Annotated in this window: 111 protein-coding genes and 1 CRISPR repeat array (1 of these 112 running past the window's edge); of the genes, 75 read left to right on the plus strand and 36 right to left on the minus strand. The window is 33.7% G+C overall.

Annotated features, from left to right (window positions below; genetic code table 11):
• The first annotated feature begins 202 nt into the window (after positions 1-202).
• The 16 genes from HQN62_RS14705 (at position 203) to HQN62_RS14780 (ending at position 14,971) form a co-directional block, all read left to right on the plus strand.
• On the plus strand, positions 203-1,603 hold the full coding sequence (locus HQN62_RS14705) for an anthranilate synthase component I family protein (RefSeq protein ID WP_173504948.1): 1,401 nt from the start codon (positions 203-205) through the stop codon (positions 1,601-1,603).
• An 80-nt stretch (positions 1,604-1,683) separates the two neighbouring features.
• Positions 1,684-2,250, plus strand: coding sequence for an anthranilate synthase component II (locus HQN62_RS14710; protein WP_116797702.1), 567 nt, complete (start codon positions 1,684-1,686; stop codon positions 2,248-2,250).
• A 37-nt stretch (positions 2,251-2,287) separates the two neighbouring features.
• Positions 2,288-3,130, plus strand: a complete 843-nt coding sequence (locus HQN62_RS14715; protein ID WP_173504949.1) for a c-type cytochrome — start codon at positions 2,288-2,290, stop codon at positions 3,128-3,130.
• 71 nt (positions 3,131-3,201) lie between these two features.
• Positions 3,202-4,194, plus strand: coding sequence for an anthranilate phosphoribosyltransferase (gene trpD / locus HQN62_RS14720; protein ID WP_173504950.1), 993 nt, complete (start codon positions 3,202-3,204; stop codon positions 4,192-4,194).
• Positions 4,195-4,280: 86 nt separating this feature from the next.
• Complete coding sequence (gene trpC, locus HQN62_RS14725; protein ID WP_173504951.1) at positions 4,281-5,063, plus strand: indole-3-glycerol phosphate synthase TrpC; 783 nt, start codon at positions 4,281-4,283, stop codon at positions 5,061-5,063.
• Positions 5,064-5,145: 82 nt separating this feature from the next.
• Positions 5,146-5,781: a phosphoribosylanthranilate isomerase gene (locus HQN62_RS14730; protein ID WP_173504952.1), complete on the plus strand. Its 636-nt coding sequence runs from the start codon at positions 5,146-5,148 to the stop codon at positions 5,779-5,781.
• Position 5,782: 1 nt separating this feature from the next.
• Positions 5,783-6,964, plus strand: a complete 1,182-nt coding sequence (trpB, locus tag HQN62_RS14735; protein ID WP_173504953.1) for a tryptophan synthase subunit beta — start codon at positions 5,783-5,785, stop codon at positions 6,962-6,964.
• 156 nt (positions 6,965-7,120) lie between these two features.
• Positions 7,121-7,441 carry a gamma-glutamylcyclotransferase family protein gene (locus HQN62_RS14740; protein WP_173504954.1) on the plus strand — a complete coding sequence of 107 codons (321 nt, stop codon included), beginning with the start codon at positions 7,121-7,123 and terminating at the stop codon, positions 7,439-7,441.
• Between the two features lie 35 nt (positions 7,442-7,476).
• Positions 7,477-8,214 carry a carbon-nitrogen hydrolase family protein gene (locus HQN62_RS14745; RefSeq protein WP_173504955.1) on the plus strand — a complete coding sequence of 246 codons (738 nt, stop codon included), beginning with the start codon at positions 7,477-7,479 and terminating at the stop codon, positions 8,212-8,214.
• Between the two features lie 58 nt (positions 8,215-8,272).
• Complete coding sequence (gene trpA, locus HQN62_RS14750; RefSeq protein ID WP_116797694.1) at positions 8,273-9,034, plus strand: tryptophan synthase subunit alpha; 762 nt, start codon at positions 8,273-8,275, stop codon at positions 9,032-9,034.
• Between the two features lie 19 nt (positions 9,035-9,053).
• Entirely contained in the window at positions 9,054-9,509 is a 456-nt protein-coding gene (locus HQN62_RS14755) for a GNAT family N-acetyltransferase (protein ID WP_173504956.1), read from the plus strand.
• 6 nt (positions 9,510-9,515) lie between these two features.
• Positions 9,516-9,986, plus strand: coding sequence for a GyrI-like domain-containing protein (locus HQN62_RS19180; RefSeq protein ID WP_483299255.1), 471 nt, complete (start codon positions 9,516-9,518; stop codon positions 9,984-9,986).
• 224 nt (positions 9,987-10,210) lie between these two features.
• The gene (locus HQN62_RS14765; RefSeq protein WP_173504957.1) at positions 10,211-10,837 is read left to right on the plus strand and encodes a TetR/AcrR family transcriptional regulator; all 627 of its coding nucleotides are present in this window, start codon (positions 10,211-10,213) and stop codon (positions 10,835-10,837) included.
• The gene (locus tag HQN62_RS14770; protein ID WP_173504958.1) at positions 10,827-12,146 is read left to right on the plus strand and encodes a TolC family protein; all 1,320 of its coding nucleotides are present in this window, start codon (positions 10,827-10,829) and stop codon (positions 12,144-12,146) included. The genes HQN62_RS14765 and HQN62_RS14770 overlap by 11 nt, the downstream gene beginning before the upstream one ends.
• Positions 12,147-12,160: 14 nt before the next feature.
• Positions 12,161-13,240 (plus strand): HlyD family secretion protein, encoded by a 1,080-nt coding sequence (locus HQN62_RS14775; protein ID WP_173504959.1) that lies wholly within the window; start codon positions 12,161-12,163, stop codon positions 13,238-13,240.
• Positions 13,241-13,387: 147 nt separating this feature from the next.
• Positions 13,388-14,971 carry an MDR family MFS transporter gene (locus HQN62_RS14780; protein WP_116797688.1) on the plus strand — a complete coding sequence of 528 codons (1,584 nt, stop codon included), beginning with the start codon at positions 13,388-13,390 and terminating at the stop codon, positions 14,969-14,971.
• A 354-nt stretch (positions 14,972-15,325) separates the two neighbouring features.
• Here the strand turns inward: HQN62_RS14780 and yaaA are convergent, their stop codons facing one another.
• The gene (yaaA, locus tag HQN62_RS14785; RefSeq protein ID WP_173504960.1) at positions 15,326-16,084 is read right to left on the minus strand and encodes a peroxide stress protein YaaA; all 759 of its coding nucleotides are present in this window, start codon (positions 16,082-16,084) and stop codon (positions 15,326-15,328) included.
• Positions 16,085-16,381: 297 nt separating this feature from the next.
• On the opposite strand from yaaA, the gene HQN62_RS14790 reads away from it, so the two are divergent.
• From HQN62_RS14790 to HQN62_RS14805, 4 genes are read left to right on the plus strand one after another with little or no spacing between them, the layout of a single operon-like run.
• Positions 16,382-16,906: a GNAT family N-acetyltransferase gene (locus HQN62_RS14790; RefSeq protein ID WP_173504961.1), complete on the plus strand. Its 525-nt coding sequence runs from the start codon at positions 16,382-16,384 to the stop codon at positions 16,904-16,906.
• The gene (locus tag HQN62_RS14795; RefSeq protein ID WP_173504962.1) at positions 16,906-18,183 is read left to right on the plus strand and encodes an MFS transporter; all 1,278 of its coding nucleotides are present in this window, start codon (positions 16,906-16,908) and stop codon (positions 18,181-18,183) included. The genes HQN62_RS14790 and HQN62_RS14795 overlap by 1 nt, the downstream gene beginning before the upstream one ends.
• Positions 18,184-18,236: 53 nt before the next feature.
• The gene (locus HQN62_RS14800) at positions 18,237-19,652 is read left to right on the plus strand and encodes an amidohydrolase family protein (RefSeq protein WP_173504963.1); all 1,416 of its coding nucleotides are present in this window, start codon (positions 18,237-18,239) and stop codon (positions 19,650-19,652) included.
• Between the two features lie 28 nt (positions 19,653-19,680).
• A complete protein-coding gene (locus tag HQN62_RS14805; RefSeq protein ID WP_173504964.1) occupies positions 19,681-20,922 on the plus strand; it encodes an ATP-binding cassette domain-containing protein in 1,242 nt (413 codons plus the stop codon).
• 49 nt (positions 20,923-20,971) lie between these two features.
• Here the strand turns inward: HQN62_RS14805 and HQN62_RS14810 are convergent, their stop codons facing one another.
• Positions 20,972-22,012, minus strand: a complete 1,041-nt coding sequence (locus tag HQN62_RS14810) for an RluA family pseudouridine synthase (RefSeq protein ID WP_173504965.1) — start codon at positions 22,010-22,012, stop codon at positions 20,972-20,974.
• Positions 22,002-22,622 carry a PASTA domain-containing protein gene (locus tag HQN62_RS14815; protein WP_173504966.1) on the minus strand — a complete coding sequence of 207 codons (621 nt, stop codon included), beginning with the start codon at positions 22,620-22,622 and terminating at the stop codon, positions 22,002-22,004. The genes HQN62_RS14810 and HQN62_RS14815 overlap by 11 nt, the downstream gene beginning before the upstream one ends.
• A 117-nt stretch (positions 22,623-22,739) precedes the next feature.
• On the opposite strand from HQN62_RS14815, the gene HQN62_RS14820 reads away from it, so the two are divergent.
• The 5 genes from HQN62_RS14820 (at position 22,740) to HQN62_RS14840 (ending at position 26,280) form a co-directional block, all read left to right on the plus strand.
• Positions 22,740-23,711: a D-alanine--D-alanine ligase gene (locus HQN62_RS14820; protein WP_173504967.1), complete on the plus strand. Its 972-nt coding sequence runs from the start codon at positions 22,740-22,742 to the stop codon at positions 23,709-23,711.
• Between the two features lie 124 nt (positions 23,712-23,835).
• Positions 23,836-24,450: a hypothetical protein gene (locus tag HQN62_RS14825; RefSeq protein WP_116797679.1), complete on the plus strand. Its 615-nt coding sequence runs from the start codon at positions 23,836-23,838 to the stop codon at positions 24,448-24,450.
• A 48-nt stretch (positions 24,451-24,498) separates the two neighbouring features.
• Positions 24,499-25,071 carry a TMEM175 family protein gene (locus tag HQN62_RS14830; RefSeq protein ID WP_116797678.1) on the plus strand — a complete coding sequence of 191 codons (573 nt, stop codon included), beginning with the start codon at positions 24,499-24,501 and terminating at the stop codon, positions 25,069-25,071.
• A gap of 6 nt (positions 25,072-25,077) precedes the next feature.
• Positions 25,078-25,542, plus strand: a complete 465-nt coding sequence (gene coaD / locus HQN62_RS14835; RefSeq protein WP_116797677.1) for a pantetheine-phosphate adenylyltransferase — start codon at positions 25,078-25,080, stop codon at positions 25,540-25,542.
• 159 nt (positions 25,543-25,701) lie between these two features.
• Positions 25,702-26,280 (plus strand): PhnA domain-containing protein, encoded by a 579-nt coding sequence (locus HQN62_RS14840; RefSeq protein WP_173504968.1) that lies wholly within the window; start codon positions 25,702-25,704, stop codon positions 26,278-26,280.
• 74 nt (positions 26,281-26,354) lie between these two features.
• On the opposite strand, the gene HQN62_RS14845 is transcribed toward HQN62_RS14840, so the two are convergent.
• The 3 genes from HQN62_RS14845 to HQN62_RS14855 all read right to left on the minus strand — a co-directional run bounded on the left by HQN62_RS14845 (position 26,355) and on the right by HQN62_RS14855 (position 29,865).
• A complete protein-coding gene (locus tag HQN62_RS14845) occupies positions 26,355-26,795 on the minus strand; it encodes a hypothetical protein (protein WP_116797675.1) in 441 nt (146 codons plus the stop codon).
• A gap of 236 nt (positions 26,796-27,031) precedes the next feature.
• The gene (locus HQN62_RS14850) at positions 27,032-28,381 is read right to left on the minus strand and encodes a DEAD/DEAH box helicase (RefSeq protein WP_116797674.1); all 1,350 of its coding nucleotides are present in this window, start codon (positions 28,379-28,381) and stop codon (positions 27,032-27,034) included.
• A gap of 287 nt (positions 28,382-28,668) precedes the next feature.
• A complete protein-coding gene (locus HQN62_RS14855) occupies positions 28,669-29,865 on the minus strand; it encodes a BamA/TamA family outer membrane protein (RefSeq protein ID WP_173504969.1) in 1,197 nt (398 codons plus the stop codon).
• A gap of 290 nt (positions 29,866-30,155) precedes the next feature.
• On the opposite strand from HQN62_RS14855, the gene HQN62_RS14860 reads away from it, so the two are divergent.
• The gene (locus HQN62_RS14860; protein WP_173504970.1) at positions 30,156-31,886 is read left to right on the plus strand and encodes a M14 family metallopeptidase; all 1,731 of its coding nucleotides are present in this window, start codon (positions 30,156-30,158) and stop codon (positions 31,884-31,886) included.
• An 11-nt stretch (positions 31,887-31,897) separates the two neighbouring features.
• On the opposite strand, the gene HQN62_RS14865 is transcribed toward HQN62_RS14860, so the two are convergent.
• Positions 31,898-32,500: an NUDIX hydrolase gene (locus tag HQN62_RS14865; RefSeq protein ID WP_173504971.1), complete on the minus strand. Its 603-nt coding sequence runs from the start codon at positions 32,498-32,500 to the stop codon at positions 31,898-31,900.
• Positions 32,501-32,507: 7 nt separating this feature from the next.
• On the opposite strand from HQN62_RS14865, the gene pyrE reads away from it, so the two are divergent.
• Together pyrE and HQN62_RS14875 are read left to right on the plus strand one after the other, a co-directional pair.
• Positions 32,508-33,149 (plus strand): orotate phosphoribosyltransferase, encoded by a 642-nt coding sequence (gene pyrE, locus HQN62_RS14870; protein ID WP_116797670.1) that lies wholly within the window; start codon positions 32,508-32,510, stop codon positions 33,147-33,149.
• 66 nt (positions 33,150-33,215) lie between these two features.
• The gene (locus HQN62_RS14875; RefSeq protein WP_173504972.1) at positions 33,216-33,608 is read left to right on the plus strand and encodes an SRPBCC family protein; all 393 of its coding nucleotides are present in this window, start codon (positions 33,216-33,218) and stop codon (positions 33,606-33,608) included.
• 78 nt (positions 33,609-33,686) lie between these two features.
• Here HQN62_RS14875 and HQN62_RS14880 read toward each other — a convergent pair whose 3' ends face one another.
• The gene (locus HQN62_RS14880; protein WP_173504973.1) at positions 33,687-34,415 is read right to left on the minus strand and encodes a biotin--[acetyl-CoA-carboxylase] ligase; all 729 of its coding nucleotides are present in this window, start codon (positions 34,413-34,415) and stop codon (positions 33,687-33,689) included.
• 96 nt (positions 34,416-34,511) lie between these two features.
• Here HQN62_RS14880 and rsfS point away from each other — a divergent pair, with 96 nt between their 5' ends.
• The 7 genes from rsfS to HQN62_RS14915 all read left to right on the plus strand — a co-directional run bounded on the left by rsfS (position 34,512) and on the right by HQN62_RS14915 (position 40,089).
• Positions 34,512-34,883 (plus strand): ribosome silencing factor, encoded by a 372-nt coding sequence (rsfS, locus tag HQN62_RS14885; protein WP_077374189.1) that lies wholly within the window; start codon positions 34,512-34,514, stop codon positions 34,881-34,883.
• 15 nt (positions 34,884-34,898) lie between these two features.
• Complete coding sequence (gene ftsH / locus HQN62_RS14890; protein ID WP_116797667.1) at positions 34,899-36,824, plus strand: ATP-dependent zinc metalloprotease FtsH; 1,926 nt, start codon at positions 34,899-34,901, stop codon at positions 36,822-36,824.
• A gap of 110 nt (positions 36,825-36,934) precedes the next feature.
• Positions 36,935-37,537, plus strand: coding sequence for an LUD domain-containing protein (locus HQN62_RS14895; protein WP_116797666.1), 603 nt, complete (start codon positions 36,935-36,937; stop codon positions 37,535-37,537).
• Between the two features lies 1 nt (position 37,538).
• Positions 37,539-38,390, plus strand: coding sequence for a phosphatidate cytidylyltransferase (locus tag HQN62_RS14900; protein ID WP_116797665.1), 852 nt, complete (start codon positions 37,539-37,541; stop codon positions 38,388-38,390).
• Positions 38,380-39,033, plus strand: coding sequence for a phosphatidylserine decarboxylase family protein (locus HQN62_RS14905; RefSeq protein WP_116797664.1), 654 nt, complete (start codon positions 38,380-38,382; stop codon positions 39,031-39,033). Before HQN62_RS14900 ends, HQN62_RS14905 begins: the two co-directional genes overlap by 11 nt.
• The gene (locus tag HQN62_RS14910; protein ID WP_111408894.1) at positions 39,033-39,299 is read left to right on the plus strand and encodes an acyl-CoA-binding protein; all 267 of its coding nucleotides are present in this window, start codon (positions 39,033-39,035) and stop codon (positions 39,297-39,299) included. The genes HQN62_RS14905 and HQN62_RS14910 overlap by 1 nt, the downstream gene beginning before the upstream one ends.
• Positions 39,300-39,312: 13 nt before the next feature.
• On the plus strand, positions 39,313-40,089 hold the full coding sequence (locus HQN62_RS14915; RefSeq protein ID WP_116797663.1) for a superoxide dismutase: 777 nt from the start codon (positions 39,313-39,315) through the stop codon (positions 40,087-40,089).
• Positions 40,090-40,150: 61 nt separating this feature from the next.
• On the opposite strand, the gene HQN62_RS14920 is transcribed toward HQN62_RS14915, so the two are convergent.
• Positions 40,151-42,022, minus strand: coding sequence for an alpha-amylase family protein (locus tag HQN62_RS14920; RefSeq protein WP_173504974.1), 1,872 nt, complete (start codon positions 42,020-42,022; stop codon positions 40,151-40,153).
• A 285-nt stretch (positions 42,023-42,307) separates the two neighbouring features.
• On the opposite strand from HQN62_RS14920, the gene HQN62_RS14925 reads away from it, so the two are divergent.
• The 6 genes from HQN62_RS14925 to cas2 all read left to right on the plus strand — a co-directional run bounded on the left by HQN62_RS14925 (position 42,308) and on the right by cas2 (position 49,271).
• On the plus strand, positions 42,308-43,936 hold the full coding sequence (locus tag HQN62_RS14925) for an OstA-like protein (protein WP_116797661.1): 1,629 nt from the start codon (positions 42,308-42,310) through the stop codon (positions 43,934-43,936).
• Positions 43,937-44,061: 125 nt separating this feature from the next.
• Positions 44,062-45,243, plus strand: coding sequence for an aspartate aminotransferase family protein (locus HQN62_RS14930; RefSeq protein WP_173504975.1), 1,182 nt, complete (start codon positions 44,062-44,064; stop codon positions 45,241-45,243).
• A 177-nt stretch (positions 45,244-45,420) separates the two neighbouring features.
• Positions 45,421-46,818: a tetratricopeptide repeat protein gene (locus tag HQN62_RS14935; RefSeq protein WP_116797659.1), complete on the plus strand. Its 1,398-nt coding sequence runs from the start codon at positions 45,421-45,423 to the stop codon at positions 46,816-46,818.
• Positions 46,818-47,567: a shikimate dehydrogenase family protein gene (locus HQN62_RS14940; RefSeq protein WP_173504976.1), complete on the plus strand. Its 750-nt coding sequence runs from the start codon at positions 46,818-46,820 to the stop codon at positions 47,565-47,567. The genes HQN62_RS14935 and HQN62_RS14940 overlap by 1 nt, the downstream gene beginning before the upstream one ends.
• A 499-nt stretch (positions 47,568-48,066) precedes the next feature.
• A complete protein-coding gene (cas1, locus tag HQN62_RS14945; RefSeq protein WP_173504977.1) occupies positions 48,067-48,966 on the plus strand; it encodes a type II CRISPR-associated endonuclease Cas1 in 900 nt (299 codons plus the stop codon).
• Positions 48,942-49,271: a CRISPR-associated endonuclease Cas2 gene (cas2, locus tag HQN62_RS14950; RefSeq protein WP_173504978.1), complete on the plus strand. Its 330-nt coding sequence runs from the start codon at positions 48,942-48,944 to the stop codon at positions 49,269-49,271. Before cas1 ends, cas2 begins: the two co-directional genes overlap by 25 nt.
• 106 nt (positions 49,272-49,377) lie before the next feature.
• Positions 49,378-51,987: direct repeats of the CRISPR family, unit length 36 nt; unit sequence AATATCGTGTTTTCTAATCTTTAATCAAACCACAAC.
• A gap of 101 nt (positions 51,988-52,088) precedes the next feature.
• Here cas2 and HQN62_RS14955 read toward each other — a convergent pair.
• Positions 52,089-52,229 (minus strand): hypothetical protein, encoded by a 141-nt coding sequence (locus HQN62_RS14955; RefSeq protein ID WP_173504979.1) that lies wholly within the window; start codon positions 52,227-52,229, stop codon positions 52,089-52,091.
• Between the two features lie 36 nt (positions 52,230-52,265).
• Positions 52,266-56,633 carry a type II CRISPR RNA-guided endonuclease Cas9 gene (cas9, locus tag HQN62_RS14960; protein ID WP_173504980.1) on the minus strand — a complete coding sequence of 1,456 codons (4,368 nt, stop codon included), beginning with the start codon at positions 56,631-56,633 and terminating at the stop codon, positions 52,266-52,268.
• 375 nt (positions 56,634-57,008) lie between these two features.
• On the opposite strand from cas9, the gene HQN62_RS14965 reads away from it, so the two are divergent.
• The 4 genes from HQN62_RS14965 to hemN all read left to right on the plus strand — a co-directional run bounded on the left by HQN62_RS14965 (position 57,009) and on the right by hemN (position 61,783).
• The gene (locus HQN62_RS14965; protein WP_173504981.1) at positions 57,009-59,021 is read left to right on the plus strand and encodes a DUF349 domain-containing protein; all 2,013 of its coding nucleotides are present in this window, start codon (positions 57,009-57,011) and stop codon (positions 59,019-59,021) included.
• A 343-nt stretch (positions 59,022-59,364) separates the two neighbouring features.
• Positions 59,365-59,712, plus strand: a complete 348-nt coding sequence (locus HQN62_RS14970; protein ID WP_116797656.1) for a hypothetical protein — start codon at positions 59,365-59,367, stop codon at positions 59,710-59,712.
• Between the two features lie 111 nt (positions 59,713-59,823).
• Positions 59,824-60,294 (plus strand): hypothetical protein, encoded by a 471-nt coding sequence (locus tag HQN62_RS14975; RefSeq protein ID WP_173504982.1) that lies wholly within the window; start codon positions 59,824-59,826, stop codon positions 60,292-60,294.
• Between the two features lie 124 nt (positions 60,295-60,418).
• Positions 60,419-61,783, plus strand: a complete 1,365-nt coding sequence (gene hemN / locus HQN62_RS14980) for an oxygen-independent coproporphyrinogen III oxidase (RefSeq protein WP_173504983.1) — start codon at positions 60,419-60,421, stop codon at positions 61,781-61,783.
• Between the two features lie 228 nt (positions 61,784-62,011).
• Here the strand turns inward: hemN and HQN62_RS14985 are convergent, their stop codons facing one another.
• The 8 genes from HQN62_RS14985 to HQN62_RS15020 form a co-directional block, all read right to left on the minus strand.
• Entirely contained in the window at positions 62,012-62,713 is a 702-nt protein-coding gene (locus HQN62_RS14985; RefSeq protein ID WP_116797653.1) for a sulfite exporter TauE/SafE family protein, read from the minus strand.
• Between the two features lie 67 nt (positions 62,714-62,780).
• Positions 62,781-63,233 carry a FixH family protein gene (locus HQN62_RS14990; protein WP_173504984.1) on the minus strand — a complete coding sequence of 151 codons (453 nt, stop codon included), beginning with the start codon at positions 63,231-63,233 and terminating at the stop codon, positions 62,781-62,783.
• A gap of 58 nt (positions 63,234-63,291) precedes the next feature.
• Positions 63,292-64,710 carry a cytochrome c oxidase accessory protein CcoG gene (gene ccoG, locus HQN62_RS14995; RefSeq protein ID WP_173504985.1) on the minus strand — a complete coding sequence of 473 codons (1,419 nt, stop codon included), beginning with the start codon at positions 64,708-64,710 and terminating at the stop codon, positions 63,292-63,294.
• An 87-nt stretch (positions 64,711-64,797) separates the two neighbouring features.
• A complete protein-coding gene (locus tag HQN62_RS15000; protein ID WP_173504986.1) occupies positions 64,798-65,727 on the minus strand; it encodes a cbb3-type cytochrome c oxidase N-terminal domain-containing protein in 930 nt (309 codons plus the stop codon).
• A gap of 27 nt (positions 65,728-65,754) precedes the next feature.
• Positions 65,755-65,922, minus strand: a complete 168-nt coding sequence (locus HQN62_RS15005) for a CcoQ/FixQ family Cbb3-type cytochrome c oxidase assembly chaperone (RefSeq protein ID WP_116797649.1) — start codon at positions 65,920-65,922, stop codon at positions 65,755-65,757.
• Between the two features lie 16 nt (positions 65,923-65,938).
• Positions 65,939-68,116 (minus strand): cytochrome-c oxidase, cbb3-type subunit I, encoded by a 2,178-nt coding sequence (gene ccoN, locus HQN62_RS15010; RefSeq protein ID WP_173504987.1) that lies wholly within the window; start codon positions 68,114-68,116, stop codon positions 65,939-65,941.
• Positions 68,117-68,177: 61 nt separating this feature from the next.
• Complete coding sequence (gene ccoS / locus HQN62_RS15015) at positions 68,178-68,357, minus strand: cbb3-type cytochrome oxidase assembly protein CcoS (RefSeq protein ID WP_100430019.1); 180 nt, start codon at positions 68,355-68,357, stop codon at positions 68,178-68,180.
• A gap of 118 nt (positions 68,358-68,475) precedes the next feature.
• Positions 68,476-70,854 carry a heavy metal translocating P-type ATPase gene (locus HQN62_RS15020; protein ID WP_173504988.1) on the minus strand — a complete coding sequence of 793 codons (2,379 nt, stop codon included), beginning with the start codon at positions 70,852-70,854 and terminating at the stop codon, positions 68,476-68,478.
• A 109-nt stretch (positions 70,855-70,963) separates the two neighbouring features.
• On the opposite strand from HQN62_RS15020, the gene HQN62_RS15025 reads away from it, so the two are divergent.
• Positions 70,964-71,644 carry a Crp/Fnr family transcriptional regulator gene (locus HQN62_RS15025; RefSeq protein WP_173504989.1) on the plus strand — a complete coding sequence of 227 codons (681 nt, stop codon included), beginning with the start codon at positions 70,964-70,966 and terminating at the stop codon, positions 71,642-71,644.
• Positions 71,645-71,681: 37 nt separating this feature from the next.
• Here the strand turns inward: HQN62_RS15025 and mazG are convergent, their stop codons facing one another.
• From mazG to def, 3 genes are all read right to left on the minus strand, one after another.
• Positions 71,682-72,455, minus strand: coding sequence for a nucleoside triphosphate pyrophosphohydrolase (gene mazG, locus HQN62_RS15030; RefSeq protein WP_173504990.1), 774 nt, complete (start codon positions 72,453-72,455; stop codon positions 71,682-71,684).
• Positions 72,456-72,579: 124 nt separating this feature from the next.
• On the minus strand, positions 72,580-73,059 hold the full coding sequence (locus HQN62_RS15035) for a DUF5606 family protein (RefSeq protein WP_116797644.1): 480 nt from the start codon (positions 73,057-73,059) through the stop codon (positions 72,580-72,582).
• A gap of 69 nt (positions 73,060-73,128) precedes the next feature.
• Positions 73,129-73,716 (minus strand): peptide deformylase, encoded by a 588-nt coding sequence (gene def / locus HQN62_RS15040; protein ID WP_116797643.1) that lies wholly within the window; start codon positions 73,714-73,716, stop codon positions 73,129-73,131.
• Between the two features lie 194 nt (positions 73,717-73,910).
• Here def and HQN62_RS15045 point away from each other — a divergent pair, with 194 nt between their 5' ends.
• Complete coding sequence (locus HQN62_RS15045; RefSeq protein WP_173504991.1) at positions 73,911-76,124, plus strand: FUSC family protein; 2,214 nt, start codon at positions 73,911-73,913, stop codon at positions 76,122-76,124.
• Between the two features lie 242 nt (positions 76,125-76,366).
• Here the strand turns inward: HQN62_RS15045 and HQN62_RS15050 are convergent, their stop codons facing one another.
• The 4 genes from HQN62_RS15050 to HQN62_RS15065 form a co-directional block, all read right to left on the minus strand.
• Positions 76,367-77,860, minus strand: coding sequence for a malate:quinone oxidoreductase (locus HQN62_RS15050; protein ID WP_173504992.1), 1,494 nt, complete (start codon positions 77,858-77,860; stop codon positions 76,367-76,369).
• Between the two features lie 109 nt (positions 77,861-77,969).
• The gene (gene ruvX, locus HQN62_RS15055; RefSeq protein WP_173504993.1) at positions 77,970-78,380 is read right to left on the minus strand and encodes a Holliday junction resolvase RuvX; all 411 of its coding nucleotides are present in this window, start codon (positions 78,378-78,380) and stop codon (positions 77,970-77,972) included.
• Entirely contained in the window at positions 78,381-78,662 is a 282-nt protein-coding gene (locus HQN62_RS15060; RefSeq protein WP_173504994.1) for a type II toxin-antitoxin system RelE/ParE family toxin, read from the minus strand.
• Positions 78,652-78,885: a hypothetical protein gene (locus HQN62_RS15065; RefSeq protein WP_173504995.1), complete on the minus strand. Its 234-nt coding sequence runs from the start codon at positions 78,883-78,885 to the stop codon at positions 78,652-78,654. Before HQN62_RS15065 ends, HQN62_RS15060 begins: the two co-directional genes overlap by 11 nt.
• A gap of 154 nt (positions 78,886-79,039) precedes the next feature.
• Here HQN62_RS15065 and HQN62_RS15070 point away from each other — a divergent pair, with 154 nt between their 5' ends.
• Complete coding sequence (locus tag HQN62_RS15070; protein WP_173504996.1) at positions 79,040-79,855, plus strand: 2,3,4,5-tetrahydropyridine-2,6-dicarboxylate N-succinyltransferase; 816 nt, start codon at positions 79,040-79,042, stop codon at positions 79,853-79,855.
• A gap of 79 nt (positions 79,856-79,934) precedes the next feature.
• Here the strand turns inward: HQN62_RS15070 and HQN62_RS15075 are convergent, their stop codons facing one another.
• Positions 79,935-80,684, minus strand: a complete 750-nt coding sequence (locus HQN62_RS15075) for a glycosyltransferase family 2 protein (protein WP_116797638.1) — start codon at positions 80,682-80,684, stop codon at positions 79,935-79,937.
• A gap of 124 nt (positions 80,685-80,808) precedes the next feature.
• Here HQN62_RS15075 and HQN62_RS15080 point away from each other — a divergent pair, with 124 nt between their 5' ends.
• From HQN62_RS15080 to HQN62_RS15090, 3 genes are all read left to right on the plus strand, one after another.
• Positions 80,809-81,873 (plus strand): glycosyltransferase family 9 protein, encoded by a 1,065-nt coding sequence (locus HQN62_RS15080; protein WP_173504997.1) that lies wholly within the window; start codon positions 80,809-80,811, stop codon positions 81,871-81,873.
• A 73-nt stretch (positions 81,874-81,946) separates the two neighbouring features.
• Positions 81,947-82,927, plus strand: a complete 981-nt coding sequence (locus HQN62_RS15085; RefSeq protein WP_173504998.1) for a glycosyltransferase family 2 protein — start codon at positions 81,947-81,949, stop codon at positions 82,925-82,927.
• The gene (locus tag HQN62_RS15090) at positions 82,924-83,715 is read left to right on the plus strand and encodes a glycosyltransferase family 2 protein (protein WP_173504999.1); all 792 of its coding nucleotides are present in this window, start codon (positions 82,924-82,926) and stop codon (positions 83,713-83,715) included. Before HQN62_RS15085 ends, HQN62_RS15090 begins: the two co-directional genes overlap by 4 nt.
• On the opposite strand, the gene HQN62_RS15095 is transcribed toward HQN62_RS15090, so the two are convergent.
• Positions 83,699-84,460, minus strand: coding sequence for a Kdo domain containing protein (locus HQN62_RS15095; RefSeq protein ID WP_173505000.1), 762 nt, complete (start codon positions 84,458-84,460; stop codon positions 83,699-83,701). The genes HQN62_RS15090 and HQN62_RS15095 overlap by 17 nt on opposite strands.
• 557 nt (positions 84,461-85,017) lie before the next feature.
• On the opposite strand from HQN62_RS15095, the gene HQN62_RS15100 reads away from it, so the two are divergent.
• The 9 genes from HQN62_RS15100 to HQN62_RS15140 all read left to right on the plus strand — a co-directional run bounded on the left by HQN62_RS15100 (position 85,018) and on the right by HQN62_RS15140 (position 94,860).
• Entirely contained in the window at positions 85,018-85,959 is a 942-nt protein-coding gene (locus tag HQN62_RS15100) for a glycosyltransferase family 2 protein (protein ID WP_173505001.1), read from the plus strand.
• Positions 85,960-86,041: 82 nt separating this feature from the next.
• Positions 86,042-86,986 carry a WaaS/CpsH family glycosyltransferase gene (locus HQN62_RS15105; RefSeq protein ID WP_173505002.1) on the plus strand — a complete coding sequence of 315 codons (945 nt, stop codon included), beginning with the start codon at positions 86,042-86,044 and terminating at the stop codon, positions 86,984-86,986.
• A gap of 9 nt (positions 86,987-86,995) precedes the next feature.
• Positions 86,996-87,949 carry a glycosyltransferase family 2 protein gene (locus HQN62_RS15110; RefSeq protein WP_173505003.1) on the plus strand — a complete coding sequence of 318 codons (954 nt, stop codon included), beginning with the start codon at positions 86,996-86,998 and terminating at the stop codon, positions 87,947-87,949.
• Positions 87,950-88,169: 220 nt separating this feature from the next.
• Complete coding sequence (locus HQN62_RS15115; protein WP_173505004.1) at positions 88,170-89,762, plus strand: capsule assembly Wzi family protein; 1,593 nt, start codon at positions 88,170-88,172, stop codon at positions 89,760-89,762.
• Between the two features lie 58 nt (positions 89,763-89,820).
• A complete protein-coding gene (locus HQN62_RS15120; RefSeq protein ID WP_173505005.1) occupies positions 89,821-90,798 on the plus strand; it encodes a glycosyltransferase family 2 protein in 978 nt (325 codons plus the stop codon).
• Positions 90,799-90,805: 7 nt separating this feature from the next.
• Positions 90,806-91,372 carry an L-threonylcarbamoyladenylate synthase gene (locus HQN62_RS15125; protein ID WP_173505006.1) on the plus strand — a complete coding sequence of 189 codons (567 nt, stop codon included), beginning with the start codon at positions 90,806-90,808 and terminating at the stop codon, positions 91,370-91,372.
• A 77-nt stretch (positions 91,373-91,449) separates the two neighbouring features.
• Complete coding sequence (locus HQN62_RS15130) at positions 91,450-92,871, plus strand: CCA tRNA nucleotidyltransferase (RefSeq protein ID WP_173505007.1); 1,422 nt, start codon at positions 91,450-91,452, stop codon at positions 92,869-92,871.
• 24 nt (positions 92,872-92,895) lie between these two features.
• Positions 92,896-93,915 (plus strand): COX15/CtaA family protein, encoded by a 1,020-nt coding sequence (locus HQN62_RS15135; RefSeq protein ID WP_173505008.1) that lies wholly within the window; start codon positions 92,896-92,898, stop codon positions 93,913-93,915.
• Between the two features lie 171 nt (positions 93,916-94,086).
• Positions 94,087-94,860 carry a CDP-alcohol phosphatidyltransferase family protein gene (locus HQN62_RS15140; RefSeq protein WP_173505009.1) on the plus strand — a complete coding sequence of 258 codons (774 nt, stop codon included), beginning with the start codon at positions 94,087-94,089 and terminating at the stop codon, positions 94,858-94,860.
• 92 nt (positions 94,861-94,952) lie between these two features.
• Here the strand turns inward: HQN62_RS15140 and HQN62_RS15145 are convergent, their stop codons facing one another.
• The 7 genes from HQN62_RS15145 to HQN62_RS15175 all read right to left on the minus strand — a co-directional run bounded on the left by HQN62_RS15145 (position 94,953) and on the right by HQN62_RS15175 (position 101,445).
• Positions 94,953-95,723 carry a LytR/AlgR family response regulator transcription factor gene (locus HQN62_RS15145; RefSeq protein ID WP_116797624.1) on the minus strand — a complete coding sequence of 257 codons (771 nt, stop codon included), beginning with the start codon at positions 95,721-95,723 and terminating at the stop codon, positions 94,953-94,955.
• Between the two features lie 105 nt (positions 95,724-95,828).
• Entirely contained in the window at positions 95,829-96,182 is a 354-nt protein-coding gene (locus HQN62_RS15150) for a 2TM domain-containing protein (RefSeq protein ID WP_173505010.1), read from the minus strand.
• Between the two features lie 15 nt (positions 96,183-96,197).
• Positions 96,198-96,503 carry a 2TM domain-containing protein gene (locus HQN62_RS15155; RefSeq protein WP_173505011.1) on the minus strand — a complete coding sequence of 102 codons (306 nt, stop codon included), beginning with the start codon at positions 96,501-96,503 and terminating at the stop codon, positions 96,198-96,200.
• 79 nt (positions 96,504-96,582) lie between these two features.
• On the minus strand, positions 96,583-97,938 hold the full coding sequence (locus HQN62_RS15160) for a 2TM domain-containing protein (RefSeq protein WP_116797621.1): 1,356 nt from the start codon (positions 97,936-97,938) through the stop codon (positions 96,583-96,585).
• Positions 97,939-97,962: 24 nt separating this feature from the next.
• The gene (locus HQN62_RS15165; protein ID WP_116797620.1) at positions 97,963-98,583 is read right to left on the minus strand and encodes a hypothetical protein; all 621 of its coding nucleotides are present in this window, start codon (positions 98,581-98,583) and stop codon (positions 97,963-97,965) included.
• A 26-nt stretch (positions 98,584-98,609) separates the two neighbouring features.
• Positions 98,610-99,023, minus strand: coding sequence for a DUF2141 domain-containing protein (locus HQN62_RS15170; RefSeq protein WP_173505012.1), 414 nt, complete (start codon positions 99,021-99,023; stop codon positions 98,610-98,612).
• Positions 99,024-99,285: 262 nt separating this feature from the next.
• Positions 99,286-101,445 carry a TonB-dependent receptor gene (locus HQN62_RS15175; protein ID WP_173505013.1) on the minus strand — a complete coding sequence of 720 codons (2,160 nt, stop codon included), beginning with the start codon at positions 101,443-101,445 and terminating at the stop codon, positions 99,286-99,288.
• Positions 101,446-101,595: 150 nt separating this feature from the next.
• Between HQN62_RS15175 and HQN62_RS15180 the strand changes: the two genes are divergently transcribed.
• From HQN62_RS15180 to HQN62_RS15230, 11 genes are all read left to right on the plus strand, one after another.
• Positions 101,596-102,054, plus strand: coding sequence for a DinB family protein (locus HQN62_RS15180; protein ID WP_173505014.1), 459 nt, complete (start codon positions 101,596-101,598; stop codon positions 102,052-102,054).
• A gap of 21 nt (positions 102,055-102,075) precedes the next feature.
• On the plus strand, positions 102,076-102,534 hold the full coding sequence (locus tag HQN62_RS15185) for a YciI family protein (RefSeq protein WP_173505015.1): 459 nt from the start codon (positions 102,076-102,078) through the stop codon (positions 102,532-102,534).
• A gap of 130 nt (positions 102,535-102,664) precedes the next feature.
• Entirely contained in the window at positions 102,665-103,123 is a 459-nt protein-coding gene (locus tag HQN62_RS15190; protein WP_173505016.1) for an SRPBCC domain-containing protein, read from the plus strand.
• A gap of 64 nt (positions 103,124-103,187) precedes the next feature.
• On the plus strand, positions 103,188-103,448 hold the full coding sequence (locus HQN62_RS15195; protein ID WP_173505017.1) for a hypothetical protein: 261 nt from the start codon (positions 103,188-103,190) through the stop codon (positions 103,446-103,448).
• Entirely contained in the window at positions 103,445-103,834 is a 390-nt protein-coding gene (gene gloA2 / locus HQN62_RS15200) for an SMU1112c/YaeR family gloxylase I-like metalloprotein (protein WP_173505018.1), read from the plus strand. Before HQN62_RS15195 ends, gloA2 begins: the two co-directional genes overlap by 4 nt.
• A 185-nt stretch (positions 103,835-104,019) precedes the next feature.
• Positions 104,020-105,291 (plus strand): chloride channel protein, encoded by a 1,272-nt coding sequence (locus HQN62_RS15205; protein ID WP_173505019.1) that lies wholly within the window; start codon positions 104,020-104,022, stop codon positions 105,289-105,291.
• Positions 105,292-105,301: 10 nt separating this feature from the next.
• The gene (locus HQN62_RS15210) at positions 105,302-105,904 is read left to right on the plus strand and encodes an HPP family protein (RefSeq protein ID WP_173505020.1); all 603 of its coding nucleotides are present in this window, start codon (positions 105,302-105,304) and stop codon (positions 105,902-105,904) included.
• Between the two features lie 429 nt (positions 105,905-106,333).
• Positions 106,334-106,873: an IS1096 element passenger TnpR family protein gene (locus HQN62_RS15215; RefSeq protein ID WP_111408949.1), complete on the plus strand. Its 540-nt coding sequence runs from the start codon at positions 106,334-106,336 to the stop codon at positions 106,871-106,873.
• Positions 106,874-107,004: 131 nt separating this feature from the next.
• Positions 107,005-107,364, plus strand: coding sequence for a four helix bundle protein (locus tag HQN62_RS15220; protein ID WP_116797611.1), 360 nt, complete (start codon positions 107,005-107,007; stop codon positions 107,362-107,364).
• Positions 107,365-107,409: 45 nt separating this feature from the next.
• Positions 107,410-108,468, plus strand: a complete 1,059-nt coding sequence (locus HQN62_RS15225; protein WP_173505021.1) for a nucleoid-associated protein — start codon at positions 107,410-107,412, stop codon at positions 108,466-108,468.
• Between the two features lie 215 nt (positions 108,469-108,683).
• Positions 108,684-108,926, plus strand: coding sequence for a hypothetical protein (locus HQN62_RS15230; protein WP_111408951.1), 243 nt, complete (start codon positions 108,684-108,686; stop codon positions 108,924-108,926).
• A gap of 19 nt (positions 108,927-108,945) precedes the next feature.
• Here HQN62_RS15230 and HQN62_RS15235 read toward each other — a convergent pair whose 3' ends face one another.
• Positions 108,946-110,013 carry a hypothetical protein gene (locus tag HQN62_RS15235; RefSeq protein ID WP_173505022.1) on the minus strand — a complete coding sequence of 356 codons (1,068 nt, stop codon included), beginning with the start codon at positions 110,011-110,013 and terminating at the stop codon, positions 108,946-108,948.
• 368 nt (positions 110,014-110,381) lie between these two features.
• Here HQN62_RS15235 and HQN62_RS15240 point away from each other — a divergent pair, with 368 nt between their 5' ends.
• The 4 genes from HQN62_RS15240 to HQN62_RS15255 all read left to right on the plus strand — a co-directional run.
• Positions 110,382-111,275, plus strand: a complete 894-nt coding sequence (locus tag HQN62_RS15240) for an ABC transporter ATP-binding protein (protein ID WP_173505023.1) — start codon at positions 110,382-110,384, stop codon at positions 111,273-111,275.
• A gap of 65 nt (positions 111,276-111,340) precedes the next feature.
• Positions 111,341-112,177, plus strand: coding sequence for an ABC transporter permease (locus HQN62_RS15245; RefSeq protein ID WP_116798494.1), 837 nt, complete (start codon positions 111,341-111,343; stop codon positions 112,175-112,177).
• Between the two features lie 13 nt (positions 112,178-112,190).
• Positions 112,191-114,524, plus strand: coding sequence for a choice-of-anchor L domain-containing protein (locus HQN62_RS15250; RefSeq protein WP_173505024.1), 2,334 nt, complete (start codon positions 112,191-112,193; stop codon positions 114,522-114,524).
• A gap of 22 nt (positions 114,525-114,546) precedes the next feature.
• Positions 114,547-115,343: the 5' portion of a T9SS type B sorting domain-containing protein gene (locus HQN62_RS15255; protein ID WP_173505025.1), read on the plus strand. 3,679 nt of this gene lie beyond the right edge of the window; 797 of the gene's 4,476 nt are visible here — the first part of the coding sequence; its start codon is at positions 114,547-114,549; its stop codon lies beyond the right edge, outside the window.

Below are 115,343 nucleotides of genomic sequence, written 5' to 3' on the forward strand. Positions count from 1 at the left end.
TAAGAAAATAAAACATGAAAACAATAACAAACAATACTTGGTGGTGGAACAATTTACGTCAGTCGTCGTGAACTAAGCTCCTATAGTATTATTTGAACTATAAATATAAAAGGCTTGTCATCACGACAGGCCTTTTTTTTATTTCAAAAAATAGGGAAACTAATTAAAGAAAAAATCCATTGTATCAAAAGCAACAAAAAGCATGAAAACATATAAACTACAAACAAACTACAAACAAATCCTGGCCGATACCATAACGCCAGTGAGTATCTATTTCAAAATAAGAGATAAATTCCCCAATAGTTTATTACTGGAAAGTAGCGATTATCACGGAAACGATAACAGTTTTTCCTATATCTGCTGCAATCCAATCGCTTCTATAAAAATAGAAAACGAAACCATCTTCAAAAAATACCCAGATGGAACTTCGGAAACAATTACCGTTGATACAAACACAAATATTCCAGAAATTATTCAAAATTTTTCAGGACAATTCCAATCGGACAAAACGGATTTTAAATTCATCAATAATGGTTTATTTGGATATATTTCTTATGATGCCGTTCGCTATTTCGAAAAAGTAACCATTGCCAAAAAAGAAAACAGTAATTCGATTCCCGATGTGTATTATGCAGTTTATCAAAACATCATTGCTATCAACCATTTCAAAAATGAAGCTTATATTTTCTGTCACAGTCTAGATGGTAAAAATAACATTTCCGAAATTGAACAACTGTTACAATCCAGAAACATTGCTTCTTATAAATTTTCCAAAGAAGGTGAAGGTTTTTCGAATCTAACCGATGAAGAATTCAAACAAAATGTGGCTTTGGCCAAAAAACATTGTTTCCGTGGTGATGTGTTCCAATTGGTATTATCCAGAAGATTTACCCAAGGTTTCAAAGGAGATGAATTCAATGTTTATAGAGCTTTAAGGAGCATCAACCCTTCCCCTTACCTGTTCTTTTTTGATTATGGTGATTTCAAAATATTTGGTTCTTCACCTGAAGCTCAAATTATTGTCAAAAACCGTAAAGCCGAAATACACCCTATTGCTGGAACATTCAAAAGAACCGGTGATGACGAAAAAGACGCTGTACTTGCCAAAAATTTATCAGAAGACAAAAAAGAAAATAGCGAACACGTGATGTTGGTCGATTTGGCTCGAAATGATTTAAGCCGTCACGGACACAATGTAAATGTGGAAAAATACAGAGAAGTGCAGTTTTTCTCGCACGTTATCCATTTGGTTTCCAAAGTGACAGGACATTTGCACGAAAAAGCGACAACAATGCAAGTGGTTGCCGATACTTTCCCTGCAGGAACTTTGAGCGGAGCGCCAAAACACAGAGCGATGCAATTAATAGAAGATTACGAAAAAACAAACCGTAATTTTTATGGAGGCGCCATCGGTTTTATGGATTTTGAAGGTAACTTTAACCATGCGATTATGATTCGAACTTTCTTGAGTAAAAATCACCAATTGCACTCACAAGCTGGCGCCGGAATCGTAGCCAGCTCTGACGAAGAAAGTGAAATGCAAGAAGTTTATAATAAATTACTGGCTTTGAATAAAGCATTGGATTTGGCAGAAACGATATAAAAAGAGTAAGCAGTATTCAGTTTTTAGTATCCAGTTGCAAAACCTGAAACTTTAAACTTTAAACAAAAAAATTAAACAAAATGAAAAAAATACTAGTCATAGACAATTACGATAGTTTCACTTATAATTTAGTGCATTATCTGGAAGATTTAGATTGTGAAGTTACCGTTTACAGAAACGATGAATTTGATATTGATGAAATCTCGGGTTTCGACAAAATATTACTTTCTCCAGGACCAGGAATTCCTGATGAAGCGGGTTTATTAAAAGCTGTAATTACAAAATATGCCCCAACAAAAAGTATTCTTGGAGTTTGTCTCGGACAACAAGCTATTGGAGAAGTTTTTGGAGGAACACTTTCTAATTTAGACAAAGTGTATCACGGAGTGGCGACACTAGTAAAAACATCTGTTAATGACGAACTTTTATTCGAAGGTTTAGGAAATGAATTTGAAGTGGGACGCTACCATTCGTGGGTAGTTGACGCAAATTTACCCGATGTATTGGAAGCCACTTCCTTTGACGAAAACGGTCAGGTAATGTCGTTGAGACACAAAACATACGATGTTCGAGGTGTACAATTTCATCCAGAAAGTGTGTTGACACCAAACGGAAAAAAGATTTTGGAAAACTGGTTGAAGAACTAGTGGTCAGTGTTCAATTATTTGTAATCAGTCAAAAAATATGAAAACAGTTAAAATCAAATTTTTCATTTCTTGCCTTTTTATATTTTTCCTTATTTCTTGCAACAAGCAAAAAGAGCAAAAAACGGAAACAATAGTTAATGTCCAACCCGAAACGGAATTGGATTTACTGGCTTTGAAGGAAAAAAGCAAACTGGGAAAAGATACTGTTATCACTGTTATTAATGATCCAGTTTATCATAAAACAAAGAAATATCATGCCGTAAACGCATTGCTTCTTTTAAAAAACGAAATTGATTTATCAAAAGTTGACATAAAAAACACATCAATAATTTTTGAATGCATCGATGGCTACAAACCTGAAATGCCTCTTGAATTATTTTTAAAAACAAATCCTTTTCTGGCTTTCAAAGATGTTGATGCTCCAAAAGGCTCCAATTGGGAAAAGATTGTCAAAAACGGAAACGAGATGAATGCTGACCCTTTTTATTTGGTTTACACATCAACGTCAACAGATAATCAGGAATACAAATGGCCTTATAATGTTATCAAATTTCGACTTGAATCGAAAAATAAAAACGTTGAAGCCTTGCAGCCAAAAGATGATGAGGTAGCAATGAAAGGTTTTGCACTATTTCAAAAACATTGCATTACCTGTCATGCCATAAACGGAATTGGAGGCGAAATGGGACCTGAATTAAATTATCCCAAAAGCGTAACCGAATATTGGAAAGAAAATGAATTAGTTGATTATATCGTAGATCCGGCTTCTTTCAGACACAAAGTAAAAATGCCTACACTGGGAATTACAAAACAAGAATCGCAGGAAATAGTTAAGTATTTAAAATACATGTCTGGAAAGAAAATAGAAGTTAGAAAATAGAACATAGAAGTTAGAGGAATAAAAATAAAGCTTAGAAACTTAGTTTCTTAGAATCTTAGCAACTTTAAAAAATGAAAAACATATTAAACAGATTAATCAACCACGAAATTCTGACCAAAGAGGAATCCAAAAATGTTTTGGTAAATATCTCCAGCGGGAGTTACAATCCAAGTCAGATTTCGGCCTTTTTGACCGTATATATGATGCGAAGCATTAGTATTGAAGAATTGGCGGGATTCAGGGAAGCGCTTTTGGAATTGTGCATTCGAGTTGATTTATCCGATTACAACACTATCGATTTATGCGGTACAGGTGGTGACGGAAAAGATACTTTCAACATTTCAACTTTAGCTTCATTTGTTGCAGCTGGAGCAGGAATAAAAGTGGCCAAACACGGAAATTACGGAGTTTCCTCTATTTCGGGTTCCAGTAACGTGATGGAAAAATTAGGAGTTAAATTCAGCAATGATGGTGAATTTATTGAAAAATGCATCGACAAGGCCGGGATTGCCATTTTACACGCGCCTTTGTTTCACCCTGCCATGAAAAATGTGGGGCCAATACGAAAAGAATTGGGAGTTAAAACTTTTTTCAATATGTTGGGACCAATGGTAAATCCATCTTTCCCAAAAAACCAATTGGTAGGTGTTTTTAATCTCGAATTGGCCAGAATGTATGGCTATTTATATCAAAATACCAATGTCAATTTTACGATTTTACATTCCTTGGATGGTTATGACGAAGTGTCTTTGACAGGACCTACAAAAATTATAACCAGCACCAAAGAAGGAATTCTAAATCCTAACGATTTTGGTGTTAGCCTTTTGGAACAAAGCGAAATTGAAGGCGGAAAAACCATCGAAGAATCCGCAGAAATGTTTATGAATATTATCTCCGGAAAAGGAAACGAAGCCCAAAATAATGTCGTTTGTGCTAATGCCGGAATAGCAATTGCAACAGTTACCAAATGCACGCCGTTGGAAGGTTTTGAACTGGCTAAAGAAAGTTTACTTTCCGGAAAAGGATTGGTAGCTTTGAATAAATTACAAGAATTAAGTAAATAAAAATAGTTTAAAGTTTAAGGTTTAAAGTTGTTAAAATGTTGTGCCACTTTAAACCTTAAACAAAGAAAACTTTAAACAAAAAATTAATGAATATTTTAGATAAAATCATAATCGACAAAAAAAGAGAAGTTGTGCTCAGGAAATCCATCATTCCAGTTTCACAATTGGAAGCTTCGGTTTTCTTTGGAAAAGAAACAATTTCTTTAAGTCAAAGTTTAAAAAACAGTAACTCTGGAATCATTGCAGAGCACAAACGCCGTTCGCCTTCAAAAGCAATTATCAATCAAAGTTTTACTGTTGAAGAAGTCGTAAAAGGTTACGAAAGTGCCGGTGCCTGCGGAATTTCGGTTTTGACGGATGGAAAGTATTTTGGAGGTTCTCTAGACGATTTGCTTTTGGCAAGAGCATCAGTAAATATTCCGCTTTTGCGAAAAGAATTTATTGTTGATGAATACCAAATTCTGGAAGCCAAAGCTCACGGAGCCGATTTGATTTTGCTTATCGCAGCCGTTTTGACAAGAGAAGAAATCAAATCATTATCTGAATTTGCTAAAAAACTAGGACTTGAAGTATTACTAGAAGTACACAATCTTGAGGAATTGGAAAAATCAATTATGCCAACATTGGACATGATTGGTGTAAACAATCGAAACCTGAAAACTTTCGAAGTAAGCCTTGATTTCAGCAAAGAATTGGCTTCAAAAATTCCAAATGATTTTGTAAAAGTTTCCGAAAGCGGCATAAGCTCCATTGAAGCTATCAACGAACTGAAACCATACGGCTACAAGGGATTTTTGATTGGGGAAAACTTCATGAAAACCGATAATGCAGGAAAAGCGGCAACAGAATTTATTGAACAGTTAAAATAAAAAATAGAGCACAGATTTCACAGATTAGCACGAATTCAATTTGTGAAAATTTGTGAAATTTGTGTCAAAACTTTAAATCGCTATGAAACTCAAAATCTGTGGTATGAAATATCCCGACAATATGCTAGAAGTAGGTTCGCTCCTACCCGATTATATGGGATTTATATTTTGGCCAAAATCGGCTCGCTATTTTGAAGGAGAAATGCCCGAATTACCAAAATCAATTCGAAAAACTGGGGTTTTTGTCAATGAAAGTATTTCTGTAATTGAAGAAAAAGTAGCGAAATACAATTTACAGGCAATTCAATTACACGGTCAGGAATCGGTTGAATTTTGTTCGGAATTAAAAACTAAATTTGGGGCTGAAATTGAAATCATCAAAGTTTTTTCAGCAGACGAAAATTTTGATTTCAGCGTTTTAAAACCATACGAATCGGTTTGTGATTATTTCCTTTTTGACACCAAAGGAAAACTTCCCGGCGGAAACGGAACCACTTTCGATTGGCGAATATTGGAAAAATACCCATCGACAAAACCTTTCTTCCTCAGTGGTGGAATTGGAATTGAAGAATTGGACTCTATAAAAGAAATTTCGAAAACCAATTTACCGCTTTATGCCATAGACATAAACAGTAAATTTGAAATTGAACCAGGATTAAAAAACATACAATTATGTAAAGATGCACTGCAATGCATCTCAACAATTAAAAAAATATAAAATGTCATACAACGTCAACGAAAAAGGCTATTACGGAGAATTTGGAGGTGCCTACATTCCTGAAATGTTATACCCTAATGTAGAAGAATTACGTCAGAAATATTTAGAAATCACAGCCGAACCAGAGTTTAAAGCTGAGTTTGACCAACTGCTCAAAGATTATGTTGGCCGTCCAAGCCCTTTGTATTTTGCCAAGAGACTTTCTGAAAAATACAATACCAAAATCTATCTCAAAAGAGAAGACTTAAATCATACAGGTGCACACAAAGTCAACAATACCATCGGACAAATATTGGTTGCAAAACGTTTGGGCAAAAAACGAATCATTGCCGAAACAGGTGCCGGTCAGCACGGAGTCGCAACAGCTACTGTTTGTGCCTTAATGGGTATGGAGTGTATTGTGTACATGGGCGAAATCGACATTGCTCGTCAAGCACCAAATGTTGCCCGAATGAAAATGCTAGGTGCCGAAGTTCGTCCTGCACTTTCGGGGTCACGAACGCTGAAAGACGCCACTAACGAAGCGATTCGCGATTGGATTAACAATCCTGTAGATACGCATTATATCATTGGTTCGGCCATCGGACCACATCCTTATCCTGATATGGTTACCCGTTTTCAAAGTGTCATTTCCGAAGAAATCAAATGGCAGTTAAAAGAAAAAGAAGGGCGCGAAAACCCTGATTATGTTGTCGCTTGTATTGGTGGAGGAAGCAACGCTGCAGGAACTTATTATCACTTTTTGCACGAGCCAGAAGTTGGAATTATTGCCGTAGAAGCTGCTGGAAAAGGTGTAAACAGCGGACATAGCGCAGCGACCAGTAAACTAGGAAAAGTGGGCATCATTCACGGTTGCAAAACCCTATTGATGCAAACTCCAGATGGTCAAATTACAGAACCCTACTCGATTTCTGCAGGGCTTGATTACCCAGGAGTTGGCCCTATGCACGCCCATTTGGCACAAACGGGACGTGGCGAATTCTTTTCAGTAACCGATGATGAAGCTATGACAGCCGGTTTAGAGCTTACAAAACTCGAAGGTATTATTCCTGCAATTGAAAGCGCCCATGCATTTGCGGTTTTAAATCAGAAAAAATTCAAACCAACTGATATTGTCGTAATTAGCCTTTCTGGTCGCGGCGACAAAGATTTAGACAATTACATCGATTATTTCAAATTGTAATATAATGATTGGGGCGTTACCACAAGGGTCGGGCTGTCCGCTATATCTTTTTTGTTCCGAAAAATGGAACAAAAAAGGATGCCGCTTCCATCCCTAACGCGCTCACTGCATAACCATAAAATAACCACTATTGACTAAACCAAAAAAAAAGAATCTATGCAAAAATTATTCGCTTACGGTACTTTACGAGATCAAGATGTTCATGAAAACCTTTTTGGACGTGTTCTTCAAGGAACTCCAGAAACATTGATTGGTTATGAATTAAATGAAATCCAAATCGAAGAAGAATTTGGCATAGAACATTATCCAATTATTATGGAAACCAATGATTCCAATGACACCATTAGTGGAATTTTATATGAAGTCTCAATGAGAGAACTTCATCAGGCAGATTTGTATGAAGGCCTGCATTACAAACGTGTGGAAGTAACGTTGCAATCAAACCAAAAAGCTTGGGCTTATAGTGCTGCCATTTAGAAACAATAAAGAAAATTAAAACGAAATAAGAAAAAATGATTTTAGCAGCTGCTCAAACAAAACCGAAACGAGGAGATATTGATGCCAATCTTTTGGATCATTATCGTCTAGTAGAATTGGCTGCCAAAAATGGAGCGGAACTAATAGTATTTCCGGAACTGTCCATTACAGGTTATGAAAGAGAGGATGCTGCACAATTGGCTTTTTCCGCAAATGATTCCCGATTGGATTATTTAAAAAAATTAGCCACCGAAAATAAAATCACTATCATCGCAGGAGCTCCAATTCGAATAGAATCAAGCTTGTTTTTGGGCGAATTTTGCATCGCTCCAAACGATTCTGTTTCCATATACACCAAACAATTTTTACATACAGGTGAAGAGATTTATTACCAGCCTTCGTTCGATTACAATACAATACTCGAAATAGAAAACGAACGCATTTCCTGTGCTATTTGTGCCGATATTGATAATCCGAAACACGCAGAAAATGCAAGTAAAAACAATAGTTCGACCTATGTTGCCAGTATTTTCTTTTCGCCAAATGGGATTCCGCAAGCACACCAATCATTGCAAAACTATGCTTCGGAATATCAAATGAATGTCCTGATGGCTAATTTTGGTGGTGACTCTTATGGTAGCCCATCTGGCGGCTGTTCTGCTTTTTGGAACAACAAAGGAGAATTGATTGCCCAAATGAAAGATTCAGGATCTGGATTACTGCTTGTAGAAAAGCACAGTTCTGATTGGACAAGCAAAATACTGAACGATTAATAAAACAAAAAAACATAACTAGAGGATTTTCAAAATCCCAAGATAAAATACTTTAAAAATGAACCGAATAAATCAAAAATTACAAGAAGACAAGAAGATACTTTCCATATACTTTTCGGCTGGATATCCTAACTTAAACGATACCGTACAAATCATTCAGGATTTAGAGAAAAATGGTGTAGATATGATCGAAATTGGATTACCATTCAGTGATCCTTTGGCCGATGGACCAACTATACAAGCTAGTTCAACACAGGCTTTGCATAACGGAATGACAACACAAATTTTATTTGACCAACTAAAAGACATTCGTCAAAGCGTAACCATTCCGCTAGTGATTATGGGTTATTTCAATCCGATGTTGCAATACGGAGTGGAGAATTTCTGCAAAAAATGCGCTGAAATTGGCATCGATGGCTTGATCATTCCCGACCTTCCGGTAGATGTATATGCTGAACAGTACAAAGCTACTTTTGAAAAATACGGATTAATCAATGTGTTTTTGATTACACCACAAACTTCAGATGAACGCATTCGTTTTATTGACGGTGTTTCGAATGGATTTATCTATATGGTGAGTTCGGCGAGTGTAACGGGATCACAAACTGGTTTTGGAAATACCCAAGAAGATTATTTCAAACGCATTGGGGATATGAATCTTAAAAATCCACAAGTAGTAGGCTTTGGAATCAACAATTCCGAAACCTTCAATCAGGCCACCCAATATGCCAAAGGAGCCATTATTGGAAGTGCATTTATCACCCATTTAACAGAAAATGGAACTGGGAAAATTGGAGAGTTTGTGAAAGCTATTCGTTAGTTTGCAAAAAAATAGTACAATGACCACCACAACAAGAACAACCTCCGATAATATCGATTTTCAAAACCTTGTCGTTTTACTTGATGAAGTTTTAAGAATGAAAGATGGTGAAGCTCATGATTTTTATGCCCAGCATAATACACTAGACAAAATCAATCATGTTGCGGTTTGTTATCAGGACGATGTAGCAATTGGTTGTGGTGCATTCAAAAAATTTGATTCGAATACTGTCGAAATAAAAAGAATGTTTGTTCATCCTGATCATCGGGGAAAAGGAATTGCAAGTGCAGTTTTAAAAGAACTGGAAATTTGGGCAAGCGAAATCCACTATGCCAACTGCGTTCTGGAAACTGGCAAAAACAATCCCGAAGCCATTGCAATGTATCAAAAAAACGGTTACGAGATAATCTCTAATTACGGTCAATATAAAAATATTGAAACTAGCGTTTGCTTAAAAAAATCCATTTCTAAATAGATTACAATGACTCCAAGAATTGAAATTTTAACCGAAAAAAAATTAATTGGCAAACGATTACAAATGTCTCTTGCGAATAACAAAACACATGAATTGTGGCGAAGTTTTATGCCAAGACGTGCTGAAATTATTAATCCAATCAGTTCGGATCTTTTTGCCGTGCAAGTGTATGAGCCAACCTATTTTGAAATTTTCAACCCCAATACCGTTTTTGAAAAATGGGCAACGCTTGAGGTTTCTGACTTTGATAACATACCTACAGAAATGGAATCTATTACTTTATCAGGGGGCTTTATGCAGTTTTCGAACTTAAAGGACATGATATCGCTATTTTTGATTATATCTTCAGAACTTGGATTCCCAATTCAAAATACGATTTGGACCACAGACCCCATTTTGAAATATTGGGAGCAAAATATAAAAAAGATGACCCAAATTCGGAGGAAGAAATCTGGGTTCCTATTAAAGAATAACTGAAATAAACAACATTCATTTTTACCATATAAGGCATATAAGTTAGGTTTTAAAACCAATTACTTATATGCCTTATGTGTTTAATCTCTCATTTTATTAGAATTTACGAAATCGATTTAACCGTAATTCTAACTTATTATTACCGTTAAAAAAAAGTTAAAACAAAATTAAACAATCGTTTAATTTAAACAGTTGTTTAATTTTGTGCTGAATTTAAAAGTAAAGCTTTGAAAACGGATTTTAATGAAAAACAAATTCAAATTTTACACGTAGCCGAAAAGCTATTTGCAGAAAAAGGATTTGACGGCACTTCGATAAGGGACATTGCCAAGGAAGCTAAAATAAATGTCGCCATGGTTTCCTATTATTTTGGATCCAAAGAGCAATTATTGGAATCCATTATTTTAAACCGTGTCACAGATATTAAACTTCAACTGGATATTTTGACTTTGGAAGATTTAAATCCACTTCAAAAAATACAAAAACTTATTGAACTTTATATTGATAAGATAAACAGTAACAGATGCATATACAAAATTATGCACTTTGAATTTTCCTCAAGTCAAAGAGTAATTAACCTTCAAGCTTTTACAGATTTAAAAAAAGGAAACTTAAAATCAATCGAATCCATTATCCAAGATGGTCAGGAAAAAGGAATTTTCAGAAAAGACATTGTCATTCCACTTCTTACCACAACGATTCTGGGCACCTATTTCCATTTTCATTTGAATAGGCCTTTTTACGAAAATCTATTAGACTTGAAAACCGAAGAAGAATACAATACCTATATAAAAACAACTTTAACAATGCACATTCAACAAACCATTAAAGCCCTCTTGACATATGAAAGTTAGTTATTTAATGATCTTTGGAGGGTTCTTCATTGGAATTTCATCCATCAATGCCCAAGACAAAACCAATTTAAAGCTGGAAGATGCGATACAATTGGCTTGGACAAAAAGTAATGAAATCTCATTGGCCAGCACCAAAGTAGAAACGAAAAAACAAGAATTACAATCGGTTAAGAACACGCAGTATCCCGACTTAAAGCTTACTGGACAATTTCTTCAATTAACCGAACCAACGGTTAAACTAGAAATTAATGCCGGATCAGGTTCATTTCCCGTACCAGACAGAATGCTTATTGGTCAAGCCAGTTTGAAAATGCCAATATTTGCAGGAATGAAAATTCAAAACGGCATACAGCTTCAGGACAATTTGTTCCAAGCAGAAAATGCAATGGCATCTAAAACCAAAGAAGATGTGGCTATGAGAGTCATAGACTACTATGCTAATTTGTACAAAGCGCAAAGAACAATTGAATTATTAAAGGAAAATCAAAAAAGTGCTGAACAACGTGTTACTGATTTTATAGCTTTGGAAAAAAACGGAATCATTCCACGAAATGATTTATTGAAATCCCAACTTCAGGTTTCGAAAATTCAGTTATCCCTTGACGAAGCTTTGAATAATGAAAAAATAATCAATTACTATCTGGTTACTTTGTTGAAATTACCAACAGAAACAAGATTAACAGTAACCGAAAGTGATTTAATTAATTTTCCTAAAAATTCAGTTCCTACTGATGAACAACCGGCCTTTCAAAACCGTAAAGACTTAGAAGCATTACAATTTCAGGAAAAAGCATCCCAAGACAATATAAAAATAGCCAAAGGAGATTACTATCCTGCCATAGCTTTGACTGGTGGATATGCAGCTTTAAACCTGAACAATGTTGTGACATTAGAGAATGCAATGTTTATTGGTGTTGGAATATCTTATGATGTCAGTGGTATTATAAAAAATAGCACACAGGTAAAAATTGCAGAAAGCAAAGCGCTTGAAGTAAAAAACACTCAGGAATTATTAAAAGATAACATTAGAGTTCAGGTACAACAAGCGATTACCAATTATGATTTGGCTATAAAACAAAGTGCAGTTTACAATCAAGCTGTTGAACAAGCTACTGAAAACTACCGAATCGTAAAAGACAAATACGAAAACGGGCTTTCGGATACCAATGATTTATTGGAAGCAGATGTAGAACAACTGAAATCAAAAATAGCCGAAACCATTGCCAAAGTAGATGTTATTCAAAAATACTACGAATTACTTTCGGCTACCGGACAACTATCACAAACCTTCAACCTTTCAAAAATATAACCACTACCAATATCATGGAAAAGAAAAAAACAAACGCCAAATTCATTATAATCCTATTGGTTTTAGTCCTTTCAGGAGGAACTTACGGAATAACAAAATACCTTCATTCTCAAGGACACGAAGAAACGGATGATGCTCAAATTGAGAAAAACATGAATCCAATAATCCCAAGAGTTTCGGGATATATCAGTAAGGTTTATGTAAAAGACAATGATTATGTAAAAAAAGGAGATACCTTATTTACAATTGACAAAAGAGATTACCAATTAAAAATCGAAGAAGCAAATGCTGCTTTTATAGCTGCAGAAGGTGGATTTGAAGTAGCCAAAGAAGATATTGGAAGCGCTATGGCAAGTATCGCTGTTTCGGATGCCAATGTACAGTCGGCTGGAGGAAATATTGAAACTGCAAAAATTAGATTGGGAAGAGCAAATAGCGACTATGTTCGTTACGAAAACTTATACAAAACTCACTCAATCACTAAACAACAATACGAACAAGCATTGGCAGCCAAACAAGAAGCGGAAAGCCAAGTACGCATTTTGCAACAACAACAAAAAGCAAGTGCTTTTCAAAAATCGGTAATTGAAGCAAAATCAAGAGTTAGCAATAAACAAACAGAAGTTGCCGCTGCCAATATCAAAAAAGCAAAAGCGTTACTTGAAGTAGCTGAATTAAACTTGACTTATACTGTTGTAACAGCTGCTATCGATGGACAAGTTTCAAAAATTGACATTCAACCGGGACAATTGGTTCAACAAGGACAATCTTTATTTTATATCATCAACAACAATGAAGCTTGGGTTGTGGCTAATTTTAAAGAAACACAATTAAACAAAATGATTATTGGTCAAAAAGTAACGGTAAAAGTAGATGCTTATCCTGATTACGATTTTGAAGGAACGCTTACTTCATTTTCACCAGCAACTGGATCTCGTTTTTCACTGCTTCCACCAGATAACGCAACAGGGAATTTTGTAAAAACAATACAAAGATTACCTGTAAAAATAAGCTTGAGCCCTTCAAACGATCCTGAAAAAATAAAATTGCTTCGTCCAGGTATGAACGCCGATGTAGATGTTCATTTGAAATAAAATAGATTTTAACCATATAAGAAATATAAGTTTCATTTAAGCAGCACGTAAAAAACAAAAACTTATATGCCCTTATATTTCTTATATGGTAAAACTTTTCATTGCGACTTATACGCTTATTAAACCATTACATATTAAAAACTCAAAATGGTACAAAACCAAGAAGACGATTTAGTAGAATACGGCATTAACAGGGTCATCATCACGATAACCTGTATCATGTGTGCTTTGCTCGAAATTGTAGATACTACGATTGTAAACGTAGCTTTAAATAATATGAGAGGTAGTCTTGGTGCTACCCTAACCGATATCGCCTGGGTAATTACTGCGTATGCTATTGCAAACGTAATTGTAATCCCGATGACGAGTTGGTTGTCACAGCAATTTGGGCGTCGTAATTACTTTGCAACTTCCATTGTTATTTTTACAGTGGCTTCCTTTTTGTGCGGTAATGCTACAAATATATGGGAACTCGTGGCCTTTCGATTCATACAGGGTCTAGGTGGAGGAGCTTTATTAGTAACTGCGCAAACCATTATAACCGAGAGTTATCCCGTGGCAAAAAGAGGAATGGCACAGGCTATTTACGGAATGGGAGTTATCGTTGGGCCAACATTGGGACCGCCATTGGGAGGTTATATTGTTGACCATTTTTCTTGGCCTTTCATTTTTTACATCAACATTCCAATAGGTATTATCGCAACTTTACTAACCATTGGTTATGTGAAAAGCCCAAAATATGGAGACAAACTAAAAGCAAACCAAGTCGATTGGTGGGGAATTGGACTCTTGGCAACTTTCATTGGTTCCTTGCAATTTGTCTTGGAGCATGGTCAACAGGACGACTGGTTCAATGACAGTATGATTCTGACATTAAGCGTAATTTCTGTTTTTGGTTTAGTGCTGTTTATATGGCGAGAACTCACCTATAAGCATCCAATTGTGAATCTGAAAGTATTAAAAGACAGTAACCTTAGAATCGGAACCATTATGTCTTTCATTATGGGATTTGGATTGTATGGATCGACATTTATCATTCCAGTATACACCCAATCTCTATTAGGATGGACAGCTACCGATGCAGGTTTATTGTTAATTCCAAGTTCCATAACAACAGGTATTATGATGCCTTTTATAGGTAAAATGATTCAGCGTGGAGTACCTCAAGCCTATATGGTTGCAGTAGGATTCCTAGTATTTTTTCTTTTCACCTTTTTGATGCGTGGTGTAATGACACCAGATACTGGCGTTGAACACATGTTTTGGCCATTAATTCTTAGAGGTGTTGGTTTGGGATTATTATTTGTTCCTATTACCACTTTATCATTGTCAACCCTAAAAGGGAAACATATTGGTGAAGGTGCTGCATTTACGGGAATGATGCGACAATTAGGAGGTTCATTCGGTATTGCAATTATTACCACTTACCTCACCAGGCTCAATCAGGAACATCGCGTGAATTTAATTTCATACCTTGACCAGTCTTCTTATAAAGTACAGCAAACAGTTCATCAACTCCAAATGGGTTTTATGGCCAAAGGATATACTGCCAATGAGGCCTTGTCCAAAGCCTATAAAGTGCTCGAAGGAAAAGTAATGCAGCAAAGTTCCGTACTGTCATTTATGGACATCTTTATGTATCTCGGCATCTTATTCCTGCTGTGTATTCCTTTTATTCTTTTGATCAAAAAAGGAAAAAACAAAATAGATCCAGCCGATGCAATGCACTAGATTGCAGAACTCAGGTGGCAGATTTCAGAAAATAGAATGCAGATTGGCAGGTTGTTAATTAGGAGCAGAAAGATTAGGCTTTTTCAGCCGGCATTAGTCCCGCTTTCCGTTACAATCTCATAAGCCGAACCCCGGCTTATGAGGATTTTCACTGCAATCGGGGCTAAAGAAAGAGATTTCGATTTTTGCCACAATCAAAAAAATAAACAAATAAAAAGCTCCGAATTTCACTAATCAATAGTGAGATTCGGAGCTTTTTTTATTTCTGCACAGAAATCTGCCTTCTAAATTCTTAATTCTGCTATCTGCAAACTTAAATCTACTATCCGAAATCTGCCTTCTGCAACCTGAAACCTACCTAGTAAAAACCAAGTTATTCCCTTTGGACAAATTAGCGTCAAACTGATAACCTTCGTAATTGAATCCTTTTAAATCATCAAGAGTTTGGGCATTGGTATCTAGAATATAACGCACCATTAATCCCCTAGCCTTCTTGGCGAAAAAACTGATTATTTTCAAGGTTCCGTCTTTATAATCTTTAAATTCTGGCGTAATAACAGGAACCTTCAAAGCTTTCACATCCACAGCCGAAAAATATTCGTTGCTCGCCAAGTTGATAAACAACTCCCCTTTTTTAAGCTCTTTGTTCAATGAAGCGGTGATATTTTTTTTCCAAAACTCATATAAATTTTTGCTTTCGCCAATGGGTAATTTCGTCCCCATTTCAAGACGGTAAGGCTGAATTAAATCCAATGGTTTCAAATATCCATACAAGCCTGATAAAATTCGCAAACTATCTTGAAGCTGTTCTAATTTATCCATCGGAATCGAATAAGCATCCAATCCCGTATAAACATCGCCATCAAAAGCATATACTGCCGGACGCGCATTTTCGGGTGTAAAAGGAGTTTTCCAATCTTGGTTACGTTTCCAGTTCAAATCGGCCAATTTATCTGAAATCGACATCAATTCTGATAAGTTCTTAGGTGATTGTTGCTTTAAAACTTTATGAACCTGTCTGGATTCTTTTAGAAAAGAAGAACTTGTATATCGAGATGTTGGTAATTCTTTTTCGAAATTTAAGGATTTGGCAGGAGATAGTACAATTTTCATATTTGACGGGGCTTTCGAATTCTTTTTATTTACAATTTCAAAAGTACAAATTGAAATCTAGAATTTAGAAACTCTGAATTGAATTGTTTAATGCAATCATAGATTTTTAAAATGAATGTCATTAATTCACACCAAGAATCTAAAAACTTTGGGACTCTGTGCCTTTGCGTGAAATTGGCTCGCAAAGACGCAAAGCACAAAAGCTGACTATTTATAAAACAAAGGAACAGCATTAGTCACCCATGGTTATAGTATTTTGTCTATTTTTGATTTTATAAAGAAATAAAACCGTTTCCAATGATTGAAATCAAAAGAGCCCATTTAGAAGACCTTATCACAATACAAAACATAGGCATAAAGTGTTTCACCGAAACTTTCTCGGAGATAAACACTCCTGAAAATATGGAGAAATACCTTCAGGAAAATTTCAACACAGAACAATTAACTTTAGAAATAAACAATCCTGACTCTCCTTTTTACATAGCTTTTTGGGATAATGAACCTGTTGGTTATCTAAAATTAAATTTTGGAAATGCTCAAACCGAAACAATAAAAGACGATACAATCGAAATCCAACGCATTTATGTTTTAAAAGCTTTTCACGGAAAAAAATTAGGGCAGCTATTACTGGACCAAGCCATAAAAGTTGCACAAGAATATCACGTCGATTATATTTGGCTGGGCGTCTGGGAAGAAAACCACAGAGCCTTGCAATTTTATTCCAAAAATGGATTTGTCACATTCGACAAACATATCTTCATTTTAGGCAATGACCAACAAACCGATTTATTAATGAAACTTGAAATAAAGACTAAATCCTAATGACAGACATTTCCCCATCAATAACAAAAAATTCGAAATCCATACTCAATGCTGCAGTGATTGTAGCCGCTCTTGGCTATTTTGTTGACATTTATGACTTATTACTTTTTGGGATTGTTCGCACCGATAGTTTAAAAGACCTTGGAATAACAGGAGACGCAGTTAGAAACCAAGGCGAATATCTTATCAGTATGCAAATGTTCGGTATGCTTTTCGGCGGGATTTTATGGGGCATTTTAGGAGACAAAAAGGGACGAATATCCGTTTTATTTGGTTCAATTTTACTGTATTCGATGGCTAATATTGCCAACGGAATGGTAACTACTGTTGATGGATATGCGTTTTGGCGATTGATTGCAGGAATTGGACTTGCGGGAGAATTGGGGGCAGGAATCACTTTGGTTGCCGAGTCCCTGCCGAAAGACAAAAGGGGCTACGGAACTATGATTGTAGCTTCGGTAGGTGTATCGGGAGCGGTTGCCGCCTATTTGGTCTATCAATTTTTCCAGGATTGGCGTTTATGCTATTATGCAGGAGGTGGTCTTGGTATCCTGCTATTGTTTTTAAGAATCAGTATTACCGAATCAGGTATGTTCAAGCAAGTACAGCAAAGTGAGGAAAAGAAAGGAGATTTTCTGTCTTTGTTTACCAACTCAAAAAGATTTTCAAAATACCTTCAATGCATACTTATTGGAATTCCACTTTGGTTTTTGGTAGGCGTTTTGATTACTTTTTCACCCGAATTTGCAAAAGCCCTTGGTGTGCAACAAGCCGAAACTATAGCTGCGGGAAAAGCAATTGCTTTTTGCTACAGCGGTTTGGTTGTTGGAGACATTGCCAGCGGATTATTAAGCCAATGGCTAAAAAGCCGAAAAAAAATCATGGGCCTCTTTTTGATTTCTAACCTAATCATGGTTTTTGTCTATTTGAATGCCTACGGAATTTCGGTTTCGACTTTCTATTTGCTTTGTTTTGCAATGGGAGTTTCTGTTGGCTACTGGGTTCTATTCGTAACCATAGCTGCCGAGCAATTTGGAACCAACATCAGAGCTACAGTAACAACAACGGTTCCTAATTTTGTTAGGGGTTCGCTTCCGTTAATTATTTTGATCTATAGCTTCTTCCGCGACCGTCTCTTTCATGGTGATATTCTTAAATCTGGAATGATTGTTGGCTCCTTATTATCAATCATTTCCCTATTGGCACTGGGGAAATTAAAGGAGACTTTCCATGTAGATTTGGATTATTCTGAGAGCAATGATGAAACTTTTATTTAAGTGAGATGAAGTAAATTTCTATTTATTTTTTATATTTGAATGAAATTTATATAATGAAGATATTTTTCACCTTCCTTTTTTATACCCTATTCCAAGTAGGTTTTGCACAATCTGCCAATCAATATTTTGAAAAAATAAGAGATAATGAAGTTGAACTCACAGCTTTCTTTGCTCAAATGCCAAAAGGTGGCGATTTACACCATCATTATTCTGGTTCAATTTATGCAGAACCACTATTAACTCACGCCATTGCCGAAGATTTTTATCTTAATACACAAACCATGACTGTAAGTCAAGAAAAACAGAATGGAAGTGACTGGGTACAATTTTCGATTTTACAAAAGAATGGCGAATTAGACAACTACAAACAAAAAATAATACATAAATGGTCTGTCAAAGATTATAATAATGTTGATTATCCTTCGGATAAATTATTTTTTGAATCCTTTATGAAGTTTGAACCTGCAACAAACAATAATTTTGGAGCCGGTTTATTGGAACTAAAAAACAGGGCAATCAAAGAAAATGTAAGCTACATCGAAACCCAGTTATCGACTATTCCCTGTGCGATAAAAACAGATGATTTGACAAAATACAATACCAATTTGAGAAAATTTGCGGCAAGCAAAAATGAAAAAGCCGTTATGCAATCTTTGGATTCCTTGTATACAATTTTCAATCAAAAAGAAGCCAAAAAATACGCCGCCGATTTCAATACTAACTTTGTTGCAAAAATGCACAAAGAGCTTAAAATTGATGACAGTCAATTTACGATGCGCTATCAAAACTTTGTTTTGCGTTTCATGGAACCAGTTGACTTATTCAAAAATTTAGTTGTTGCTTTTATTTCTGCTGACAGTAGTCCGCTGATGGCTGGAGTGAATATCGTTTCTCCCGAAGATGGTGAAACATCAATGAAAGATTATTGGTTACATATGGTGATGTTCAAATATTGTCACAGCCATTTTCCAAAAGTAAAATACTCCATGCATGCAGGTGAACTCACACTTGGATTGGTTCGTCCAGAGGAATTGTCTTGGCACATCAATGCGGCTGTTTATACTGCTGGTGCCAATAGAATTGGACATGGAGTTGATATGGCCTACGAAGAAAAGAGTTATGATTTAATGCGCTATATGGCAAAGAATAACATTCCGATTGAAATTAACCTCACCAGTAATGAATTCATTCTAAAAGTAAAAGAAAACCGCCATCCCATTCTATTGTACAAAGAATTTGGAGTGCCAATTGTCATTAGTACTGATGATGCCGGAATATTGCGAACCAATATGACAGAGCAATATGTTTTACTGGCAAAAAGATATAAAACCATTTCTTATTCCGATATCAAACAATTTGTTTACAACAGCATTAACTATAGTTTTATTCAAGATCCTGCGGTAAAAAAACAATTAATTCGAGACTTGGATAATCGTTTTAAGACTTTTGAAGCTAATTTTACAAATTAGTTTATAATGCAAAACACATAGTAACAAAATGAGACATTGGGACATTCTTTTATCCAATCAAGTTGACAAAAAAACCTTTATAAATACTTTACTTTCAGGAGATATTCAGGGGGAATTATCGGTTTTCAATTCGTTAAACGGAATCCTGTATTCTGACATTTCCATTCAAAAATTAATCGAAGAAGAATACCAATATGATTCGATTGAAGCTACCACCGAATCCAAACGAAACCTTCGCACCTTTTCATCAGGGGAACGAAAAAAAGAATTTTTAAAATATTGTCTAAAGAAAAATCCTGACTTTATCATTCTGGACAATCCTATGGATCATCTGGATCAAGCTTCCCGAATTGAATTAACATTCGCAATTGAAGCAATTTTGAGCTCTGTTCGAATTATCCAATTGGTCAACCGAACTGTTGATTTACTTCCTTTTATTCCCAATAAAGCACTGATAGCGGATAATTCATTTGAGTTGAAATCCATAAATACAATAGAAAATAATTCATTTGAAAACGACAGCCATAAAATACCGATTCACAAAGAAGTTTTCGATGACCGCGTTCTGGTTAAAATGAATGCCATATCCGTTTCCTATGATGAAAGACCAATTATCGATTCTCTTTCTTGGACTATAAAACAAGGGGATTTTTGGCATCTTACCGGGCCAAACGGTTCTGGAAAAAGCACATTATTATCACTAATTTCTGGTGATAATCCTAAAGGTTACGGACAGGATGTAGAACTTTTTGGAAGAAAAAAAGGAAGTGGCGAAAGTATTTGGAAAATCAAAAAACAAATTGGTTTTTTCAATACGGCAATGACCGACTTATTTAATAAAAGTTATAGTCTGGAAGAAATGATTCTCTCTGGATTTTTTGATTCCATCGGATTATACAGAGAACCCACAACCTTACAGCGAACAATAGCGGCACAATGGCTTGAAGCGATTCAAATGATCCACCTGAAAAACAAAATATTCAACCGCCTTTCCATCGGACAACAGAGAGTTGCCCTTATCGCCCGTGCAGTTATTAAACATCCTCCCCTATTGATTCTGGACGAACCTCTTGAAGGTTTGGATGACCAAAATATAGCATTGGTAACTCAACTTATCAATTTAATAAAGAAAGAAACCAATATAGCCATCCTATTCGTTTCCCACCGAATAGAACCGAATCTTTCCCCAGATTCTATTTTAGAATTAACCCCAAGCGCAACTGGTTCTAAGGGAATTATAAAACATCATTTTGGAACTGAAATAAAATAACGTATTCCATAAAAAAAGCCCCGAATTTCGGGGCTTTACTATTTCATTTTTAATCTTCTTCGGCATGATGTGATTTCGAATATCCTCTCCATTTCTCTATACAATCTTTAAAATCCTGAGGCAATTCTGTGTCAAAACGCATCATTTCACCCGTATTCGGATGAACGAAACCAAGTGTTTTGGCATGCAGCGCCTGACGTGGTAAAGCTTTGAAACAATTTTCGATGAACTGTTTGTATTTCGTAAATGTGGTTCCTTTCAAAATCAAGTGTCCACCATAACGTTCATCATTAAAAAGCGGATGCCCAATATGTTTCAAGTGTGCACGAATCTGATGTGTTCTTCCTGTTTCCAATCGGCATGAAATCAAAGTCACATACCCAAAACGTTCCAGAACTTTATAATGCGTAATGGCAGGTTTCCCTATTTCTGGATCGGCAAAAACAGCCATCTGCATGCGGTCTTTTAAGTGTCGCGCCAAGTTTCCTTCAATAGTTCCCTCCTCTGCTGCAACGTTCCCCCAAACCAAAGCAATATATTCTCTTTCCGATGTTTTGGCTTCAAATTGTTTGGCTAAATGCGTCATTGCAGCTTCAGTTTTGGCAATAACCAATAATCCCGAAGTATCCTTATCAATTCTATGAACCAATCCGGGACGCTCACTGCTGTTCATTGGCAAATTCTCAAAATGAAAAGCCAATGCATTCACCAAAGTTCCAGTATAATTCCCATGACCAGGATGTACTACCAATCCAGGCGGTTTGTTTATTAACAAAAGTGCCTCATCCTCATAAACAATATCCAACGGAATATCCTCTGGATCTACCCTGTTTTCAAACGGCGGATGTGACAACATCACCTGAATCACATCAAGGGGCTTCACTTTATAATTTGACTTTACAGTCAAGTCATTCACAAAAATATTCCCCTCGGTAGCAGCATTCTGAATTTTATTTCGTGTGGCATTTGGAATCATACCCATCAGGTATTTGTCAATCCTCAAAATCGCCTGTCCTTTCGGCACTTCATAACGAAAATGCTCAAATAACTCTTCGTCTAAATCCTCTATTTGCTCAATATTATTGTTCATTTGTTGTTGTTTCTTGTGCTGGTGTAGTAGCTGTACTGTCCACCGCTTCTTCTTGATAACTCTCTTTTCCGTCTCCCAAAACCAAATCAATTTTAGAAGCTTTCAAAACTCTGTCTCCTACTTTTAGGTTTCTTCCTTTATAACGCATTTCCAAAACCATGTCTTTTCCTAAATTAGGCACATACGTAATAGTTCCCGCTTCAAGTCCCAATGCCTTAAGTGTTGGCACTGCTTCACGATAGGTTTTATCAATCAAATCGGGAATTCGAACAGACGAAAACCCAGATGAGTTAATCTTAATATATACTTTTCTACCTACTTTCACCATCGTCCCAGGCATCGGATCTTGCTCCACTACGCTGTATTTTGGGTAATCTCCCCTAAAATCCACACTGTCCAACAGCTCATAATCCAAATCCAATTCATCCAGCTTGTCTTCCACTTGTTCCTCAGTCAATTTTCTCAAATCTGGAACAGCAATTTCATGCCCATGATCCGTTGTAAATGTCAACCAATGCATGAATAAATAACCCAAAACTGCAATAATGGCAAGTGCAATCAACACCTGTCCGAAAAATACGCGACTAGTAAGATATTTTTTTAAGCTCATAAATATTTTTGTTTCCCGCAAAGATAAAGCTATTTCGTTTCAAAAAAAATGATAATTTTGTTTAGAATACGTTTAATCGGCTAATCGATTAAACGTTTAACCGATTAAACGTTTAAAATGAAAAACATTGCCATCATCATGGGCGGCTATTCAAGCGAATACAAGATCTCACTCATCAGCGGAAACGTAGTTTATCAATTCCTGGACAAAACCAAATACAATGCCTTCCGTATTCATATTTTTAAAGAAAAATGGGTATATGTTGATGCCAATGATGCCGAATTTCCAATAGATCGAAATGATTTTTCGATAAACATAAACGGAAGCAAGCAAACTTTCGATTGCGTTTTCAATGCCATTCACGGAACTCCGGGTGAAGACGGATTGATGCAGGCCTATTTCGAATTGCTAAACATTCCACAAACCGCCTGCGATTACTACCAAGCTGCTTTAACCTTCAACAAACGCGATTTATTGTCGGTATTAAAACCATACGGAATCAAAACAGCCACTTCCTATTACCTAAATAAAGGAGACATTATTAACACGGACGAAATTGTACATAAATTAGGTTTGCCTTGTTTTGTAAAACCAAACAAAGCGGGTTCTAGCTTTGGAATTTCAAAAGTAAAAACCGCTGCCGAATTGCCAATCGCCATCGAAGTGGCCTACAAAGAAGACAACGAAATCATCATAGAAAGTTTCCTTGATGGTACCGAAGTTTCAGTTGGAGTCATCAACTACAAAGGAACCATCACCGTTTTGCCTATAACCGAAATTGTTTCCGAAAATGATTTCTTTGATTACGAAGCCAAATACCTTGGTAAATCACAGGAAATTACGCCAGCCAGAATCTCGGATGAAATGACCCAAAAAGTGGGAGAAATAGCCAAACGCGCCTACGAAGTATTAAAAATGAAAGGATTCTCTCGAAGCGAATTCATCATTGTGGACGGCGAACCTCATATGCTCGAAATGAATACCATTCCCGGCCTAACAACCGAAAGTTTGATTCCACAACAAGCCAAGGCTGCCGGCATTTCACTGGAAGACTTGTTTACAAATGCAATTGAGTTGGCACTAAATTAAGTTACTGAGATTCTAAGCTGCTAAGTTTCTAAGACTCATAATGGCTTAGAAACTTAAAAAATACAATATAAAAAAAGTCCTTTCAGTAAATTCCATTAACAACAAAAAATAAATTTTTCGCAGAATGATGGTATTGATTGGAACAAATGAAACTTGCTTATTAAAAGGAACAATTCCTAATACAGAATGCCCTAATTGCAACTTTCATTCGGCAATAGATTATAGCATTTTTACCAGATATACCTCATTAACATTTATCCCATTATTCCCTGTTGGAAATACAATAAATATCGAATGTAATAATTGCTCAAAAGAAATTGATTTTGACGATTTAGATGAGAATACTAAAACAAAACTCATCGATGAAAATAAAAAGACTAATCGAAAAAGACCTATTTGGTTATTTTCCGGTATCATTATATTGATTTGTTACATCGCCTTTTATTTTGTCAACTTATTTCAAACAAATAATGAGGCTGAAACTTTAATAAAAACACCAACTTTTGGCGATGTTTACAATGTGAAATTTTCAAATGGCTATTATTCATCAATGAGAATAGATAAAGTGACTAATGACAGTGTTTACCTTACTCAAAATGATTATGATGTATATTTACAGTCAGAAGTTGAAGAAATAAACAAAACAGAAAATTACACAAACCAGAAAATTAATTATTCAAAAAAGGATTTATTAAAGCTATACCATAAAGATGAAATATTCTCAATTACAAGAAAATAAAAAATCTTAGTAACTTAGAATCTCAGAAACTTAGAAACTAAATAGAAAATGAACAAAACCAGAATTGAAGCCTTTAGCGATGGCGTTTTAGCCATTATCATTACCATAATGGTTTTAGAAATAAAAGCGCCTGAAGAAGATAGTTTTGAATCGTTAAAACACTTGATTCCTGTTTTCTTAAGCTACGTTTTGAGTTTTATTTATGTTGGGATTTATTGGAACAACCATCATCATATGTTTCAAGTGGTTAAAAAAGTGAATGGCTCTATTTTGTGGGGCAATCTTTTTCTACTCTTTTGGCTGTCCTTAATTCCGTTTGCAACAAGCTGGATTGGAGAGCATCATTTTGCAGCAGTGCCTATGAGTATTTATGGCTTTGTCCTACTGATGTGTGCTATCGCCTATAATTTGCTCCAAAATAAAATTATAAGACTCGAAGGTAAAGATTCAATTTTGCACCGTGCAGTTGAAAAGGACTTAAAAGGTAAACTATCGGCATTAGCCTATCTTTTGGCAATTCCCTTGGCTTTTGTCTCACCTTGGATTTCTGGTCTGCTTTATATTGCAGTAGCAATGCTCTGGATTGTTCCAGATTCAAGAATTGAAAAACAACTAAATTAAATTGAAATGAAGAAAGCAATATTCCCAGGATCCTTTGACCCAATCACTTTAGGTCATGAAGATATCATCAACAGAGGTATTTCGCTTTTTGATGAAATCGTAATTGCCATTGGGGTCAATGCCGAAAAAAAATACATGTTTTCACTCGAGGAAAGAAAACGTTTCATCGAAGAAACATTCAAAAATGAACCCAAAGTTACCGTCATCACTTATGAAGGCTTAACCATAGACTTATGCCATAAAATCAAAGCCGACTTCATACTAAGGGGATTACGCAACCCCGCCGATTTCGAATTCGAGAAAGCCATCGCCCACACCAACAGAAGATTGTCCAAAATAGAAACGGTCTTTTTATTGACCGCAGCACGAACTTCCTATATCAGCTCTAGCATCGTGAGAGACGTTATCCGAAATTTTGGTGAATACGAAATGCTGGTTCCAGAAGCCGTAAGGGTTAAATTGCATAAGTAGTATTGGTTAATGTTTTGATTTAGTACAAAGATTTTGAAGAAATGGAATTCTTTGAAAATTATAAACTCTGATACTACCAGAAGACACGAGCAAAACATAAACTTGCAAAACCTAGCATTTAAGCGTAATTTCGCAACCTAAAATAACACACACCTTATAATGAGCTTCGAAAGAGAATTAAATAAACGCAGCGGTTCCAAATGTGAATTATGCGCTGCCACTGAAAATCTAAAAGAATTCCAAATTTTGCCTACCAAAAAAGGTGGATTGGACGAAAGTATCTTTGCCTGCCCTACTTGTATTGACCAAATTGAAAATCCCGGTCACGAAGATTTAAACCACTGGAGATGTTTGAACGACAGTATGTGGAGCGAACATATTCCTGTTCAGGTTTCAGCTTGGAGAATGTTGAGTCGTTTGCGTAAAAATGGTTGGCCACAAGAGCTTTTGGAGCAAATGTATTTGGATGAAGACACTTTGGAATGGGCACAAGCCACAGGTGAAGGAGAAGATGACGAAAACAAAATCGTACACCGCGATGTAAATGGCGTGATTTTAACACATGGAGATTCGGTTGTTTTAATCAAAGATCTAAAAGTAAAAGGATCCAGTATGGTTGCTAAACAAGGAACTTCGGTACGTAACATCCGTTTGGATCATGAAAATGCCGAATACATTGAGGGAAGAGTAGATGGACAACAAATTGTGATTATTACACAATACGTTAAGAAAATATAATTTCGGTTTCCATAAAAATAAAAAACGTCCCAAAATTTATTTGGGACGTTTTTGCTTTATAATGTTATTTCAATTTAGCTTTTTTGGAACAATTTTTCAACTTGCTCTTTTGATAATGGTTCAGAAATATGAGTAGCACTAGCCTCTTTGTTTGAAACCATAAACTGTACAGTCGTTTTATCAGAGCTTACAATATAATGCAACCAAACAAAATTATTAGGTAATTCCAATTTTACATCATTCAAAGGACTTGCAGTAAAACCTTTTGAAATGATACCATAAAGACTTTGGTAAGCATTATCTACATTTTTAAATGTAAAAGCCTTTAAAGCTGACTCTTCATCTTCACTTTGAACAGTTGTATAAAAAAAGGTAAACTCATCTCCAATTTTTTGAACATAAAAACTATTATTTACTCTACCCAATTTTTCAACTGGCACAGTTTCAACAACTTTAATTTGGCTAAAACCAACAGAACTAATAAACAAAACAGCAATCGCAATAATTTTTTTCATAATTTATTTGGGGTTTAATGATATACTTTAGTAGGTAAGTATTTGTTAGCAAACATAATAATAAAAAGAAACAACTCCTTTCTATTATTATGTTTTTATCAACACTAATTTATTTTTTTTGTTTGTAAATTAAAACTGCAACTCATAAGAATTTAGATTCCAGATTTTAGATTGCAGATTGCATAGAAAATAATGATACCAGAAAATTCTAAATTCTGCACTCTGAAATCTGTAATCTACTCCTCTTCTTTCTTAATAACTTTTCTTGCTACTTCAATCTTGAATTTCTTCCCTTTCATTTTTTCATCTTTTACATGATGCAGTAAATCTTTGACTTTATTGAATTTCACAGCTGCAAATGAGATAAAATCTTTCACTTCAATTAATCCTAAATCTCCTTTTTCCAGTTTCCCCTTTTGGGAAAAGAAACCTACGATGTCAATTTTATTAAGTTTGTTTTTCTTTCCGCCACTAATGTAAATGGTTTGAAACTCGGGAGGTTTTGGCAGTGAGGTTGCGTTTTCAACATTAAACACTTCCATACCGTAATCCAGATAGTCCATTTTTTTCTCACTCTCATGAGCAATTACATATGCAGTTCCGGAAGCGAGCATACGAGCGGTACGTCCATTTCTATGGGTAAACTCATCTTCTTTCAAAGGCAAATGATAGTGAATTACATGTTTCATTTCGGGGATATCAAGTCCACGAGCCGCCAAATCGGTGGTGATTAAATAACTCATGCTTCCATTCCGGAATTGAATCAATGATCGTTCACGTTCGTCCTGATCCATGCCACCATGATAATAAGTGGCATAAATCCCTTTTTCGTTTAGGGTATCGCTAATACGTTCAGCAGCATCACGATGATTGCAAAAAACAATCGCCTGCTGAGATTTTAAAGAACATATCAAATTAAACAAACTTCCCAGTTTGTCTTTTTCTTTCGAAACAACCATTTTGGTGGCCAAGTTACTTTCTTGTTCCTCTTCAGTTGGGATAAAATCCAAGATTGTTGGGTTTACAACTCGAGTATATTTTGGAATTTCAATATCGGAAGTAGCCGAAACCAATACTCGTTTGTTTAGTTTGCTCAGTTTTCCAATTATAAAGGACATTTGTTCGTGGAAACCTAACTGCAGAGATTTGTCAAACTCATCCAAAATCAAAGTTTGGATTTTGTCCAATCGAAAAGTACCTCTGTCAATATGGTCTGCAATTCGGCCCGGAGTTCCAATTAAAACTGCTGGAGGATTACTTAAATTTTTGATTTCGGTATCAATGGAATGACCACCGTAACAAACGTTTACTTTGTAATCGGTTCCCATTTTTTTCCAAACCTGTTCGATTTGCAATCCTAATTCACGAGATGGAACCAGAATCAAACATTGAACCGATAAAATTTCGGGCTGTAACATTTCGAAAATTGGCAATAAAAATGCCAATGTTTTTCCCGAACCTGTTGGAGAAAGCAATAGAACATTATTGTCATTTAGGATGACATCTTGCGCAACTTCTTGCATTTCATTTAGGCTTTCGATACCTAAATTCAGTAATATATTGTTGGAGTGGTGTTTCTTATTCATTTTGCAAAGGTAATCAAAAATAACATTTTGATTTCTTTGCTAATATTTTTCAAAATTAAACATCGCAAAGACGCGAAGTCGCAAAAAAGAATAAGTCCTAAGCTTTGCTTCTTTGGGTCTTCGCGAGAAAAAACAAAGCTTAAATTAATCACATTGCCCTTTAGCCCCAATAGCAGTGAAAATCCTTTTTATTTTTCCTTTAAAAATAAAAAGATTGAAACGGATAGCGGGACCAATGCCGGCTAAAATGCGCAATCTTTCTGCTCCAAAAATTAATAATGCAATTTTTAAAAAGCTTCGGTAATTCTAAAATAAATTCCCCAATCCCCACGACCCACTGCGGCATCAATTCCAGCATTTATTTTTTGACTGTCCTTTTCAATCACCTGATAACGTATTCCGGCACCAATGCTTGGCAATGGCTTACTCCAGGAAGCTCCAGAATTGTACCAATCTCCCGCAGCAGCACCGGTTTCTGACTTTCTGTAAGCGATTCCTAGTCCAGCAAAACCGACATATCCCCATTTTTTATAAAAATTATTTCGAAACTCAGATTGAACTGTATAGGTTTGATTTCCTCTATATTCCCCTTGTGTATATCCCCTCAAATCTGTTTGACCGATATAATCCTGTGCAGCAAAAGGGACGTCGCCAAAATTGGCTTTCATTGCAAAGCGACTGGCTAAAATTTTGTGCTCACCCAATTTTTTATAATGGTTTACATATAACATCGTTTTAACGAAATCTTCGTCGTTATCGAGCCAAGAGGGTATGCTTGCAATTCTACCGTCTATAAAAATACCTGAACTTGGATTATAGATACTGTTTCGGGTATCAAAACTAAAGGGTATGGCCAGTGAATTGGTATTATTCGGATCAACTAGTTCTGATTTGTCCGGAAGTGTGACAATCACATCTGTACGTATCATTGATCCACCTATTCCCAAATAAAAATTTTCAAAAATCCTTCTCTGTATCGCAAATGCAAATAGGCTTCCCTTTGTAGCATAAGGAGTTTCATAGACACTTGTCTGACTCCCTTCATCTATATCTTCAAAAGTTTGATAGGCCTGGAAATTATAGTTTATGTATCCTACTGCTGCGAGTATTCTCCAGTAATCTTCCTTAAGATAAAGACGTGTCCCAAATATAATGTAGTAAGAGTCATTTGTCGCATAATTCCCCACCGCCATTACTCTGGAAAGAGGCACCTTCTTTGAATTGTCAGCCTTGAAAAAACCCATTGCAATGACCCCGGCTCCAAGCCCCTGGGAACGGTCGTATGTCAAAGTAGGCATAGGCATAAAGGCAAATTTCTTTTCTTTCTTTTTTACGGTATCTGCCTTTTTTACGGTATCCAAATTACTAACCAATATTATCGACCGTATTTCTTTTTTAGAGAGTAGCGATTTTTCATTTTTCGAAAATGAAAAAACATAAAAAGTACTAAATAAAAATGCAAGGAGTAAGAAGCTTCTTTTCATTTGAAATTAAATTTTGGATACAAAAAAATGATAATTGTAAAAATTCAACTATCAAAAATAAGCATAAACAAGTTTAAAAACGATTTTTATTCCCCTATAAATTGATTAATTATCAACGAATTACAAACTACACATCATCAAAATTGGCATTCATGTTAACTATTCTTTTATAGTACAAAAAAAATACAATCGCAATTATCTTAATCCTTCATAAAAACCTTCTTCCAGATTTGAGACAAAAAATAATTATAAATTAATTACATTTGAAACCCACATTCAAAATTAACCTTATGCAATTAATACGCTTTTGTTTCCTACTGATCACAGTTTCTGTTTTTGCCCAAAAAAACAATAAATACAGTACTTTTTTCGAAAAAGGAAATGGAAACCAATCGGCTAATTATCAAGAAACAATTACTTATTATACCCTTTTGGCTCATGATTTTCAAACTATCAAAATGGAAAAAATGGGACTGACGGATAGTGGAGAACCATTATACATGATTACTTTCAATCCTGAAAAAAAATTTAATTTTGATGAAATTCAAAAAAACAAAGCAGTATTGTTTCTAAATAATGGAATTCACGCAGGCGAACCCGATGGTATAGATGCAACGATGCAATTGTTTCGTGATTTAGCTTTAGGCAAAATCAAAACACCTAAGAATACGGTAATAGTTACGATTCCAATTTACAATATCGGCGGTGCTTTGAACAGAAACTCAACTTCAAGAGCCAACCAAGAAGGACCTGAAGAATATGGTTTTCGAGGCAATGCCAGAAACTATGATTTGAATCGCGATATGATCAAGTCGGATACCCGAAATACCAAAAGTTTTGTTGCTATCTACCATAAAATAAATCCAGATGTTTTTATCGATAATCACGTGAGCAATGGTTCTGATTATCAATACAAGCTGACCTATATCATGACGCAGCACAATAAACTAGGAACTATTTTGGGAGATTACATGAACACTGAAATGATGCCCTTTATTGTAAAAGATTTGGAACAAAAAAACATTCCAACAACACCTTATGTCAATGCATTCGAGGAAACACCCGATAATGGTTTTGTGCAATTTTCGGACACGCCAAGATATACAACAGGTTACACTTCACTTTTCAATACTATTGGGTTTGTTGTTGAAACCCATATGCTAAAAAAATATGCTGATCGCGTAAAAGCTACTTATGAATATATGATTTCTACAATCGATTTTATTGATTTGAATTATAAAAAATTAAAAGAATTACGTGCCAAAAATGAAGAACAATATAAACCTAAAAAGTCGTACCCTATTGAATGGAAAATAGACAGCTCCAAGGCAACAACCTATTTGTTTTCAGGGTTTGAGGCTTCTTACAAAAAAAGTGAAGTTACAACAGGCCAACGATTATTTTATGACAGAACCAAACCCTATCAAAAGAACGTTCCTTACATCAAAGAATATAAATCAGTCAAAGACGTTACAATTCCGAAAGCTTACATTATCCCAAAAGGATATTGGAATGTCATAGATTTATTAAAAAGTAATGATTGTAGCTACACACAATTAAAAAAAGATACTATTATTAAAGTAGAAAGTTATAAAATTGCCGATTACAAAACTTCAAGTCAAGCCTATGAAGGACATTATCCGCATAGAAATGCAAAATTAACTACAACTATTGAGAATAAAACCTTTGCCAAAGGAGATTATGTGTTTTCTACTGAACAAAAAGCGGTAAAATATTTACTGGAAACTTTAGAACCCGAAGCGGTTGATTCGTTCTTCAATTGGAACTTTTTTGACAGCATTTTACAACAAAAAGAAGGATATTCAGAATATGTTTTTGAAGATTTAGCTGCTCAACTTTTAAAAGACAACCCTAGTTTAAGAAAGGAATTGGAAACCAAAGTCAATAATGACCCTGCATTTGCAAAAAATAGTGAAGCACAATTGGATTGGGTTTATAAACATTCTAAATTCTATGAAAAAGAACATTTACAATACCCAGTTTACAGATTACTCAACTAATTGGCTCTTATTCATTTGATCAATTTTTCTTCTTCAAATAGAAGCTTAATATTCTCGTATGAATTTTCCAATGCTTTTGGAATTTCACTTGGCTTAAACCAAGCTACTTTTTCAATTCCTTCTTCTAATTGTCCCATTGGAATGCCTTCAAAGGTAGATTGCATTTCAAACCAATGGGTAATTTTTAATTTGTATTTTCCATTTCGTTTAAAAACATGGTAAGTTTTCTGAAGTTTTTTAACAATTTTCAGTTCATTTACACCAGTTTCTTCTTCAACTTCTCGCATGGCGGTTTCTTCAATTAACTCTCCTTTATCGGTACCGCCTTTGGGTAAATCCCACTTTCCATTTCTAAAAATAAATAAAACCTCACCTTTTTTATTATAAACTAATCCACCTCCCGCTTTATTTACAGGAATTTTTGCTTTCAAAGTTTTCATAATCACACTTTCATCAGGGTGATAGAGATAGGCTTTCTTAATTTTATTTTGAAACATTTTCACAATAACCTGCTCGATATCAATACTATCCAGCAAGAAAAGTTGAAAATCAGTCTCCTTGGAGATTTGATTTGTCAAAAAAAGTGGTTTGTCGTTAACAAAAACTTTATACATTTGTATTATGATTTTTAATAAAGATACAGCCGAAAAAACAGCCGAATTGCTTTTGCAAATAAATGCAATTAAATTGAATCCAGGAAATCCTTTTACATGGGCTTCTGGATGGAAATCGCCTATATATTGCGATAATCGTTTAATCCTCTCGTTTCCAGCTATAAGAAATTATGTTAGGGACGAATTTTCTAAAAACATCGAGAAACAATTTGGTAAACCAGACGTTATTGCCGGTGTAGCCACTGGAGCAATTGGAATAGGAATGCTCGTTGCAGAAAGTATGGGACTACCTTTTGTTTATGTTCGACCAGAACCAAAAAAACACGGTCGTCAAAACCAAGTAGAAGGTTTTTTGCAAAAAGGACAAAGCGTAGTAATTATAGAAGATTTAATTAGTACTGGAAACAGTAGTTTGCTTGCCGTTGAAGGCTTACGGGGAGCAGGAGCAGTTATAAAAGGAATGGCAGCTATATTTACTTATGGCTTTGACGTTGCAGACCAGAACTTCAAAAATGCTAAAATTGATTTGTACACTTTAAGCAACTATCAAAATTTATTGAATTTAGCGGTTGCCAAAAAGTATATTACAGAAGAAGAAGAGCAAACTTTGAGAGAATGGAATGGAAGTCCATCAACCTGGAGCGTTTAAAATAGAAACTTTCTGATTTTAAATAAAATTCCTTTAAAACAAAATAACAAACAATACATAAAAATAATGAACTTAGAAAGTCCAAAAGTTACTGTTGAAAAATCAAGTCAAGAATTATTCGATTTATTGAGTGATGTAAAAAACTTCGAAAAATTAATGCCCGATAATATCGCAAAATTTGAAGTTATCGGAGAAGATGCTTTTATTTTTGGATTAAAAGGAATGCCCGAAATCAAATTAAAGATGAAAGAGAAAGTAGCGCCAAACAAAATTGTATTGGGTGCTGCAAGCGACAAACTTCCATTTACTTTAGTCGCTAATATTGATACCATTTCTGAGCAATCAAGCGCTGTAAAACTAGATTTTGAAGGCGAATTCAATGCGATGATGGCCATGATGGTGAAAGGTCCTATTGGAAAATTCATCGAGACCTTGGCAAATAATATGACAAAACTTTAATATCTTTCTATAAAGAATAAAAGCCTTTTAGTTTTTAGCTAAAAGGCTTTTTTATTGGCGATAAGAACAAATCTCGTTTTAATACAGCATTTGCACTTCTTTGAGGTTGTATTCGCAAATACTATCGTCTTCCAAAAGAATCTGAAGTTTACCTATTGAAGAAACCCCTTTTATAATTCCCATAAAATTGTTTTCATTTTCATCTGTAAACGCTGTAGGAACTCCCATTTTAAATAATTCATTGCTATATTCTTCCCATAGATCAGAAGCTATTGCATCGTAATTAGCTATCATTTGCTCCATTTCTGCAACTATACCCAATAGAATTTCTTCTTTATCAAAAAAGGAATTGCATATTAAAGCCAATGATGATGCTCTGGGCAAATTTTCAAATTGCATTTGATTTACATTCAGTCCCAACCCTACAATTGACGTAATTGCTCCAGTTCCTTTTATGCTATTCTCAATCAATATGCCACCTATTTTCTTATTAGCTGACATAATGTCGTTGGGCCATTTTACACTTAATTCAGGAATATTGTACTTTTTTAAGGTTCTAATTACAGCCAACGAAACCACTACGTTCAGGTTAAAAACTGCTTCATTATCAAACAAAAAATCCTTAACCAAAACACTCATTATAAGGTTTTTACCAGACTCAGAATCCCACTTAGCTCCCATCTGCCCTTTCCCTTTCAACTGATTTTCAGCAGTAACTACAGTAAAATTTTGGACCTCCTGTTTGTTCGACAAACCTTTTAGAAACTCATTTGTAGAATCTATGGCATCGAGTTTGATTAGCTTCATGTGTACTTTTTTTTGTAAAACATAATTTAATATTATGTTAAGGTTCAAAATTAATCACAAAAAATGGTAACTTTACAAACTTATATAAAAAATTAAATGGCGAAAAAGACTATAAACAATGATGTTCTGTTGGCGAACATTATAAAAGGAATAGAAGAAGTAAAAGGAAGTGATATCGATATTTTAGATTTAAGAGAAATAGACACCGCAGTTTGTGACTATTTTGTTATTTGCAATGGTAACTCAAACACTCAAGTGAATGCCATTGTGAACTCTATTCAAAAAACAGTTTCTAAAGATTTAAAAGACAAACCTTGGCATGTTGAAGGTTCTGATGTAGCAGAATGGGTTTTGATGGATTATGTACACATCGTAGTACATGTATTCCAAAAACACATCCGTGAATACTACAACATCGAAAGTCTTTGGGGTGATGCCAAAATCACTAAAATCGAAAACAAATATTAAAGAAATAATCTTCTAATGGCTAAAGATAATAATCCAAATTCAAATAAATTTAAAGTAAGTCCTTGGTTAGTTTACACTGCAATACTATTAATTTTTCTAGGAATAAGTTTTGTAACTGGTGGATCTAGCTTTCAAGAGCCTGCTCAATTAACTTCTTCTAAATTTAATTCTTATTTAGAGAAAGGACAAATCGAAAAAGTAATTGTTTACAATAAAAATGAAGCTGAAGTTTATTTAAATGCGAAAGCTTTAAGTGATCCAGAACATAAAAAAGTATCAAAAGACGTACTGGACAGACCTAACAAAGGTCCTCATTATTCGTTTGACATTGGTAATGACCAAATTTTTCAAACCAAATTAGAAAAAGCAGTTGCTGAAGGAAAATTAAAAGATTTTAATTTTCTGCAAAAAAGCAACTGGACTGATCTTTTTGTAAGTCTGTTGCCAATAATCATCATCATTGGTGTTTGGATTTTTATTATGCGAAAAATGTCCGGTGGCCCAGGTGGCGGAGGCGGTCAAATTTTCAATATTGGAAAATCGAAAGCCAAGCTTTTTGATGAAAAAACAGATATTAAAACTACATTCAAAGATGTAGCAGGTTTAGAAGGTGCTAAAGAAGAGATACAAGAAATTGTAGAATTCCTTAAAAACCCTGAGAAATATACCAATCTAGGAGGTAAAATACCGAAAGGAGCTCTGCTTGTAGGACCTCCGGGAACTGGTAAAACATTATTGGCAAAAGCCGTTGCTGGTGAAGCTCAAGTACCTTTCTTCTCTTTATCTGGTTCAGATTTTGTTGAAATGTTTGTAGGTGTAGGTGCTTCAAGAGTACGTGATCTTTTTAAACAGGCCAAAGAAAAATCTCCGGCAATTATTTTTATCGATGAAATCGATGCTGTAGGTAGAGCTAGAGGAAAAAGCAATATGTCAGGTGGTAATGACGAAAGAGAAAACACATTAAACCAATTATTGACTGAAATGGATGGTTTTGGTACCAATTCAAATGTAATTGTTTTGGCTGCAACAAATAGAGCCGATGTTTTGGACAAGGCCTTAATGCGCGCAGGTCGTTTCGACAGACAAATTTTTGTTGACTTACCGGATATTCGTGAGAGAGCCGAAATATTCTTGGTACACCTTGCACCTTTGAAAAAAATTGAAGGATTGGATACCGACTTTTTAGCTAAACAGACCCCAGGTTTTTCTGGAGCTGATATTGCCAATGTTTGTAATGAAGCTGCATTAATTGCCGCAAGAAACAATAAAGAAGCTGTTGACAAACAAGACTTCTTAGATGCAGTTGACCGTATTGTAGGTGGACTTGAAAAGAAAAACAAAATAATTACTCCAGAAGAAAAAAGAGCCATCGCCATTCACGAAGCTGGACACGCCACAGTTAGCTGGATGCTTGAACATGCTGCCCCATTAATTAAAGTAACTATCGTTCCTCGTGGACAAAGTCTTGGTGCTGCTTGGTATCTACCAGAAGAACGTCTAATTGTTCGTACAGACCAGATGCTAGACGAAATGTGCGCTACAATGGGTGGTAGAGCTGCAGAAAAAGTGACTTTCGACAGAATATCAACAGGCGCTTTAAGTGATTTAGAAAAAGTTACAAAACAAGCTCGTGCTATGGTTACCGTTTACGGATTAAATGATAAAATTGGAAATGTTACCTACTACGATTCAAGCGGACAAAGTGAATACAGTTTTTCTAAACCTTATTCTGATGAAACAGCCAAAGTAATTGACAAAGAAATTTCAGATCTTATCGAAAGCCAATACCAAAGAGCAATAAAGATTTTAGAAGATAATAAAGATAAATTAGAGCAGCTAGCTGCAATCTTAATCGAAAAAGAAGTCATTTTCAAAGACGATTTAGAAACTATTTTTGGAAAAAGAACTTTTGACAAAAACTTAGGTGAAGTAGTATCGTAATTACATAAAAAACACAAATATTTAAAATCTTAATTCAAAACCCTGTTTTGAATTAAGATTTTTTTATCTTTGAACGTTTTCAAGTAACACAAAACGATTATTAACAAATTATGAATCTTTTTAAAAAATTATTTGGTTCTAACGACCCCTCTTCAGATGAAGCTAGAAGCGGCCATTCAAACAGACCAAATCCAGATATTAATTCCCCTTTGGATGAGCAGTTTATCTATAATTTCAAAAAAAATGGGGGTAAATTTTTATACTGTGAAAACTTAAATGAAGTAAAAGAACAATTTGAAAATATACTTGAAGAAAACGATTGGTTTGAAAGTGAAGCTTTATGCTATGAACCTAAATTGCACTTTTTGCTAGATGAAAATAAACTCACTTACGGTCAAAACATAAATCCCAAATTTTTATTGTCGAGCTGTGAAAATCTAGTAGCCGAAGAAGGTTCCATTTTGTTTTCCTCAAATCAAATCAAACAAAAAAAACCTAATGATTTACCCACTAACATCATTATTTTAGCCAATACTAGCCAGATAGTAGAAGGAAAAAGTGATGGCCTTAGTGCTATTAGAAAAAAATACTTGACAGAATACCCAACAAATATCACAACAATAAAATATTTTGAAAAAGCAAAAGAGGAAGATTTTACTCAATACGGAAGCTCAGCCAAAAATTTATATTTATTGCTTTTAGAAGATCTTTAAAATGAATGAAACACTAAAAAGGTCAATATCTGGAGCTATTTACATTTTATTATTAATAGCTTCAATACAATACTCTATAGAAACTTTTTTCATTCTATTTGGAGTTTTTTTATTGATAGCGGTAATGGAATTTTGCAATTTAGTTCACTTAAACAAAATTGCCCCTATTGCAATTGCCCTTATATTTTACTTGTTTTTTTATAAAATTGCTGTAGCTGCAAAGGTAGACGGCATTTTTTATATATTACGCTACAGCAAAAATTTTGATTTGGCTGTACTTTTTTTATCACTAGTTGTTTCCTTAAAATGTATCGTATTTCTATTTGATAATAAAAATTTAAAAGTAGATACTTTTTCAAAATTTGCTTACCTAATTGGATATATTGTCTTACCATTTATTATAATTACAAAAATACCTTTTGGAATAAAAGGCTATAATCCAAACATCCTAATCAGTATTTTTATTTTAATATGGACCAATGACACTTTTGCCTATTTAGTTGGTAAAACTTTTGGTAAGCATAAATTATTTGAAAGAATTTCCCCTAAAAAAACCATCGAAGGCTTTTTGGGTGGAATTGGATTTGCATTAATTGCCAGTTATTTTATATCAAAATATTTTTTGATGCTCCCTGAAAAAAACACTTACATTTGGATCATAATTGCCTTAATAGTAGGTATTTTTGGAACAATAGGGGATTTAGTAGAATCCAAATTCAAACGAATTTCAGAAAAAAAAGATAGTGGAAACATAATGCCTGGCCATGGAGGCATCCTAGATCGACTAGATAGTGTTATCTTTGTAGCACCAATAATATTTTTATTTTATCAAATTTTAAGTTATGTTTCATAAAGAAGGAACTCAAAGTATTTTATTTGGCACTATTTTTACTGCCATCGTTTGTTTAGTATCAGATCGTTTTATTCAAACAGAATGGATTAAAATGACCATTGAAATAGCTGCTCTATTGCTATTAATCATCATTTTGCAATTTTTCAGAAATCCAAAACGAACAGTAGAAATAAATGAGAACCATATTATTGCTCCAGTAGATGGAAAAGTTGTTGTTATAGAAGAGGTATTTGAAACTGAATATTTCAAAGACAAAAGAATTCAGGTTTCTATATTTATGTCTCCTATAAATGTTCACGTTACGCGTTATGCTCTAAGTGGTATTGTAAAATTCAGCAAATACCATCCCGGTAAATTTCTTGTAGCTTGGCATCCAAAAGCAAGTGAAGAAAACGAAAGAACCACAGTTGTTGTTGAAAATAAAACATTTGGTGCGATATTGTATCGTCAAATTGCCGGTGCTTTAGCCAGACGTATTGTAAATTATGCCCAAGAAGGAATGCAAGTAGTACAAGGTACCGATGCTGGTTTTATTAAATTTGGTTCAAGAGTAGATATATTTTTACCAATAGGTACTCCAATTAATGTGGTACTTGACCAAAAAGCAATTGGAGGAAAAACTATAATTGCAATTAAACCTTAATGATTGAAAAAGATTTAGATAAACAATTTCTGGAAGCTGTTGAAATTGCTTCTTTTATGACCCAAGCATCTTTACCACAAGATGTCCAGTTACGTCTTTATGCCTTTTACAAGCATGCGACATTTGACAGAACCAAGTTTACCGTTACGGACAATTCCGACTTAAGAAATGCGTTCAAAACCAATGCTTGGATTCAAATCAGTCATCTAACGCAAGACGAAGCCAAACAACAATATATTGAACTAATTCATTCCTTAATAAAGTAATTGTATTAATCTTATGAAAAAAAATACTTTTCTAATAGCTCATTTGCTTTTTATTTCGGTTTTAATTTCTTGTAACGATAAAAAATTAACTGAAGTTGTCGAAGTCCCTTTACCTACAGTACAAGAGAAAGTTTCTATAGGCAATCCAAATGATTTAAAAGCGGATGAAGGATCTTTTCAATTGGAAAAAATTCCTTTTGGATATGATGCGTTATCACCTGATCTATCAGCTTTGACAGTAGAATCACATTATAAAAATTATTTGTATTATACCAACAGCCTAAACAAGGCGATTGTAGGAACTGACAAAGAAAACCTTTCGATAGAAGATATATTAAACAAATTAGACATCAACGATCCAGTATTACGTAATAATGCAGGTGGATATTACAACCATAGTTTGTACTTTAAAACCATAGGACCAAAAGCAGGTGGCGAACCAACAGACACATTAGCTTCAAAGATCACTAAAGATTTTGGCTCATTTTCCAATTTCAAAACCGTATTTAAAGACGCTGCAACTAAACAATTCGGATCTGGCTGGGTTTGGCTGGTAGTTGATAAAACAGGAGTCCTGCAATTATCCACAACTCAGGATCAAGACAATCCATTAATGACCTATGCTCCTGTTGCTGGATTTCACGGAACACCAATTTTAGGAATTGACCTCTGGGAACATGCTTATTTCTTGGATTATCAGTACAAAAAGAAAAAATATATCGATGCTTTTTTCAATATAATAAATTGGGAAAAAGTAAACGAAAATTATAAAGCTACTTTTAAAAAGTAAAGAATAAAAAAGCTGAAGTAAAATTAATTTTACTTCAGCTTTTTTATTTTATCGAGCACTTTTACAACTGGTAAATAAATGATTCTAACGGATGTATTGTAATAGACGTTTTTCCTTCTCCATTCACAACTTGTAATTGAATGATACTTTTTTCATACAGCTGATCTTTTATCGTATAACTTCCGTCTTTCAAATTCCATTTACTAATTATATCAGCAGGAATTTTTAGCTCAAAAGTATTAGAAGCTTCTGATGAAAAATTAGTAAGCACAATTAGTTTTTGATTATCTGACCAACGTACAAAAGAATACAGATGGTTAGGATCGTAACCAAGGCCAGCATTGCGATTTACTTCTTGAAGATCTTGAAATTGTCCCATTACTGCAGAACTTTTTGCAGAGAAATTGAGCAATCGTTTATAAAAATCACGTAACTCTTTTTCGCTTTGCGATAACTTTCCGCCATCAAATGCACCATCATTCATCCATCGTTGATGATTTGGAACTCCTACATAATCAAAAATTGATGTTCTGGAATGAGAGCCAAATCCACCATTTTCGTTGCCTGCCTCTCCTACTTCCTGTCCAAAATAAATCATAATAGGCGCTGAAGTTATCATAGTGGAAACTACCATCATTGGTTTTCCTTTTTCGGGAGAACCTGCAAATTCTGGACTAGCCAATCGTTGTTCATCGTGATTGTCCAAGAATTTCAACATGTGTATATCAATATCTGCCAAACCACTTTGAATATATGAAAGCCCATCTGGTGGAGTTTTTCCTTGGATGATATCTTTCAGTTTGTCGTAAGTCTCTACTTTATCGTACAAATAATCCATTTTTCCCAAATGGATATAATTGCGATACTCTTTCGGATTGTATACTTCGGCCATTAAGAATGCGTCTGGATTTACATTTTTTATTGCTGAGTTCATATAACTCCAAAATTCGTAAGGAACCATTTCGGCCATATCATATCTAAAACCGTCAACACCTTTGGCGGTCCAATACAAAGCAATGTCTCTAAATTTAGTCCAAGAACTAGGGACATTTTTATCTTTCCAAAAATCAAAATGTTCTTTATAGGATAGTTTATCATAGCCAGCCGGTAATTCAGGGAAGTCCTTTGAACCATCAGGTCGAATACCATAATTTACTTTAACCGTTTCGTACCAGTCATTTTTATCCGGTTTTGCCAATCGAGAACCATTTCCAGTCCACTTAGCTGGATTTTCTTCGAATTTACCGTCAATAAGCGGATTGCTTTCCCCGTTCAAAGGCTTGTCACCATCAGGTAATTGGAAAGGCGTATTGGGAATGTAATAAAAGTTATTGTCTCTTTTGTATTCCACAGTAACATCATCATCGGCACCAAAATCCCTCACTCCCTTTGGATTACTTTTACTTTCGTACTTACGAGCAATGTGATTGGGAACTATATCAATAATTACTTTAAGATTTGCCTTATGGGTTCTTTTAATCAAAGCTTCAAATTCTTCCAAACGCTTTTCAGGATTGACTGCCAAATCAGGATTCACGTTGTAATAATCTTTAACAGCATAAGGTGATCCTGCCCTTCCTTTTACCACTTCTGGATCATCATTTGAAACCCCGATAGCTGTATAATCTCGTATAACAGCATGGTGCGGAACGCCTGTGTACCAGATGTGGGTAGCACCTAAATCTTTTATTTCATGAAGCGCTTTATCTGTAAAATCGTTAAATTTTCCAACTCCATTTTCTTCAATAGTACCCCATGGTTTATTGGTTGTATTTTTGTTACCAAACAATCGAGTAAAAACTTGATAAACTACTGCTTTATTTCCAGAGACGGTTTCTTTCTTTTGTACACTCATTTTTACATCTTTAGTTTTACATGCAGTCGCTATAAGCAAAACACTTATTCCTGCCATTACTATTTTTTTTGTGATCATTTTTTTAAATTATAAAAAATTAAAAATATAGATTTGATACTATATTTGTATTCGGTATCAATCCATAAATTTAACGCTTTTTTCAAAAAAATAACCACCAAAACCTACTGATTCAGGTTAGTTTACAATTAAAAAACCACTACAACGTAATAGCTAATCCTTTTGTTTATAAATATTTTTTAAAAAAATCGCTCTTATAATTCAAATGACAAACTGTTATAAATAAATCCTAATATATAAGGGGTTTGCCCCATTTTTCATAAATTTACAAAAAAATTAAGACCATTGAAGAAATCTTTAAATTTCATTATCTATAGCCTAGTATTTCTTAGTGCAAATCTTGTTTTGGCACAAGCTCCCAAAAAAATACATATTGAACAGTCTGACTTTGCTGATGTCGATCAACTTAAGATTCCAGATGCGCTTTTGCTTACTGGAAATGTAAGAGTTAGTCACGACGGAGTCATTTTAACCTGTAATAAAGCTTATTTTTTTCAGAAAGAAAATTATTTGAAAGCTTTTGGAAATGTACAATTGGTACAAGGCGACACTTTGTATTTGAACAGTAATTATGCAGAATACAGTGGTGAATTAAAAAAAGCATTTGCAACTGGAAATGCAGTAATGAGTTCACCAGATGCAACTTTGGCTACGGACACAATCTATTTTGACAGAAACATACAAGAAGTATATTACAATACAAACGGAACTATCGTTAACAAAGACAATACCTTAAAAAGTAAGTCCGGAAGATATTATGTTACCCAGAAAAAATTCCAGTTCCTAACTGCTGTAACACTTACCAACAAAACATACGAAATCAAATCCAATCATTTGGATTATTACAGTAATTCAGGTCATTCGTACCTTTTTGGTCCATCAACAATAACAAGTAAAGCCAATTATATTTACACCGAAAAAGGCTTCTACGATACCAAGAAAAATCTAGCCCATTTTCTGGACAAATCTTACATTAGGTATGATGATCGAGTGATAAAAGGAGATAGTTTGTATTATGACCGAAACAAAGAATTTGCTTCTGCAACACGAAATGTAAAAATAACCGATTCTATTAATCGAGGAGTAATTCGAGGACATTATGCCGAATTATACAAAAAGAAAGACTCCATGTTTGTGACAAAAAGAGCCTTGGCTGTTAATTTTGTAGATAACGACTCGGTTTATATTCATGGCAAAAAACTCATGGTTACCGGAAAAGAAGGAAACCGAATCATTCGCGCCTTCAATAATGTTCGTTTTTACAAAACAGATATGAGCGGAAAATGTGATTCTATCCATTCCAGCTCAAAATTAGGTCTAACAAAATTGATTGGAAACCCAATACTATGGAATGGTGAAAGCCAAATTACAGGTGATGTGATGCACCTCATTGGAGATAAAAAGACCCAAAAACTTGATTCGCTCAAAGTGCTCAACAACACTTTTCTGGTCTCGAAGGACACTCTTGGTACCGGATTTAATCAGACAAAAGGGCAAAACTTATTTGGAAAATTTCAAGAAGGGAAACTCCATGATGTGGATATCATAAAAAATGCAGAAGTGATTTATTATATGCGGAATGATGCCAAGGAACTAATTGGTATCAACAAAAATGTGAGCAGTAAAATCAATATTCTTTTTGATAAAAACACAATAGAAACCATCACTTTTTTCAAACAAGTGGATGGCGATATTTATCCCGAATCCGAATTGCCCGAAAACGCGAGAACACTCAAAGGACTAAAATGGCGCGGAGATGAAAGAATAAAATCAAAAGACGACGTTTTTAGTGAAGAAGAAAATGCCGAAGAACTCAAAGTCATTGAAGCCACAACAAAAGACAAAGCTAAAAAAGCTGTCCCAATGAAAATTCGAAAAGAAACGTTGAATTACGATAAGAAGAAAAAGATTTAAGATTGAGGAATAACGATTTTTGAGTGCAGATTTAAACATCTAAAATGCTTCGCCAGTTCGCTATCGCTCGAGTCAAAAATCGTTAATCTTAAATCAGCAATCAAAACATTAATAAAAAAAGCACCGTGAATCCTGATTTCCTTAAATACCAAGCACAAACTTCACCCTATCCATTGGGCATGGAAGTTTCGCATGCCATTGGTTCTTATATTTTTGATACAAATAACAAAAAATATCTAGATTTTGTTGCAGGTGTTTCGGCTTGCACACTAGGACATCAAAACAAGAGAGTGAATGACGCCATAAAGGATCAGTTAGACAAATATTCGCATGTTATGGTTTATGGTGAATACTCCCAAAGCCCAGCGGTGGAATATTGTAAATTGATGGCCTCACTCCTGCCTTCTCCTCTAGACAAAACCTATTTAGTTAATTCGGGAACCGAGGGTATAGAAGGCGCCTTAAAACTAGCCAAAAGAGCTACAGGGAGAAGTCAATTGATTTCGTGCCTCAACGCCTATCATGGCAACACAATGGGATCGATGAGCGTTATGGGATTTGAAGAACGCAAACAAGCTTTTCGTCCATTGCTTCCAGATGTCGATTTTATAACATTCAACAACGAAGCCGATTTACAAAAAATAACTACCAGAACTGCCGGAATCATACTGGAAACAATTCAGGGAGGAGCTGGTTTTATTGAGCCTCATAATGATTTTCTGAAAAAAGTAAGAGCACGATGTACCGAAGTAGGTGCAATGATGATACTCGACGAAATACAACCGGGATTTGGAAGAACGGGAAAACTTTTCGGATTCCAAAACTATGATGTTGTACCGGATATCGTTGTTATGGGAAAAGGAATGGGCGGTGGTATGCCTGTAGGTGCATTCACAGCTTCAACTGCAATGATGGATTTACTAACCGAAAATCCAAAATTAGGTCATATCACCACATTTGGAGGTCACCCTGTCATTGCGTCAGCTTGTTTGGCCACTTTGAAAGAATTAACTGAAACCAACATCATGACAGAAGCTTTAAAGAAAGAAAAACTCTTTAGATCCCTTTTGGTACATCCTTTGATACAAGAAATAAGAGGAAAAGGATTGATGCTTGCTGCTATGACAGCGAGTGCAGACATTACGAATGAAGTCATTCTAAAATGTCAAGACAGAGGTTTAATTCTATTTTGGTTGCTTTTTGAAGGATGCGCGATTAGAATAACACCACCTCTTACAATTTCCGAAGAAGAAATCAGAGAAGGCTGCGCGATAATTCTTGAAGTAATGAATGAAATTAAGATTTAAGATTGCAGATTTCAGAATGCAGATTTTAGATTTTTGAATAGGTTTAAAAATTTGATATTGACATTGAAATTGCCATTGAAACCTGTTAATTAAATTGTTCACAACAAATAAAATTCTTCCTCATTTCAACAATACGTTTTCCTAATTTTATTTTAGGATAATTTAAAAACACACAGTATGCAATTAAGCAACGAAGAAGAAGAGTATAACTTATCCCTATCCAAATTTGAGTCCATGTTGAAAACCAACAAAGTACTCTTTTTTGACTCCGAAGAATTTGAAGAAATCATTCTTCATTACCTCGACATGGGCAAGTCAGCATTGGCCAAAAAAGCTTTAAAATTAGCTCTGGAACAACACCCAAGATCCAGTGGGCTTAAATTAGTTCAAGTAGAAATGCTCATTTATGACGACAAACTCGAAATAGCCGAAAAGTTATTGAATGAGCTGTATGCCATTGAACCCACAAACGAAGAAATTTACATCCAGAAAGCCAATATTTGCTCCAAAAGGGATCAGCATGAAAAAGCAGTAGAAATGCTTAAGATTGCTCTAGAATACACCGATGACTATGCAGATGTTTACAACTTAATCGGTATGGAATATCTTTTTATGGACAATCTAGAATTAGCCAAAGAAAGTTTCATTAAATGTCTGGAAGAAGATTTCGAAGACCAATCGGCTTTATACAATGTGGTATATTGCTTTGAATTTTTGGATCAAAACCAAGAAGCAATAGCATATATAAACAAATACATTGACAAAAACCCATATAGTGAGATTGCTTGGCATCAATTGGGACGCTTGTACTATGGCGTAAAAGAATACGAAAGCGCCATACGTGCTTTTGATTATGCAACTCTTATAGACGAGGAATTTCTTGGTGCTTTTATGGAAAAAGCAAAAGCATTGGAACGTCTAAAAAAGTACGACCTTGCCATTGAAAGTTACAATCGAACCATTGAATTGGACGATGCAACATCCTATGCCTTGCTTCGAATAGGGAAATGTTATGAAAAATTAGGCAACAAAGTTTTAGCCCTTAAATATTTCAACAAAACAGTACATGAAGATCCACTTTTGGACAAAGGATGGATTGCGATTACCGATTTTTATGTACGTCAAAAAAACTTCCAAAAAGCATTGTTTTTTGTCAATAAAGCTTTAGCCATTGACAACCAAAATAAATTGTATTGGAAACGATTTGCAGCCATCAACAAACAAATGAACTTGTTTGAAGAAGCCGAATTTGGATATAGAAAAGCAGTAGAATTTGGGGATTACCAACTCGACACCTGGTTATTCTGGGTTGACATTTTACAATTTTTAGGCGAATTCGAAAGCGCAATTCAAACATTATTACAAGCATCCGAGTACTTCCCAGAAGAAAACGAAGTAGAATATCGTTTGGCAGGATTGTATTTTATGATTTCAGACAATATCAAAGCAAAATTCCATTTGAGTAATGCTTTGCGTTTGAATTATAACAATTACATCCTCTTGGAAGATTTATTCCCTGTAGTCTGGGAGAAAAAAATGGTGCGAAATTATATTGACAAACATAAAAAACAATAATGATTGAAGTTTTAAGAAAACGTTTTGGTTTATTAGGCCGCAATATCAGTTATTCCTTTTCAAAAGGATATTTTACAGAAAAATTCAGCAAAGAACATTTTGAAGGATGCAGTTATGAAAATTTCGATATTCCCAAAATTAATGATTTTACCGAGTTAATAAAAAACAATACAGACCTTAATGGACTAAACGTAACTATCCCTTATAAGGAGTCTGTGATTCCTTTTTTGGATAAACTATCTAAAAACGCTGAACAAATTGGAGCCGTAAACACCATAAAATTCACCAAAAAAGGAAAACTAAAAGGTTACAATACCGATTATTACGGTTTCAAGAAATCTCTTGAACCGTTATTGCAACCACATCACAAAAAAGCACTTATTCTTGGAACCGGAGGGGCTTCAAAAGGAGTAGCTTTTGCATTGGATCAATTGGATATCACTTACACTTTTGTGTCTCGCGAAGCCAAACAAAATTGTATTGATTACAGTCTTATCAATGCCACAACATTTGACAACTACCAAATTATAATCAATTGTACTCCGGTTGGAACAAGCCCGAATGTTGATTTATTCCCACTGATTCCTTATGAATTCTTTACAGAGAAACACATTGCTTACGATTTGATTTACAATCCCGCAGAAACCCAATTTCTTAGTAAAGCCAAAGCACATGGCGCTCAAATTAAAAATGGCTTGGACATGCTTATTTTTCAAGCAGAGAAAGCCTGGAAGATTTGGAATAAATAAAACCCTCCCTTTTTAGATAACTCAAAAGCCCTCAAATGGAACTATCCTTTTGAGGGCTTTTTTTATAGAAAACCAAGACTTTAGAGATTCCCATGAATGTTTTTTAGCACACTTTTAATCCGAGTTCAAAGCATCAATTTTGGAGCAGAACCATTTTCCCCTTTTTGTTAGCACCATCCCGTTTTTCGTTGCAATCTTATAAGCCAAACCCTGACTTATAATGATTTTCACTTCAACCGGGGCTAAGAGTTAGCATCCTTTCTTTTTTGCCAACATCCAAAAAAAAAATAGTAATCGAATTCAGATTTCCAACAATTTGAATCATTGAGTACATAAATACATTACCGAACGAAATATTCTTTGCATGTAGATTATCTAAAAACTCTCTCATAATTATTTAATTTCTATTCTTTTTATGGTTTTCCACAATAGCGACAATGATATAATTCGTACATTTATATGACTATCAGGCTCTTGTTTTTAATTAATCATACGAATTATGCTAAAAAGAACCATACTTATCGAAAACAAATCTTCTATTAGTACCAAAAATCTGCAGCTTGTGATTAAATCTGAAATAAGGGAGAGCTCCATCCCAATAGAAGATATAGGTTTTCTAGTTCTTGACCATGCTGAAATTTACTTAAGTATCCCAGCCATGAATTTGATGGTAGAAAATAATACAGCCGTGATTATTTGTTCCAATAACCATCTGCCAAACGGCATGCTTCTAAACCTCAACAGCCATCACATTCAACAGGAGATATTCAAAAATCAGATTGAGGCTTCCATACCGCTAAAAAAACAATTGTGGCAACAAACCATAATGGAGAAAATCACAAACCAAGGTATTCTTTTACAGAAAATTACCCAAAACAAAAACACTTTCGAATTCTTGGCAAGCAAAGTGTTGAGTGGCGACACTTCCAATATGGAAGGAGTAGCTGCCCAACAATATTGGAAATCATTTTTTGAACATGATTTCAAAAGGGAACGATTTGGTGATTATCCCAATAATTTTCTCAATTACGGCTATGCCATTCTTCGAGCTGCAACGGCAAGAGCTTTATCCGGAAGCGGATTATTGAACACATTAGGTATTCACCACAAGAGCAAATACAATGCTTTTGCTCTTGCAGACGATATTATGGAACCCTTTAGGCCAATCGTGGACGAAAAAGTATATCAAATTATGCAACGCTACGATGAGCAAGAATTGAACACAGTGCTAAAATCAGAATTATTGCAAATTCTTACGCAAACTGTTTATTTCAAAGACGAGAAAAGCCCCCTTATGGTTGGATTGCAAAAAACAGCGAGCTCTCTGCAGCAATGCTTCACCGGACAAAGAAAGAAAATTAAATATCCAAAATTATGGAACTCAATGGGTACCGAATAATGTGGCTGTTTGTGTTTTTTGATTTGCCTACGGAAACCAAAAAAGACCGCAGGAATGCTTCCCAATTTCGAGGAAATCTACTCAAAGATGGGTTTAGCATGATGCAGTTTTCAGTTTACATTCGTCATTGCGCCAGTGGCGAAAGCGCCGATGTGCATGAAAAACGGATTCACAAACTCGTTCCTCCTTTAGGCAAAGTCAGTGTTTTAAGAATTACTGACAAACAATTTGGAATGATTATCAATTATTTGGGCAAAGCCAAACAAGATGCGGTAGATGCGCCCACGCAGTTGGAATTATTCTAGAAATAAAAAAATGCTCCAATCTAGCCTATCACGTGCCAAAAAGGAGCATTTTATTTTACGATATTTCTCTTTATTTTATTGATAATTAGAAGATAACAAGCCAACTAATATCGTGTTTTCTAATCTTTAATCAAACCACAACCGTATCATAAGACAACCCTCGAATCCCGATAATATCGTGTTTTCTAATCTTTAATCAAACCACAACTAATAATGTTTGTAAAAAAGTAAACGTTCTAATATCGTGTTTTCTAATCTTTAATCAAACCACAACACTGGAGTCCAATCACCAATAGAGTGGAAAAATATCGTGTTTTCTAATCTTTAATCAAACCACAACTATTGATTTAGAAATACACGCTCCACAATTAATATCGTGTTTTCTAATCTTTAATCAAACCACAACGATAATGAGCTTAAAAACGCAGCCGATGTAAATATCGTGTTTTCTAATCTTTAATCAAACCACAACAATTATTCAGTTGTTGATTTGGATGGTGCTAATATCGTGTTTTCTAATCTTTAATCAAACCACAACCGACTACGTAATGAACGATTACAACATCATAATATCGTGTTTTCTAATCTTTAATCAAACCACAACATACCGCAAACACAGGAATTGCCAAAGTTGAATATCGTGTTTTCTAATCTTTAATCAAACCACAACTTTATTGATGAGTGTAATCAAATTACATATAATATCGTGTTTTCTAATCTTTAATCAAACCACAACTTATGATGCCGATGCAATGAATTCTACTTCAATATCGTGTTTTCTAATCTTTAATCAAACCACAACTATATTACTCTTTGTTCCTCATCTGAAAAAAATATCGTGTTTTCTAATCTTTAATCAAACCACAACTGATACAAACGCAAATAAAAATAAATTTCAAATATCGTGTTTTCTAATCTTTAATCAAACCACAACCTGTTTCATCTCCTGAATTATCGTAAACATAATATCGTGTTTTCTAATCTTTAATCAAACCACAACTATATTCAGAATACTACTAAGATAAATTTAAATATCGTGTTTTCTAATCTTTAATCAAACCACAACTGGTTTGAAGTGAAGGATGGATATCCGTTTAATATCGTGTTTTCTAATCTTTAATCAAACCACAACTAATGATTCGAATGTGTTTTACAAAGAAAGAATATCGTGTTTTCTAATCTTTAATCAAACCACAACTAATCGCCTTGTAAGTCACCCATTCCAGTAAATATCGTGTTTTCTAATCTTTAATCAAACCACAACTCTACGTAGTAGCTTACTAATTTAACCCTTAATATCGTGTTTTCTAATCTTTAATCAAACCACAACCTAGATTTTAAGGCTAAAATTGCGCACCTCAATATCGTGTTTTCTAATCTTTAATCAAACCACAACTATTTTCTGCTATTATCCTATTTGTAAGCTAATATCGTGTTTTCTAATCTTTAATCAAACCACAACTATATTCAGAATACTACTAAGATAAATTTAAATATCGTGTTTTCTAATCTTTAATCAAACCACAACCATTACGATATGCTAATTTACCAAAGAGGCAATATCGTGTTTTCTAATCTTTAATCAAACCACAACTACAATCCTAGCATTACCCAGCGTTTGAATAATATCGTGTTTTCTAATCTTTAATCAAACCACAACTTACGCCTTTACCATCTTGTATGCAACATGAATATCGTGTTTTCTAATCTTTAATCAAACCACAACTTAGTACTATAGAGTAATATAAAAAATAATAATATCGTGTTTTCTAATCTTTAATCAAACCACAACATTGGTATTTGGAATACATCTAGCTGAACTAATATCGTGTTTTCTAATCTTTAATCAAACCACAACTACGCTGTTAATCTTAATTGTGGTAATTTGAATATCGTGTTTTCTAATCTTTAATCAAACCACAACTCCATTTGACGAATTACGTCATGACTGTATAATATCGTGTTTTCTAATCTTTAATCAAACCACAACTTATACCTTGGTCTACTCCTTCCGTTTGTTAATATCGTGTTTTCTAATCTTTAATCAAACCACAACCCAAAGAATATCATTGATATTTCTGAGCGAAATATCGTGTTTTCTAATCTTTAATCAAACCACAACTATCTAGCTTTACTTTTAATGTTCCCGAAAAATATCGTGTTTTCTAATCTTTAATCAAACCACAACTAGCTAAAAGAAATAGGATTTGCATCCTTCAATATCGTGTTTTCTAATCTTTAATCAAACCACAACTATCTTCGAGTGCGCGAACTTCGTTGCGGGAATATCGTGTTTTCTAATCTTTAATCAAACCACAACCTAGGAACTTTGTTATCAATAATTAATTCTAATATCGTGTTTTCTAATCTTTAATCAAACCACAACGCGCCAACACATACGGATAAGTATCTACTTAATATCGTGTTTTCTAATCTTTAATCAAACCACAACTCGCTTTATAGTACATTATCAACGGATCTAAATATCGTGTTTTCTAATCTTTAATCAAACCACAACCTAACCGAACAAGAGGCGCAACTTGCGACGAATATCGTGTTTTCTAATCTTTAATCAAACCACAACCAGAGATGGAGGATTACGATAGGATGAATTAATATCGTGTTTTCTAATCTTTAATCAAACCACAACCAATAACACAGGCTACTGTTAATACGCACGAATATCGTGTTTTCTAATCTTTAATCAAACCACAACTGAAAGCTACTGCATCCCTGCTGGGCGGATGCCATACCTTTCAGTTGTGGTTTGGCTGTTTATGACTACGAAAAAACTGTATGTCAAAGAACTTATTTAATTCAGACTAGACCTAATCTCTTTTTAAATTCTAATAGCATTTCTTCTTTGGTTTGCCTTTTTGCTAAACCACTTTTCTCAGCTCTATCTAATTTTGCTTGAATTTTCGCTATTTGTTCTTTTGTTAATTTTGATTCGTCCATAATTATATTTTCTCAAACTTCCCCGAAGGTAAAACTTTAAAAATCAATCCTTCCTGTTGATGTGATTTTAAATTCTTTTTTTATTAATAAAAAATCACAATTAGAAACTCTTAACCTTAACCAAGGCACTGGATTTTCAAAATCAACTTGCGAATTTTTTAAATTATTATCAGCCATAAATTTTACAATTGTCAATTCTTCTTTATTTGAACTACTTTGCTGCATTGCCGTTTTATGATGTCTGAATTGGATTCTACCATCTCCTTCAAAACCAATAACTTTGTACAATCTCTTCATTAAATCTTGATTGCCTATTTCATTTAACTCTTCTTTATTTTCTTTGTAAAACAAAACTAAATCTCCTTTTTTTATTTCATACTTCAATGGTAATTGCGTTTTTAAATGAATCATAGGAACTAATGGGTTAGAATTGTTGTTTTTATTACTTAACTTATAATAAGCTCCTGCGTCCATATAATTAACCGATTCAAAACTCCTTTTAACATTGCCTTTTTTATCAATTCCTTCATAAATAGCCATTGCAAAATTCTCATCATTCTGCCCATAAACTTTTTGCTTATGTTCATGTCTAGATTTTGACAATTCACTATGTGTTTTAATTTTTAACGGATTCTTTACTGAATTAGCATACAATCTAACTTTGTTTATTGGAATTCCTTTTTCTTGATTCATCCAAACTATACCTTCTAATTTATTTTTTTGTTGAGCATTGGATGAAATTAATAAAACCTTATTTGATATCGCATCTTTCACTTTCTCTTTTACCATTTCATCAACAATATTCTCAACATCAGATGCTTTGATACTTTCTAAATCTTTACGGATTACATAACGGATTTCTTCTGTATTTAACGGATTTTTAATGGCTCCATAAATACTGTCTTGGTGTAATGAACCTCGAATGGTATCTCCTTGTTGCAATCTTGGAATTCGCTTTCCTTCCTTATTAAGCCTGAAAATTATTTTATCATCGGCATCTTTTTGAACAATTGCCTTTCCATTTACATCCTTGACAGTTTCAGCAACATATTGCTTCTTCCCTCTAATTCTAACTATCTTTTTAGATTGCTTTTTAACATTATCAGGAGTGTAATGTGAAACTAAAATCTCTTCTTCAATCTTTATTAAATCTTCTTTAAAAGTTTTCCAAGGTTTTGAATCTGCTAATAGTTTTCGTGCTTCGCCAAGTTGCCCTTTGTCTTCGTGTGTCCAAGCGTTGGCTAAAGTATCATATTTCTCTTTGGTCATACAAGCAATTGTAATTGCATCGATGGTGTGATGTGTGTGTTTGCTTCGGTCTTTTTCGTGAAAATATTTTTTATCGTTTTCTTGAAAACTCTCTTGAATTCCCCATATTTTTCTGAACTCAGCAACCATTCCTCCTTTTACAGATTCTACTCTTTTGAAATATGATTTTAAATAGGCTTGGGAATACTTTGTAATAATTCCTGTATCTGGAATTTGACTATTTTTGAAACCAACTTTGGGTTCTTCCCAAATAAAACGGTCATATTTTCCTTTTAGATAGTCCCTTTTTAAAGTTAAATAATGTCTTCTCCTTATTTTTTTATCTTTAAGCTCTTTGGTAGCTGCTGCTTTTATGGAGCGAGAAATTATTTCGATTTCTCTAGTCAAATTATCTGATTCTTCTTTCCAATGTGCAATTCTTGGTAATATCTCAAGATAATTATTTAACTCAATAGGCATTTTATTTCCTTTTATCTCTCTATTGAACTTTTGACTACAAAGAGTCTTGTTCATTTGAGAATTATCTTGCGAGCGGCTTCTTGGAACTGTGTGCTCAAAATCATATTTTGGATCACTTCCTATTATATCACAAATACTTATGTTTCTTCCCTCTTCATAAATTTCTTGTTTATTTTGCTCTAACCAAAGTTGATACCTTAACAAATCGTCTTCTGTTGGTTCAATCTCTTTTTTGCATTCCTCAAAATACAATTTCCTTATCTCTTTGGCATATTCCTCTCGATTCTTCTTATTTTCATTTTGATAATCTTGAATTCCTTTTCGTTTATTGGCATCGTTTAATTCACGAGCCATTTCAATATGAATTATCGTTTTTTCATCAACCTGTCCTTCAAAAATCAATGTATTTAAAACTTTCCTTAATTGATGCAGAGCACGCATTGCCATTAGGTTTTTAATCGAAGAAGTTAAAGGACTTCCTAAAACCACTTTTTCATTTCCGAATTCATCTTTAATGATTTTCTTTTTAAATACCTCTATATCAGATGGATGATAAAGCTTATTTATTCGCTTTTCATTTGTACAGAATATTTCGCCATCATCATTTTTACCTTTTATAAAGTCTAAAACTTTTTCGTCTAAACGATTGATTTTAATATATTCATACTGTTTTAATTGCTCAATTAAAACAGGGAATAGTTCATTTACAATTGATTCTCTATCAGATTCAATTTTATGAAATTTAATAAAAGGAGTCAACTTTTTATCTAAATCCTGCCTGAACAATGATTCCGCTTCTTTAGAATAAAACGTTTTTTTCCCTTCTTCTTTATCTCCTGATTTATACTCTTTTATCAAACTATTAATTACTTCTAATTTTCCGTTTTCAAAAGTGTGATTTTCAATTATTTCAGCAATTTTATCTTGAATAAATTTTCTTTGATTACTATCGTTCCAAATAGACTCATCAACAATTTTTTCAATATTTGCCATAAAAACAGCGTGAGAATACAATAACCCTTCTTTTACATAAGGCAAAATCTTGGTAATTGCATTCAAACTCAAACTTGCAAAGTCTTTTTTCAATCGAATTTTACTAAATGCTTTTGCATTTTTATCATCCAATCCTAATTTTTCTTTTGCATATTGAAATAAGTAAATATCAGAAGTAGAAACGGACAGCAAATGCCATAAATCTTTATAATCTACAGTTCTATTTACTTCAATTCCTTTTGAATTTTTAGTTTTGTATGAAATGGTTTTGATTTTCCAAACTTCTCCAAAAACATTTTTTAATGATGCCGAAACTGGGCTTGCTGTTACAGTATCATAAGGTTTGTAATTAAACAAATAATTAACTTCATTTGCTTTTGAAGATTTATAGAAATTGAATGTAGCTCCTTTTGGAATAAGTTCTTTGGCTAAATCTTCAAAACTAAAATTATCTTTTTTTCTTAAAAACTTCGGAATTAAACTTTGTTTCTCTTCTTGTGATAAAAATCGTAAAGTCTTATCAGATTGAGTTCTAATTTTTATCGTATTTAAATAAGTCCACATTCTATATTCTTCAAAATCAGGATGCGAAATAGCACAACGAGTTTTGCTTTTTTCAAACGAACATTTTCCTATTAATCCTTTCTGTGATTTTAATGGTCTTTGGAAAAATATGGCTTTGTATAAATCTTTAGCTAATCCATTGTATTTTTTTTCAGGCAATAATTCATTGTCTATGATTTCTCCAATTCCTTGTGTCTTGCAAATTATATTGAACTCTTCAAGGTAATGCTCTTCCCTTGAAGTATATTGGTTTCTAATTTTGCCATTATTGTATAAACTAAAAAAATATTGACCTAATGTTTTGAAATTTCCGTCAAGCATAGCTTGGGTAATGTCTTTGATTTTACCTTTTACCTTTCCTAAATCTTCTTTTCTGTTTAATCTTACAATGATTTCTTCTTTGGCAGTAACAAACTTATTTTCATTGTTTTTAACTATACCTAAAAGAGCATTATATAAAGTTTTCAATTTGGCTTCCCCTTCGTCTAACTCTTTTTTGAAACCCCCTTTATTCGTTTCATCAAGAATTCCCTTGTCATAAAAATAATCTTTTAATTCAATTCGAATTTCAGTATTAGAATTACAATCTTCAATTATTGAGATAATTTGAGGACAATGTTCCTCTAATATTCCTTCAGCAGATTGATCCAATCGATTACTCAAAAAACCTCTTCTTTGTGCAATATGATAAAAAGCTCTACCCAATTCAAATAAAGAGACGTTTTGTTTACTGGCTCTATCCCTAAAAACATAAGGATTAATATTTTCTTCCTCATCAGTTCGTAACCATTTCAAAAATTCAGGATTCAATGGATATTTTTTAAATCCTGAATTTCTCCATTCTTCCACTTCTTCAATAGATATTGGACACATATTATTTTTAGAAAGTACTTTTAGAGTTTCATACTTTCTTAATTTTCTACGAAATTTTATTTTTCTTGCACTTCTAAAGCCTGTGCGTTCTGCTGCACGTGAACTTTCAACTCCTTTTTCTGACTTCACCCCTTCCGAAAATATTCGAACTCCTTTATCAATAAGAGAAAATTCTATCCCCTCTTTCTCCACTATCGCCCAACCAATCGAGTTTGTACCTAAATCTAATCCTAATATTTTTGCCATTTCAATCTGTATTTTGTAAGATTTTTTAAAGCTATGAAAAAAATAATTAATCACTTTACGGTTTTCCTCATCAAAACCTAATTACTTTTTATTTACATTTGTTACTGATTAAAATTTCTAATCTTTAATCTTATCACAATAAGGCTATATGCCGTAGATGAAAATCTTTAGTCCTGCTTCGGTGGGACTTTTCATTTTAAGTACTTCAGCAAAAAAATCAAAAAACAAGTCAATAAACTAGAAACATTTCAAATTACAGCAATAAAGAAAGATTTTTCGCTAAAACAAAACTATAAACAAATGATTTATTTTGAATTTTGACACACCTTTACTATCTTTCGCACTCAAAAAATAAAAACCTTATACATTTACAAAATGTTAGAAGAAAAGAACGATAACCTATCTCTAAAAGAAACTGAGATAGATGGAAAAACAGCCAATGAATTGCAAGAAACAATTCAATCAGAAGCGTCTGTAGTAACAGAAAGTGAAATCAGTGATGCTGCAGCAGAAGAAAATACGGTAAACCCCGTTTCTGAAACAGTAATTCCGAATGAAAACGAAACAGACGAAAAGCAAAACGTGATAGACGCCATAGCTGAAACAAATGCTGAAGAAAGTGAAGATGAAACGCTAAAAGAACGTCATGATATTCCAATGCTTGATTATGATGCATTACCGATGGAAACACTTGTAAGTGAATTGAAAAATTTGGTTACAAATGAAAAAGTAATGTCAATTAAAGAGCATGTTGAAGAAATTCGAAAAGCATTTTTAGCCAAATACAATCACCTCATAGAAGAAAAAAGGGAAGAATTCAATCAGGAAAATCAAGATCCTAACGAAGAATTCCAATACCATTCTCCACTAAAATTAAAGTTCGATCAATATTATACAATCTACAAAGACAATAAAAACTTACACTTTAAGAGTTTGCAATCTAATTTGAAAACTAACTTAGAAATTAGATTGGCTATTGTAGAAGAACTAAAAGAATTAATCAATCCACAAGCAAACATCAAAGACACTTTAAATCATTTTAATGAATTAAGAGAAAGATGGAAAAATGCAGGTGCAATTCCAAAAGATAAATACAATCACGTTTGGAATAATTATCATTTTCACGTAGAAAATTTTTATGATTATTTGCACTTAGACAGAGAAGCAAGGGATATTGATTTCAAATACAATCTAGAGCAAAAGCTAAAAATCATTGCACGTGTTCAAGAATTACTTAAAGAAGCTGACATCAATAAAGCTTTTAGAGAACTTCAAGATTTACACAGAATTTGGAAAGAAGACATAGGTCCTGTTTCAAGAGAACATCGCGATGAAATTTGGAACCAATTTAGTGAACTAACAAAAAAAATGCATGATAAGCGTGAAGTATTGTTTGAAAACTTAAGAGGAACCGAGCTTGAAAACTTAGAAAAGAAAAAAGAAATTATTGCCAAAATTGAAGTTTTAGCTACCGAAAAAGTGAATGCACATTCGCAATGGCTAGCCCAAATCGAAAAAGTAGAAGCTTTACGTTCTGAGTTTTTCTCAGCAGGAAAAGTTCCAGCTGATGTTAACGAAGCTACATGGGCCGCTTTCAAAACAGCCGTTAGAAATTTCAATAGCTTTAAAAATTCTTTTTACAAAGACATCAAAAAAGACCAAAACGACAACCTGAACAAAAAAATTGCTTTGGTAAAGAAAGCCAAAGAACTACAGGAAAGTCTTGATTTTGCCAGCACTACTCCTATCATGAAACAAATTCAGGAGGAGTGGAAAAAAATTGGTCACGTTCCAAGAAAATACTCTGATAAAATCTGGAACGAATTTAGAGAAGCTTGCAATCACTATTTTGACAAATTAAAAGAACACAAAAGTGTTGAAAACGTTGACGAAGTAGAGGCTTTTGACAAGAAGAAAGCCTACTTAGAAACGTTGAGAGAATTCCAATTAACAGGAGATCACAAAACAGATTTAGATGCTATCAAATTGCATATTGAAACTTGGAAAAACTTCGGTAAAGTTCCTTTCCCAAGAAGACATATCGAAGGTAAATTCAATAAAATTCTTGATGCTTTATTTGAAAAATTAAGCTTAAGCAAAAAAGATACCGAAATGATGCGTTTTTCTAACAGAATGGATCATTTATCTGAAAGCAATGACACTAGAAAACTCGATAATGAGAAGATTTTCTTGATGCGTAAAATTGAAGAAGTACAAAATGAAATTTTCCAACTAGAGAATAACATTCAGTTTTTCACTAACACAAAAAACGCAAAAAAAGAAAATTCAATCGTATTGGAAGTTCGAAAAAACATTGCTATCCATAAAGAAAGCTTAGATGTTTGGAAAGAAAAACTAAAACAATTGAGAAATTTAAACATCGAATAAGTTTAAATTCACAAATAGATACAAAGCCTCAAACCTTAATAAGTTTGAGGCTTTTTTTATAAAATATATAATTTTAACCCGTTGGGTGAAATTGTTTTAACAACATAGAAACATAGAAAATAGTAATAATTTAAAGCGTTTGATAGACGTTTTACTTTTCACATAGCAATCTATGAGAAAAAATGGCACTATTTTCTAGCTATTCTTTGGCACTAATTATAAATCTATGTCTCTATGTGGTTCATTTTTTTTATTCATTTTAATTTCACCCAACGGGTTAATTTTAACTTTCATTTACCATAATACACTCCTTAAACAAAAACCTATTCTCTATTTTTGCAATATGAGAAAGTTTTGGAAATTTATCGTATTTACAGGGTTACTGATTCAGTTTAGTTTTGCCTATAGTGCAAATCACGATGCTACCATTTCTTTTAGAAAGGATAACAACACTTCATTCAGTAAAGAAAGTTTAAGCATTTCTCATTTCGTCCAACCCAGTATAGAAAGAAACAATCCTGACCTAAAACACAACAACCGTATTCCAGTCAATATAGACGACTCCAATACGACACTTCCATTATTTTCAAGTTTTAAAGAAAGTAATCTTAAAATAGTTTTATCAGATCAAGACATCGATCGATGTAGAAAAATCTCGATTTTACTTTTCCCCTTCCATTATTTTTGGTGATTTAATATCATGATTCCGTATTATAAAAGTTAAAACAACTTTTAAATCCTTCTTGTTTTCATCTGAATCAAGAAAATAAATCATTATATATAATTACAAAAAAAATAAAAAATGGACACATCAGTAACCATAATAGGTCTTATAATCACAATTTTAATAGGTATTCCGTTAACTTTAGTCTTCCGCTCCAATATAAATAATAGAGCAAAAATAAAAGAGATAAAGAAACAATACAGCCAAAACAATCGTTATAATTTTGAATTAACGGAAACACAGAACAAAAAAATTCTGTCCATAGACCAGAAGAATAAAGGCTTTCTATTTATTGATTTCAGTTATAAGAAAGAAACAGTTTATTTTGTGGATTTAACAAACATTATTCTGTGTACTCTACTGGAAACTACCAGAAGCAGATTAGGCACAATGGAAAAAGTCGAAATAGAACTGGTTCATAAGAACACCATGAAGAAAGAAATGATTCCAATCTATAATATCGAAAATCATTTTTTAGATTTCAATTGTTTGTTTGAAGACCATAAACTGGCAAAAAAATGGGTCGGTTTAATTAATGAAAGTCTATAAAAAACTCCACAAAGAGGTTCGAATGAACCTCTTTGTTTGTATATGACTATAAACGAATATGATAAATATCATTTTAATCCTAAAAAAGTCACCTTAATTTTGACATCATATAAAATGCATATTTATGAAGACCTCACTTATTCAAAAATACAATGTTCCTGGGCCACGTTATACAAGTTATCCTACGGTTCCATATTGGGATGAGTCAGGATTTACTAATGAAACTTGGATACAAACCCTAAAAAAATCATTTCAGGAAAGTAATGACGAAGAAGGCATTAGTTTATACATTCATCTGCCTTTTTGCGAAAGCTTATGCACTTTTTGCGGTTGCAACAAACGCATCACCAAAAACCACAATGTTGAAAATCCTTATATTGATGCCGTTCTAAAAGAATGGACACTTTACCGTGATATCTTGGGCAAAAAACCAAAAATTAAAGAAATCCACTTGGGCGGAGGAACACCAACATTTTTCTCCATAGAAAGCCTTGAAAAATTAATAAACGGAATATTCTCGCTTGCCGAAAAAGCTGAAGGTTATGAATTCAGTTTTGAGGGACATCCCAATAATACTACTCTTGCCCATTTGAAAAAGCTATATGATTTGGGTTTTAGAAGAGTGAGTTTTGGGGTACAGGATTATTCTGAAAAAGTACAAAAAGCCATTCATAGAATACAGCCTTTTCACAATGTTGCTAAGGTTACTTTTTGGGCAAAAGAAATTGGTTATACTTCAATAGGTCATGACATTATTTTTGGATTGCCTTTTCAAGAAGTTGAAGATATCGTGGATACTATCGAAAAGACAAACTCCTTACAACCAGATCGTTTGGCATTTTATAGTTATGCCCATGTGCCGTGGATAAAAGGCAATGGACAACGTGGATTTCATGATGAAGATATTCCTAAAGACGACGCCAAAAGAAAATTATACGAAGTTGGAAAAGAACTGCTTTTTGAAAATGAATACTATGAAATCGGAATGGATCATTTTGCCTTAAAATCGGACAGTTTATATCATTCGTTTGAAGACAAAAAATTACACAGAAACTTCATGGGCTATAGTTCCTCCAAAACTCAATTGATGATTGGTTTAGGTGTTTCCTCCATAAGCGACAGCTGGTACAGCTTTGCCCAAAATGTCAAAACCATAGAAGAGTATTACAAAGTACTAGAATCAGACGAATTACCTATTTATAGAGGGCATTTATTATCTACTGAAGATCTAATTATCAGGAAACACATTTTAAATCTAATGTGCCAATTTGAAACCAGTTGGGAGGATTCAGCAAATTATGTTTCTGAAATCCCAGAAATTGTATTTCAGCTAAAAGAAATGGAAAACGATGGCTTATTGATTATAGGTGACAACAAGATCATTATTACCGAAGAAGGAAAACCATATGTTCGCAACATTTGTATGGCCTTCGATTTAAGATTAAAAAGAAAAGCGCCAGAGACAGCATTATTTTCAATGACCATTTAAAAGAAAACTAAGGATATCTTAAAAGAATATCATATTAATTTAATTCACCTGTTTTTTAAAGCTCTTTTGGGCGTGCCCCTCCGTAAAAACTGCGGGTCGTGCTGTACGTTCCCGCTTTTTTTTGATTCCTCAAAAAAGGAATCAAAAAAAGAGCTCCACTGCCATCACTCACGCAAAAACAGGAACTTTTTAAACATTCAATATTATGAGATACCAAAAAAAAGCCAATTAATGACAATTGGCTTTTTCTTGTACAAACAAACTCATATTCGAGGGAGAAACATAAGGAATCCCAAGCCCAAGCCCTCTTAGAATAAATAATACACCTATTACAATCCCAACATAAGGAATTATTTTTTGAATTCTATTTCGAATGGGAACAGTGATAAACGAATTAATATATACCACCAAACTCATCAAAGGCACGGTTCCTAAACCAAAAAGCAACATATATAAAACTCCAAAACCGGCGCTTTGCATTGCAATTGCACCAAATAGAGCCACATAAACCATCCCACAGGGCAAAAACCCATTGAGCAAACCAATAATAAAAAGCGATTTGAAACTTTTGTTTTTGAAATGACTACCTAGACTTTGCTTAATCTTTGAAATCCAACCGTAAACCGGTTTCGAAAAATTATATTGGGCAAAAATCTTTTCGGGAATCAGGATCACCAAAATCATAGCCACCCCAATAAAAATAGAAAGTTGCTGTTGAATTCCTGCCAAAAACAAACCTCTTCCCAACAATCCAAAAAGCAAACCTATACTCCCATAAGCCGTTAACCGTCCCAAATGATAAGTGATGACTTGAATTGCTTTTTTGGCTGGATTATTTCGCTCTACAGGCAACATCATAGCAATAGGACCGCACATTCCTATGCAGTGAAAACTACTGATTAAACCAAATAAAAAAGCGGTGTAAAACATTGTGATTTTAGATTGCAGATTTTAGAGTGAAATGATTTGAAACTAATTTTTCTTCTCTATTTCTTTTCTATTTAATATAAATCTCTTGTTTGGTCAAATAAGACTTTCCTTTATATTTCCATTCCATATTGATATCCCATTCACCACCAATTAGCTTATCCTTTGCAATAAATAATGAGGCTGAATCAGTAAACGAAAGTGGCAATTGAAAATCAAATTTCTTATTGGAAGGCCTATATAAAGCAACAGTTCCTTTGATATATTTTGGTGCAAAATCAGCCGGAAAAACAATCGTAATACCATTAGCACCGACAGTAATTACAGGCTTCGACTTTAAATCATGAGCATTTTGGATGCGTGCCATTTCATCTTGAAAATGAACATCATGTTTATAATACTCTTCAACCACCAAATCATTATCATACTTACTATCTGACTGCACTTTTACCACAAAATACATAATGAAGCTTATAAACAAAGCGAAAGCAATCACAATATAAGTTCCCCAATTAATTTTCATTTTTATTCTTTTTAAAGATTTCTTCTAATTAAATTACTTTTTTTAAAATGTACTATAGCTAATCAAAACTGCGGGGGCTTAAAAAATTAGTATATGTTGTCTCAATTTTTTTATTTCCCTCATAGAGATCAATTTCCAATTTAGTTCTATCACTTTCCAACAAAAACCTATTGATTTCGATAAACATAGTTCCGCTGGTCATTCCTCGTTTTGGAACTTGTAATTCCTGAACACCAACTACTTTTAAAGTACCTTTAATTCCAACCAATTTAAAATTCATATCCTTAATATCATGATTCGTCTTATTGATAATCTTAAAAGTATATATGTTACTAATATTATCCCCTTTATGTTGAAACAATTGACCTGGTAATCTCAAAATGGTGGCTTCGACTTCGGTTCTTAAAAACAGCAAACCTGTAAGTACACCAACTAAAATAACCAATATTGCTGTGTAACCTTTCATTCTAGCGGTGAACTTAAATTTCGCTTTGGTTTCAATTTCATCTTCCGAAGCGTATCGAATAAGTCCTTTAGGCAACCCAACACCTTCCATTATTGTATCGCATTCATCAATACAAGCGGTACAATTTACACATTCGAGCTGAACTCCATTACGAATATCAATACCCGTTGGACAAACATGTACACATTGTTTACAATCTATACAATCACCTTTTCCCGAAGCTGCCCTGTCTTCCTGTTTATTGAATTTGGCTCTACCAACTTCTTTCTCACCACGAACAAAATCATAAGCAACATTTATTGATTTTTTGTCCAATAAAACTCCTTGCAATCTTCCGTAAGGACAAGCAATAATACAAACTTGCTCTCTAAACCAAGCAAAAACAAAATAGAAAACACTGGTAAAAATCAACAGTGACACAAAACTGCTCGAATGGGCTAAAGGTCCGTCTTCAATTAAACGAAATAATTCATCGCTACCGATAAGATAAGCTAAAAACACATTGGCAATTAGAAACGAAATCACTAGAAACGCAAACCATTTTAAAGCTTTCTTTCTAATTTTCTCTCCATTCCATTCTTGTTTCTCTAGGCGGATTTGTGCTCCCCTATCCCCTTCTATCCAATATTCTATACGACGAAAAACCATTTCCATAAAAATGGTTTGCGGACAAATCCAGCCACAAAATATGCGCCCAAAAATAACCGTAAATAAAATAACAAATACAACTCCAATAACCATAAACAGAACAAAAATATAGAAGTCCTGTGGCCAAAAAGGAAAGCTAAAAATATTAAAACGACGTTCCAAAACATTGAACATCATAAATTGATTACCGTTTATTTTTATAAAAGGATTAGCAACGAGAATAATCAATAAAAAATAGCTGACCCATTTTCTATATTCGTAAAACTTACCGGAAGGCTTTTTGGGATAAATATATTTTCTATGACCCTCCTTATCAATAGTCCCAATGGTATCTCTGAAAGATTCGTCTAGATTACTTGACATTTTTCTATTTTTAAAATACTAAAAAAGAGCTTTCTCAAAAGTATTGATTTTTGACAAAGCTCTTCATTCTAATATATCGTTAAATTATTATTTTACTTGAGTACTATCTGCAGCAGGAGCAGCAGCACTTGCTGGAGCATTCTCATCAACCCAAATTTCTCCGTCTGGTGCTTTCGGATCTTTAGGATTACTTCCTCTTAAAGAGATAACATAACTTGCAACCGCCTGAATTTCCTTCGGTTTTAAAGTTCCTTTCCAAGCAATCATTCCCTTACCATCTCGACCACCATTAGTAATTGTATGAAATAAGTTTTTAATTCCACCACCCAATATCCAATGATCATCGGTTAAGTTAGGCCCAATTTGTCCTCCTGCATCAGCTCTATGACAAGCTACACAGTTCGTAGTAAATATAGCTTTTCCTGCATCTAAATCTGCGGGATCTGTCAATAAAGTTACTGTTTTTTCGTCCATCAAATCGGGAGCTGTTTTCATATATTCAGCAACTTCAATTTTGGCTTGAGCCATTTCACTTTTCAATTCAGCTTCTTGGTCTGGCGCACCCATGATTTCAAAACGAACCAGATATATCACTGCAAAAATAATACAGGCATAAAATAAATAGACCCACCATGGTGGCAAATTGTTATCCAATTCCTTGATTCCATCATAATCATGATCCATCAATAATTGTTTTTCGTCTTCAATTGGCACTGTTCTTGTCAAACGTTGCATTAAGTTTTTGTACCAAATTTTATCTTTCAAACTTAAACTATCTTCATGAGCTAGTTTTGCTTTCTCTTCGTCTGTTAACAATCTATAAGTAATTGTGTTAACAGCATTCAATGTTATTTCGATTGCAATCAAAAGGAAAAGCAATACAAATAAAAAGACTGCAACCATTGGATACTTTATAAAAGCAGGACGATCTCCAGAGTCTATAAAATATTCCATCAATCCTAAGACTGAGAAAAATATGAAAAGAACTCTTATATAAGGTGGAATTAATTTTTTCATTATTTATATTTTTTGAAATTGTACAATTTAATCTTCTAATGGGATTTGACTTATTTCGTCTATCGTCTCTTTTTTATAGGAATAAACCCAAAGTCCTAAGCCAAGAAAAAAGAAAAAGAAAATCAGCAACGATACTATTGGAAAAATTGCTACACCTGCAATGGTCTCCATATTGTGTTTTATTTGTTCGAACATAACGTTTACTTTTTTGTTATTCTTTAACTTTAATATCAGTACCTAGTCTTTGTATGTAAGCAATCATTGCTACAATTTCTCTTTCATTCATTGGAACGAATTTTTCACCTTTAGCCAGAGCTTTTTTCTTGCTATCCTCATAACTTTTTACAAAATCAGGATCATTTTTAAGACTTTCTTCAATTGCAATAGCTTGTGTTCTTAAATCTTTCAATCCGCTTGCAACCTGAGCATCAGAATAAGGAACCCCCAGAGTTACCATCGCTTTCATTTTCTTTTCGGTCAATGAAATATCCATCGCTTTATTGTCAAATAACCATTTATAGCTTGGCATAATAGAACCAGCAGAAATACTTTGTGGACTCCAAAAGTGATTAAAATGCCAATTGTCATTGTATTTTCCACCAACTCTCAACAAATCGGGACCAGTACGTTTAGAACCCCACAAAAATGGATGGTCGTAAACAAACTCCCCTGCTTTAGATTGTGGTCCATAACGCTCTACTTCACTTCTAAAAGGACGAACCGATTGAGAGTGACAACCAACACAACCTTCACGAATGTATAAATCACGCCCTTCTAACTCTAAAGGAGAATATGGTTTTACACTTGCAATTGTTGGAATATTTGATTTTACCATAATGGTTGGAACGATTTGAATGATTCCACCAATTAATATTGCTACTGTAGCGAATATGGCCATTTTGATTGGTTTTCTTTCCAACCAAGAATGATATTTCTCTCCTCTAAGTCTTCCAGAACTAATCGTTTGTAATGCTGGAGCTTCTGCTAATTCATCTTCTACTTCTTCACCGGCTCTAACTGTTTGGATAATATTGTAAACCAACGTTAACATACCTACCAAATACATAGATCCTCCGATTGCTCTCATCCAATACATTGGCATGATTTGAGTAACGGTTTCAAGGAAGTTACCATAGGTTAAGGTTCCGTCTGGATTGAATTGCTTCCACATAGAAGCTTGCAAGAAACCAGCCAAATACATCGGCAATGCATATAATATAATCCCTAAAGTTCCAACCCAGAAATGGAAATTAGCCAATTTAGTTGAATACAAAGTAGTTTTTGTCATTCTTGGAATCAACCAATAAATAATACCAAAAGCCATAAAACCATTCCAAGCCAATGCTCCAACGTGAACGTGGGCAATAATCCAGTCTGTATAGTGTGCTATAGCATTTACATTTTTAAGAGAAAGCATTGGTCCTTCAAAAGTTGCCATACCATAACCAGTCATTGCAACAACAAAGAATTTTAAAACTGGTTCCTCACGAACTTTATCCCAAACTCCTCTCAAGGTCAGAAGTCCGTTAATCATACCTCCCCAAGATGGTGCAATCAACATTACAGAGAATACAACTCCTAAATTTTGAGCCCAGTTAGGTAAAGCAGAATACAACAAATGGTGAGGACCCGCCCAGATATATAAAAATATTAACGACCAAAAGTGGATAATTGACAATCTATAAGAGTACACAGGGCGATTGGCCACTTTAGGCACAAAATAATACATTAACCCTAAAAATGGCGTAGTCAAGAAAAAGGCAACAGCATTATGACCGTACCACCACTGTACTAACGCATCCTGAACTCCTGCATAAACAGAATAACTCTTCATTGCAGAAACCGGCAACTCCAAACTGTTAAAAATATGTAATACGGCAACCGTAATAAATGTGGCTAAGTAAAACCAAATGGCAACATATAAATGGCGCTCTCTTCTTTTTAACATCGTACCAATCATATTGATACCGAAAGCTACCCATATTAAAGCAATGGCAATGTCAATAGGCCATTCCAATTCAGCATATTCTTTTGAAGATGTATATCCTAATGGAAGTGAAATTGCAGCCGCAACAATAATTAATTGCCAACCCCAAAAATTCAGGTTACTCAAAAAATCACTATACATTCTGGCTTTTAACAATCGCTGAAGCGAATAATAAATACCCGCGAACATTGCATTACCCACAAAGGCAAAAATTACTGCATTGGTATGTAAAGGTCTTAATCTACCAAAACTCAACCATGAAATACCTTCGGTCATGTTTGGAAAAAGGAACATAGTAGCCAATATAAGACCTACTAACATTCCCACTACTCCAAATAGTATGGTAGCATAAATGAACTTCTTTACAATTTTGTTGTCATAATAAAATTGTTCCATTTCCATATTTATAATTGTTTTTAAAGTTGTTTAAAATTGGTAATTGTTAAAAAGATTAAAGAGTAATTTAACTCTTAATTTCTGATTTCTTTTGGGAAGATTTAATCAATTCATCGTCAAAAAGCATTCTGACCGATGGTGTATAGTCATCATCATATTGACCTGATTTTACAGCAAAAACAAATGCAATAAAAAATCCAATCGCGACGAAAATACTAATAGCAATAAGCAAATAAATTACACTCATAATCTTAATATTAAGTTAACAAAATTATAGGTATCACTATTTACAAAAAATGACAATTATCATATTTAATGTAATATGTTAAAAATATGAAAAAAAAACTAAACAATTCCCTGTTAAACTATTTTATTTTCCGCGAATAATAATTACTCATTATTGTGACAAAACTTACTATCGTGATGGTACTCAACGGCATAATAATCGCAGCAACTAATGGCAAGAGGTTTCCTGTAATGGCAAAAGACAATCCAACTACATTGTATAAAAGTGACAAAGTGAAGCTCATTTTGATGGTCGTGATGGCTTTTTTGGATAATTTTAAAAAATAATGCAACTTTTGAAACTGTTTTGCGTCCAAAATTGCATCACAGGCAGGAGAAAAAACATTCACATTTTCGGATATGGAAACTCCGACGTTGCTTTGTGCCAAAGCACCGGCATCATTAAGCCCATCTCCTACCATCATTACATTTTTGCCTTGTTCTTGCAGAGCTTTTATAAACTCAAGTTTTTGTTCGGGTTTTTGATTAAAAATCATTTGTGTACCCTTAGGCAAAATCGATTCCAGCAGACTACGTTCCCCTTCATTATCACCCGATAAAACTTTCAGCTGATATTCAGCGCTAAGTTTACCAAACAACTCGGATAAACCATCTCGATATTGATTGTTAAAAATATATTTACCGTAATATTCCTCACCAATTTTTATATGAACAGTCGTTTGCTTGATTTCGTCTTCCCTGTTTTCAACAATAAAATTAGCAGATCCTATTTGTATCGAAACTCCGTCAATCAACGCTTGAATTCCTTTTCCTGTTATCTCTTCGAATTCGTCCAATTTCAATCTTTTGGTTTCAGGCAAAAAATCATACAGCATTCTGCTCAAAGGATGATTTGAAGCACGAAGTACACTTTTTAATATTGCCAAATTGGATTCATCAAGTATTTTACCTTCATAGGAAATATTCGATTTTGCATTGGTGGTAATCGTTCCTGTTTTATCAAAAACAATCGTATCGACTTTGGCCAATTGTTCAATTACCAAAGCATTTTTGAGGTAAAAATGTTTATTGCCAAAAATTCGCAACATATTCCCCATAGTAAAAGGAGCAGTCAATGCCAATGCGCAAGGACAGGCGACTATCAATACAGCCGTAAAAACATTGAAAGCGGTATTGGCATCAAAAAATATCCAATATCCAAATCCTGCAAATGCTATAAGCAATAGAATTGGTGTAAAATAACGACTAATGCTATCAGTGATGGTTTTGTGTTTTTGTTCTACCTTCTTCTGAAAAACATCATTACTCCATAGTTGGGTTAAATAACTTTGGGAAACCGAATGCAACACTTCCATTTCAATCACTTTCCCTATTTGTTTTCCTCCAGCAAAAACTTTGTCTCCCGATTTTTTGGTTATTGGAACGGCTTCACCTGTAACAAAACTGTAATCAATTTCAGCTTTATCCGATATTAAAATACCATCAACAGGAATCAGTTCTTGGTTACGAATCAACAACCTATTACCTTTTTCTATTTCATAAACAGGAATACTTTCTTCAGTAGAGTCTGTATTTATTTTGGTTATGGCTATTGGAAAATAGGATTTAAAATCTCTTTCGAAACTAAGAAAACTATAAGTTTTGATTTGAAACATCTTTCCCAAAAGCATGAAAAAGATTAAACCGGTCAAACTGTCAAAAAAACCGGAACCATAATTCATGACAATATCAAAAGTGCTTCGAACAAACATTACGACAATTCCTAACGCAATAGGAATATCAATGTTCAGCATTTTTGATCGAATACTTTTATAGGCCGAAACATAATAACCACTTGCCGAATAAAAGAAAGAAGGTAAAGACAAGGCGAAAATTAATCCCCTGAAAAATGGGCGGTAATTATCCAACCAAAATTCCTTTACTTCAAAATACTCCGGAAAAGAAAGCAACATGATATTTCCAAAACAAAAGAAAGCAACTCCGAGTTTGTAAGTCAAACTTCTGTCAACATTATTTTTTCCCGTTTCATAATTATCTAAACTGATGTAAGGCTCATACCCTATTGAGCTTAATAAATAAACAATGTTTTTTAAAGAAACTATCTCGGGATTGTAATTTATTCGGACTTTCTTTTCAGGAAAATTAACCTGCGAAGTGTTTATTCCTTTTTGAAGACGTTGTAGATTTTCCAAAATCCAAATACACGAGCTACAATGTATGTGAGGAATGCTAAGTGAAATAATAGCGGTTGAATCTTCTTGAAATTCCAATAATTTTGAAACGATACTTTCATTGTCTAAAAAATCATATTTTCCGTTAATATCTTGTGGAGTGGCACCTGGTGATTTCTCAAAATCATAATAACAGGTTAAATCATTTAGGCTGAAAATTTCGTAAACAGTTTTACATCCATTGCAACAAAAATCTTTTTCGTCAAAAACAATTTGTTCTTCTTTTACTATATCTAAACCGCAATGAAAACAGTTATTTTTCTCCATAAATTAGGGGGGTGATTAAACAGATACAAAATTCACAAATTGAATATGCCTCAACTATGATATTTATCATATAAATGTATAACTTTGTACGTGAAAATCCAATTCCATTATGAGTAAATGTGAACAATGTATCGTGAGAGAGTTTAGTTCTTTGAAAGCGCTAAATAAAGACGAACTTATTAAAATTGCAGAATGCAAAACCTCTAAAACTATAAAAAAAGGAGAAACTATATTTGCGGAAGGAGAAAATGTAAACGGTATTTTTTGCGTTAAGGACGGGATATGTAAAATGACCAAATTAAGTCCTAACGGAAAAGACCAGATTGTAAAATTGGTCACTAAAGGAGAATTATTGGGACAACGTTCCATGATAAGCGACGAACCGGCTAATTTGAGTGCCATCGCTCTAGAAGATATGCAAGTTTGTTTCATTCCAAAAACTGAAATATTAGGGTTCTTCGATAAAAACAATCAGTTTTCAATGAATGTTATGAAAACAATTTGCGGCGATTTGAAATTGGCGGATGACCACATGGTCAATATGGCCCAAAAATCCGTAAAAGAACGTTTAGCCGAAACTTTGATTTATCTGCATGAAACCTTTGGAATAAATACTGACAAAACATTAAAAGTACAACTTTCAAGAGACGAATTGGCCAGTATGATAGGCACCGCAACCGAAAGCTGTATCCGATTACTATCCGATTTCAATAAATTAGGGTTGATTGAATTGGTGGGTAAAAAAATTGTTTTAAAAGACATTAATAAATTAAAAAAGATTGCTGATTAAAGTAATCTTTTTACTGCGTTCTAAATACTGCTTGAACCTAAAGCTTCTTCGCTTCATTCCAAAAGACATCCATCTCGGCAAGAGTCATATCCATCAAGGGCTTTCCTAGTTGATCGGCTTTACTTTCCAAGTATTGAAAGCGCTTAATGAATTTTTTGTTGGTTCGTTCCAATGCGTCTTCAGGATTAATATTCAAAAAGCGAGCGTAATTTATCATCGAGAATAAAACATCCCCAAACTCGGATTCCATTTTATCCTGGTTTCCGGCAAGCACCTCATCTTGTAATTCCTGCAGTTCTTCCTGGACTTTATCCCAAACTTGATGCGGTTCTTCCCAATCAAATCCCACTCCTTTAACTTTGTCCTGAATTCTACTGGCTTTCACAAGAGCTGGTAGACTTCTAGGAACTCCTTCCAAAACCGATTTTTTTCCTTCTTTTAGTTTTAGTTTTTCCCAATTCTGTTTTACTTCTTCTTCATCCTTAACAACTACATCTCCGTAAATATGAGGATGCCTGTGAATTAGTTTTTCGCAAATATCATTACAAACGTCTGCCATATCAAAATCGTTCGTTTCGCTGCCGATTTTGGCATAAAAAACAATATGCAACAATAAATCCCCTAATTCATTTTTTACTTCATTTAAATCATTATCCAATATGGCATCTCCCAATTCATAAGTTTCTTCAATGGTAAGATGACGAAGCGTTTGCAGAGTTTGCTTTTTATCCCAAGGACATTTTTCGCGCAAATCGTCCATTATGTCTAACAATCTTTTGAAGGCTTCGAGTTGATTTTGTTTAGAGTCCATTGTAAAAGTTTAAATGGGTTATTAAGTTTAAAAGTTTAGCTTTTTACTAAACGGAATTATTGTAAAAACAAGAAATCCTGCTCAGAAAAATCTGGGCAGGATAAATATACTGAATTTGTGCAAATTACTCTTTTTTAGCTTTTGCTTTTTTAGCAGGCGCTTTCTTTTCGGCAACAACCTCTTCTGCAACTGGAGCAGCTTCTTCCACAACAACTGGGGCATCAAAAACAAGCAAACCTTTTTCTTGAAGCATGTTGTACCAATTAACTATTTTCTTTACATCAGATGCATAAACTCTTTCTTCATCATACTCCGGCAATACTTCTCTAAAATAAGACAACAAAGTAGCATTATCTTCCTTATGTGAAATCGTTTGTCCATTGTTTTCTTTTTTGGCAATGCTTTGCATAATTTCAGCCAAAGGTTTTTCACCTTCATAAGTATAAATAGAAATTTCGGACAACAGACTTACATTGCTTTTCAAACTTACCGTGATTTTTTTCCCATCCAATAATGACTCAGCAACAAAACCTGTACGTGTCTGTACTTTTAAAACATATAAACCTGGTTTCCCTGAAATCGATAATATTTTCTCTAAACTCATTTTTATTTTTTTTATTTATTCTTTATTAAAAATCTGAATACTTACTACTGCTAACTGCTTACTTAAAAATTACCTCCCCTTTTTGGCAAAAAACTTCATTCTATAATCTTGAAATGTTTTCCCTTCGGTAATGTTTTTTAATTTTTTTTGGATCAAACGCTTTTTCAAAGATGATATTTTATCTGTAAATAAAATCCCTTCGATATGATCGTATTCGTGTTGAATAACCCTGGCAATCAAACCATCAAAAACTTCGGTTTTCATCACAAAATCTTCTTCACAATATTCAATGGTAATTGTTGGTTTTCTGTATACGTCTTCACGTACATCAGGAATACTTAAACAACCTTCATTAAAAGCCCATTCTTCACCTTCTTCTTTTATGATTTTAGCATTGATAAAAGTTCTTTTGAAACCTTTCAATTTATTTTGTTCCTTATCTTCCAAATCCTCATCATCACTAAATGGAGTCGTATCAATAACAAACAATCGCAATGACAACCCCACTTGCTCCGCAGCAAGACCAACTCCACTTGCATTATACATGGTTTCATACATGTTTGCAATAATTTCTTTTAAATTTGGATAATCTGGAGTAAGTTCCTCCCCTATTTTCCTTAAAACAGGATCACCATATCCTATAATTGGTAATATCATTTGATTTATTTTTATTAATACCTAGCGCAAATAAAGGAAAAAATCCACTTTATTAAGTTGGCAAAAGTAGTAAAAAAATAGATAATGAATAATCTACATTTGATAATTAGCATATTTTTGTACAATTGTATTGATAGGTTATATAAAATCTTACGAAGCCATTTATAACTTATCTTTGTATTAAATGAAATTCCATGATTACCAAAATAGAAAAATTCACTGATAGCACTTATTTCACGAATGCATTAAAAGCAACTATATCAGCAGTTCTTCCCGTATTGATATTTACCTATTTTGGCCTTTTTGAAATTGGTTTTGTCATTGCATTAGGTGCTTTTTTGACTTATCCTAGTGACATTCCAAGTAGTTTAAAGCATAAGATAAACGGAATTATTGTCACCGCTTTTCTAATAGCGGGAGTCAATTTATTAATCAATCTTACCTACCCCATTCCTTTTATTTTCTATCCTTTTTTCTCCATATTGGTATTCATATTAGCTATGTTATCTGTCTACGGACAAAGAGCTACTTTCACATCCTTTTCTGCTTTATTATCGGTATCATTATCTTTTTCCCATTTGCATACGGGAATGGAAATGGTTCAACATTCGGCATTAATACTTGCTGGGGGTTTGTTTTACCTAGTCATTTCATTGCTGTTTCATTACTTAAGACCGTATCGCTACGCCGAATTACAAGTTGCGGAATGCATCAAATTAACATCCAAATACTTAAAACTAAGAGGAGATTTATGGAACAGCATTGCCGACAGAAAAGTAATTCTCGAAAAACAACTGCATTTACAAGTCGAACTCAATGACATTCATCATAATATTAGAAGAGTACTTATTGGAAAACAAATAAATGCTGTCTCTTCCAACCAAAATAGAAAAATGCTAATTGTATTTATTTCCTTGGTAGAAATATTGGAGTTAGCGCTATCAACTTCATTCGACCATAATCGATTACATCAAAAATTTGAAAAGCATCCCAAAACATTAGCCACTTACCAAAATTTGGCTTACAATTTGGCTTCAACGTTAAAACAATTATCGAAAAACATTGAAAAAAGAACCAATTATATCCCCAAGCATAAATTATCCAACCATCTATTAGCTCTAGAAACTGCTATAATTGAGTACGAAAACGAGTTAGGAAAAGCAGAAGCTTCTGAGGGTGTTTTGATGCTAAAAACCATGATGGAATACGCCGAGAAACAAATCGAAAAAATCAAAGTAATTGAACGCGCTTTCACGTCAGTATCGAATACTTACGATTTTAAGGGAAAAGATAAAGATTTAGAAAAATTTTTAACTCCCCAATACTACCCAATAAGTACATTTATTCAAAATATAAGTTTTTCGTCTACTATATTTAGACATTCCTTACGATTAACGGTTGCTCTTATTTTTGGAGGTATTATAGGTAAATTTCTGGCATTTCAAAACGAATACTGGATTTTGATGACTATCATCATCATCATGAGACCGGGTTACGGGTTAACCAAACAGCGATCCATACAACGTGTTATTGGTACTGTCATTGGCGGTATCATTGCATTCAGTATTTTATCCTTAATGCCTACTCATTTTTTATTAAGCATTTTGGCAATATTATGCATGCTGCTTGGATTTTCTTTCACACAGACCAATTACACTGTAAGTGCCACTTTTGTAACCATGTATATTGTATTCTTGCATGGAATTTTATCACCTGATTTTTTAAATGTCATCCAATTTAGAATTGCGGACACTCTAACGGGAGCATTGCTCGCTTATTTGGCCAATCATTTTTTATGGCCATCCTGGGAATACATCAAAGCCCCGGAATACTTAAAAAAATCTATTATTGCCAATCGAGATTATTTGAAAGAAATTTTTATTTTTTATACCCAAAAAGGGGAAGTTACGACCTCATACCGTTTGGCAAGAAAAAATGCATTTATTGAAGTTGGAAACCTGATGGCTTCGTTTCAAAGAATGTCACAAGAACCAAAATCCAAACAAAAGAAAATAGTTCTCCTGTATAAATTAACAGAACTCAATCATTCCTTGCTTTCATCGACAGCCTCTTTAGGCACTTATATTCAATCCCACAAAACAACACCTTCTTCCAAAGCCTTGACAATTGTTGTCGAAAAAGTGGTTAAAAACTTAGAGCAGGCGATTGCCTATTTAAAAGGTGAGTCAGTTAATGATTCGAATGAAATTACAAAAGAAGAATTGGCTAATCGTTTTATAGAATTAAAAAACATTCGAGAAAGCGAACTAAAAGAGGGAAATCCTATTGACGAAGAAGCTTTTGCCTTAAAAATGCAGGAAGCACAATTGGTAATAGAGCAATTAATTTGGCTAACCAATTTATCCGAGGGAATTTTAAAAAACACTAAAAAACTAATGGAGGATTGAGTAAAAAAAGAATGACAGCTTTTGGTTTCTTTTATTCGAAACCAAAAACTGTCATTTAATATTTATTAACCTAAGGTGGTTGCAATTACTAATCATTGCAAAAATGCCAAATCTTTATCTTTAGCCCTGATCGTAACGGCATCCTTTTCTTTTTTTCTTTAAAAAAGAAAAGATATAGTGTAGAGCAGGTTCTATGTGACTAAAAAAGCCTTATGCTGTTGCTCCAAAAATCAACAATCAGTTTAGCTTAATTTTAAAACTTCGGCTGTATTTTTTCTAATAGTTGCCAATAGCTCTGGATTTTCATTTAAGGACTGACCAAAAGAAGGAATCATAGCTTTCACTTTTTCCTGCCATTCAGGAGAACTAAATTGCTCTGGGAAACATTTGCTCACCAACTCAACCATAATAGAAACCGCGGTCGAGGCTCCAGGAGAAGCTCCTAATAAAACCGCCAAAGTTCCATCGTGTGTATTGATAATTTCTGTACCAAATTCCAATTTCCCAATTAGCTCTTCATCTTTCTTAATAACTTGAACTCGTTGTCCTGCTCTTTCCAGTTTCCAATCTTTGGTTCTGGCATTAGGGACATATTCGCGTAAGGCATTCATTCTGTCTTTTGGAGATTGACGCACTTGCTCAATCAAATATTTCGTAAGTGGGATATTTTTATAACCAGCAACAATCATCGGAATTACATTATCCGGTTTTATAGACAAAGGCAAATCTGAATAAGAGCCGTTTTTTAAGAACCGCGTAGAAAATCCTGCAAACGGTCCAAAAAGTAATGCTCTCTCTCCATCAATCATTCGGGTATCAACATGAGGAACAGACATTGGTGGCGCACCTACACTCGCTTTTCCATATACTTTAGCTTGGTGTTTTGCAATTACTTCAGGATTTGTGCATTTTAGCCATTGTCCGCTAACAGGAAAACCTCCGTATCCTTTTCCTTCGGGCACATTTGCTTTTTCCAATAATGGCAATGAACCTCCACCAGCACCTATGAAAACAAATTTGGTATATACTTTTTTCTTTTGACCGGAAGCCAAGTCAGTGATTTTTATTCTCCAAGATTTGTCTTCGCGTTGTTTTAATTTTTTAACTTCATGGCTGTAGTGTATGGTAACATTGTCCAATTTTGTCAAATAAGCCAACATGTTTCTGGTCAATGTACCAAAATTCACATCAGTACCAATTTTCATTGAAGTTGCGGCTACTTTCTCATCTGGATTTCTGCCTTCCATTACTAACGGCATCCATTTTTGCAATTCGGAAACATCAGTACTAAAAATCATTTCGGCAAAAAGAGGATTTGATTGCAAAGCTTTGAACCTGTTTTTTAGAAAGTCAACATTTTTATCACCCCAAACAAAACTTATGTGAGGAATACTTTTTATAAAATCTTCTGGAGTTGGAAGTTTTCCGTCTTTGACCAAATAAGCCCAAAATTGTCTTGAAACCTCAAATTGTTCGGCAATACTAATGGCTTTATTTGGATTTATTGTTCCATCGGCACTTTCCGGAGTATAATTAAGCTCACAAAAAGCGGAATGTCCTGTTCCTGCATTATTCCATGCATCAGAACTTTCTGCCGCTGCAACATCTAATCTTTCGTAAATATCAATCTTTAAATCAGGTTGTAATTCTTTTAAAATTAAACCTAGAGTAGCGCTCATAATTCCAGCTCCAATTAAAACTACATCTGAATTGGATCGTATTGTTGTATCGGACATTTTTGTGTTTTTTAAGAAGTTGCAAAATTAACTCTAAAAACCACAAAAAAAAATTATTTTTTGGTTACAAAACACCCAAAAAACATAACAGTTTGTTAAATTAAGATTACTATTTTCGATTCAAATAATCCTGAAGCATGATAGTGGCCGAAATCTCATCAATAAGAGCTTTGTTTTGGCGCTGTTTTTTACTAAGACCACTATCAATCATTGTTTGAAAAGCCATTTTGGAAGTAAAACGCTCATCAACGCGAATGACCTTCATATCCGGAAAATGATTGGTAAAATGAGTTACAAATCCTTTGATTATTGAAGCACTTTCAGAAGGTTCTCCATTCATTTGTTTTGGCTCGCCAATAAGAACAGCTTCCACTTTCTCTTTAGCAAAATAATCTTTTAAAAAAGCAATTGCGGTTGGTGATGGAATCGTAGTCAATCCCGAAGCTATAATTTGCAATTCATCGGTAACAGCTATTCCTGTTCGTTTTTGTCCGTAATCTATGGAGAGTATTCTTGGCATTTATAATGATTTTTTGTGTTTGATAAATCCAAAAACAGAAATGCAGTTTTGGTCTGTATCAATATAGTAAACAGAAATGTATCCTTTAAAAACATAATCTCTTATGTTTTCGTCGTCATAATATCTCGATTTTTTGAAATGAAAAGGGTATTTTAAATCTTTCTTGATATTTTTGATTAAATCAACTTTAAACTTCTTAGCTGCTTGAGGCTTATCCTTTGAAATATATCTAATCTGTTGGTCTAAATCAAGTCTATAATCTTTAGTAATCTCAATTTTCATATTCAGAAATAGTAGCTTCAAGAAATGCATCTAATTCATCCAAAGAGCAACATTCGGCGGTCCCATTTTTAACTTTAGCCAAAGAAGCATCTAATTTTCTTTTATTTTCATCGAAATAAGGGTCTTCCTGAACAATTTTTAGTTCATCCGAAGAGAACGAGCTTAATAATTCCAAGATTTTTGCTTTTATGTTAGGCTGAAATTCTAATCGAATAGTTTCCATAGCTTTTTATTTATTACACAAATATACCACTTTTTAAACAAAAAAATATTTCACAAAACAAATCTCGAACAAGTTAAATCTATAACATTTTCCATACAATTTCTCTTTTTTGCTATTGGTTAAAAATGGTATCTTTGCCAAAAATCTATCAAAAATGAACCCATTACAAACTATAATAGAACAAGCTTGGGAAAACCGTGCTTTACTACAAGAAACAACAACTACTGATGCCATCAGAGAAGTTATAGAATTATTAGATTCAGGAAAATTGCGTGTTGCCGAGCCTGTTGGTGAAGGATGGCAAGTAAACGAATGGGTAAAGAAAGCCGTTGTGATGTACTTCCCTATTCAAAAAATGGAAACATTGGAAGCTGGAATCTTTGAATACAATGACAAAATGCTGCTAAAAAGAGATTATGCCGAAAAAGGAGTTCGTGTAGTTCCTGGAGCATCTGCTCGTTATGGTGCTTATATTTCGAGCGGTGTAATCATGATGCCAAGTTACGTGAACATTGGCGCTTATGTAGATGAAGGAACTATGGTAGATACATGGGCAACTGTGGGAAGCTGTGCTCAAATTGGTAAAAACGTACACTTAAGTGGTGGTGTTGGAATTGGTGGAGTATTAGAACCATTACAAGCAGCTCCCGTTATCATTGAAGATGGTGCTTTTGTAGGTTCTCGTTGTATTGTAGTTGAAGGAGTTCATGTAGGTAAAGAAGCAGTTCTTGGTGCCAATGTATGTTTGACAGCCTCAACAAAAATCATTGATGTAACTGGTGATGAGCCTGTAGAAATGAAAGGTTTTGTTCCTGCCCGTTCGGTAGTAATACCTGGAAGTTATACCAAAAAATTTGCTGCTGGTGAATTCCAAGTGCCTTGCGCTTTGATTATCGGAACTCGTAAACCATCTACTGATTTAAAAACATCTTTGAATAACGCTTTACGCGAATATGATGTAGCGGTTTAAAATCATTTTATTTTATAAAGAAAAGAGGTCTTATTTTGTAAAATAAGACCTCTTTTTATATCAACCAAAATTCAAAACATCAACTATTTTTTTTTTGAATTTTAATTAGTTTGGCATATTTCATATAAGAAAAGAAACCTTGAATCATAGAAATAGTCAATCCGTCTAGCCCATTCAAAATTCCTTTCTTAAAAAAGTAACAACGTATGAATGCAACTGCCCCATTCAGAATTGGTTTATACCCTGATATTCTTACTCCTTGATCAAAGAGTTGCTGTGCATGCCAGCTTGAATATTGATTTTTTTTGGAAATAATTTGTTCCAAAGAATCCCAGCCATAATGCAGTATGTGAACAGCAACTTTCTTTTCATTGGTCGCAACTATAGTTTGGTGCACTTTTGAATCAGATGGATTTGCCGACTTTTTATTAAAAAACCGTACTTTATGATCTGGATACCAACCTGCAAAATCAATTAACTTATCACCCAAAAAATTTTTTATTCTAAAACTAAAGGCATCATAATCCCCGTTTAGGTATTTCTCTTTTAAAATAAAATCTTCAGCATCTGCGTCCAAAAACTCATCAGCATCCAAATTAAGAATCCAATCATTTTTACAAAAAGGTAAACCATGAGTACGTTGAGGACCATCTCCCAAAAAAGGCTGTTCAATGACTATTGCCCCTTTAGCTTTAGCTATCTCAACTGTTCTATCTTTACTCAAAGAATCGACTATAATTACTTCATCACAAACTCTAAAAAGTGCATCAATACACTTTCCTATCATTTTTTCCTCATTAAAAGTAATAATCAAACCACTTATTGCCATCGTAATATTTATTTGCTGCTACAAAAATATAGTTTTTCCCACTAGATTACTCCATTTATAATCTAGCTCCCACAAATATCTATAAATACTTTGTATTTTAGCACTCAAATTAAGTTTATTCAATATGAGAATTTTAGTTATTCAGCAAAAAAGAATTGGTGACGTGCTTACAAGTACAATAATATGCAATAATTTAAAAAAGCAATTTCCTTTATATACAATTGATTACATGTGTTATACCAATAGTCTTGACGTTTTAATCGGAAATCCAAATATTGACAACGTAATACCATTATCCCATAAAGTTAGAAAAAACTATTTCTCTCTATTTAGGTTTATTTTTGAAATTAGAGCTAAAAAATATGATGTTGTAATTGATGTTTACAATAAATTGGAAACAAATCTAATTACAATGTTTGCTGGTTCCCATATTAAAATAGCTTACCACAAATGGTACACTAAATTGTTTTATACACATAATTTAAAACGTTTTGAAAATACCGACACGCCAAAATATGGATTCGCCATTGACAATAGGCTTTTATTATTGGAGCCACTAAATCTAGATCAAAATAAAATAGACCCCCATCCCAAATTATTTGTGAGTCCTGAAGAAAATGAAGCAACAATTTTGCTTTTTGAAAAACACAAAATAAACAGAAGCAAAAAAACGATAATGATTAGTCTACTAGGAAGTGAGAAAAACAAAACCTATCCTCTAGAATACATGGTGAAGGTTGTTGAATATGTCGCAAACCATAAAGACGTAACAATACTTTTTAATTATTTTGAAAATCAAATTGAGGATGCCAAATCTATTTATAATTCCTGTTCACAAGAGACTCAAGAAAAAATACATTTTGATTTATTCGGTAAAGATTTGAGATCATTTATAGCTATAATGAATCAATGTGATTTAATTATTGGTAACGATGGGGGAGCGATCAATATGGCCAAAGCATTAAACAAACCTGCTTTTACGATTTTTTCTCCTTTTGTAGAAAAGAAAATTTGGGCAACTTTTGAGGATGGAATAAAAAATATATCTGTTCATTTAAAAGATTTCAAACCTGAGCTATTTGCTGATATTAATCACGATGAGATAAAGAAAAACCACACCTCTTTATATCAACAACTTTCTCCAGAACTTTTTAAAGACAAAATTGATTTTTTCATAGACAATAATTAACGATACGACTAAGCCTTATTAAATAAGTTCAATTTACACGACCAAATTCATCAAAAACTTATCCTATCTTATAATGGACGTTTCAATTATTATAGTCAACTACCGAAGTTGGAAGCCATTACATAACTGTCTAGAATCCTTACTTTCGATAGATAAAACAAAAATAAATTTTGAAGTAATCATTGTTGATAATTTTTCGAATGATGGAGAGTTTGATTCGTTTCAAAATAAATTTAAAGACTTTATTTTCATCAGAAACAATACTAATTCTGGTTTTGCGAATGGATGCAACCTGGGAGCAAAAGAAGCAAAAGGAGAATATTTTTTATTTCTGAATCCTGACACCGTAATTTCTCCCAATACCCTTACCACACTTTATACAACTTATAAAAACCATTCGGAAATAGGAATATTATCCTGTTTACAGGTTGACAAAAAAAATCGTTTTTTTTATCAAACCAACATTTTTCCATCACTAGCGCGCCTTTTTGCGATAAGCAGGTTTTTTTACAGAAAAATAATTAATAAAAGAACGAACACAATTTTCAACTCCAAAAAAGAATTATTTTATCCTGACTGGGTCACAGGAGCAGTAATTTTTATAAGTAAGGATTGGTTTAAAAAAGTGAATGGTTGGAACGAAGATTATTGGCTCTACTTTGAAGATGTCGATATTTGCAGAAAAATAGCCCAGAAGAATGGTAAAATGGCAGTGACTAGAGACACGACTATTTTACATGAACACGGTGGTTCTTCAAGAAACGATTTTGAAACAGAACATATCAGCAAAACCGAAGTTATCATTTCAAAACATGTATACATAAACAATAATTTTAAGCCAATAACCAAGGCACTAGCACATGGTTTTTTGACACTCTTTATACTTTTAGAAAAAACCTTCCTATCACTTTTAAGCTTATTTTTATTTTTTAATTTGAAATTAAAAACAAATAGATACATTCTCAAAAATCTTTGTTCTTATTATTTTTATGCGATAAAAAAACAAACTTGGTTAAGTAAAAGATCTCCAAACTATCAAAAAGTAGACTTATGACAAATAGCAATGCTAAAAAATTGTCTGTGTTAATTATAACTTTAAATGAAGAAGAACATTTAAAAGCTTTATTATCAGATTTAGATTTTGCAGATGAAATAATAATTGTCGATTCGTTTAGTACCGATGGAACAGAAATTGTTGCAAAAACTTTTCCTAAAGTAACGTTTACACAAAATAAATTTGAAAATTTTTCCGCACAAAGAAATTTTGCAATCTCACAAGCCAAAAATGACTGGATTCTGTTTCTTGATGCCGACGAGGTTTTAACGCCTGAATTAAAGCAGGAAATTATAGAAACACTACAAAACAACCAAACTTATGTAGCTTACTTTTTTGAAAGAATTTTTATGTTTGAGAATACTGTTTTAAAGTATAGTGGTAATCAAACGGACAAAATATTCCGCCTTTTCGATAAAAAATCAGCAAGATATGATGAAAAAAGATTGGTTCACGAAAAACTAATCGTTGACGGTGAAATTGGTTTTTTAAAAAATAAACTAATTCACCATTCCTATTCAAGTTACCAGGACTACCAGGAAAAGATTATTTTTTACGGAAAATTCAAAGCACAAGAAAAATTCATAAAAAAAGTAAAGCCAACATTATTACATCAATTTTTCCATCCCAGCTATAATTTTCTGTACAACTATTTCATCAGATTAGGATTCCTTGATGGCAAAAAAGGGATAATCATTTGTTACCTAAACGCTTATTCCATAGTTATTCGATACAAAGAGTTAAAAAAACTATGGAAACAAAATCAGAATCTTACTTCCAAAACTTAAGTTTCTTCTTCAATCTTTTCTTCCTGTGAAATCTCTCTTGAAAATCAGCAGTATATCGCCAAAGAGTTTCAAATATCAAATCTTCAGGCTCACCTGATACTTTTGCATATTCATTGCTCATTACGGCTACCATTTCTTTTACCGGTGTTAATCGGCAAAGATTTTTCATTCGCAATTCAAACGACATTTTTTCATGAAAATTCATTCTATTCAAATCAACCAAAAAGAAATCATACTGTCCTTCAATACTCTTTTTAATTAATGTATTCCCTGGAGAATGATCTTTAAACTCAATCCCCTTTTGATGCAAAGAATAAGAAAAGCGAGTAAACTGGCGTAGAATATTTTCATGGTCTGGATAAGTTGGGATTTCCACTAATTCTCTATAGGTCAAATCACATTGTAGATGCTCACTGGCATAATAACTGTCTTTCAATCCTATCCAATTATAATTCTCTAAATAAGCAATAGGTTGCGGCGTTCCAATTCCTTTTTCCAATAAAAGAGTTGCATATTCAAAAGAACGTCTTGCTTTAGACTTTCTAAAATACCTGTAAGCAATCTTGTTAATCAAATTTGGGATTTTGAAAGATTTGATATTAACAATTATATCTTCAAGTTCAAATAATTTAATGATATTTCTTTTTCCGTCACCAAAGATTTTTCCTGTAGTTTTGAAATCACGAATATAACTATCGATTTCAGTAGATTTTGAAGTAAATTTTGAATTTATAATATGAGACATTAGCTTTATGGCATTAAAATTTTGGTAAAAATACCAAATGATTTTTTTAGACCCCGAAAAAATTACGCTTTTTCTAATAAATTATGTACATATTGAGTCATAATTCAGTTCTTATTCAAAAAACTATTATTGTTATACTAATCTGATTAAGACCATGACAGATTATTTTATCTTTCTATATTAAATTCAATCTTTGAAAACTAAATAAAAATTGTATTTACAACCACACAAAATTTTACATACAAAATCTTATTAAAAAGCACTCTTTCCTTATTATAACCCCCTCAAAAATTGTACGCTTTTCATGTTTTTTATTTGTTACTTTGCAAAAATGAAATTTTTAAAATCAATTACTAGGCATATCATACTGAGATTGACTTTTTAAGTATTTTGTATAAACTGATATGGTGTTTCCAAGACCCCGCTTTTACCTAATCAAAATGATTTATGTAAATGTTGGTTTTTCTAAAGAAATAAAACACAAATTGACATAAATTTAAAATCGAAAACTAAACGATTTAAAAGAAACTCAATTTAGAGATAAAGAATAATTTTTTATGACAACGCAAGAAAAACACGACGTAGCTGTAATCTTAATAAACTATAATTCAAGCGAACACAGTATTAATTGTATTCATTCGATACTTAAAAATACATCTGATAGGTTAAATTTTCAAATCATCATCACAGACAATGCCTCTGAAGAAAAAGACTACTTAAATTTAAAGAAATTTTGCGATCAAGAAAACAACCCTAACATAAAATTATATCGCAGTAATATTAACACTGGTTTTGGAGGAGGAAATATGCACGGTGTACAATTTGCGAATGCTAATTATTTAGCCTTTTTAAACAACGACACATTGTTGCTGAATGATTGTCTTTCCATATTAAAAAAATTCTTGGAAGAAAACAAGAACACTGGTATAGTTGGAGGCCAAGCCTATAAAGAAGACGGAACATTTATGCTTTGTTCAGATCATTTTGCATCCCCTTATACTGAGATTTTTGGAAAAAAGATACTAGAAAAATTAAATCCTAAAAAATATCCTAAAAGCAAGAGACTTTACGACAATCCTACACGAGTAAACTATATAACAGGAAGTTTTATGTTTATGAGAACTGAGGACTTCAATGAAATTGGAGGATTTGATACAAATATCTTTTTATATCATGAAGAATCTGATTTATGTAAAAGATTACTCAATATATCCAAATTGGCCTATTTAATACCTGATGCAAAATTTATTCATTTACATGGTGTTAGCACCACACAATCTATTGCTATCAAGAAAGAGTTAAAAATATCTCTATTATATGTAATTCAAAAACATTACGGTTTTTGGGCACATAAAATAGTTTTGGTTTTTCTTACCATTAAATATTTTTTTAGTGGCATAATAAAATCTAAAAACAGAGCTCTTTTCATGTTAGTTTTAAATGGAGCCCCTTTGACTAAATCTTTAAAACAAATTCAAAAAATCAAACAAGTTAATTAATATAATTAAATTGATATGATTTCAATTGGCTACAATTAGATGACTTGTATAAATTGGATAGATAAAAAACAACCGGTTACAAATGAAAATAACAGTTATAAGCTATGATAATTGGGGGCTAAATAGCCATCTAATAAATGCCTTAATACAGAAAGGCCATACTGTGCACCATATTAATTTTTTTGACTTTAAATATAAATATCCCAACATTCAATCTAAGATTTACAATTTTATTTTAAAAACTGTATCCAATAAAAATATTAAAAACATTTATTATGGTGATGAAATACTCAAAAAGCTAAAAGAAAATAACGAAGTCCAAGATTTAATTTTGACCATAAAAGGAGATTTCATTGGTCCTAAAGCTATTTTTGAATTTAAGAAGTATACCAAAAAATCGATTGCTTTTTTTAATGATAGTATTACTAGGTGTCCAAAAATTAAACACGTTATCCCTAATTTTGATGAAGTTTATTCTTTTGAAAAAGACGACTGCGAAAAACACAGTCTAAAGTTTCTTACCAATTGGATCTATCCTATTCCAAATAGTGGCACAAGGAATAAAGAGTATCAAGTTTTTAACATCAGTTCGAAAGATAAGCGTTTTTCATTAATAGTAAAAATAGCCTCAATTTTAAAAGAAAAAAAGATCAATTATAAAATAATTATTTTTGACAAAAAGAATAAAAGTCATAACTCTAGCGTTGAATACATATCAAAACAAATTCAATTGTCTGAAGTCAATGATTATTTACATAATACTCAAGTTTTACTAGATATCAATCGAGTCGGACAAAAAGGGCTCACTTTTAGGGTTTTTGAAAGTCTTGGACTAGAAAAAAAACTAATCACAACAAATGCTGACATTAAAAATTATGATTTCTACAACCCTAATAACATATTGATTATAGACGAGAAAAAACCTAACATTCCTTTAGATTTTTTCAGTAATAAATACCAAAAAATTCCGAAGGACCTATTCGAAAAATACAGCATAGAGGAATGGATTAATCAGATCACTAATTAAAAAAATAAAATGAAATTATCTGTTGCAATGTGCACATACAATGGGGATAAATTTATTGCAAGTCAACTTAGTAGTATATTAGAACAAACCATTCCTGTGGATGAAATTGTTATTTGTGACGATGGATCAAATGATAAAACTTTAGAAATCATATCCCGAATACAACAAGAAAATCCAAATAAAATTAATTTATTTAGAAATCCTGTCAATTTGGGCAGCACAAAAAATTTTGAAAAAGCTATAGATCTCTGCTCTGGAGATTATATATTTTTGGCAGACCAAGATGATATTTGGAAAAAAGATAAAGTGCAAAAAATTTTAGATGTTTTTGATCAAAATCCAAATGCAGAAGGCGTTTTCTCAAATGCAGACTTAATTGATGAAAATAGCAATCTAATCTCTTCAATGACCATTTGGGATACTGTCTTTTTTTTGGAAAAAGAATTACCTAAACCTATTGATTTTTTTAATGTAGTTTCGAAAAATGGAAATATTGTAACTGGAGCTACATTATGTATTCGAAAACATGTAAAAGATTTCATTACCAATTTCAAAGACGATGTTTTACATGATGAAAAAATAGCTACCCTTTTAATCTTAAGAAAATCCCTTTATTATTCATCTGAAAATTTAATCTCCTATAGAATTCATAATAAACAACAAGTAGGTATGAAAAACATGTACAAACTTGTTCACAAAAACAGAATGAAAAGAATCATTCTTGATTTAGAAAAACCGTCAAGTTTTTTAGAATATAGACATTTGTCAAAAAAAAAATATTTGAAATTTCATAAATCAAAAAAGTATCAAAAATTCAATTCAATAAAAATTGATATTCAAGATTTAATAACAAAAAGCCATACTGAATTTCATGATTTAAACATAAAGATGAAGTTAAAATTTCCTATTCGATACCGATTTGTAATGATTAGTGACCGATTGTTAGGTAAACGAAAAAAATAATCTTTTTTTTCTCATTAGATATCATAAATTTAATTCCGATATCATTTAATTAATAATAAGCATTGGGTTGTACTTCGATTATTTTTTTTCCGATTTCCTCTAAAAAACACATTCTTTTTTACTTTTCATTAAGCTATAAAAGTATCATTTAAAAATATAAGTCTAACTTTGCCATTTTTAAAACTGGGTATCGTAAAAACCTTGCAAAAGCCTTCAAACTATGAATATAAAATTTAGAATTATTATTTTTTTCCTACTAAGTAATTCCTTATTAGCTCAAAACATCCCCGTAGGTTCTATTGATATGATAGAACAAAGAAGTAGAAATGAACAATTATTAGGCAATGGAAATCCGCTCATCTCCTATACTTTAAGACCATTAGCATTAGAACTAGTAGACTCCTCACAAACAAATGATATTCATCCCAAAAAAATAACGATAAAGGCACTTCCAATAACCTTAACCCAACAATACAATACATTTACACCTTATGGTTGGAATGATGGTTCAATGATACCTGCAAAAGGTTATCAAACACAACTAACTGCAGGTTTATATGCTCAATATGGAATTTTGAGTGCTCAATTAAAACCTGAATATGTATTTGCTGCTAATCCAAGTTTTGATATTTTTCCATTAACAGAGACAAGTTTCGCTAGATTAGCGAACGTTTCTTATTTAAACACGACAGATTTACCAACACCTTATGGAGATAAATCCTATAGTAAATTGCACTGGGGACAGAGTAATATCAAACTTAATATCAACAAATTTTCTATTGGTGTTTCAACCGAAAACTTATGGTGGGGACCCGGATCCAGAAATTCATTGATTATGAGCAATAACGCACCTGGTTTTTTACATTTTACCTTGAATACTAGACAACCTATAGAAACTTTTATAGGAAGCTTTGAGGGACAAATCATTTGTGGTAAACTCGAAGGCTCCGGTTTAACTAGCCCAAAATCACAATTTATAATTGATGGCGTGGATTACGAGGTTCCTAAAAAAAATGATTGGCGCTATATCAACGGCCTTTCCATAAACTACCACCCAAAATGGGTTCCTGGATTATTTGTAGGAATGAACCGTACCATACAGGTTTATCGTGATGACATGGGTAGTGGTTTTTCAGATTATATGCCAATATTCTCACCTTTCCAGAAAAAAAATCTAAGTAACGAAGATGCTAAAAATAGAGATCAATTGGCATCACTTTTCCTTAGATGGGTCATGAAAGAATCTAAATTTGAATTTTATGCGGAAAGTGGCTGGAATGACCATTCGTCAACTATTTGGGACTTATTTGATTCACCAGAACATTCCAGGGCATATCTAGCTGGATTCAGTAAAATATTTATGCTAAATAAGGATAAAAATAAATATTTAAAATTTAATTTTGAAAGTACTCATTTGGAACAAAGTGCCGATCGCATAGTCAGACCAGCGGGGGCTTGGTACCAGCATGGTATTATTTTACATGGTTACACCAACAAAGGACAAGTTCTTGGAGCAGGAATAGGCCCGGGAAGTAATTTACAGACTTTAGATTTCAGTGTATGGGAAAAAGATCAAGTCTGGGGAATACAAGCAGAACGCTATGCCCACAACATGGATTTTTATTACGATGCTTATACAGACTTTAATCATAAATGGGTTGATTTAGCAATAAACACTTATGCATATAAAAAATTTGGAGATCTGGGTATTCAGGCTAAACTAAACTTCGCCCAAATGAGGAACTTTCAATATCAATTTGAAGACAATAAAATCAATATGCAATTTCAATTATCATTACAATATCAGTTATAAAAATAAGAATTATTGTATCCAAAATGTAGTTTTCATTTCATAACAAATAAAACATACTATGAAACTATCTGTTGCTATGTGTACTTACAATGGAGAAAAATATATTAAAGAACAGCTCAAAAGTATTTTAAACCAAACTGTAGCTATTGATGAAATAATCATTTGTGATGATGGATCCAATGATAAAACTATTGCAATTATTGAGCTAATTCAAATAGAAAATCCCAATAAAATATCTTTATATAAGAACCACGTTAATTTAGGAAGTACAAAAAATTTTGAAAAAGCAATTGGAATTTGTTCTGGCGAGTACATCTTTTTAAGTGACCAGGATGATATTTGGAAAGAAAATAAAGTCGAGAAAGTCGTTCAATATTTTTTAAAGAATCCATCAACTGAAGCCGTTTTTACTGACGGTGATTTAGTTGATGAGAAAAATAAAGAAATCAACACAAGCTCTCTTTGGGATTCTGTTTTTTTTATGGAAAATCAATTATCGAAACCAATTGATTTATATCAGCATATTTTATTTAAAGCAAATATGGTAACTGGTGCCACGCTTTGTATTAAAAAAGAAATAAAAAATTTAATTTTGCCCATTCCTAATATCAAAAAATTCTATCATGATGAATGGATTGCAATAATTATAGCCTCCCGAAACAATTTAAAATACCTAACCGATAAATTAATCTCATACAGAATTCATTCAAGCCAACAAAGTGGTATTAGTAGTAATCTTAAAATAAATAAATCAAAGAAATATCAACTAAAGAGTAATCATATTTTGGGTCATGATGCTCCCAAATCATTTCAGGAATATAATCAACTAGCTAAAGTCTATTATCGCAATTATTTAAAATTCAAAACTGCTTCTAAAGAAGTTAAGGACGACTTCCCGGTAAATTTTAATGAAATAGCCGAAATCTACTTAGACTTATTCAAAAAATGCAACGAATCGCTAAAAAAAGCCAATCCGATTTTTTATTTTTTGAGAAATTTAATCGACAGGATAAGAGGAAAAAGACAATTAAATTAAAACAAAAATGGACATCAATCAAGAAATACACAACGCATTCGAAGTCATAAAAGAAGGTGGAATCATCCTCTACCCTACCGATACCGTTTGGGGAATTGGATGTGATGCAACCAATCCAGAAGCTGTCGCTAAAATATATAAACTCAAGCAAAGGGCAGAAACTCAAAGCATGATTTGCCTGATGAATGGCGAAAAAATGATCTACAATGTTTTCAAAGAAATTCCAGAAGTAGCTTGGCAAATTATGGATTTTTCCGAAAACCCGACAACATTAGTTCTAGACGAACCCCGAAATGTTGCCCCAAACATTATTGCGCCCGATAATACATTGGGCATTCGCCTCGTCAAAGAGCCATTTTGTTTCAAACTGATGGAGCGCATGAAAAAACCATTAGTATCTACTTCGGCTAATATTTCTGGTCAGCCAACTCCAAAAAGTTTCAAAGAAATTAGTCCTGAAATTATAAAAGGAGTTGACTATGTTGTAAATTTGCACCACGATAAAATTGCTGGAAAACCGTCAACAATCATTAAATTAACTAATGATTCGCAGGTAAAAGTGATTCGTAAATAATTTTTTGTTCCAAGTTTCAGGTTTCAAGTTTTAGAAGCACTCTTAAAACCTGAAACTTGAAACTTTAAACTTTTAGAATGAACTACAGAGAAGCCTTAAATAATAAAATATTCGAAGTCATTTCGAAAGCATCCCAAGAACTTAATGTCGAAAGTTATGTAATTGGAGGTTTTGTACGTGATTTACTTTTAAACAGAAACTCAAAAAAAGATATAGACGTTGTAGCCGTTGGAAGTGGAATTGAACTGGCCTTGAAAGTATCTGATTTACTTCCTAAAAAACCAAAAGTACAAGTTTTTAAGACTTATGGAACTGCAATGTTGCGTTTTGAAGACACCGAAATTGAATTTGTGGGTGCTCGAAAAGAATCCTATAATCTTGACAGCAGAAATCCTATTGTTGAAAACGGAACGCTTCAAGATGATCAAAACCGTAGGGATTTTACCATAAACGCATTGGCTTTATCATTGAATAGTAATAATTTTGGTACCCTTTCTGATCCATTCAATGGTATTTCTGACTTGGAACACAAAATCATAAAAACACCTCTTGATCCGGACATCACTTTTTCCGATGATCCTTTGCGTATGCTTAGAGGAATCCGATTTGCGACTCAATTAGGTTTTGATATAGACAAAGACTCATTAGATTCCATTACCAAAAATGCCGAGCGTATCAAAATCATTTCGGGAGAACGCATTGTGGAAGAATTGAATAAAATCCTTTCTACCGATAAACCTTCCGTTGGATTTTTATTATTATTCAAAACAGGACTTTTAGACATTATTCTTCCGGAATTGACCGCTTTAAACCAAGTAGAAGAAATAGAAGGACATACACACAAAAATAACTTTTATCACACACTTGAAGTGGTTGATAATATTTGTCCCAATACCGACGATGTTTGGTTACGTTGGTCAGCCCTTCTCCACGACATAGGAAAAGCACCAACGAAACGTTTCTATAAAAAACAAGGATGGACTTTTCACGGACACGAATTCCTAGGTGGGAAAATGGCCAAAAAAATATTTGAGCGCCTTCATATGCCGTTGAATCACAAAATGAAATTTGTCCAAAAAATGGTTATCATGAGTTCTCGTCCAATCGTTTTGGCACAGGATATTGTAACCGACTCAGCTGTAAGACGCTTAGTTTTTGATGCCGGTGAAGATGTAGAGAATTTAATGACACTTTGTGAAGCCGATATTACGACCAAAAACCCAAATAAATTCAGGAAATATCATAGCAATTTTGAAATTGTTCGCAAAAAAATTGTGGAAGTCGAAGAACGCGATCATGTTCGCAATTTTCAACCTCCGATTTCCGGTGAAGAGATTATGGAAATTTTTGATCTAAAACCTTCCCGAGAAATAGGAATGCTTAAAGAAGCCATTAAAGAAGCCATCCTTGAAGGAGAAATTCTCAATGATTATGATGCCGCCTATGAATTTATGATGAAAAGAGCTGAGAAATTGGGATTGAAAAAAGCGGAAAAATAACTGAAAAAGATTAATATAATTAAAATGAAAAATAACAAATCCGTGATTATCTGGCTACTTTCAGGTTGCTTTTTAGTATTTGTAATGGTTGTTGTGGGTGGCATCACCCGATTGACAAATTCCGGTTTATCGATGACCGATTGGCATCTAGTTACCGACACGCTTCCCCCGCTAACCGAAACCAAATGGCAGGAAGCTTTCGACCAATACAAACAATTCCCTGAATACCAAAAAATCAACATCCATAACGATTTCACCTTATCCGACTATAAATTTATCTATTTTTGGGAATGGTTTCACCGTTTTATCGGAAGAATAATTGGACTCGTTTTCATCGTTCCGTTCTTTTATTTCTTAGCCAAAAAGAAAATTGACAAGGCCACTTTAAATAAATGTTTTGTGCTACTCGGAATGGGAGCTTTGCAAGGTTTTTTTGGTTGGTTTATGGTAAAAAGTGGTTTGATCGACAATCCAGATGTAAGCCATTTTCGTCTTTCCTTGCACCTTACATTTGCGTTTATCACTTTTGCATACACACTCTGGGTAGCCTTGGACCTAATTTATCCCGATAAAAAAGCGCCAATTGTTCCCTTAAAAAAAATAGCCCGAATCACATTGGTTCTTTTGCTTTTGCAAATTATATACGGAGGCTTTGTAGCAGGCTTAAATGCAGGACTAGTCCACAACCATTGGCCAATGATGAGCGACGGGCAATTCATTCATGATAGTGTATTTATCGAACAAAAAACACTATTCTTGAATCTTACTGAAGGGAAAAGTGGTGTTCAATTGGTTCACCGAACGTTAGCGTACTTTGTGGTTGGATTCATTTTATTCCTTTATTTTAAAAGTAAAAAATACCAACTGACATCACAACAACAAAATGGATTAAACGCCTTGGTAGTAATCGTTTTTCTTCAATTTACTTTGGGTGTTTTTACATTACTGTACAGTGTACCACTTTGGCTTGGTTTAACCCATCAAATTGTAGCGTTCTTTCTATTGACAGCAATGACATACACTTTGCACCGATTGAGCAAATAAGACTATTTTATAGCTAAAAAATGCTTTTAGAAACAGTTTCTTCAAAGAAGTTATTCTGTTTCTAAAAGCGTTTTTGTTATTTTTAACTACTGTTTACGATTCAAATACTTAAATTAGACTTACTTTTGTAGTCCGACTATATTGTCACATCTTGTTCTTTCATCTATTAAAATGTCTAAACTTGCTGCTCAAAATCAATTTCTTGATTTATCCGATTACGGTAGACCGCTTGCCAAAATATTTGCCAATCAATTAAAAAACACTCGTTTTACCCCTATTCACGTAACCCTTCTTTTTGGTATTTCCGGTCTGATTGCTATCTTTTGTATTTTACAAAATCACTATTTTTTGGCCTCTTTTTTCATTATTTTAAAATCAATAATTGATGCCGCCGATGGTGAATTATCACGAATTAAAAATACACCATCTTACACCGGGAGATACCTTGATAGCGTGTTCGATATAATCTTGAATTTTCTAATTTTGATGACCATTTGCTTTGTGTCAAAAACAACTTTTTGGATAACTTTCTTGGCATTTATCGCGATACAATTGCAAGGCACTTTGTACAACTATTACTATGTAATTTTGAGAAATAAATCTGTTGGAGGGGACACGACAAGTCAAATTTTCGAAGACAAATCCCCGCGTGCATTACCCGGCGAGAGTCAAAAATCAGTCGATATTTTGTTTGAAATTTACACTATCGTTTATGGTGTTTTTGACAAGATTATTCACGCTTTGGACAAAGAGGCCTACAAGGTAAAATCATTCCCAAATTGGTTTATGACTATACTTTCAATTTATGGATTGGGATTTCAATTATTGATAATTGCCGTCCTGCTTTCTTTAAACAGAATCGAATACATTGCCCCGTTCTTTATCATTTACTCTTTTCTTATTTTTGTGCTAATAGCGATAAGAAAAGCGTTTATACAGCCTTAAAACCATCATAATCAAAATCTATCGACACTACTTAAACAACATAAATTCAGTATTTTAAAATAAATCACATCAATAATAATTTGAAGTCACTTTTAACTTATCCAATTTTTAAAATCCGACACCTTTTCTCGACTTACAATCACCTCATCTTCTTTATAAGTTGGCAAAATAATCTTTAATCTGGAGTTGCTGTACACTACAATTTCCTTTATTGCCTTTAGCGGGATAATGAATTTTCTGCTGATTCTGTAAAAATCAGTAGTGTCTAATTCTTGCTCCAAAACTTCCAAAGTGCAGTCCATCAAATAATTTCTGTTGTCGAAAGTGTGAATGTATGTTCCCTTATTTTCGCTAAAAAAACATTCGATTTCATCGGTGGAAATCACCTTGAGGTGCTGCCCTATTTTAACGGTAAATCTTTTTTTGAATGTTTTTTCAAAAGGGTTGGAAAGCATTTTTCGGATCTGTTCAAAATCCAATTGTATGGATTCATTATCTGTCTTTTTTGAAAGCTGAAAACGGTCTTTAAATTTCGTTACCGCCACTTCCAAATCATCTTCGTCGATGGGTTTCAAAAGATAATCAATGCTATTTAATTTGAATGCACGCAATGCATATTCATCGTAAGCAGTCGTGAAAATAACAGCACTTTTTATGTCTGTTTTTTCGAAGATTTCAAATGACAAACCATCCGACAATTGGATGTCCAAAAAGATCAAATCGGGATGTTCATTTTCGGAAAACCAGCTCAAGGCTTCTTCAACAGAATGAAGCATCACTTCTACCTGAACATTTATTTTTTCGAGTTTGCGCTGCAACAATCTTGCCGCCGGTTTTTCGTCTTCTATTATTATTGTGGTCATTCTTTTTTGTTAGTGATTAGAAATTAGTGATTAGTGAATAGCTCTTAGTTGTTATAATTTAAAACTTTAAACCCTTAAACAACATTAAACCTTTAAACCCCAAACTCATTCCCACTTTTGGCTTTTGTCTTTATCCATAAACTCTTTGATTTTTCTTTCTTCCCAGTCGGCACCAAAAAATAGGTCTCTACCAAAAACAGACATTCCATGAGCCACCAAACCGATGCCCCAAAACAAAGCTGTTGAGAATGTTTCCCATCTAAAAAAAACTTCGCTTCCCAATACGCTCCTATTAAAACTAGAGACAATTATAAAAGCATTTACCAAAACATAAACCAGTAAATGAATATAAAACCCTTTGATTCTTTTCACTCTTTTATAAGCCAATTCATATCTAGTGTCTGGATTAAAATTTTCATCCTGAAAATTTTCAAATAACTGTTTTCTATATCTTCCCATTTTGTTTTTATATTATTAATTCCACGTTTTTTTTGCTTGCTCTTCTTTTTCCATATATTCTTTAATTTTTCGTTCTTCCCATTCTTTATTAAAAAACGGTGAATAATTAAAAACTTTCAATCCGTGAAAAAGCACACCAATCCCCCATCCCAATAAAGGCCAAAAGAACCATAAATACTGGGGTGATGTTACTAGATTTAATACTAATAAAAAGCAATTTACCACAATATATGAAATCAAGTTTCCATAAAAACCTTTAATTTCCTCAACCCTTTTTTTCGCTATATAATAGCGTTCTTCTTCTGTATATTGATTTTCCATGACTTTTAAAATTTAGATTTTAATCCCGATAGCTATCGGGATAGATTTTAGATTCGTAATGAATACCGAAAACTGAACACTACTTCCAACTCTGCTTGTTGTTTTCTTTGGCCAATATTTCCTTAATTTTTCTCTCTTCCCAATCGGTTCCGTATCCAAACACCTTAAAAGCATGCATCGTTAACCCAAATCCCCAACCCGCTGCAGAGAACCAGAACCAATGAAATTTTGGCATATAGGTGAGATTAATAAATATTAAAATTGGAATTACACAACAATAAGAAATCAAGTTCCCATAGAATCCTTTGAGTTGTTCTACTCTCTTTTTTGCTCTGTAGTAAGCACTATTTTCGTTGTAATTTGAAGTTGTTTCCATAACGCTAATTTGTTTGGTTAAAATCGGAATCTTAACCGTAAATGTTTTTTCATTTTGTTCGATTAACACTTTTCTATTGGTGATAATTCCATAGCGATCGACAATATTTTGCAATCCTACGCCTTGACGACTTTGAATTACTTCCTTCTTTTGAAAATCATTTTGAATTGCCAAATAATCCCTATCAATAAATATTCTGATGTGCAACGGTTTTTGTTCACTAACCACATTGTGTTTTACAGTGTTTTCCAGAAGCAACTGCAAAGAAAGCGGCACCACTTTGGCCTCTGGATTTATATCTGTTTCCGGTAATTCATAAAACAGACTGTTTTCGAAACGCATTTTCAAAAGATTCATGTACGTTTTGGCAAATGACAACTCTTCGGCAACCGAAACCAGTTCTTTGTCTTTTTGTTCCAAAACATAGCGGTATATTTTGGACAAAGAAGTGGTAAAACGTTGTGCATTTTCTGGATTTTCCTCAATCAATGAACTTAAAACATTCAAACTATTAAAAAGAAAATGTGGGTCGATTTGATTTTTTAAGGTTTCAAACTTGGCATTTGCAGTTCCGGCGATGATTTTTTGCTGAGTTACTTCAGTTTTTGAAGCCTGTTTCCATTTTACCATAAAACTTCTGGCCTGCATAAAAATTGAAACCCCTAATGACAAAATGATGTAAAAGAGATGAATCCAAACCATCCTCTCACTAAAAAACTGATCCAATGGCATTTTTTGTAAAACCACGAAAATGATATAATCGATTCCCAAAACAATCGGAATCGTGTACAAAACAGTAACCAAAATTCCGTAATAAACCCTCAAATTAGTCTGCTCCAACCAATCCCATTTTCTGTCAAGCAAATGATTTAAAAAACCATTTCCAAAACCTAAACCAAAAGAATACAAACAACTCAAAGAGAAGGTTATTAAAACATTTTTTATACTAAAATCACTCCCTAACAAAGCTGAAAAAATAACGGTAAAGACCATAGAAATTTTGAAACATGTAATCGTTCCACTTTTTAAATCAGAAAATGTATCTCTATAGTCTTTCATTATAATCAGCTTAAATTAATTTAATTATTTACAGTTTTTCTGAGCTTCTAATGCTCTATCCAATCCCCATTTTGGAGAAAAAGGCGTTTCCGGTTTAAAAGTAGCAAAAAGTTCGATAGCTTTATCAACTTGTGCACAAAGCGGTTTTGTATCAACACCAGTCCATTTTGCGCCTCCTAACTGATAATCAACTTCACCAAAAACTGCTCTTGGATTATTTGGATTTAAAGTTTTTGCTTTGGCGTAAGCCTCCATAACTTTAGACGAATATTTCATTGCGTTTGTCATCGGATCTATAACAACCCAAGCAGTATAAATCAAACCTTGCATTACGTACAACTCGGAGTTGTTTTGATCTTTTATCATTTCAACATCCAAGACATTCTGTGCTTTGGTCAGCAAAGCAGTAGCTTGAGTTTTATCCTGAGTTCCAAAAGAAGTGGTGGTGTTTACCAGCGCTACATAATAATTAGGCAACCAACTGGTTTTATCTGCAGAAGCAATACGCTCAAACATATCTGAAGCTTCGGTATTTTTTCCTTCTTTCCAAAGCTGAAGTGCCTTTCCCATTCCTTGTTCAAATTGTCCTTGGGCTGAACTTATTACAGCTACAAATAATGCGATAGTGGTGATAATTTTTTTCATTTTGATTTATGTTAAATGGTTATTTTTTAGTTATTGAATTTGATTTCTATTTTTGAATTTTTGTCGATGTTGAATTTGGCATCCTCATATTTTGGAGGTCCCATAAATCCTTTTGCATCGTTCGAGCAGGCAAAATCTTCTGAAGGGATTCCCATCATATTTTTGTCCAATTTTCCGTTGCTGTTTTCATCTTGATAGGTCGATATTCCATATTCTCCTTTTGGAATACCAACAAAAGTAACAATGGCACTGTTGTTTTTAATTTCAGAAGTAATGCTTTTGTAAGTTGATTTCAGAAACGTAGCATCCGAATTGTACAAACCTACTTTTAAAATTCCTGTATTGCTTTTTAAACCTGAAACAGAAACGGTAAGATTGACATTTTGAGCTGATAATAAGCTACAAATGAAAAATGCGATTGCGGTGATGATTTTTAACATGGTCTTTGATTTTTAGTTGTGATTAATGGTGATTGAAACTCTTTTTTTTATTTTTATTGAAATTGTTATTGCTATTGTTATTGCTATTGTTATTGCTTTTATTCTTGAACAAATTTATATTGACATTAGCTCTTTTAAAACTAAATAATACCGAACTGTCAATTTTGATGGATGAATTGTTTTTTTAAGTTTCTAAGTTTCTGAGATGCTAAGGCTCTAAGTTTTTTTCTTAGTAACTTAGAATCTTAGCGACTTAGCACCTTTATAAATTCTTTAACTGATTGTCGTTTTTATTTTTGCTGATGGTCCAAAAGAAACCGATAAAGAAGAATCTGTCCGCTGCCGGTTTGATGGCGCATCTTCTGTATTCTCCATTGGCGTCAGGTCGAACAACATAATTATATCCATACACATTATTTGCCCCTAAAACATTCGAAACCGAGAAATACAAAATCTTTTGAGTAGTCAACAAATAAGCCCAATTGAAGCTCAAATCGTTGTATGATTTTGTTTTTCCGTTCATAAATTGGGTTTCGTTCGGATTGTTATATGGTCTTCCCGTACTAAATGAATTGGTGAAACCCAGTTGGGATTTCCATTCCGGAATCCAATATTTGGTCACTATAGACAAACTATTGTTTGGAACAAAATTGGGAGTCACCTGAGTTGGGTAATTTTTATACAAACGCTCGGTATCTATATACGAATACGAAACCCAATATTCGAGATTCTTGATGGTTTTCCCGTCCCTCCAAAACAAATCCAAACCTTTGGCATATCCTGTTCCATCATTGGTAAATATTGAATTGTAGGCAACTGTAGGACTGTCAAATCGAGTCAGATTACTGTAATCTTTGTAATAGGCTTCAGCTCTAAGTGTACGCCCTTCTTTGCTGTATTGATAATTCAAAATATAATGGGACGCTTTTTCACTCTCAAACTGATTGTTTTTAGAAAACTTAATGTACTCGACACTTGGCGTTTGGGAGAAATCACCATACGCAAAAGACAATTGGCTGAATTTTGCCATTTTATAAGCAAATGAAATTCTTGGAGAAATAGAATTGTCATTTGTTAATTCATTTGCGGAAGCGCGGATACCAACTTTTGCTGCCAACTTTTTCGAAAAGAAAATATCGGCTTCGGTATATAATGCTCCAATGGTGTTGTCATATCCGTAATCAAAGGTGTTCCCTGCGTTTCGGGTAAAATCTTCAGTATATTTGGTAATAAAATAATCGGCTCCAAAAGACAATTTAAAACGATTGGAGATGTTCTTTTTTAATTTCAGCTTCATATTCACAGCATTTTCCACATTACCATAATTATCCAAATCAATGTCCGATTTCACTTGATTATAACCATAACTCAAGCCGGCAGTAATATTCCAATTGGTTCCAAAAAAACCATTGTATGAAGAGTTAAGATAGAAATTATCGTTTTTGGAATCGACCGTGATTTTGTCAATCGAATTGATATTTTCTTGTTTAATAACATATTGAGAAGCGTCAAAAGCAGCATACATCTTAAAAATTCCTCTTTCAAAATTGTATCTGTAGACCATTTCTCCTGACAAAGACTGTGGTGCGCTTTTCCATTCTACATCTTGGGGAACAAGTGCCTGATAAGGCGTTAAATTAATATAGGAAGTATTAATACTAAAAGAACTCTTTTCCCATTTTTGAGTATTTCCAAGACCGACACCTACAGTCATTACTGAGATTTCCGTTTTACTTTGATCTGGCTCATCTATTGTATTCAAAAGCAAAACACTCGATAAAGCGTCGCCATATTCGGCAGAATATCCACCTGTAGAAAAGGAAATACCGCTAAAAAGAAAAGGCGAAAATCGGCTTCGAGTAGGCAAATTATTTGGTGTCGAACCATAAGGCTGCGGCACTCGCATCCCATCGACATACGTTTGGGTTTCATTGGCTTCACCTCCTCGAACGAACAGTCTTCCGTCCTCTCCAACTCTTTGAGTTCCTGGCAAAGATTGCAAAGCAGCCACAATATTTCCTGCCGAGCCAGCTGTAGTTACAATATCCAAAGGTTTCAGTACAGACATGCGGGCTTTGCTTCCAGATTCCAAAGAGCCCGCTGTGATTATTACTGCATCAAGTGCATTGACATTATCCCTAAGTTTAATAGTTTGATTTTGAAAATGCGCTACATCTATAACAATATTTGAAGTTTCGTAAACCAATGAACTTGCTACCAAATTTTGATTTCCTGTGGCCGTGGTGGCAAATGCAAAGTCACCGTTTTCAGAAGTGGAAGCGCCATCATAACTGCCTTCAATATAAACATTGACACCTGCAATTGGAACTCCTTTCTCATTGACAATTTTACCTGAAATAGTGGTTTGCGAAAAAAGTGTGAAACTAAATAAAGAAACGATGGCGAATAAAATGGTTTTCATGATTTTGATCATTTTGATGATTTTGATGAGACAAATATCATCCAGAAAAAAAGGGAATTGAAATTGTTCTGACCCAATTGGGGAAAATTGGGGATGAGTTGTCAATTACTTATTTTGTATCTTAGCTATGAATTGCAAAAAATCATTGATATGTCAGAAAGTAAAAGAATTTCGAATCTATATCAGTCCATTTATGATGGCAATCCGTGGCTTGAAGTCACTTTGACAAACACTTTAAAAGATATAACTGCAGAACAGGCCTACAGGAAAATCAATCCTGATTTAAACACAATCTGGGAAATTGTCAATCATCTCATACAATGGAGAAGGAATATTTTGAGGCGTATGCAAGGAGAAACAATCACAACTCCTGACCATAATTATTTTGTACCCGTTTTAGACCCATCAGAAGTTGCCTGGCACCAATCACTCCAAAATCTGGCAAAATCTCAGGAATTGTGGAATGCTTTTTTTGATGATTTTGACGACAAAGATTTAGAAAAAATATATATTAACAACAATCATACGTATTACGAACATATTCACGGAATAATCCAGCATGATGTTTATCATTTAGGGCAAATTGTTATTCTCAAAAAGTTAATTTAATTTTCATTAATAGACCTTACTATGAAAAATTGTATTCTATTAATCGTTTTTTTGTTCGTTGCTGCAACTGGATTTGCACAAGAAGCTAATCCCACTTATGACGAAAAACTCGCCAAATCCCTGAATGCAGATGAACGCGGAATGAAACAATATGTGTTTTGCATTTTGAAAACCGGAAGCAACACCACAGCAACAGACGAAGAAAAAAACGAACTGTTCAAGGGACATATGGCCAACATTACTCGTTTGGCAAAAGAAGGAAAATTGGCTTTGGCTGGGCCATTTATGAAAAATGACAAAAACTATCGGGGTCTTTACATTTTTAATGTCAGCACGATCGAAGAGGCAAAAGAACTCGTGGCCACAGATGCAGCCGTAAAAGCAAATATTTTTGAAGCCGAATTAACACCTTGGTACGGAACCGCGGCATTACAGGAAATATTGAAGATTCACGAAAAAATAACGAAAAACAAAATCTAGTTTTTTTTAAGAGGTGAGTTCGATTAATAGTCCAAAAGCCATCCGAAGACTGTAAAAAACATTCCAAAACAGGTAACAACTTTACTGAAAATAACAAATCAAAAGATTAATTTAAACAAATATTAATATTATGAAAAAGTTACAATTCAAAGTAAGCATCAATGCACCTGTGACCAAGATTTATGATTTTATGCTTGGCACCAACAGTAAATCAACTTATGAGCAATGGACTTCTTTGTTTAACCCGACATCAACCTATGAAGGAAGTTGGGACAAGGGAAATAAAATTCTATTTCTTGGAGTAGATGAAAAAGGAGAAAAGGGAGGTATGGTTTCCAAGATAGCTGAAAATATTCCCAATCAATTTGTTTCGATTCAACATTATGGCCTTTTTAAAGCTGACAAGGAAATTACAGAAGGACCAGAAGTGGAAAAATGGGCAAACGGATTTGAAAACTATACCTTCGAAGAAAACAATGGGACTACAACCGTTACTGTTGACTTAGACACCGCAGAAGATTTTGTTGATTATATGAAACAGACCTACCCAAAAGCACTAGACAAGTTAAAAGAACTTTGCGAAAAATAACAATTTCAAGAACATCTTAAACCCAGCTATAAAGTTTTTAATAATTCTAAAAAAACAAAAACAAATGCCACACCTCCTAGCAACACTAAGAAATGTTCCTTTTGAAACCATCAAAGAAATTTTGGAAAATGACAGAGCCTTTCACGCTTCGGAAGAAATGTATCTGGAGCATATTTGGCAAAATGTCGATGATGAAAACGAAGTGCTGTTTCTTTTCAGGATAAATTCTATAGTGAACACAAAAAAATTAATTGATAAATTGCATACCAAAGCATTGGAACAAAATCCAGATGCAAATTTACCTAACATGACCTATCTACAATGATTACATTAAACAAAGTACACCACATTGCCATAATTGCTGGCGATTATTCAAAATCAAAACATTTTTATATTGATATTTTAGGATTGACTATCATTCAAGAAATCTATCGTGAGAACCGGGATTCCTATAAATTGGATTTGGCACTCAATGGAAATTTTATAATTGAGTTATTTTCATTCCCAAATCCACCAAAACGAGTTTCCGGTCCGGAAGCGGCCGGATTACGACACTTAGCCTTTGAAGTAAATAATATTCAGGAAACCCGAAAATACATTTTAGAACAAGGCTGCGATGCCGAAGAAATACGCATTGACGAATTTACCGATAAAAAATTCTTCTTCATGGCAGACCCGGATAACACGCCCATTGAGTTTTACGAGAAATAAAAACGACCGTACTCTATTTCTTAAAGAAATCACAAAACATTGTTATTATAACTGGCATCTAATACAATTCCAATTTTCTTTCTTTAGCTTTGTATTCCTAAAAAAATAAAACGGACCTTTTTATCTAGTTTAAAAGGTTCGTTTCTATCAAAATTAATCCAGCCTATCCGGTTTAAATAAAGAAAATGATACAAACAGTACGAAATTTTCAATTCTTAAAACTCCAAAAATTAGTTATCATTTCTATTTTAATTGGTTTTCTTTCGGCTTTTCTGGGAGTTGCTTTAAAAAAACTAACCGAATATTACGAAGAAATATTTGCTCACCAAGCCTCAATTAATCCTTTATATTATATCCTTTTTCCAATCTTTGGATTGTCCGTTATTTATTTTCTTCGGGAGTATCTTTTTAAGAAAAAAGAAAACAAAGGCATCAAGGAAATATTTGAAAGCACCAATTCCAAATCACAGAACTTACCCAATTACAAAATATCCTCCCATTTCATCAACGGATTATTGACCGTGATTTTTGGAGGCTCAACTGGAATAGAAGTTTCTACCGTTGTCGCATCGGCAACCATTGGTTCTGTAGCGCAAAGAAAACAGAATGTCTTCAAAGAATACAAAACCGAATTAATCTGTGCTGGCGTTGCCGCAGGAATTACAGCTTTGTTCAGTAGCCCAATTGCAGGAATTCTGTTTGCCTTAGAAGTTATTTCAAGAAAAGTTACCCGTGCATTCCTAATCAGTAATTTGATTGCAGTTGCTACCGCTTTTGGACTTATTTTTCTGTTAAATGAAAAACCATTGTTTAACGTTATTATTACGACTTGGCATTTAAAGGCAATTCCTTATTTCATCCTTTTGGGAATTTTGGCTGCATTCACTTCCGTTTATTTAACTCGATGTGTATTGTTTTTCAAAGTTCAATTTTCGAAAATAAAAACCCATTATTTCAAAATCATCATAGGTTCGAGTATTTTGAGCATCTCATTACTTTTATTCCCACAACTCTATGGTGAAGGCTATCACGCTATCAAGGAACTAATTGTAAATCCAAACGAAACACAGTTAACATTGTCAATCGTTTTGACATTCATTGGAATCTTAATCCTAAAACCGATAGTTACATCGGCAACCCTGGTTTCGGGCGGCGATGGAGGTGTTTTTGCACCAAGTCTTTTTATTGGTGCTTTTCTTGGATTATTGGTTGCCTTAGTTTTAAACACTTATTTTTCGGCCAATGTTATTCCAATAAACTTCATCATCATCGGAATGGCCGCAGTATTAAGTGCCAGTATTCACGCACCTTTTACATCCATTTTTCTAGTTTGTGGATTAACGAATGATTACACTTTATTCCTTCCTATTTTAGTAGTTTGTCTGATTTCGAAATACACTGCAAAAATGATTTATCCATTTACGGTTTATACTTATTCACCTGGTTTAGCAAAATAATATTCCTCTCATGCCGATTCAAAAAATAAAGCGAACCTATCGCAAAACAAAATACATCCTTTACAAAGAAACTTTAGTTGATTATAAAGAGCAATTTTGGTCATTTTTAGGATCATTTGTCGGCATCGGGGTTCTTGCTTATATACAATCCATCCATTTTAAAGGAAATGATGCTGTTTACTTAATTGGCTCTTTTGGAGCATCGAGTGTATTGGTTTATGGAATTATCCAAAGTCCGTTTTCACAGCCAAGGAATTTGGTTGGAGGACATGTAATTTCGGCTATAATAGGCGTTACCGTTCATAAATTAGTTCCCGATATTATTTGGATAGCCGCTCCCCTAGCCGTTTCGTTTTCCATAATTCTCATGCAAATCACCAAAACTTTGCATCCACCCGGAGGAGCAACCGCACTAATCGCCGTGATTGGTTCCGACAAAATAAAAGCCTTAGGATATATGTATGTGTTTTCGCCTGTTCTAATCGGTGTACTGATTTTACTCCTGACGGCTTTAATTTTTAATAACATGACTCCGAGTCGAACGTATCCGAGTCATTCCACCTACCACAAACACTATCATAAAATCAGAAAACGGTTGACGGGAAAGAAGTAAATTTGTTTCTTTTGGAGCAGAAAAATTTGGTGTTTTCAGCCGGCATTGGTCCCGCACACGAGGCTGAAGGCCGAATTGGCGAAGCAATCCGTTACAATATTATGTACCGAACCCCGGCACATAATGATTTTCACTGCTATCGGGGCTAAAGAAAGAGATTTCGCTTTTTTGTAATTATCCAAAAAATATCACGAAGATGCTCAAAGGAGACGCAAAGATTCACAACGAAAATAAAGAATTCTTTAGATTGATATAAAAAACTTTGCGAAGCTTTGTGTCTTCTTCGTGTTCCTTTGTGTTCCTTTGTGAAATAAAGTCTTGGGATTAATCAAATCAGCTTCCAACAAAATCTTTTCAACAAAACCCAATTCATAAATTTGAAATCTAAAATTAAACTTTACATTTGCTCTTTCAATAAAAACAAAGATTATGGTTTATAAATTCAGAGTCATTCTAGATGCCGAGGAAGACATTTTTAGAGACATAGCAATACTTGCAGAAGACACTTTAGAAGATTTACACAATGCTATTTTCAATTCATTTGGCTTTGACGGAATGGAAGTTGCTTCTTTCTATACCTGCGACGAAACTTGGAATCAAGAAGATGAGATTTCTATGTTTGATACGGGAGATGTTCCTGGTGAGCAAAAAATCATGAGTGATTATCAATTATCTGACATACTTGACGAGCAAAATACCAAGATTATTTATGTTTACGACTTTATCAATATGTGGACTTTCCTAGTGGAACTTGCTGCTGTCGAAGAACAAATTGTAGGTAATACGTATCCAGAAACTATATTTTCTCACGGAGAAATGCCAGACGAAGCTATCGAGAAAAACTTTGAAGCCGATATGCATGATGATATCTATGGCGAATTTGAAGACGATTTAGACGAAGACGATCTAGACATGTTCGAAGGAGACGATAGTTTTGAAGACTATGGCTTTGAGGAGAATTGGAATTAGTTTTTTTGAGTCGCTAAGTTGCTGAGGTGCTAAGTTTCTAAGTTTTTTTTTAAAAATTTGTAGGTTTTTTTACTCAAAAAGATAATAACTTAGGAGCTTAGAAACTTACTAACTTAGAATCTTAGAAAAAAATGAGCAACTTTAGAAAACTATTAGTTTGGCAGAAAGCCATGTCATTGACAACAAAAATTTACGACAATACCAAAACATTTCCCAAGGAAGAAATTTTCGGCTTAACATCACAAATAAGACGGTGTTCCGTTTCAGTCCCTAGTAATATTGCAGAAGGAATTGGAAGAGATGGTAAAAACGAACTCTTAAGATTCCTCACTATTTCTGTAGGTTCTTTATTTGAACTGCAAACTCAATTAGAAATTGCCAAAAACATACATTTTTTAAAAGAAGAAGAATTTATTAACCTATATGAGGATAGTCGAGAAGTGGAAAGAATGTTGATTGCTTTCATAAAAAAAATAAAAGAACGCGATTAAAATCTCAGAAACTTAGCAACTTAGTCCCTCAGAAACTCAAAAAAAATGATCAACCTGTACAACACGCACATTGAAACGTTATCCATACACCGTGTGGGAAACATGAGTCGTAACGAGCCTCTTTTTTTATCGGAAGAACCTTTTAGATTAAACGATGAGATTGTACCATTGATGAAAGAGTTTTTCTTTAAACCGTTTAAGGAAAAAGAAGAAAATTACTTTCAATTTGCTCACGAAGTGGATTTGGACTACAATGACATGTTTAAATATGCTACTGAAATTTTCAACAATCCAAGTGCTTTGCATGATGTTTCCAAAAAGATGACCAACCACCTTTTTGAACAATCAAACCACCCGCATATCAAAAATGGTGAAGTATATGTAACTTATTTGACCAATTTAAGTATTGACAACAATGTAGTTGATGCCATCGGTATTTTCAAAAGTGAGATCCAATCCGACTTTTTACAGTTTGAAGAAAAAGGAACACAATTGGAAATGATATTGCAACATGGAGTAAGCTTAAGCAAACTGGACAAAGGTTGTTTGATTTTTAATTACAAAAAAGAAGAAGGATACAAAATTCTATCGGTTGACAGCAATCGTTATGATGCCAGATATTGGTTGGAGCATTTTCTATCGGTAGATGCATTTGAGGATGAAAATTTTATCACCAAAAAATACTTGAAATTCTGTCAAGGTTTTGCTAAAGATGTTGTTTTCCCTGCCGAAGACAAAAAAGAAGAGGTAATGTTTATGAATCGTTCTGTAAATTATTTTGCAAAAAACGATCAATTTGAAGAAACCAATTTCTTGAATGAAGTACTGGACAACCCAGACTTGATTCCAGAATTTAAAAATTATAAAGTAGACAAAGGAGAAAAATACAGTATTGAAGACGTAACCTCTTTCCCTATTGCCAATGCAGCGGTAAGCGACGCCAGAAAATCAATTAAGAACGTAATCAACCTTGATACTCATATCCAAATAAAAATGGATTTTATTAATCCTGAAAGTGCCGAAAAATTTGTGGAAAAAGGATGGGACGAAGAAAAACAGATGTATTACTATTTGGTTTATTTCAATAAGGAAGAGAAATCTTAATAAGTATTCGTAAAGAATTATTTCAATAAAATCACAATCCCCAACTGCTTAGATAGTTGGGGATTTTTTTTAACAATAAACTCTATCGATTTTATATAAATAACATTATTGTAAGATTTACACTTCTTTCAGTAAAAAAACACGCATTTCATCGGTTTTATTTGAATTATAAGTGTTTTTTTTATACGTTTGTTGAAATTTATAACCCCCACACTATGAGCTTCTTAGATTTTATGTCGAAATTTGTCGATAAAAAAACTGCCTGTTCCATTTTTGGCCACAAAATAGTGACTGTCAGAAACGTAACAGGTCATTTCAAAGAATATAAATGCACCGTTTGTCAGGTTGAATTAACCAATGATTTACAGGACAGAAAAACATTTCTAACTCCTGAGTTAAAAAAAATAAATGAAACTTTATTGAATCATTACACTAGAAAGAGACTTTCGTCAATGTAATTGTTTTAAAATATTTTCTCTAAAATCCAGGTCTGAATAAATTGGAGCTATTGAAATTTCTGGTAACAAATTCAAAAGCGGCACTCAATACATTCCCCATTGATTTTGCATTTTTAAAATTCATGTCGTTCGTGTAACGATACAATTCCAATTTGAGTTTATTCAAGTTTTCTTCTGTAGAGATATTGTCATTACCCATAATTTTCATCAGAATCTTAATCCTGCTTTCGGCAGTATTAATTCTTTTGGCCAATGCCGAGCGCTCTTCATTTTTATATTGTTCTATAGAACGATCCTGAAGTTTGTTCTTTATATTTTGAATCATAGGATAGTTTTCTTTGAAAAACTGAGGTCGATACACTTTAAAATTTCCTTCATAACATTGTTGGTCAAAGTCAATTGGTCTAATTTTATAGACAACTTGATCAAAATCATGAATCGGAATAACAACATAATTATACGATCTCATATCTCCCAACAAACGAATCATACAACGCTCATTGAACTTTACAAATTCTTTGGCAATTTGTGCCTTTTCGGTTTCAGAACATTTATTCAATAAAGTTTGCATAAAAACGTCCCCCGGAATTCCAGTGATATGCTCTTCTATCAAAGTATCTTTAAATACCAAAAAATTAATTTTGTAAGGAGAGAGAAGATGCTCTAATTCTAAACCATAAACTCTGGATGCATCGGCTTTTTTGATGTAAAAATAAGTGTAGTTGTCATTCAAAATATTTCTGACTTTTATTCTAAATGGCTTTGAGTTTCCAAAAGTACAATAGTCAATTGCATCAACATTCAAGTACTTCAAAATATCGGTATTACCATCGGAATACAATAATGAATATACTTTCTTAAGATTCAAATCGATCTCTTCTCGTTCAAACTCATTATAATATACCCTAATCCATAAGGTATCCTGATCATTTTTATCAAAAACACTTATTGCACCCGAAAATCGCAAAAGGTCATCATAAACAACAGGTTCTTTGGATACAAGATCAAATCGCTCCAGATAATTCATTAATGAACTATTTATAGGATAACATGGTTTTTTAAAAAACATTAAAGGCGCCTCACTCATTTCAGGTAGATTTGTTACAAATTTACATCAATACGGTTGTTTATTCAAGGTCTTTCCCTTTTTAAATCAATAAAAGCATTTGATTTTAAGCTGCTAAACAGTTTCTTACCATCTCACAAACCAAGATTCCTCAGTAGAAAAAATGTCACGAAGATTCGCAAAGGACGCGCAAAGATGCGCAAAAGGAAAAACGAATTCTATAAATGGCCCATAAAAATCTTTGTGAAACTTTGCGAATTCTTCGTGGTCCTTTGCGTAATAAAATCTAATGCTGATTCTGGGATAAATGTGTTCTAAATGAAAATATTCGAATCCTTAGAGTAACAAAAACAAAGCAAACTCGTCCTATACAAAAAACACTTACTAATTTGGAAACAATTCTTTCAATACATAACCTCAACAAGCGTTATGGCAGTCTTCAAGCTTTAAAAAATGTTTCGTTAGAAATAAAAAAAGGCAATGTTTATGGTATTCTAGGCCCAAATGGAAGTGGAAAATCGACTACTTTGGGTATCGTTCTCAACGTAGTGAACAAAACTTCTGGTGAATACAGTTGGTTTGATGGAAATCTTCAAACACATGAAGCTCTGAAAAAAGTGGGAGCGATTATTGAAAGACCCAATTTTTACCCTTACATGACCGCTCAGGAAAACCTGAAATTGGTTTGTAAAATAAAAAACATCAATTACTCCAAAATTCAGGAGAAATTAGAATTGGTAGGTCTCAACGATAGAAAAGACAGCAAATTCAGCACTTTTTCTTTAGGAATGAAACAACGTTTAGCCATTGCTTCTGCCCTGTTAAATGATCCTGAGATTTTGATATTAGACGAACCTACAAATGGACTAGATCCTCAAGGAATTCATCAAATAAGGGACATCATCAAACAAATTGCTTCAAAAGGCACGACCATTTTATTGGCTTCACATTTGTTGGACGAAGTCGAAAAAGTATGTACTCATGTTATGGTTTTAAGAAAAGGAGAAATTCTTTATACCGGCCCTGTTGATGGTATCTCTGCCAATGAAGGATTCTTCGAATTGCAGGCGGATGACATTGACAATTTAGTTCGAGTATTGAATACCCATCCAGCTGTTGAAAAAATTACTGCATCCGAAGGGAAAGTTTTGGTTTACTTAAAAACAAAATTAGAGTCCAAAGATTTGAATCAGTTTCTATTTTCCAACAACATCTGTTTAAGCCATCTGGTAAAACGTAAAAACAGCTTGGAAGAGCAGTTTTTAGAATTAACGAAACAATAGCAAAAAGGCAATAGCAAATGTCAATTTCAATGGCAATGGCAATGCAAAAATCTAAAATTAAAAACATGAAACGATTACTCTCTATAGAATTACAAAAAATATGGCTAAACAAAGCAAGTCGTGTCTTGACTTTGACCTACTTTATATTACTTTCTTTTATTGCTTTGATTGCCTCCATTAGGTTTGACATTGGTAACATTCATTTTCAAGTTGCCGAAATGGGTATTTTTAATTTCCCTTATATCTGGCATTTCAACACTTATATTGCCGCTATTTTAAAACTCTTTTTGGCTATTGTGATTGTTTCGATGATGGCGAATGAATACAGTTACGGCACTTTAAAACAAAACCTAATTGACGGATTAAGCAAGAAAGAATTTATACTTTCTAAATTCGTAACCATAGTATTGTTTTCATTATGCTCAACTGTTTTTGTTTTTGTAATGACCTTAATTCTTGGTTATAGCTTTTCGTCATATACTGAAATTGGTATTGTCTTTTCTGATTTAGAATATGTCTTAGCCTTTTTTATAAAGTTGGTTGGATTTTTCTCTTTCTGTTTATTCTTAGGAATATTGGTAAAACGATCCGCTTTTGCATTGGGATTTTTATTGGTTTGGAATATTATCGAAGCCATTGCAAAAGGAATTTTGAACTTTCGTCTTTTTCCGGAAGGCAAAACAGCAGGCTATATCACTCAATTTTTTCCATTGGAAGCAATGTCTAATTTAATATTAGAGCCATTTTCCAGATTATCGCTTATTAAATCAATTGGCGACCAAATGGGCGTTGAAAATCTCAAGGATTATAGTGTTCCTTTTTCCGCAATTGTAATCGTTTTATGTTGGACCATTATCTTTCTATTCCTATCCTATAGAATATTAAAAAACAGAGATTTGTAGTATATTTGTTTCTATGAATCCTCCGAAGTTACTAGTACAAATTATTCTTTTGTTCACCTTGGGCATTGTAAATGCTCAAGTCATAACTGTAGATGATACCCAAACTGCTCAACAACTAATTGAGAATGTTTTGGTAAAAAGTACTTGTGCCAATGTTTCCAATTTCAATGCAACGGGAGACAACTTTACATCTGGTCAAAACAGTTATGCTTATTTCAATGCCGGTACCAGTAATTTCCCCCTTAAAGAAGGGGTTTTATTGAGTACGTCAAGCAGTAAAGAAGCTATTGGGCCATATCAAAACCAAAAAGGAGTAGGAAGTCCATCGTGGAAAGGAGATACCGATTTAGATCAAACATTAGGTATAACCAGCATTAACGCCACTGTACTCGAATTTGATTTTGTTCCTTTAACCACTTCCATCAGTTTCAATTACATTTTTGCATCCAATGAATACCAACTGTATTTTCCTTGCGAATTTTCGGATGCTTTTGCTTTTTTGATTAAGGAAAAAGGAAGTACAGATAACTATAAAAACATTGCCGTATTACCTGGAACCACAACCCCAGTATCTTCCAAAAATGTCCATCCTACCATAAATAATGTAGTAGATGCATTAGGAACCTCTCATTCAGGATGTCCTGCTATAAATGAATCCTATTTTGGCGGCTATAATAACGCGTCAAGTCCAATTAATTATAGTGGACAAATTGTAAAAATGAATGCCCATACTGATGTAATTATCGGTAAAACATATCATATCAAATTAGTGATTGCCGATGATAAATACCAATATTATGATTCAGCCATATTCTTGGAAGCAGGAAGTTTTTCGGCAGATATCGACTTAGGGCCAGATCGTACCGCTGCAACGAACAATCCTTTGTGTTATGGCGAAAATTTCACAATTGACACCAAACTCCCGACAAATTATGCTTACGAATGGTATAAAGACGGTTCAACAACTCCAATTCAAGGTGAAACAAAACCAACTCTTACTATTTCTGATGCTGGCACTTATAAAGTAAAAGTTACTTTAACTCCAGCGACTTGTACCGCCGAAGATGAAATAAAAATAGAATATGCGCCTCAAATCACTGTAAACAATACAACTTTATATCAATGTGATGATAACGGCGATGGAATCTCGGTATTTGATTTAACCAAAGTCGATAACATCGTAAAAAACAATGATCCAAAATTGACAAAATTGGTTTATTATAAATCGTTGTCTGATGCCCAAAATGAAATAAATCCAATAAAGAATCCATCGACCTATACTAATTCGGTTCCCAATGAAATTCTTACTGCCCGAGTAAGCAATGACTTTGGTTGTACTAATTATGCCCAATTGAATTTATCGATATCCAATAATCCCATCGCAACACAAAATCCAATAGAAAGTTGTGATGCAGATGCATTGCAGGATGGGATAACACAATTTGATTTGAATGCAAAAGTTACACCACAAGTGATTAATGGATTAGCTTCTGGTTTGACTGTTGAGTATTACCTAAATCAAATCGATGCCATTGCTCAAAAAAACCAATTACCCAATCTTTTTACCAATACAGTTCCAAATCAACAAATCATTTATGCCCGGATTGTTAATGGTCCGGATTGTTATAAAATCACTCCTGAAACACTTGTTGTAAACACTTTTGATCCACCCAATTTTCAGGACGAAACAACTGGACTATGTGATGGTTCCAGCAAAGTTTTGACTGTTGATAGCGGATTTTCCAGTTATCTATGGAGTAATGGCGCAACAACCAATACAACAAATGTGACATCTCCAGGAGAATACACAGTAATTGTAACAAGCTCAAAAGGGTGCCAAAAAACAAAAAAATACATCGTTACCCCTTCTGGCATTGGAACTATCACTGATGTAGCCGTTTCTGATTTTGCCGGATCCGAAAACTCCGTCTCACTGTCATATTCAGGTAATGGAGATTACGAATTTTCACTAGATGGTAATTTTTACCAAGACAGTCCAATTTTTAAAGGGCTCAGTGCTGGAATCTATTGGGCTACAGTGAGAGACAAAAACGGTTGTGGCACTTCTGTTCCCTACAAAGTCTATGTGTTAGATTATCCTCGTTTCTTTACACCAAATAATGATGGATTTAACGATATTTGGAAAATTAAAAATCTGGAAGCTCTCCCAAAATCAACCATAACGATTTTTGACCGCTATGGAAAATTATTAAAACAGCTCAACGCCACAAGCAATGGCTGGAACGGAACTTATACCGGAAAAGACCTTCCTTCAGATGATTATTGGTTTTCCATAACTTTTGAAGACGGAAAAATAATAAAAGGTCATTTTTCTTTAAAAAGATAGCTTTTATCAATATTTTTAACAAATGAAAAACACCTTATTAGTCCTCATATCCTTTTTCAGTTTAAGTTGTTTTGCTCAGTTCAGCAAAACGCATTATATACCGCCATTAATTTCAGCAACTGGACTTGTTGAAGATCAATATTTATACATCTCAACACCCAGTCTTACCAATGTAAACTTTAAGATAATTCCAAATGGTGGCAGCGTCATATATGGAACCGTAAACAGTAGCAATCCTTATCGCTATAGTATTGGAGCTGGTGATGATACCCAACTATTCACCCCACTAACCAATACTGGGATTGTAGCCAATAAAGGATACGTAGTTGAAGCCGAAGATTTAATCTATGTAAGCGCCAGAGTCAATGCTGGAATCAATAACAACAGAGGTTACAATCACGCAGGAGGATTAGTTTCTAAAGGGAATAGTGCACTCGGAACCACTTTTAGACTAGGTGCAATGTTGAATCCACTTTTTGATCCAACATTATTGAATTTTGCTTCTATACTCGCCACGGAAAACGGAACCAAAGTCACCATTTCAAACCTTCAAAACGGAACCAAACTGTTGGACGGCTCTACTGTTTCTGGCCCCATTACAGTTACTTTGAATAAAAACGAAAGTTATGTGCTCGCATTACAGAACTACGATGATGGTAGTACTATTTCAAATAGCTCAAAAATAATTGGTGCATTGGTAACCTCAGATAAACCCGTTGTAGTCAACTCGGGTTCGTTTGGAGGAAGTAACAGTTCAGTAATGGGAATGAATCCAAATAGTGGTGGCTTGTCTCCTGCAGGAAGGGATGTAGGTTTTGA

It is taken from the genome of Flavobacterium sp. M31R6 (assembly GCF_013284035.1).
Taxonomy (GTDB): Bacteria; Bacteroidota; Bacteroidia; order Flavobacteriales; family Flavobacteriaceae; genus Flavobacterium.

What these genes read in the sequence shown, in the direction of transcription:
- ftsH (WP_116797667.1), top strand. Translation starts at nt 34,899, where the DNA reads ATGGCTAAAGATAATAATCCAAATTCAAATAAATTTAAAGTAAGTCCT.
- HQN62_RS15185 (WP_173505015.1), top strand. Translation starts at nt 102,076, where the DNA reads ATGAAAAATTGTATTCTATTAATCGTTTTTTTGTTCGTTGCTGCAACT.
- HQN62_RS15170 (WP_173505012.1), bottom strand. Translation starts at nt 99,023, where the DNA reads ATGTTAAAAATCATCACCGCAATCGCATTTTTCATTTGTAGCTTATTA.
- HQN62_RS14940 (WP_173504976.1), top strand. Translation starts at nt 46,818, where the DNA reads ATGATTGAAGTTTTAAGAAAACGTTTTGGTTTATTAGGCCGCAATATC.
- HQN62_RS15085 (WP_173504998.1), top strand. Translation starts at nt 81,947, where the DNA reads ATGGACGTTTCAATTATTATAGTCAACTACCGAAGTTGGAAGCCATTA.
- HQN62_RS15150 (WP_173505010.1), bottom strand. Translation starts at nt 96,182, where the DNA reads ATGGGAAGATATAGAAAACAGTTATTTGAAAATTTTCAGGATGAAAAT.
- HQN62_RS14780 (WP_116797688.1), top strand. Translation starts at nt 13,388, where the DNA reads ATGGTACAAAACCAAGAAGACGATTTAGTAGAATACGGCATTAACAGG.
- HQN62_RS14910 (WP_111408894.1), top strand. Translation starts at nt 39,033, where the DNA reads ATGATTGAAAAAGATTTAGATAAACAATTTCTGGAAGCTGTTGAAATT.
- HQN62_RS14905 (WP_116797664.1), top strand. Translation starts at nt 38,380, where the DNA reads ATGTTTCATAAAGAAGGAACTCAAAGTATTTTATTTGGCACTATTTTT.
- trpD (WP_173504950.1), top strand. Translation starts at nt 3,202, where the DNA reads ATGAAAAACATATTAAACAGATTAATCAACCACGAAATTCTGACCAAA.
- HQN62_RS15155 (WP_173505011.1), bottom strand. Translation starts at nt 96,503, where the DNA reads ATGGAAAATCAATATACAGAAGAAGAACGCTATTATATAGCGAAAAAA.
- HQN62_RS14755 (WP_173504956.1), top strand. Translation starts at nt 9,054, where the DNA reads ATGACCACCACAACAAGAACAACCTCCGATAATATCGATTTTCAAAAC.
- rsfS (WP_077374189.1), top strand. Translation starts at nt 34,512, where the DNA reads ATGGCGAAAAAGACTATAAACAATGATGTTCTGTTGGCGAACATTATA.
- HQN62_RS15250 (WP_173505024.1), top strand. Translation starts at nt 112,191, where the DNA reads ATGAATCCTCCGAAGTTACTAGTACAAATTATTCTTTTGTTCACCTTG.
- HQN62_RS15060 (WP_173504994.1), bottom strand. Translation starts at nt 78,662, where the DNA reads ATGAAAATTGAGATTACTAAAGATTATAGACTTGATTTAGACCAACAG.
- HQN62_RS14790 (WP_173504961.1), top strand. Translation starts at nt 16,382, where the DNA reads ATGATTGAAATCAAAAGAGCCCATTTAGAAGACCTTATCACAATACAA.
- mazG (WP_173504990.1), bottom strand. Translation starts at nt 72,455, where the DNA reads ATGGACTCTAAACAAAATCAACTCGAAGCCTTCAAAAGATTGTTAGAC.
- HQN62_RS14715 (WP_173504949.1), top strand. Translation starts at nt 2,288, where the DNA reads ATGAAAACAGTTAAAATCAAATTTTTCATTTCTTGCCTTTTTATATTT.
- HQN62_RS15215 (WP_111408949.1), top strand. Translation starts at nt 106,334, where the DNA reads ATGGTTTATAAATTCAGAGTCATTCTAGATGCCGAGGAAGACATTTTT.
- coaD (WP_116797677.1), top strand. Translation starts at nt 25,078, where the DNA reads ATGAAGAAAGCAATATTCCCAGGATCCTTTGACCCAATCACTTTAGGT.
- HQN62_RS14815 (WP_173504966.1), bottom strand. Translation starts at nt 22,622, where the DNA reads ATGAGCTTAAAAAAATATCTTACTAGTCGCGTATTTTTCGGACAGGTG.
- HQN62_RS15110 (WP_173505003.1), top strand. Translation starts at nt 86,996, where the DNA reads ATGAAATTATCTGTTGCAATGTGCACATACAATGGGGATAAATTTATT.
- HQN62_RS14955 (WP_173504979.1), bottom strand. Translation starts at nt 52,229, where the DNA reads ATGGACGAATCAAAATTAACAAAAGAACAAATAGCGAAAATTCAAGCA.
- HQN62_RS15065 (WP_173504995.1), bottom strand. Translation starts at nt 78,885, where the DNA reads ATGGAAACTATTCGATTAGAATTTCAGCCTAACATAAAAGCAAAAATC.
- HQN62_RS15190 (WP_173505016.1), top strand. Translation starts at nt 102,665, where the DNA reads ATGAAAAAGTTACAATTCAAAGTAAGCATCAATGCACCTGTGACCAAG.
- HQN62_RS14810 (WP_173504965.1), bottom strand. Translation starts at nt 22,012, where the DNA reads ATGAACAATAATATTGAGCAAATAGAGGATTTAGACGAAGAGTTATTT.
- HQN62_RS14975 (WP_173504982.1), top strand. Translation starts at nt 59,824, where the DNA reads ATGGACACATCAGTAACCATAATAGGTCTTATAATCACAATTTTAATA.
- HQN62_RS14845 (WP_116797675.1), bottom strand. Translation starts at nt 26,795, where the DNA reads ATGAAAAAAATTATTGCGATTGCTGTTTTGTTTATTAGTTCTGTTGGT.
- HQN62_RS15070 (WP_173504996.1), top strand. Translation starts at nt 79,040, where the DNA reads ATGAACCCATTACAAACTATAATAGAACAAGCTTGGGAAAACCGTGCT.
- cas2 (WP_173504978.1), top strand. Translation starts at nt 48,942, where the DNA reads ATGGAACTCAATGGGTACCGAATAATGTGGCTGTTTGTGTTTTTTGAT.
- HQN62_RS15005 (WP_116797649.1), bottom strand. Translation starts at nt 65,922, where the DNA reads ATGTTCGAACAAATAAAACACAATATGGAGACCATTGCAGGTGTAGCA.
- cas1 (WP_173504977.1), top strand. Translation starts at nt 48,067, where the DNA reads ATGCTAAAAAGAACCATACTTATCGAAAACAAATCTTCTATTAGTACC.
- HQN62_RS15020 (WP_173504988.1), bottom strand. Translation starts at nt 70,854, where the DNA reads ATGGAGAAAAATAACTGTTTTCATTGCGGTTTAGATATAGTAAAAGAA.
- HQN62_RS14800 (WP_173504963.1), top strand. Translation starts at nt 18,237, where the DNA reads ATGAAGATATTTTTCACCTTCCTTTTTTATACCCTATTCCAAGTAGGT.
- HQN62_RS14875 (WP_173504972.1), top strand. Translation starts at nt 33,216, where the DNA reads ATGAACTTAGAAAGTCCAAAAGTTACTGTTGAAAAATCAAGTCAAGAA.
- ccoG (WP_173504985.1), bottom strand. Translation starts at nt 64,710, where the DNA reads ATGTCAAGTAATCTAGACGAATCTTTCAGAGATACCATTGGGACTATT.
- HQN62_RS15235 (WP_173505022.1), bottom strand. Translation starts at nt 110,013, where the DNA reads ATGAGTGAGGCGCCTTTAATGTTTTTTAAAAAACCATGTTATCCTATA.
- trpB (WP_173504953.1), top strand. Translation starts at nt 5,783, where the DNA reads ATGTCATACAACGTCAACGAAAAAGGCTATTACGGAGAATTTGGAGGT.
- HQN62_RS14710 (WP_116797702.1), top strand. Translation starts at nt 1,684, where the DNA reads ATGAAAAAAATACTAGTCATAGACAATTACGATAGTTTCACTTATAAT.
- HQN62_RS14745 (WP_173504955.1), top strand. Translation starts at nt 7,477, where the DNA reads ATGATTTTAGCAGCTGCTCAAACAAAACCGAAACGAGGAGATATTGAT.
- HQN62_RS14855 (WP_173504969.1), bottom strand. Translation starts at nt 29,865, where the DNA reads ATGAAAAGAAGCTTCTTACTCCTTGCATTTTTATTTAGTACTTTTTAT.
- HQN62_RS15245 (WP_116798494.1), top strand. Translation starts at nt 111,341, where the DNA reads ATGAAACGATTACTCTCTATAGAATTACAAAAAATATGGCTAAACAAA.
- HQN62_RS15140 (WP_173505009.1), top strand. Translation starts at nt 94,087, where the DNA reads ATGTCTAAACTTGCTGCTCAAAATCAATTTCTTGATTTATCCGATTAC.
- HQN62_RS14880 (WP_173504973.1), bottom strand. Translation starts at nt 34,415, where the DNA reads ATGAAGCTAATCAAACTCGATGCCATAGATTCTACAAATGAGTTTCTA.
- HQN62_RS14935 (WP_116797659.1), top strand. Translation starts at nt 45,421, where the DNA reads ATGCAATTAAGCAACGAAGAAGAAGAGTATAACTTATCCCTATCCAAA.
- hemN (WP_173504983.1), top strand. Translation starts at nt 60,419, where the DNA reads ATGAAGACCTCACTTATTCAAAAATACAATGTTCCTGGGCCACGTTAT.
- HQN62_RS15230 (WP_111408951.1), top strand. Translation starts at nt 108,684, where the DNA reads ATGAGCTTCTTAGATTTTATGTCGAAATTTGTCGATAAAAAAACTGCC.
- HQN62_RS14915 (WP_116797663.1), top strand. Translation starts at nt 39,313, where the DNA reads ATGAAAAAAAATACTTTTCTAATAGCTCATTTGCTTTTTATTTCGGTT.
- HQN62_RS15125 (WP_173505006.1), top strand. Translation starts at nt 90,806, where the DNA reads ATGGACATCAATCAAGAAATACACAACGCATTCGAAGTCATAAAAGAA.
- HQN62_RS14990 (WP_173504984.1), bottom strand. Translation starts at nt 63,233, where the DNA reads ATGAAAATTAATTGGGGAACTTATATTGTGATTGCTTTCGCTTTGTTT.
- ruvX (WP_173504993.1), bottom strand. Translation starts at nt 78,380, where the DNA reads ATGCCAAGAATACTCTCCATAGATTACGGACAAAAACGAACAGGAATA.
- HQN62_RS15165 (WP_116797620.1), bottom strand. Translation starts at nt 98,583, where the DNA reads ATGAAAAAAATTATCACCACTATCGCATTATTTGTAGCTGTAATAAGT.
- HQN62_RS14985 (WP_116797653.1), bottom strand. Translation starts at nt 62,713, where the DNA reads ATGTTTTACACCGCTTTTTTATTTGGTTTAATCAGTAGTTTTCACTGC.
- HQN62_RS15180 (WP_173505014.1), top strand. Translation starts at nt 101,596, where the DNA reads ATGTCAGAAAGTAAAAGAATTTCGAATCTATATCAGTCCATTTATGAT.
- HQN62_RS14705 (WP_173504948.1), top strand. Translation starts at nt 203, where the DNA reads ATGAAAACATATAAACTACAAACAAACTACAAACAAATCCTGGCCGAT.
- HQN62_RS15225 (WP_173505021.1), top strand. Translation starts at nt 107,410, where the DNA reads ATGATCAACCTGTACAACACGCACATTGAAACGTTATCCATACACCGT.
- HQN62_RS15205 (WP_173505019.1), top strand. Translation starts at nt 104,020, where the DNA reads ATGATACAAACAGTACGAAATTTTCAATTCTTAAAACTCCAAAAATTA.
- HQN62_RS15075 (WP_116797638.1), bottom strand. Translation starts at nt 80,684, where the DNA reads ATGGCAATAAGTGGTTTGATTATTACTTTTAATGAGGAAAAAATGATA.
- ccoS (WP_100430019.1), bottom strand. Translation starts at nt 68,357, where the DNA reads ATGAGTGTAATTTATTTGCTTATTGCTATTAGTATTTTCGTCGCGATT.
- def (WP_116797643.1), bottom strand. Translation starts at nt 73,716, where the DNA reads ATGATATTACCAATTATAGGATATGGTGATCCTGTTTTAAGGAAAATA.
- HQN62_RS14805 (WP_173504964.1), top strand. Translation starts at nt 19,681, where the DNA reads ATGAGACATTGGGACATTCTTTTATCCAATCAAGTTGACAAAAAAACC.
- HQN62_RS14965 (WP_173504981.1), top strand. Translation starts at nt 57,009, where the DNA reads ATGTTAGAAGAAAAGAACGATAACCTATCTCTAAAAGAAACTGAGATA.
- HQN62_RS14900 (WP_116797665.1), top strand. Translation starts at nt 37,539, where the DNA reads ATGAATGAAACACTAAAAAGGTCAATATCTGGAGCTATTTACATTTTA.
- HQN62_RS15105 (WP_173505002.1), top strand. Translation starts at nt 86,042, where the DNA reads ATGAAAATAACAGTTATAAGCTATGATAATTGGGGGCTAAATAGCCAT.
- HQN62_RS14825 (WP_116797679.1), top strand. Translation starts at nt 23,836, where the DNA reads ATGATGGTATTGATTGGAACAAATGAAACTTGCTTATTAAAAGGAACA.
- HQN62_RS14920 (WP_173504974.1), bottom strand. Translation starts at nt 42,022, where the DNA reads ATGATCACAAAAAAAATAGTAATGGCAGGAATAAGTGTTTTGCTTATA.
- HQN62_RS15220 (WP_116797611.1), top strand. Translation starts at nt 107,005, where the DNA reads ATGAGCAACTTTAGAAAACTATTAGTTTGGCAGAAAGCCATGTCATTG.
- HQN62_RS15210 (WP_173505020.1), top strand. Translation starts at nt 105,302, where the DNA reads ATGCCGATTCAAAAAATAAAGCGAACCTATCGCAAAACAAAATACATC.
- ccoN (WP_173504987.1), bottom strand. Translation starts at nt 68,116, where the DNA reads ATGGAAATGGAACAATTTTATTATGACAACAAAATTGTAAAGAAGTTC.
- HQN62_RS15080 (WP_173504997.1), top strand. Translation starts at nt 80,809, where the DNA reads ATGAGAATTTTAGTTATTCAGCAAAAAAGAATTGGTGACGTGCTTACA.
- HQN62_RS15095 (WP_173505000.1), bottom strand. Translation starts at nt 84,460, where the DNA reads ATGTCTCATATTATAAATTCAAAATTTACTTCAAAATCTACTGAAATC.
- yaaA (WP_173504960.1), bottom strand. Translation starts at nt 16,084, where the DNA reads ATGAAAATTGTACTATCTCCTGCCAAATCCTTAAATTTCGAAAAAGAA.
- HQN62_RS19180 (WP_483299255.1), top strand. Translation starts at nt 9,516, where the DNA reads ATGACTCCAAGAATTGAAATTTTAACCGAAAAAAAATTAATTGGCAAA.
- trpA (WP_116797694.1), top strand. Translation starts at nt 8,273, where the DNA reads ATGAACCGAATAAATCAAAAATTACAAGAAGACAAGAAGATACTTTCC.
- trpC (WP_173504951.1), top strand. Translation starts at nt 4,281, where the DNA reads ATGAATATTTTAGATAAAATCATAATCGACAAAAAAAGAGAAGTTGTG.
- gloA2 (WP_173505018.1), top strand. Translation starts at nt 103,445, where the DNA reads ATGATTACATTAAACAAAGTACACCACATTGCCATAATTGCTGGCGAT.
- HQN62_RS15175 (WP_173505013.1), bottom strand. Translation starts at nt 101,445, where the DNA reads ATGAAAACCATTTTATTCGCCATCGTTTCTTTATTTAGTTTCACACTT.
- HQN62_RS14850 (WP_116797674.1), bottom strand. Translation starts at nt 28,381, where the DNA reads ATGAATAAGAAACACCACTCCAACAATATATTACTGAATTTAGGTATC.
- HQN62_RS14820 (WP_173504967.1), top strand. Translation starts at nt 22,740, where the DNA reads ATGAAAAACATTGCCATCATCATGGGCGGCTATTCAAGCGAATACAAG.
- HQN62_RS14775 (WP_173504959.1), top strand. Translation starts at nt 12,161, where the DNA reads ATGGAAAAGAAAAAAACAAACGCCAAATTCATTATAATCCTATTGGTT.
- HQN62_RS15160 (WP_116797621.1), bottom strand. Translation starts at nt 97,938, where the DNA reads ATGAAAGACTATAGAGATACATTTTCTGATTTAAAAAGTGGAACGATT.
- HQN62_RS15090 (WP_173504999.1), top strand. Translation starts at nt 82,924, where the DNA reads ATGACAAATAGCAATGCTAAAAAATTGTCTGTGTTAATTATAACTTTA.
- HQN62_RS15115 (WP_173505004.1), top strand. Translation starts at nt 88,170, where the DNA reads ATGAATATAAAATTTAGAATTATTATTTTTTTCCTACTAAGTAATTCC.
- HQN62_RS15120 (WP_173505005.1), top strand. Translation starts at nt 89,821, where the DNA reads ATGAAACTATCTGTTGCTATGTGTACTTACAATGGAGAAAAATATATT.
- HQN62_RS15000 (WP_173504986.1), bottom strand. Translation starts at nt 65,727, where the DNA reads ATGAAAAAATTAATTCCACCTTATATAAGAGTTCTTTTCATATTTTTC.
- HQN62_RS15145 (WP_116797624.1), bottom strand. Translation starts at nt 95,723, where the DNA reads ATGACCACAATAATAATAGAAGACGAAAAACCGGCGGCAAGATTGTTG.
- cas9 (WP_173504980.1), bottom strand. Translation starts at nt 56,633, where the DNA reads ATGGCAAAAATATTAGGATTAGATTTAGGTACAAACTCGATTGGTTGG.
- HQN62_RS15050 (WP_173504992.1), bottom strand. Translation starts at nt 77,860, where the DNA reads ATGTCCGATACAACAATACGATCCAATTCAGATGTAGTTTTAATTGGA.
- HQN62_RS14895 (WP_116797666.1), top strand. Translation starts at nt 36,935, where the DNA reads ATGAATCTTTTTAAAAAATTATTTGGTTCTAACGACCCCTCTTCAGAT.
- HQN62_RS14740 (WP_173504954.1), top strand. Translation starts at nt 7,121, where the DNA reads ATGCAAAAATTATTCGCTTACGGTACTTTACGAGATCAAGATGTTCAT.
- HQN62_RS15130 (WP_173505007.1), top strand. Translation starts at nt 91,450, where the DNA reads ATGAACTACAGAGAAGCCTTAAATAATAAAATATTCGAAGTCATTTCG.
- HQN62_RS15025 (WP_173504989.1), top strand. Translation starts at nt 70,964, where the DNA reads ATGAGTAAATGTGAACAATGTATCGTGAGAGAGTTTAGTTCTTTGAAA.
- HQN62_RS14770 (WP_173504958.1), top strand. Translation starts at nt 10,827, where the DNA reads ATGAAAGTTAGTTATTTAATGATCTTTGGAGGGTTCTTCATTGGAATT.
- HQN62_RS14970 (WP_116797656.1), top strand. Translation starts at nt 59,365, where the DNA reads ATGAGAAAGTTTTGGAAATTTATCGTATTTACAGGGTTACTGATTCAG.
- HQN62_RS14830 (WP_116797678.1), top strand. Translation starts at nt 24,499, where the DNA reads ATGAACAAAACCAGAATTGAAGCCTTTAGCGATGGCGTTTTAGCCATT.
- HQN62_RS14730 (WP_173504952.1), top strand. Translation starts at nt 5,146, where the DNA reads ATGAAACTCAAAATCTGTGGTATGAAATATCCCGACAATATGCTAGAA.
- HQN62_RS14840 (WP_173504968.1), top strand. Translation starts at nt 25,702, where the DNA reads ATGAGCTTCGAAAGAGAATTAAATAAACGCAGCGGTTCCAAATGTGAA.
- HQN62_RS15135 (WP_173505008.1), top strand. Translation starts at nt 92,896, where the DNA reads ATGAAAAATAACAAATCCGTGATTATCTGGCTACTTTCAGGTTGCTTT.
- pyrE (WP_116797670.1), top strand. Translation starts at nt 32,508, where the DNA reads ATGATTTTTAATAAAGATACAGCCGAAAAAACAGCCGAATTGCTTTTG.
- HQN62_RS15035 (WP_116797644.1), bottom strand. Translation starts at nt 73,059, where the DNA reads ATGAGTTTAGAGAAAATATTATCGATTTCAGGGAAACCAGGTTTATAT.
- HQN62_RS15100 (WP_173505001.1), top strand. Translation starts at nt 85,018, where the DNA reads ATGACAACGCAAGAAAAACACGACGTAGCTGTAATCTTAATAAACTAT.
- HQN62_RS15045 (WP_173504991.1), top strand. Translation starts at nt 73,911, where the DNA reads ATGATTACCAAAATAGAAAAATTCACTGATAGCACTTATTTCACGAAT.
- HQN62_RS14795 (WP_173504962.1), top strand. Translation starts at nt 16,906, where the DNA reads ATGACAGACATTTCCCCATCAATAACAAAAAATTCGAAATCCATACTC.
- HQN62_RS14865 (WP_173504971.1), bottom strand. Translation starts at nt 32,500, where the DNA reads ATGTATAAAGTTTTTGTTAACGACAAACCACTTTTTTTGACAAATCAA.
- HQN62_RS14860 (WP_173504970.1), top strand. Translation starts at nt 30,156, where the DNA reads ATGCAATTAATACGCTTTTGTTTCCTACTGATCACAGTTTCTGTTTTT.
- HQN62_RS15195 (WP_173505017.1), top strand. Translation starts at nt 103,188, where the DNA reads ATGCCACACCTCCTAGCAACACTAAGAAATGTTCCTTTTGAAACCATC.